The organism is Dermabacter hominis NBRC 106157, assembly GCF_001570785.1.
Taxonomy (GTDB): domain Bacteria; phylum Actinomycetota; class Actinomycetes; order Actinomycetales; family Dermabacteraceae; genus Dermabacter; species Dermabacter hominis.
Genome location: NZ_BCSI01000001.1, coordinates 173,015 through 285,086 on the forward strand (window position 1 = coordinate 173,015; position 112,072 = coordinate 285,086).

The window sequence follows — 112,072 nt, forward strand, 5'->3', positions numbered from 1 at the left end:
GCAACATTCCCGCCGAGAGAATCGCCTCGTTCGCGCTCATCAGGCACGAGGACAACCGCCTGACCGGCATGATCGAGAAGCCGTCCCAGTCCGAGCGTGCCGAGTTTGGCGAGAGCGCACCGGTGTCGATGAACCTTTTCGCGTTCGAGCCGTCCATCTTTGAGGCATGCCGAAGCATCGCGCCGTCGGCCCGCGGCGAGTACGAGATCGTCGATGCCGTCATGGCGCTCGAAAGCGTGCAGGTCGTGCCGGTGTCGGGCGGTGTTCTCGACCTCTCGCGCCGCGATGATATCGCTGATGTTCAGGCGCGCCTCTCCCACGTGGACGTGCGCCTGTGACCGGGTGGCGGGTTCCGGGCCGCATCGAAGTCCTCGGAAAACACACTGACTACGCGGGCGGCCAGGTGCTCGTATCGGCGGTGGGCCGGGCCGTGACGGTGCGCGGGCGGAACAAGCCCGACGCTTCCTCGACATTCACCATCCGCACGTCGCTCAGTAGCGAGCCGGCCGAACTCGCCCCGGCGCGCGACCCGAAGTTGCCGAACGGCCACTGGGCCCACTACGTGCAAACGGCGGTCAATCGCCTCACGTCGAACTTCGGTCCGCTTGCTCCGGCTGAACTCACCATTGACTCGGATCTGCCACCCGCCTCGGGGATGAGCAGTTCGTCCGCGGTCCTCACGGCGGTGGCGCTCACTCTCGCGGACCTCAACGACCTTCCCGCGCGTGAAGAGTGGGTGCGGAACATCGACAATCGCGTGGATCTCGCGGGCTACGCCGCCTCCATCGAAAACGGGAAGCGGTTCAAAGACCTTGCGGGTCTCACAGGTGTGGGCACGTCGGGCGGGTCGCTCGATCACACCGGGATGCTCGCGACGCAGCCGGGCTCGCTCAGCCACGTGGTATTTGATCCGCCGACGGTTCTCGGCACCTCGTCGCTTCCTGAAGATCTGGTGTTCGTCATCGCCGTGAGCGGAGTCCTCGCCGAGAAGACGGGTGCGGCGCGCGAGGCGTACAACCGTGGGCCCGCAGCGCTCGGGGCGGTGCTCGAAGCCTGGAACGAGCAGCAGGGACGCGATGATTCATCGCTTCACCGCGTCGTGCGGGAACTAACCGGGAATAGTGATCCCTCATTGCCCGTGGATCGCTCCTCGCGCGAGCTCGATCCGCTCAGGCGCGTCGCTCCCGAGGGGTATGCGAGCCAGAGGCTCGAGCAGTTCATCGAGGAGTCCGAGGTACTCGTGCCCGAGGCTGCCGCAGCCCTCAATCGAGGGGATATCGACGCGTTTTCGTCGATCGTGTTGCGCTCGCAGGACCTTGCGGAACGAAAGCTCGGCAACCAGATTCCCGAAACCGTCGAGCTTGCTCGCTCGGCCCGCGCGCTCGGGGCGCGTGCCGCCTCCGCGTTCGGTGCAGGCTTTGGCGGGAGCGTGTGGGCGCTCGTTTCTCGCGCGGATGCCGCGGCGTTTGCGCGCCAGTGGAAGCGCGACTACGAGGCGATGTACCCGCAGCACGCTGCGACAACCCTCGTGTCCGAGCCCGGAGCGCCGGCAAACCGCCTCTAGCCCAGACGGGCGAACTCGATGCCGTGCGCGGGCAGGGCACCTAGCGCCAGCGGCGGGAAGTGGCCTTAGCGGCGCGCGCCATCGTCGTCGGGGCCTTCAAGGTCACCCGTTGGCTTGTCTTCGGGGCGCTCATAGTCGCGCACCGTGTAATCGCGCGGCCCCTTGGCAGGGGTGATTCTCGAATCGTCCTTTGGCGCGGGTGTGCGCCCAGCCGCCGGACGCGGCTTGTTCGATGCTGCGGAACTCCCGGAGGCGCCCTCTTCGCGTTTCTTGCGGCGCATCTCCTCCTGAATGTGCTCGCGGCGGCGTGCGCGGTTTTCCTGGTCGAGCTTCGCGAGGAAAGCCGGGTCGTCATCCGGGGCCAGCGGGCGCTGAGGTGCACGCGAGCGGGGCGCGCGAGCAGCGTTCGACTGTGAACCTCGGTCTTTTCCTGCGAGAAGCCACAGGAACGCCCCAAGGAAAGGGACGAACACGATCACGAGGAGCCACCCGAGCTTCGGCAGCCCCTTAGAGCGCGACTCGGGAGTGTTCGCGACATCCGCGAGGGCATACACCGTGAGGGCAACGTAGGCGAGAACCAAGATCAAGCGAGGCATGCTCGCCATTCTTTCACGACGAGGGATAATGGAGGTAATGCGAAATTACGTTCTCTACTCGGTCATCCGCCTCGCCCTCTTTGCCGGGGTGTGGGCACTCTTGTACTTCCTCATGCCCGGCGTGCATTGGCTCTTCACGGGAACGCTCGCCGCGGTCATCGCGATGCTGATCTCGATCCTTGCGCTCGGGAAACTGCGCCAGGGGGTGGCCTCGAACCTCGAGCACTCCGTCGAAGAGCGACGAGAGAAAAAGCGGGGTCACAAATCTGACGCCGAGCTCGACGCGGAGGCAGAGGACCGCCTCATCGACCTCGGCGAGTAGCCCCTGCTCTTAGAGGAGCGCCGAACTCAGGGCGAACCCCGCGAGCATGAGGAGCGAGGCCACGAGTTCAAGCTTGCCCGTCGCCGCGAGCACGGGAATTAACTCTCGGCCCGAAGCGCGCTGCTCAATCACGCGCCGGATGGGCGCCATCGCAAGGGGCAGTGCGAGGAACGTGAGCGCCACGAGTGGGGTGTGCGGAACCACGGGAATCAGCAAAAGGAACGGCACGAGGATCATCGCCGCATACAGCAGGCGCGTGGCACCGTCGCCGAGCCGGACAGCAAGTGTGCGCTTGCCGGAGACGCGATCGGAGGGGATATCGCGCAGGTTGTTCGTGAGCATGACCGCGCAGGCCCACAGGCCAACGCCGCTCGCAACCAGCAGGTCGTCGAGCCCAGTGCGCCCCGACAGGAGATAGCTCGTTCCCATGACCGCAACGAGCCCGAAGAACACGAACACCATGACCTCGCCGAGGCCCATGTAGCCGTAGGGGTGCTTCCCGCCCGTGTAATACCACGCCGCGAGAATGCACACGATCCCAACCAGAATCATCCACCACGCGCCCGCGAGGATCACGAGCGTCAGGCCCGCGAGGGCCCCCACTCCAAATGACGCGAAAGCCGCGCGCTTCACGGCTATGGGCCGCGCCGCCCCCGAACCGGTCAGCCGGAACGGGCCGACGCGGTCATCGTCGGTGCCGCGGACACCGTCGGAATAATCATTCGCGTAATTGACGCCCACCTGCAGGGCTAGAGCGAGCACGAGCGCGAGCAGGGCCCGCCCGACGGTGACACTGCCCTGGTAGCCCCCGTGCATGAGGGCGAGGCCCGTGCCGGCCGCGACCGGGGCGATGGCGGCGGGAAGCGTGCGGGGTCGGGCCCCCTCGATCCATTGCGCTGCACTTGCCATTTACTCGTTGTCCTCTTCGTCGGGCCCGCCGAATTCGAGCTCGTGGTGCCCGTCGGTGCTGAATCGTGTGCCGAGGCTCTTTGCGTACTCGAAAGCCTCGATGTTGAGCAGCGCCTCGTGTGCGAGCTCAGCGGCGGCTTTGCGATCCACCTTTCCGCTGTCGAGGCGGGGGAGGGAGCCCGTCGTCAGGACACTGCGGGGAATTTCGTGCCGCGCGAAACCGGCATCGGTAAGGGCAGTCGCGACCGTCAGCTGCGCCTGGAGATCCGCCGTCCACGTTTGTGTGGGTATCGCTCCCTCAACCTTTGGAACGGTGAGGGCCACCGCCATCTGGCCCCACTCCTTCGACTCGACGGGAACGACGAGAACTTCGCGAAACTCGCCCGTGCCCTCGAGCACGCGCTCAAGGGCCTGGGGAACGATTTTGCGCCCGCCCGAGATGATGACGTCATCCGCACGCCCAAGGATGGTGAGGCGCGTGAGACCGGTGGCCTTGTCGCGGGTGAGACGTGCGAGGTCACTCGTGCGCAAGAGGCGCGTTGCGGCGAGCTCGGGTGTCGAAAAGAAGCGGCGGCGCGAATCGGCATCGTTGCCGTCGACATTCGTGAACGCACCTGTCTCGTAGATGTATCCGAGCGCGATCGACGGCCCCGTAATCATGAGCTGATCCTCATCGTTGACCTTGAGTTCGACACCCTGGAGGGGGAGACCGTTGTAGACGCAGCCACCGGCGGTCTCACTCGAGCCGTAGGTCGTGACGATCCGCGCGCCGAGCTCTCGCGCGCGATCGAGGAGCTCAGGGGCAGTCGCGGCGCCGCCCACGAGGACCATCTCGAAACGGGAGAAGGCGCGCGATACAGCGGCATCACCTGCTTCGGCCGCGCTCACGATTCGTTCGAGCTGCGTGGGAACGAAGGAGGTGTAAAGTGGCAGGTCAGCGAGGGCCTGATCGCTACGGACACGTGCGTCCCAGCGCTCCATTGCACCCGTCAGCACCGTCGCATCGAAATGGCCCGAAAGGTCCACGAGCGGCGCGAGTGCGCCAGGAAGCCCGTCGTGATCGTCGAGTCCCAGAAGTGTGCTTGCCACGCTCGCCCGAGCGATGACCTGCACGCCCGCGATGTGCGTGGGGGGAAGAAACAGCATCCAGGCACCGTGCGAGCCGAGCTCGTAGGCGGTCGCGTGAATCGAGGCCTTGAGGCTCTGGATCGAGTGCGCGACAGACTTCGGCGTCCCGGTGGAACCGGAGGTCGGCACCACGAGGGCGATCTCGCGCGGATCGGGCTCACGTACCCCCGCGTCTGAACGCGCACACGTACAGCCCGCGCACGCGTTTTCGCGCGGTTTCGCGCATTCGAGCGGGCCGATCAGCTCAGGTCGCTCATGGGCGCCGAGCCAGAGGCGAGCGGTACCAGCGAGGGCCTCGCCGATGCCGCGCGCGTACTGAGCTTGCGAGCACACGGTCCCATCGAACGGGCCGGGCGTTAGCCACGGAAGCGACTCGCGGTCGGGGGTATGTGAGGTGCTCACGCGTGCTCCTTTCGGTGAAGAATGTCGATCCGACGCTTGCCGGCAACCGTCGGAACCCTAGCCCTGTGGGTGGGGGAAGGCCGACCAATCCGGTTCGCGCTTTTCGAGAAACGCATCGCGCCCTTCGACCGCTTCGTCGGTCATGTAGGCGAGGCGTGTGGCCTCGCCCGCGAAAACCTGCTGGCCCATGAGGCCGTCGTCGGCGAGGTTGAAGGCGAACTTGAGCATGCGAATTGCCTGCGGGGACTTCGTGCCGATCACGTGGGCCATGCGCAGGGCCTCGTTTTCGAGTTCCTCGTGGGGCACGACGTGATTGACGGCCCCCCAGTTGTAGGCATCCTCCGCCGAGTACTCCTCGGCGAGGAAAAAGATTTCGCGCGCGCGCTTTTGCCCGACCTGCTTCGCGAGGTACGCGCTCCCGTAGCCGCCGTCGAAGCTGCCCACATTCGCGTCAGTCTGCTTGAAGCGCGCGTGCTCCCTACTTGCGATCGAGAGGTCGGCGACGACGTGCAGAGAGTGACCACCGCCGGCGGCCCAGCCGTTGACCGCGGCGATCACGACCTTGCCCATCGTGCGGATGAGACGCTGAACCTCGAGGATGTGGAGGCGGCCTGCGCTTTCCGGGCGGATCGATTCGGCCGTGTCGCCGTCGGCATACCGGTACCCGCTGCGCGAGCGGATCCGCTGGTCCCCGCCCGAGCAGAACGCCCACACGCCGTCCTTGGGGGCGGGGCCGTTACCCGTAAGAATGATGACGCCCACGCTCGGGTCGAGTCGTGCGTGATCGAACGCGCGGTACAGCTCGTCGACCGTGTGCGGGCGAAAGGCATTGCGCACCTCGGGCCGGTCAAACGCGATGCGTACGGCGTTGAGATCCCGGCACTGTTCCTCGCCGCGCTCATCGCGCGTGCGCTCGACTGCGCGATGGTAGGTGATGTCCGTGAACGGTGCGGAGCCAAGTTCGGCCGCGCCGATGTCACGCCAACGATTGGGGTCGAACGTCGCGGATACGGGGGTGGGAAGTGGCGCTGCAGTCATGATGTCAAGTTTAAAGCTTCGTGTGAAAAGCACGCCGTCTCAGGCCCGAAACCACCCAAGCGCTCATGAAAAATGAGGCGTAGACTACATTAAGCAATCGGCATTGGCGCATGAGTGGCGCTGCCGCCCTGCGTCGTGTCGCCCCACTAGTGCAAGTCCCGTAGAGGGCAGGGAGAGACATGAGCTCCGCACACGAATGGCCGAACGAGCCATCCCATCCACTCACCTCCGAAGAAGCCCATCAGCTCAATTCGTGGTGGCGCGCCGCGAACTATCTTTCGGTGGGCCAGATCTACCTCATGAACAACCCGCTTTTGCGGAAGCCACTTTCGCGCGATGACGTGAAGCCGCGCCTGCTTGGCCACTGGGGTACTACCCCAGGGCTCACGTTCCTGTACGCGCACGCGAACCGCGCGATCAAGCAGCGCGGCCTCAACGCGTTTTACGTGACGGGCCCAGGCCACGGCGGCCCGGGCCTCGTTGCCGCGAGCTACCTCGAAGGCACCTACACCGAGACCTACCCCGCGATCACGAAGGACGAACGCGGCCTCACGAAGCTGTTCACGCAGTTCTCGTTCCCCGGCGGCATCCCCTCGCACGTCGCCCCCGAAACCCCCGGCTCGATTCACGAGGGCGGCGAGCTCGGCTACGCGCTCTCGCACGCGTACGGTGCGGTGCTCGACAACCCCGATCAGATCGCTTTCACGGTCGTGGGCGACGGCGAAGCCGAGACGGGTCCGCTCGCGACGAGCTGGCACTCGAACAAGTTCCTCAACCCGAAGAACGATGGCGTTGTGCTGCCGATTCTCCACCTCAATGGGTACAAGATCGCGAATCCCACCGTTCTTGCGCGCATCAGCGAGGATGAGCTTCGCTCGCTCATGGTCGGTTACGGTCACACCCCTCTGTTCTTCGAAGGTGGCTTCGACGACGAGCCGATCGAAGAGACGCACAAGCGTTTCGCGGCGGTACTCGACGAGGCGCTCGACATGATTGCCGACATTAAAAAGCGCGCCGCCGAGGGTGACATCGAGCGTCCCATGTGGCCGATGATCGTGTTCCGCACGCCGAAGGGCTGGACCGGCCCGAAGGAAATCGACGGCAAGAAGACAGAGGGCTCGTGGCGCAGCCACCAGGTGCCGCTCGCGAGCGCACGCGACACCGATCAGCACCTGAACGACCTGCGCGAATGGCTCGAGTCCTACAAGATCGAGGAGCTCGTCGACGAGGACGGCGCGTTCATCGACGAGGTCGTCGATGCTGCGCCGGCGGGGCTTAAGCGCATGAGCGCCAACCCGATTACGAACGGCGGCGAGGTCCTCCACGACCTCGTGCTCCCCGACTTCCGTGAGTACGGCGTCGACGTTCCCCACCACGGCGGAACGAATTCCGAGGCCACTCGCGTTCTTGGCACGTGGCTGCGCGACGTCGTCAAGAACAACATGCATAACTTCCGCGTGTTCGGCCCCGATGAAACTGCCTCGAACCGCCTCCAGGCGATCTACGAAGTCTCGGGAAAGCAGTGGAATGGCGAGTTCGAAGACCACGACGCCGCCGAGAATCTCGCGCAAGAGGGCCGCGTCATGGAGATGCTCTCCGAGCACCAGATGCAGGGCTGGCTCGAGGGCTACCTGCTGACGGGCCGCCACGGCCTTTTCTCGAGCTACGAGGCGTTTATTCACATCGTCGATTCGATGGTGAACCAGCACGCCAAGTGGCTCAAGGTCACGAATGAGATCGAGTGGCGCCGCCCCATCGCCTCGCTCAACTACCTCCTGAGCTCGCACGTGTGGCGCCAGGACCACAACGGCTTCAGCCACCAGGATCCGGGCTTCATCGATCACGTGGTGAACAAGAAGAGCGAAGTTGTGCGCGTATACCTTCCGCCGGACGCCAACACGCTGCTGTCGACCTACGATCACTGCTTGCGTTCGCGCCAGTACATCAACGTGGTCGTCGCCGGCAAGCAGCCGAACCCGAACTGGCTCACGATGGACGAGGCGATCGTGCACTGCACGCGCGGCATCGGCATTTGGGAGTGGGCAGGAACCGAGGTCGACGGCGAAGGCGTGGACGTTGTGCTCGGCTGCGCCGGCGATATCCCGACGATCGAGACCCTCGCGGCGGCGAAGATTCTCCGCGAGGAGATCCCCGAGCTGCGCGTGCGCGTTGTGAACGTCGTGGACCTCATGCGCCTCCAGCATGAGCGTGAGCACCCGCACGGTCTTTCCGAGAAGGACTTCGACGGCCTCTTCGGCAAGGACATTCCGGTGGTGTTCGCCTACCACGGCTACCCGTGGCTTATTCACCGTCTCGCGTACCGCCACGACCCGAACGCGCGCATTCACGTGCGCGGGTACAAGGAAGAGGGCACGACGACGACGCCGTTCGACATGCTCATGCGTAACGACATCGATCGTTTCCACCTCGTCATGGACGTGATCGACCACGTCGATTCGCTCGGTACGCAGTACGCGGGACTGCGCCAGCGCATGTCTGACGAGCGCATTCGCGCCCGGCAGTACGCGTTCACGCACGGCGCCGACATTCCCGAGGTCGCGAACTGGGTGTGGGACGATGAGCAGCACGATGCGGCTATCGCGAGCGAGGCCGTGAACGTGACGGGCGGCGACAACGAGTAGCCCCCGCCACCTCCCCTTTCCTGAATTGCATAGAGGTTGTGGGGGTTTGCGAGGGGCGAGACCTCGCGGATAACCCCCACAACCCTTATGTAATCCGGGTGGCCCGCACTTGCGTCCACTCAGCCCCTCCTCCCAGCCCTTTGTCCACCCGTCCGCCCTTTATCCCCCGCTAGCCCTTGTCCTCCCGCTGGCCATGTCCACCGGCTAGCCCTTCTCCTCCCGCTGGCCCTAGCCCACCCGACCGCGCGAACGGAACCACCATTACCCCCACAACTCCTATGCAATTCGAAGGACAGATCGAGCGCATCGAGATCGTGCGCATCCCCATGCGCACGCGCTTTCGCGGCATCGACGTGCGGGAGGCGGCTCTCTTGCGCGGCCCCGCAGGCTGGGGCGAGTTCTCGCCGTTTCTCGAATACGGCCCCGAGGAGGCCTCGGCCTGGCTCGCCGCCGCTCTCGAGCAGGCCACCCTTCCCTTCCCGGAGCCCTTGCGCCCCCGCATTCCCATCAACGCGACGATCCCCGTCGTGAGCCCGGAGCGCGCGTACGCACTTGCCCGGTCGTTCGGCGCCGCCACCGCGAAAGTGAAGGTGTCCGACGCTAGCTGCGCCCACAGCGATGATCTGGCGCGAGTCGCGGCCGTGCGGGAAGCCCTGGGTGATGAGGCCAGAATTCGGGTGGATGCGAACGCCTCGTGGGAGGTGAGTGAGGCGATCGAGAAGATCCGCGAACTCGATCGCGCAGCCGGCGGTCTCGAATACGTCGAGCAACCGTGCGCGAGCGTCCGCGAGCTTGCCGAGGTGAGGCGCGACGTGCGCGTGAAGATCGCCGCGGACGAATCGGTGCGCAAAGCCGACGATCCCCTCGCGGTAGCGCGCGCGAAGGCCGCCGACATCCTTGTCATGAAGGCGCAGCCGCTCGGGGGAGTGCGGCGCGCCCTTGCGCTTGCGGAGCAAGCGGGACTGCCGGTTGTGGTGTCGAGCGCGCTCGAAACGTCGGTCGGCCTCAGCGCTGGTCTCGCGTTCGCGGCGGCTCTTCCTGAGCTCGAGCATGCGTGCGGGCTTGGCACGGCGAGGCTCCTCGAGGGGGACGTGTGCGAGCGCCCGCTCGTGAGTGATGACGGCACGCTTCCCGCGGGGCGCATCGACGTGAGCGAGGAATTCATTGAGAAGTACCGCGCGAGTGAGAGTCGCGCGCGCGAATGGCATGTGCGCATTTCCCAGGCAGCCGAGGTGCTCGAGGCGCGCACGCGGTAGCCCGGTAGGCTGGGGACATGCATATTTCCGCCCCGCCTCGTGCCGGTTCGGGCGCGCTTGAGGCCGCACACGCCTTTCTTTCCTCCCTCATCGCGTGCGGGCTTCGCCACCTCGTGCTTGCCCCCGGATCGCGCTCGGCTCCGCTCGCCTATGCAGCCAGTGCCCTCGCCGAGCGCACAAGCACGGCATTCGAGGTGCACGTGCGCCACGATGAGCGATCCGCGGCGTTTACGGCCCTCGGGCTTAGTCGAGCTGGTGAGCTGGCCGCCGTCGGAACGACGAGCGGAACCGCGACCGCACACCTGCTTGCCGCCGCCATGGAAGCCCACCACAGCGGTATACCCCTCGTGCTGCTCACGGCCGACCGACCGGCCGAGCTACGTGGGACCGGGGCGAACCAAACGACGTACCAGGCGGGGCTTTTTTCGCCGTTCACCGTGCTCAACATCGACCTTCCCGCGCCCGGTGCCCACGAGGCGAGCCACACCGATGTTCGGCTCGCGGTGGACACGGCGGCGCGCGCGGCCCACGCCGCCCTCGAATCTCCAGGGCCCGTGCACCTCAACCTCGGTTTTCGCGATCCGCTCGCGGCGACGTGGGCGACAGCCGAGCGTGCCGAGGACGTGCTCCGCATTCCCGAGCACGCTGCTTCGGCGGACCGCGCCGGTGTTCCCCTCCGCGATCTGCCCGCCCGCACCGTCGTCGTCGCCGGCGACGGGTATGACTCCGGGCGCCGAGCTGCCGCGCTCGCCACACACCTAGGCCTGCCGCTTTTCGCCGAACCGAGCAGCAATGCACGCACGCGCGCAGACGTCCTCGTACCCATGTACCCGGAGGCGATCGCGCACGTCATGGGCACGGAAGCCCACGAGCTTCGACCGAGAACTGTCATCGTCGTGGGCCACCCCACGCTTTCTCGGCCCGTGATGCGGCAACTTCTCGGCGCGAGCGACATCGAGGTCATCCTCGAAAGCAGCCGCCTTGAATGGCCCGATGCGCCCCGCAACGCCACGCGCATCATTCCCCTGATCGACGTCGAAACCTCGAGCCTCGCCGAGGAACAGCCGAGTTACCTCGACGCGTGGAAGGAACTCGGCAGAGAACTCGACGCACGCGGCCGTGAGCGCCTCGCGCCGCAAGCCGTGGCCGCGCTCGCGGTATGGGAGGCTTGCGCGCAGGACCGCGCCCCACTCGTGCTCGGCGCAAGTTCCCTCATCCGCGATCTCGAACAGCACGCGGGATCGAACAATGCGCGCGTGTATGCCAATCGCGGTCTCGCGGGAATCGACGGCACCGTGTCGATGGCGAGCGGCATTGCCCTCGCCGAACGAAATCGCACGCGCGTCCTCCTCGGCGATGTGAGCGCGATTCACGATCTCACGGGTTTTGTCATCGGCCCCACCGAGCGCGAGCCTGAACTCGACATTGTGATCGTGGACGACAATGGCGGGCGCATCTTCTCGGGCCTTGAGCATCAGGGGGCGCTTAGCTCGGTTCTCGAGCGGTTTTTCACGACGCCTCATGGGGTTGATTTGGCTTCGGCGATCGAGGGGCTCGGCGTTCAGGTTGAGCGGTGTGCTCCCGGTGAACTCTCAGGGCGCCTGTCGACCGCCTCACACAACGCTCGCCGCCGGGTGTTTTTTGTGGATATCGGAAGCGAACGTTCAGGAAACGGGGTTTAGATCACGCCTATGAAGAAATCACCGTCGTGGCTCGCGACCGCCACCCTCGTCATCGTTGGCATGCTCCTCTCATCGATCTTCACGATCGGTGCGACAACCGGCCTCGGTCTCATGTTCTGGGGAGCGCCCGGTGAGGCCTCGCGCAGCAAGGCGCAGTCGGGGACCCCGGCTGAAAGGGTCGGCCACGGTGGTGACGTTGTCGAGGACTCGTGGGTCGATACCGCCCGCGTTATCGCGCCGAGCACGGTTTCGATTCGCGTTGATACCGGCAACGGCGGTTCCGAAGGCACGGGCATTGTGTACAACGGCAAGGGCACGATCGTGACGAATGCGCACGTGGTCGCGGGCGCGATCCTCATTAACGTGACAACCTCCGATGGGCGGACGTTCGATGCGACCCTCATCGGTTCGGATGAAAGCACCGACATCGCACTCGTTCGCCTCTCCAACCCGCCGAAGGACCTCACCCCGGCGACGTTCGCGGATTCCTCCGCCCTTACGGTGGGGCAGGATGTCATGGCGATGGGCACGCCTCTCGGTCTCGCGAACACGGCGACGACCGGCATCGTTTCGGCGCTCAACCGCCCCGTTGTTACGCGCCCGGAGCGCAGCGAAAACCAAGACCCCTCGACCGCGTCGTACACGTCAGCGATCCAGACCGATGCCTCGGTGAACCCCGGTAACTCGGGCGGCCCGCTCGTCAACCGCGCCGGCGAGGTGATCGGCATTAACTCTTCGATCGCGTCGAACGCGTCGAAGAGCGAGGGAGCGGGCAGTATTGGTCTCGGGTTCGCGATCCCCTCAAACACCGTGAAGCTCATCGCGGAACAGCTTGCGAAAGGTGGCAAGGCTAAGCACGCATTCCTCGGTGTGCGCATCAAGGACGGCGAAGCCAACACGGGGTCAGCCGTGGTTCAGGGCGCCCACGTCGTCGAGGTGACTGCGGATAGCGCCGCGGCCAAGGCCGGAATCGCCAATGCGGATCTCGTGACCAAGGTCGACGACGTTCAGATCGGCTCCTCGTCGGCGCTGACCGCGTACGTGCGCAGTCTCGAGGTGGGCAGCACCCACACGTTTACCGTGCTGCGCGATGGGAAAGAGCGGACCGTCGATATCACGCTTCAGGGGAGCTAAGCGCCTCGAGGGCGCGCACGATCGGGCGGGTTTTGGCGAGCGCTTCTGCGTGCTCCGTGAGCGGATCGGAGTCGCTCACGAGCCCGCCGCCGGCTTGCACCGTGAGCGTAGTGGCGCCCACGTGGGCCATGCGCAGGGCGATGGCAAGCTCGCCGTCGCCGTCCGCGCCGATCCACCCGACGGGGGAGGCGTAGCCGGCGCGGTCAACGCGCTCGAGGCGCGCGATGACTTCGTTCGCGACCGAAAGTGGTGTGCCCGAGACGGCTGCGGACGGGTGTAGCGCCCCCGCGATCTCGAGAATCCCGAGGCCCTCGGGCGCGACGCCCCGAATGTCGGTCGCCAGGTGCTCGATTCCGGGCACATGCAGCACAAAGGGGCCTTCCGACGACGCCAGGCGCACGCCGAGCCTTTCGAGCGGTTCGCGCACCGAGCGTGCTGCGAAATCGTGTTCGGAGCGCTCTTTGGGGTCGTGGAGGAACGCCTCTCGCTCCTCGGCGCTCAGTTCCTCGTCCCCGCTCACGGGCCGCGATCCCGCGAGAACGCGCGAGAACACGGTCGAGCCCTCTGTGCGCACGAGCATCTCGGGGGAGGCGCCCACAATGTCGTCGAGTGCGAATGTCCACGCGGTGGGGTAGCGGCGGCTGAGATGGGCGGCGAGCGCTGGCACGAGGCTTGTCGCCTCGAGTGCGCCGAGGTCGATCTCGAATCGCTCCGAAAGCACGATCTTTTCGGCCACGCCGTCGTCAATCTCCTGGACGGCTTCTTTGACGAGCCCGCGGTAGGCCTCGCCCGAATGCGCGGGTCGCATTGCGCGCGGGGCAACCGTCGGGGACTTTCCGGCCTGAAAAAACGCGAGGACCTGCTCGGCTGAGGTGGGGGAGGTTCCGACGGCTGTTTCGTTTTCGGTGCTCACGGTCGTGAGGAAGACGCATCCGTCGACGGAGCCGAGCAGGTAGCGGGGAATCACGAGGCGTGAGGGGCGCGAGGATCCGGGGGAGTAGGAGAATGACGCGAAGGCCACGAGGCCGCTCCCGCGGAGATTGGCGAGGTCTTCTACCTCGGCATTGTCGCTCACGGCGCGAAACGCACGCGCGAGTGCATCGAAACGGTCGGCACCAGTGGCCTCGAGCCTTGCGGCCTCACCGATTCCGATGAGGCCCCCCGATCCGTGGAGCCATAGCGCGCTTGGGTCCTCGGGAATGCGCTCGGCGATGGTGACGGGGCTGTCAAGCTGGACCGATCGCACAGAAAAACGTGGGGGATCTACCGGGGGATGGGCGTCAGGGGCTAATAAGATGGGCATGATGTCCACATTATTGCGCACCGTTTGTTTTGCTCTCGCACCTACCGCGGTTTCTACGACCAGCCAGGGGCCGCGATGAGGCGAAACGACGCGACCCCAATCTTCCTCGGAGTCACGGCCGCCGCAATCGCTTTTACGATCAACCTTTCGATCGTTGCCGTCCCGGTGCTCGTTGCGCATGGCTTCAACACCCTTACTCAGGCGAGCACGCTCGATGCCGTGATTGTGTCGCTGTGCCTCGTGGTGCTCGGGCACGGCGGCGCGCTGTCGCTTAAGGATGTGGGGATCGATGGCACGGTGGTGCTCCCGCCGCTTGGGTTGACGCTCGTGTTCGCGCTCGTGTGTGGCGCGGCGATGTTGCGCACTGGTCGCTCATTGACACTCACGGAGACCTCGGGAGCTCTCAAACGCGGTGCGCTCACGGCGCTCGGGCTGATCCTTGCGGGCTTTGGAATTTCGTACGCGCTTATGGCGACAGTTGCCTCTCTGCTTGCCCGCACTCCGGGCGTTCAGCCCGTGACGGTGAGCGCTGCCGTGAGTGCACTCGCGCTTTCGGTGATCGCCGGTGCTGCCGGCCTCATGGCGTCGCTCGTGCGGCGCAAGAGCGGCACGGCGCCGCGCGTGGGACTGCTCGCGCTCGTGCCGGAGAAGTACGCAGCGGCGCTGCGCTCGATCGGCGTGCTTGTACTTGGGCTTTTCGGCGGCGCGACAGTTGCCCTAACGGTGTGGATGGTGATTCGCCGTGACGCGATTATTCATCTTCATCGGGGCCTCGAACCGGATTTTTTTGGCACGGTTGCGCTCGTGCTTGCGGCCCTTGCCTTCTTCCCCACCATGCTCGTGTGGATGGTGGCGTTCGTGAGCGCGGGGACGGTAACGCTCGGCCCTCACACGCACACGTCGTTTGAGGGATCGCTGACGGGGGTACTGCCCGCGTTTCCGATTCTCGGCGCGGTCCCTGAGCCGGGCCACTTTTCGCCGTGGGTGTGGGCCTTTCTTCTGATACCGATCTTCGCCTCGATCGCCGCCTCTGTAGTCCTTGCCCGTCAGACCCGTGATTTCGACGTTCGCGCAAAAGCCACATCCTGGCTCACGTACGCGATCGGCGCCCTGATCGTTCTCGCGGTGCTGTTTTTGCTCGGAAGCGGGACAATCGGCACGGCTCAACTCGCGCACGTGGGCCCGCGGCTCACGACTCTCGTGCTTCCCGTGGCACTTCTCGTGTCCGTGCCTGCCGTTCTCATTGCGGGATGGAGCCAAACGGGTCTCGACACCTGGGTTTTCTCGCAGTTCCGCGCGGGGCGTGCCCGCGTGAGGGAGGGAACGGCCGCTCTTCGCGCACGGGTTGAAGAAGCCGAATCGAAAGATGAGGGCGCGGAAAGCGGTGGGGGTGACGCCGCCGAGAGCGCGGCAGACTCATCGAGCGAAGGCTCCGAGAGGAGCGAGGACTCGGACGGTGAGAGCATCAAGGCCGACGCCGTTGAAGACACGCTCGAGAGCGAGGAGAAACCCGAGCGCGCAGTGAGTGCCGCAGACGAGGGCGGCGAGGCGCAGAGCGCACCCTCCCCTTCGCGCGAGTCAGACTAGAGGTGCAGCCACTCGAGGATCGCGCCCGGTAGGTCCTTGCCGCACGACGACACTGCCGCGTTGGTGAGCGCGGAATCGAGGCACTCCTGGTACTGGGTCATCGGGCCGTAAAACACGAGCGACACAAGCGCGAGACCGATGACCACGATTGAGGCGGGGATCCCGAAGGCTGCCGTGACACTCGCTGAACGCCGGGCTGGCGTCGGCCACGCCACGATCAAAAGGCGCACGAGGAACACGAGGGCGCCGATGCCCGCGGGGCCCGCGAGCAGGCTAAAGGGCAGGGGGAGGAGAGTCGCACCCCACGCGAGGATCATGCACGTCGCGGCAAGCAGGAGTGCACGAGAGAACGCTTGCTGACGCTCGGGGGTGAAAGCTGGCTGGCCCTGCTGGGGGTTCGGTTCGGAAGTCACGAATTCCATTGTGCCGCATGGGCGCCTACCGGAACCTACACGCGCCCCGGGCGCGAGCCCCGCTACTGTTAAGACATGAACGATTTCACGTGCGTCGTGTTCATTTCTGGAACGGGGAGCAATCTTCGAGCGGTCCTTGAAGCAATCGAGAAAGGGGCGCTAGCTGGCGTGAAGGTCGCCGCCGTCATCGCTGACGTCGACGCCCCCGGGTTGAGCTTCGCGCGCGATCGCGGGATTCCCGCGCATATTGTTCCGCTCGCCGATTACTCCACGCGCGAGGACTGGAACCGCGCACTCGTCGACTGCACCGCACATTACGCCCCCGACCTCGTCGTGCTCGCGGGGTTCATGCGTTTGCTCGGAGCCCCCATGCTCGAAGCCTTCCGGGGGCGCATCATCAACACTCACCCGGCGCTCCTTCCCGCTTTCCCGGGCGCCCACGGGGTGCGCGACGCCCTCAACTACGGCGTGAAGGTGACGGGTGCGACGGTTATCGACGTCGATGAGGGGGTCGATACCGGCGCAATCATCGATCAGCGCGCCCTCACCATTCGGCCGGGTGAAAGCGAAGAAGACCTTCACGAGCGGATTAAGGTCATCGAACGCGAGATGCTCGTGGACGTCATCGCGCGCCGAGCTCGCAACGAATAAACGCCGCGACAGCTCAACGTCACACCGCGTTCACGTGGACGCGATAGGTTTAAAAGGCAAACTGCCCGACCACACCACGACGAAGGAGCCCCGCATGTCCAAGCGTGCCGTCACGCGCGCCCTGGTCTCTGTATACGACAAGACTGGTCTCATCGAGCTCGCGACCGGTCTCCATGCGAACGGCGTCGAGATCGTTTCGACCGGCTCCACCGCGAAGGCGATCGCCGAGGCAGGAATCCCCGTGACGGCCGTGGAGAACGTGACGGGCTTTCCCGAAATTCTCGACGGCCGCGTGAAAACCCTCCACCCGAAGATCCACGGTGGTCTTCTCGCCGACCGCGACAAACCCTCGCACGTCGCCGCGCTCGAGGAGCATGCGATCGCCCCGATCGACCTGCTCGTGTGCAACCTCTATCCCTTCGAGGACACCGTCGCGAGCGGCGCATCGTTCGACGACATCGTCGAAAAGATCGACATTGGCGGCCCCGCAATGGTGCGCAGCGCCGCAAAAAACTTCTCCACATGCGCCGTGGTGACAAGCATCGAACAGTACGACCTGGTCGAAGGCGCTGTCGCCGACGGTGGCTTCACACGCGAAGAACGCCTCGTTCTGGCCGCAGACGCCTTCTCGCGCATCGCCGAATACGACGCCGCTATCGAGGAATGGATGGCGGCCCGCGCCGACGAAGCCCTCGGCGTCGATCCCGAAGACGAGGACCTCACGCCGCTTCGCTACGGCGAAAACTCGCACCAGCGGGCCTTCCTTGATTCGAGCCGATCGCTATTCGAAGATTCGACGACCCTTGCCGAAGCGGAACCGCTTGGCGGCAAGGCGATGAGCTACAACAACTACGTCGATGCCGATGCCGCGCTGCGCGCCGCCTTCGACCACCCCGAGCCGTGCGTCGCGATCATCAAGCACAACAACCCGTGCGGCATCGCCATCGCCTCCGAAGATGCCGACATCGCCGATGCATACACGAAGGCCCACGCAACCGACCCGGTATCCGCTTTCGGTGGCGTGATCGCCGCGAACCGCCCCGTGAGCCTCGACATGGCACAGCGCGTCAGCGAGGTCTTCACCGAGGTTATCGTCGCCCCCGGCTACGAGGACGGCGCACTCGACGCTCTCAAAGCGAAGAAAAACCTGCGCATTCTCGAGATCTCCGGTGCGCCCCGCACTGATTCCACCCTCGACGGCCGCGAGATATGGGGCGGCGTGCTCTACCAGGAGCCCGACCGCTACCAGGCGCCGGGCGACGACCCCGCGAACTGGGAGCTCGTGTGCGGTGAGCCGGCCTCGGCCGCAACCCTCGCCGACCTCGCCTTCGCATGGCGCGCCGTGCGGGCACCCCGTTCAAACGCGATTCTGCTCGCGAAAGACGGCGCGGCCGTCGGCGTAGGCATGGGTCAGGTGAACCGCGTTGACGCGTGCCGCCTTGCGGTGGAGCGCGCCAACACGCTCGGCGACGAGGGCGAGGAGCGCGCACGCGGCGCGGTGGCGGCGTCCGACGCCTTCTTCCCCTTCGCTGACGGCCCCGAACAACTCATCGACGCGGGCGTGAGCGCCATCGTGCAGCCCGGAGGGTCGATCCGCGATAAGGAGGTGATCGAGGCATGCAAGAGCGCGGGAATCACCATGTACATGACGGGAACTCGCCACTTCGCGCACTGATCGCCTTTATCGCGCGGATTTTTGGCAAGCGCACCGAAGCAGAGCAGCCGTCGGAACCTTCCACCGACCCCGCCCCAGCGCCAGTCGATCCCAGCCCCGAGACCCCAACCCCCGCCCCCACGAGCGAAAGACGAGCGATGAAAAAAGGCAAGAAAGCCCCCGTGCCCGAACTCGATCTCAACGGCGAACTGCCGCACAGCAGCAACCTTCGCGAATTTATCGAGCACCTTCGCGAACTCGGCTACACCGTTGCCGATGGCCACTCGCCCGATCCTGACCTGATCGACCCGCACGGCAACCCCGTGTACACGTGGCAGGAGGGCTACCCCTACGAGACACGCATGGAGCGCGACGAGTACGAGCGCGAGAAGTATTTCCTACAGGTCGAGCTGCTCAAGCTCCAGTACTGGCTCGAGGACGCGAAGAAGAAAGCGATCATCATTTTTGAGGGGCGCGATGCTGCCGGTAAGGGCGGCACGATCAAGCGCTTCACCGAGCACCTCAACCCGCGCATGGCGCGAGTCGTCGCCCTCAACAAGCCGACCGAGCGAGAAAAGGGTCAGTGGTACTTCCAGCGCTACGTCGAGCATCTGCCGACCGAAGGCGAAATGGTGCTGTTCGATCGCTCGTGGTATAACCGTGCCGGTGTCGAGCGCGTCATGGGCTTCGCGAGCGATGAGGAATACGAAACCTTCATGAACCAGGTGCCGCACTTCGAGCGCATGCTCGTCGACTCTGGCATCCACGTCACGAAGTTCTGGTTCTCAGTTTCGCAAAAGGAACAGCGCACCCGCTTCGCGATCCGCCAGCTCGATCCGGTCCGCCAATGGAAGCTTTCGCCCATGGACCTCGAATCGCTCGACCGCTGGGAGGCGTACGGTGCGGCAAAGGAAGAAATGTTCCGCCGCACCGACAAGAAGTATGCGCCGTGGACGATCATCCGCTCGAACGACAAGAAGCGCGCTCGCATCAACGCGATGAAGTACTTCCTCTCGCAGTTCGAATACGAGGGGAAGGACCACGAGGTCGTCGGCACGCCCGATCCGCTGCTCGTGATGCGCGGAAAGAACGAAGAAGCCGACGAATAGCTCGCTAAGCGGGGGCGGCCCGAGCTAAAGCTCGAGGTCGTCCTCGGCGATCGGGTCAGAGGCGATCGGGTCAGAACTGTCGAGCGCAGGGATCGCCCCCGTTGCGGTTGCCCTGTACGGCTGGGTCATGCGCGCCGGCGTAAGGATCTCATCGAGGTGCCCCTCGCTCACGAGGCCGCGCTCGAGTACGATCTCGCGCACAGACTTGCCCGTGTGGAGGGCCTGCGAGGCAATTTCAGATGATGCCGAGTAGCCGATCACGGGCACGAGCGCGGTGACAATCCCGATCGAGCGCTCGAGGTTGCCCGCGAGAACGTCCTCGTTCACGGTGATGCCTTCGATGCAGCGCGTCGTGAGTGTGCGCATTGCTCGGGTCATGATGCGGGTCGACGTGAGGATGTTGTAGGCGATCACCGGCTCGAAGGCATTGAGCTGAAGCTGTCCGCCTTCTGCGGCGAGCGTGACCGTGAGGTCGTTTCCGATCACCTGGAAGGCCACTTGATTGACGACCTCCGGGATCACGGGATTGACCTTGCCCGGCATGATGGAGCTGCCCGGCTGGACCGCGGGAAGGTCGATCTCATTGAAGCCTGCGCGGGGACCGGAGGAGAGCAGACGCAGGTCGTTGCAGATCTTCGAGATTTTTACCGCGATCCGCTTGAGCACGCCCGAAAAGGTGACGAACGCGCCCGTGTCGCTCGTGGCCTCCACGAGGTCGGCGGCGAGCGTGAACTCCGTTCCCGTGATCCGCGTGAGCTCCTCAACGACGAGCGAGGCATACTTCGGGTCGGTCGTAATGCCCGTGCCGATCGCGGTCGCACCCATGTTGATTTCCCGGAAGAATCGGGCGGTTCGCGTGAGACGCTCGACGTCCTCGCTCACTGTCGTCGCCCATGCGTGGAACTCCTGCCCCACGGTCATCGGGACAGCGTCTTGCATTTGCGTGCGCCCCATTTTGAGCACGTGCTCGAACTCGGCACCTTTGGCTCGCAGGGCCTCGATCAGGCCCTGCATCGCGTCGGCAAGATCGGGGAAGCTCAAGAGGATCGCGAGGCGCACCGCCGTTGGGTAGACGTCGTTGGTGGACTGCCCGAAGTTCACGTCGTTGTTCGGGTGGAGGTATTCGTACTCGCCCCGTTCGTGCCCGAGGATTTCGAGGCCGCGGTTCGCGATGACCTCGTTGGCGTTCATGTTGGTGCTCGTGCCCGCACCGCCCTGGATGAGGTCGACGACGAAGTGCTCGTGATGCTCTCCGTTTTCGATCTCGGTGCAAGCCTGGGCGATCGCATCGGCCTTGGTCTTTTCGAGGCCGCCGAGTCGCTGGTTGGTGCGGGCCGCCGCGTGCTTGACATACGCGAGTGCCGTGACGAGCGAGGGGAAGTGGTTCAGGCGGAAATCGGAAATGTGAAAGTTCTCGAGCGCCCTGAGGGTCTGGACACCGTAGAGGGCGTCGGCGGGTACTTCGCGGTCTCCGAGGAGGTCATGCTCGATGCGCACGGCGGTCATGGGGTGGTTCACGTCCTTGTGGTGGGTTGGTAGCGGTGGTGCTTCATTGCGGTGCATGGGGTGCGACACCACTAGCGTAACCACGTCGGGCTACGATGGTTGCGTGAATCGATCCCCCTATTCCCTCGGCGCCGCTGTGCACCGCCAGCGACTTTTGCTGGTGACGCTGGGCATTGTCTTTTTCGTGGTGCTACCGATCGGGGTCTTTTTTTCTGTCCCGACCGCCGGATACGCGCTCTCGGCGCTGCTGTTTGCTCTCGCCGTGGTGCGGCTCATCCTGCCCGTGGATGCTCTCGGAGCGCTCGTGGTGAGGCGCCGGTCGATCGATGTCGCGACGATTCTCGTCCTCGCCATTCTCGTTTGTGTGCTTTCGTCGAGCCCCGGTCTCTGAGCGGTGGATTAGTCGCCGAAATCGACGCGCCCCGTATCGAGGTTGTACATCGCGTGGGCAAGCGCGAGCTCGCCCGACTCGTGCGCCGCGCGTATGAGCGGGGAACGCACGCACACTTCCGTTTTCGCTGCGGCGGTATTCACGGCAGCGGCGTCCGTGGGCGTGTCTGCCCCGGGAAGGGGAGGTTCTCCGACGGTGGCGTGGCGAGCGTCGGACCCCAAACGCCGCGAAATCTGCTCGGCAAGCGCATTGAGGTGCCCGGGGAGAAGGACGAGTGACGTCCCGCTGGCGCGCTCTTCCATGAGGGATTCGGCCGCGGCGACAGCCCCGCAGTTGTCGTGGCCGAGGACGAGGATCAGCGGAACAGCGAGCTTATGCACCGCGAACTCCAGCGACGCAAGGACGGCGTTTTCCACCATCTGTCCAGCGGAACGCACAACAAAGAGATCGCCGAGCCCGCAGTCGAACACAATCTCGGGCGGGACCCGCGAATCGGCGCACGCGAGGATCGCCGCGAACGGTGCTTGACCCGAGGACAGGTCGAGGCGTCGATCCTCGTCGCTATTCGGGTGACGGGTCGTTCCGCTCGCAAATCGAGCGTTGCCTTCGCGCAGGCGTGCGAGTGCAGCGCGAGCGTCGATCGATGTGTGTGTCATTCGCTGATCCTTTCCGTGCACGGCCTGCGAGCGTGTGCCACGATATGAGTGTGAGCACTTCCCTGACCCGTCTGCACCAGGTATTCGAACTCGCCATGCGCATTGGCGAGGTCATGATTTCCAACGGTGCCGCGGCGGCCGACGTGACCGCGACAATGCTACGCGTGACGGCCTCCTCCGGCATTCGAAATGTGTCGGTGCAGACGACTCTTACGGAAGTGTCGGTTTCCTACTACCCGGACACGCATTCGGCACCGTTCACGCGCATCAGCACCGCGGGCGGCTACACGTACGACTTCACGAAACTCGACCGCGTCGACGAGATCACCACGAAATACGTGAAGGGCGAGATGGATCTTCACGAGGCGCTCCTCGCGGTTGATCGCGTGCGCTCAATGAAGCGGTATTACGGGCCGATCGTGACTACCCTCGCGTGGGTGCTCATGGGTGGCGCGTGCGCGATGTTCTTCGGCGCGGGGATTCTTGTGACGGCCTTTGCGGCTTTCGCGGCGGGCGTGTTGTGGCAGGTCTACATTCTGTTCGACAAGCTGCGGCTTCCCGTGTTTTATGCGCAAATCGCGGGGGGATTCATCGTGGTGCTCATTTCCCTCGTCGTGAACTGGCTGGACCCGACGGCGAATTCGTCGCTCGTCGTTGTCGCGTGTCTCGTCATGGTGCTTGCGGGCTCGACGTCGGTCGGAGCGATGCAGGACGCGATCACGGGATGGTACGTGACTGCCGCGGGGCGATTGCTCGAGACGTTCATGCTGACCGTGGGCGCTGTCATCGGTATTCGTGGCGGCATGCTCATTGCCGAGTGGGTCGGTGCTGACATCTCGATCACGTCGACGATTCCGGCCACCCTGATTTCGACGCTCCTCGTGGCGATTGCGGGAGCGTTCATCGGGCTCGGTTTCGCCGTAGGTTTCCAAGTCCCGCCGCGGCTTTTGCACTGGGTGACGCTCCTGCCGGGCTTCACGACAACGACATCGTTCCTCATCGAGGTAGCGGGTCTCGAGCGCGCGTGGGCTACCGGCATTACCGCGTTCTTCACTGGCGTGTTCGCGGTCGCCATTTCGCAACATGCAAAGGCATACGTGAACATCCTCATCGCCCCTGCGATCATCACGATGGTGCCTGGCTCGGTTATTTATCGAGGCCTCCTGGGACTGAGCGACGGGAGCAACACGGGTGCCGGCTATCTCTTGCTTGCGTGTGAGATCGCCATTGCGATCTCGGCGGGCGTGATCCTCGGCGAGCTCGTGGCGAGCCGCGCAGTGACGCTCCTTGCGAGCGGGCGCGTGCGCGTGCCCGCAATTTCACAGCCGTTTAGCACCAATCGGCGCCGCCGCATGGTGACCTTCAGGCGTCGCCGTAAGCCCGGCGCTCTCACCACGGCGATTCCAGTCGTTCACCTCGATCCCGGCGAACTCGACCCCACGATCGATCTCGAGGCCGGCCCGGAATGGCGCGAGGATGTCGACAACCTTCAGCCGGAAGCGCGCGAATCGGGATTCGAGATTGTTGAAATGGACCCCGAAGACGTCGGGATGCCGGCCATCCGCTCCGACGAGAGCGCAGATGAGGACGTGCGTAGCGTCGAGCACCTCTAGACTTGGGGCATGACTGAACTGCATGCTGCTCCCCGTGACATTGAGGCAATCGACAAGGTTGCTCGCGAGTTTCGCGAGGCCTTTGGCGGCGATCCGGAAGGCGTGTTTTCTGCACCCGGCCGAGTGAACATCATCGGTGAGCACGTCGATTATCAGCAGGGTCTGTGTGTCCCAATGGCGATCTCGCATCGCTGCTTCGTCGCGGCACGCCGCACTGACGCTGGCGTCGTGCGGATGCGGTCCGTGCAGTCAGGCGAGACGGTCGAGACGCCCGTTGCGACTCTCGCCCCGGGGTCCGTCGAAGGGTGGGCCTCCTACGTCGCGGGGGTCGTGTGGGCGCTCGCGGAACACTTCGAGGACGCAACGCCGTGCGGCTTCGACCTCTTGATCGATGGCTACGTTCCCCTCGGCGCCGGCCTCAGCTCGAGCGCAGCCCTCGAATGCGCGGTCGCGGCGGCGATCGATGAGCTGTGCGAGCTCGGGACCACTCCCCACGACCGTATTCGCGCGGCGATCAAGGCGGAAACGCAGTTCGCTGGTGCGGCAACCGGCGGGCTCGATCAGTCGGCTTCGATCCTGTGCGAGGAGGGGCACGCCATCGTTCTCGATTGCCGAGACTTTTCGACGACGTCTGTCCCGTGGGATCTCGCGGGACAGGGCCTCGAGCTGCTCATTATCGACACGCGGGCTCCTCACAGCCTCGTGGGTGGCGAGTACGCGGAGCGCAGAGCGCAAGCGGAAGCGGGGGCGCGTGCGCTCGGCGTGGACAGCCTTCGTGACGTGTCGTTCGAAGGGGCTTTGGATGCGTGCGAGGGCCTCACCGATCCCATTGTGCGCAAGCGTAGCCGCCACATCATTCACGAGATCGAGCGCGTGCGCGAGTTTGCCGCGGCACTCGAGGCGGGCTCGATCCGCGACAACCTCGAGAAGATTGCCGGCCTCCTCAACGCCTCGCACGATTCACTTCGGGATGACTACGAGGTCACCGTCCCCGAGCTCGACGTCGCCGTCGATGCGGCACGCGCAGCGGGGGCGCACGGTGCGCGCATGACCGGCGGCGGCTTTGGCGGGAGCGTGATCGCTCTTGTCGATGCGGACCGGGTCGAGGCCGTCGCGGACGCGGTGGCACACGCATTCGCCGAGCATTCGTTCGCCGCCCCGGCGTTCTTCCTCGCAACGCCGAGCCGCGGCGCCGGCCGAGACCGCTAAGACGCGCTCAGGCCGCGCCTTCGTACCACTCGCGCACGCGCGCGAGCTGCGATGCCTTGAGCGCGTCGCTCATGCGCGAGGCGCGGATTGATCCGGCGGCGAGAACGGCGATTTCCCGATCGCTCATGCCCATTGCGCGCACGGCTTCGTATTGGGCGAGAAGGCGCGAACCGAAGAGGAGCGGGTCGTCCGCGCCGAGGGCGATCGTGGCACCGGAGCGTGCGAGCTGCGGTACGGGCACATCGCTGATATCGCCATACACGCCGAGAGAAACGTTCGACGCCGGGCATACCTCGAGGGCAATGTCACGCTCCACGAGTGTGTCGAGGAGCCGAGGATCCTCGATCGCGCGCACGCCGTGGCCGAGGCGCGTGGGCCTCAACGCCTCGACGACCTCGTGGATGTGCGGCGGGCCGAGGAGCTCGCCACCGTGGGGCATCGCGGCGAGGCCCCCGTTGTGCGCAATTCTGAACGCACCCGCGAACGCACTCGTATTGCCGCGCCGCTCGTCGTTGGACAGCCCGAATCCGATCACGGTGCCCGCGTACTTGACGGCAAGGCGAGCGAGGATGCGGGCATCGAGCGGGTGGCGCATGCGGCTCGCCGCGACGATGATCCCCATTGAGATTCCGAGGTCGCGCTCGATCGCGCGGGCTTCATCCACGATGATCTCGATTGCGGGGGTGATGCCGCCCACGAACGGCGCGTAACTCGTGGGATCAATTTGCAGCTCGAGCCGTACGGAGCCCTCGGCGAGATCATCCTCGGCGGCCTCGCGAAGGAGGCGGCGCATAATCGTCTCGCTGTTGACGACGGTGCGTGCGGCGTCGTAGAAACGCTGGAAGCGGAACCAGCCACGCGCGCTCGGCTCGACCTTGAGCGCGGTCTGTTCCGTGAGCGTGCGCGGCAACCGCAAGTTCTGTGCGGCCGCGAGCTCCTGCAGCGTGTCGTGACGCATCGAGCCCGTGAAGTGCAGGTGCAGGTGCGCCTTGGGCAGCGCGCGCAGGTCTCGCTTGCCTTCGCGATTGGGGTGTGGATTTCCGACGGTTGCCATGGCCTAGCCGAGCACTTTCTGAAGTCGAGCAACGCCCTTCGCCAGGTCGGCGTCGGAAAGTGCATAGCTGAGGCGGAGGTGACCCGGCGCATCGAAAGCCTCCCCGGGCACGAGTGCGACCTTGGCGCGCTCGAGGATGAGTGCGGCGAGTTCGGCCGACGTGGTGACGCGCGTACCGTCGATCTCGCGCCCCAGCAGGCCCGTCACGTCGGGGAAGGCGTAGAACGCCCCGCGCGGAGTCGGCAGCGTGAGACCTTCGATCTCGCTGAGCATGTCGACCATTGTGCGGCGTCGCCGATCGAATGCTTCACGCATTGTGTCGAGCGGTTCGGTGGGGCCCGTCAGCGCGGCGATGGCGGCGCGCTGGGCAACGTTGTTGACGTTCGAGGTCAGGTGGCTTTGGAGCCGCGCAACGCCCTGGGCGATGTCCGGCGGAGCGATCAACCAGCCGACGCGCCAGCCGGTCATGGCGAACGTCTTGGCGACGCCGTTGACGAGAACCGTGCGGTCCTCGAGCTCGGGCACCACGTCAAGGATCGAATGGAACGTCGCGCCGTCATAAACAAGGTGCTGGTAAATCTCATCGGAGAGCACCCACAGATCGTTCTCGAGTGCCCACCGCCCGAACTCTTCCACCTGAGCGCGGCTCATGACCGCACCCGTAGGGTTCGACGGCGAGCACAGCAGCACGACCTTCGAACGCGGCGTGCGGGCGGCCTCGAGCTGCTCGATCGAGGGGATATAGCCCTGGTTGGCGCCCGCGCGCACGGCGACGGGAACTCCGCCCGCAAGCCGAACTGCCTCCGGATACGTTGTCCAGTAGGGCGCTGGCAGGATGGCTTCATCGCCCGGATCGAGGAGAGCTGCGAGTGCTTCGTATACGGCCTGCTTCCCGCCGTTGGTGACGATGATGCGTGAGGCATCGACGCGAACGCGGTCGCTCTCAAAGGTCTGGTGCGCGATCGCCTCCTTGAGCTCTGGAAGGCCGGTCGCGGGGGAGTAGCGGTGATTCTTTGGATCGCGAGCGGCGGCGATCGCAGCCTCGACGATGTGCTCGGGCGTGGGGAAATCCGGCTCGCCAGCGCCGAAGCCTATGACGTCTTCTCCTTGCGCGGCGAGAGCCTTCGCCTTCGCGTCAACGGCGAGAGTGGCCGACTCAGCGATCGATGTGAGGCGCGCAGAAAGGCGCCGTTCGTGCGGTGTGGAGGTGGAGTCATCGAAGCTCATAGATTCGATCTTGTCAGAAAAAGCAGAGCGTCGCGTGAAACCCGTGCGTCACGCGCCCGCAAAGGACGCTAGCGCCTGATTCAAGCCGAGTGCGTCACACAATCGCGATAAGGGCCCTCGTGACTAGACCGCGGCGTTCAATTGCCCTATGATCGTATCTGGCCCTTTTTGAGGGCTTCGCTCCTCGGGCAGTGCTCGTGAAGCACAGGGCAGTGGCGCAATTGGTAGCGCAACGGTCTCCAAAACCGTAGGTTGCAGGTTCGAGTCCTGTCTGCCCTGCTTTTTCTTTAAGCGGTAATCCCCAGCGCCCGATCGACACGTTGCCGACGTCGAGATGGAGAAGGAAAACGATGAGCGTTCACCCCGAGACCGACCCCACTCGTGACGACTTCGAGCAAGAGTCGACCATCGGCACGAAGAACCCCTTCAAGGCGTGCTGGATCTTCCTCCAGCAGGTTTTCACGGAACTGCGCAAGGTTGTCACGCCGACCGGTCGCGAAATGGTCACCTACACGATTGCGGTTGTCGCGTTCGTCGTGTTCATGATCCTTCTCGTGTTCGGCATGGACTTCGTGTTCGGCTCGCTCACGCGCGCACTGTTCACGGCGCACTGAGATTTTCGAGAGTAAGGAAACGATACTCGTGGCAGAAGATATGCACGACGACCTCGCAAACGAGGCCCTCGACACCACCCCGGAAATGGCCGACGCCCCCGAGAGCGGCGAAGCTCCCGAAAACGCAGCGCCCGCGGAGGAAGCCGAGGGCGCAGAGGCCCCCGCCGTTCTCGACGAAAACTCCGAGAGCGCGGTTGAGGATCCGGTCGTGGCCCTCAAGCGTCACCTGCGTTCCGCACCCGGCGAGTGGTACGTCATCCACTCCTACTCGGGTCACGAAAACCGTGTGAAGACCCAGCTGCTCACGCGCACCGAAACCCAGGACATGGAGGATTACATCTTCCAGGTCGAGGTGCCCATGGAGGATGCGACCGAGGTCAAGAACGGCCAAAAGAAGATCGTGCGCCGCGTGCGCATTCCCGGTTACGTGTACGTGCGCATGGATCTCACCGAAGCTTCGTGGCGCGTGGTGCGTGACACCCCGGGCGTGACCGGTTTTGTGGGAAACAGCACCGATCCTGTACCTCTCTCGTTCGATGAGATTTACTCTCTGTTGGCGCCGTCGGTCAACCTCCCCGAGAAGAAGAAGTCCTCTTCTTCCAAGGCCAAGGAAAAGGCCATCCCGGCGTTCGAGGTGGGCGAGTCCGTCACCGTCATGGACGGCCCCTTCGAAACGATGCCCGCCACGATCGCGGACATCGACAACACCAACCAGAAACTTCGGGTTCTCGTGTCGATCTTCGGCCGCGAGACCCCGCTCGAGTTGGGCTTCGAGCAGGTCGCCAAGATCTGAAAACGCCCGCCCGCACTCGCGGGACTGTAGTGGGAGGGTGCCGAACGGTATCCGCCCGAACCACGACAAGAAGGAAGAGCAATGGCTCCCAAGAAAAAGGTCGCGAGCATTATCAAGCTCCAGATCCAGGCTGGACAGGCGACGCCTGCCCCGCCGATCGGCCCGGCACTCGGTGCCGCCGGTGTGAACATCGTTGAGTTCACCAAGGCCTACAACGCCGCCACCGAAAGCCAGCGCGGCAACATCGTCCCGGTTGAGATCACCGTGTACGAGGATCGCTCGTTCACGTTCATCACCAAGACTCCGCCCGCTGCACGCCTCCTCCTCAAGGCCGCAGGCCTTGACAAGGGCTCACCCGTGCCCCACACCCAGAAGGTGGGCAAGGTGACCATGGAGCAGGTCAAGGAGATCGCGCAGACCAAGATGCCCGATCTCAACGCAAACGATATTGACGCCGCCGCGAAGATCGTGGCTGGAACCGCGCGTTCCATGGGCATCACGGTGGAGGGCTGATCCAAATGGCAAAGAAATCAAAGGCATTCCAGGACGCCGCCGCACTCATTGAGGAAGGCCGCCACTACGCGCCCCTCGATGCCGTGCGCATCGTCAAGAAGTCCGGCTCCAAGAAGACCGACTCGACCGTTGAGGTCGCCATGCGCCTGAGCGTTGACCCCCGCAAGGCGGACCAGATGGTGCGCGGCACCGTCAACCTCCCGCACGGCACCGGTAAGACCGCCCGCGTCATCGTGTTCGCGACCGGCCCCCAGGCCGAGGCAGCACGCGCCGCAGGCGCCGACGAGGTCGGCGACGACGACCTCATCGAGAAGGTTGCAGGCGGCTGGACCGACTTCGACACCGCCGTGGCAACCCCGAACCTCATGGGTAAGGTGGGCCGTCTCGGTCGCGTGCTTGGTCCCCGTGGCCTCATGCCGAACCCCAAGACCGGCACCGTCACGATGGACACCGCGAAGGCTGTCAGCGACATCAAGGGCGGCAAGATCGACTTCCGCGTTGACCGTGCTGCCAACCTTCACTTCATCATCGGCAAGGCCTCGTTCAGCGAGAAGCAGCTCGTGGAGAACTACGTTGCAGCTCTCGAGGAGATTCTGCGCCTCAAGCCGGCGAGCTCGAAGGGCCGCTACATCTCGAAGGTCACGATGTCCACGACCTTCGGTCCCGGTGTTCCGATCGACGTGAACCGTACGCGTAACCTCACCGAGGAGACCGACGAGGCCTGAGCCTCGAAGCTCCCGGAGAGCACAGCATAAAAGAGTGGGCCCCGCGCAATGCGCGGGGCCCACTCTCGTATAGGAGGGTGCGATTACTTCGCGACCTTCACGCCAACATCACGCGCTCCACTGAGCTCGCGCTGATCGACGTCGTCCATCTTCGACTGCACCCAGGGGGCAATCAAGAACATAATGATCGCCACGACGACGGTCACGGCACCGAGGCCGTAGTAGTACACGGCGTCACCGAGGTTTGCCCTCTTCACCTGGTCGATAATCACCGACGTGAGACCCATGCCGACGCTCGGCGCAAGGTACCAAAGGGTCATGGTCTGCGAGGCAAACTGCTTCGGTGCGAGCTTGGTCGTCACCGAGAGGCCCACGGGGTTCATGCACAGCTCGGCAACCGTCTGCACGACGAACACGAGGCCCAGGTACCAGAACGGGGCGAGCATGCCCGCACCCGGCCACGTTCCGAAGCCGTAGCCCATGAGCAATGCCGACAGCGCGATGATGACGAGAGAAAGCGCGAACTTTGCGGCCGTGTTCGGGAACTTGCCCTTGCGGCGAGTGAAGATCCACGCGATCACCGGCGAGAGCAAGAGCACCGCGGCAGGGTTGATGGACTGGTAAACCTCGGGGGAGAGGTTTAGGGCGCCGATCGTGCGGTCCGTATTGTTCTCGGCGAAGAATGCCATTTTGCCGGCGGCCTGCTCGAAGATCACGACGAACAGGATCTGACCGACCCACAAGGGCAAGAACGCGCCGAGGTGCGTGCGCTCCTCAGCGGTGACCTTCGGGCTCTTGAACATCGTGAGGAAGTAATACGCGCTCATCACGAGAGCGAAGGCAAACAGCGAGTAGGCAATCGCCGAGTGCAACTCGCCGAGAAGTGCGTTGAAGCCAAGGACGAGCAGGGTCGCGATGACCACAACTCCAAGGCCACCAAGGGCGAGACGCGCGCCTTCGCCCTTCTGGAGCGGGTTCGGGATGCGGTAGGCGAATTCGCCAAGCTTGTGGCGACCGTAGAAGAACGACACGAGAGCGAGCGCCATACCGACGGCAGCGGCAAGGAAGCCCACGTGGTAGCCGAAGTGGCCGCGCAGGAAGCCCACGATCAGCGGGGCAACGAGCGAGCCGACGTTCACCGACATGTAGAAGTACTGGAAGCCCGCATCGCGCCTCGGGTCGTCCTCATCGTAGAGGCCGCCCACGATCGTCGCGAGGTTCGGCTTGATGAGGCCGGTACCGATCGCAATGCAGATCAGGCCCGACCACGACGTGATCGCGGCAGGGAATGCCAGCAGCACGTGGCCGAGCATGATGACCGACCCGCCGATAAGCCCGGAGATCCACGGCCCGAGGATGCGATCGGCGATGATGCCGCCCGGGATCGTCATGAGGAGCACCGCGGCGCCGTAGGCGGACACGATGACCTGTCCCGCGGTATCCGAAAGACCGAGACCCTGGTTAGAAGCGACATCGGTGAGGAAGTACAGCAGGATCGCGCGCATGCCGAACCAGCTAAAGCGCTCCCACATTTCGACCTGGAGCATCCAGGGTAGGCCGCCGGGTTGACCGATGAAGGACTTATCGTTCTTGGAGGGACCCGTGCGTAGTTTCGTGGGCCGGTACTTGTATACCGCTGAATCTTGTGCGGTCGGATTGGTCGTCATCGATAAATCCTTGCTGTGTCGTTCCTATAGATCGCGTATCGCGGGGGACCAACCGGCGCACGGTGTGTGGCCGGGGGTGGCGCGGGGTACGCGCCGTGTTTCGTTCATGACATCAGACCGTGCTTGTCTGCCTCGGGTCAGAAATGGTGAAAAACGTGATCACGGCAACTACTGATCCGGTTGCCCGGATCGGTAAGAGATGTAGGGACCTAGGGCACGATAGCGGTCGAAGGGACATCCGTTTATCATGACCCGGCTGCTGAGTTCGCCCCATCTGACTGGGTACTGTTAATGGCCAAGGCCACGTGATCGGTGCGTCGTAGGGTCGCCAGTGAAGGCTGCGCCTGCACCGCTGTTGAAAGGGGATCTCGTTGATTCACAACGCCGACCTTCGAGTGGGAGTGGTGGGTTTTGGCGCTCGCGGCGCTCTGGCGCGTCACGCGCATAAACCGGGAGAGGGATCCCGCGTCACGGTCGTCGCGGATCCCAGCGAGCGAGGCAAAAAGAAAGCACGCGAGATCATCGGCGAAGACGTCCACACGGTGAACACCGTCGATGATCTGCTGGACAGTCACGACGTTGATGCGGTCATGATCCTCGCGCCCGACGACCTGCACGCCTCGATCGCGCTCACAACCCTCGGCGCGGGTATACCGACGTTTTCCGAAAAGCCCATGGCGATCTCTGTCGAGGACACCGATGCGATGTTGAACCTCGCCTACGAGAAGTGCACGCGGCTTTACGTGGGCCACAACATGCGCCATATGCCGGTGATCCGCCAGATGAAGGAGATGATCGATACCGGCACAATCGGTCGCGTGCGTGCCATTTGGTGCCGGCATTTCGTGGGGGCCGGTGGCGATTTCTACTTCAAGGATTGGCACGCCGAGCGTGCGCGGGCGTTCTCGCTCTTGTTGCAGAAGGGCGCTCATGACATCGACGTTATTCACTGGCTCGCGGGTGGTTACACCCGCCGGGTTTCCGGTATTGGGGGTCTCGAGGTTTACGGCGACATCGACGATCGGCGCGATAATTCCGATCGGATTATGTGGGACTGGTTCGATGCGGACGTCTATCCGCCATCGAAGCAGAGGGAACTCAACCCCGTCATCGACGTCGAGGACATTTCGATGCTCCACATGACGCTGGACAACGGCGTCTATGCCTCGTACCAGCAGTGCCATTTCACCCCGGATTATTGGCGCAACTATACGGTCATTGGCGACGAAGGGCGGATCGAAAACATGGGCGACAACGCCGGGGATCAGATCTACCTGTGGAACTCGCGCCACTCGGGTGCCGCTCGCCCGGATCAGGTGGAGGTGATTGCGAGGGCCGACGGTGGCCACGGCGGTGCTGATCCACGGCTCATCAATGAATTCCTCGAATTCGCGAGGAACGGTGGTCGTACGGATGTGTCGGTGATTGCCGCGCGCGAGGCGGTCGCGACGGGCGTGTACGGCGCCCTTTCGATCCGCGCGGGCGGGCAGATGTTCGAGGTTCCTCCCGCGCCCGCGAACATTCGCGAGTATTTCGACTCGGGGCAGGCCTAGCCGAACGACGCACAAACGGTGCCGAGGCAGTGAGAAGGGGTGGCCCCGCCAAGCGGAGCCACCCCTCATACCGTTGCGGCGGAAATGCCGTGCTTACTTCGCGTGCTTCTCGCTGTAGTCGAGTTCACCCTCAAAGGCGTCGCGGATGAGCGCCTTGAGTTCACTCACGAGAGGCTGCTTCGGGTTTGCCGGCGTGCACTGGTCCTCGTAGGCGCGATCGGCGAGAGTGTCGATCGTCTTTTCGAGGTGCTCGAGCTTCGCGCCGTTCGCCTTGAGCGACATCTCGATGCCAATGTCCTCGGCGAGCTCGGTGACGGCCTTGACGAGCGAGGCGACGCCTTCCTCCGTGGTCTTCGCCGGGAGATTGAGAGCGCGGGCGATCTCGGCGAAGTCTTCATCGGCACGGAACGACTCGTACTTCGGGAAGAGCGCGTGCTTCACGGGCTTCTTCGCGTTGTAGTTGATGACGTGCGGGAGGAAGATCGCGTTCGTGCGGCCATGCGCGAGGTTGAACTCGGCGCCGACCTTGTGCGAAAGCGAGTGCACGATACCGAGGAAGGCGTTCGCGAAAGCGATGCCTGCCATGGTGGAGGCATTGTGCATGTTCTCCTTGGCCTCGCGGTCGCCCTCGAGGACCGACTTGCGGAGGTTCGCGAAGATCATCTGGATCGCGCGGAGCGAGAGGCCCTTCGTGTAGTCCGAAGCCATCGTCGAGACGTACGACTCGATCGCGTGGGTGAGTGCGTCCATGCCCGAGTCAGCCGCCGTGCGGGCGGGGACAGTGTCCACGAACTGAGCGTCGGCGATGGCGACGTCGGGAAGAATCGCGTAATCGGCGATCGGGTACTTCACGTGGTTCTCGGAGTCGGTGATGACCGCGAACGGGGTGCACTCCGAGCCGGTGCCCGAGGTCGTCGGGATCGCCACGAAGCTTGCTTTTTCACCGAGCTTCGGGAAAGTGTAGGTGCGCTTGCGGATATCGAGGAACTTCTGCTTCATACCGAAGTAGGAGGCGTTGCCGTCCTCGTAGAACATCCACATGCCCTTCGCCGCGTCCATAGCGGAGCCGCCACCGAGGGCGATGATCGTGTCGGGCTTGAACTGGTTCATTTGCTCGACGCCGCGGAACACGGTGTCAGAGCTCGGGTTGGGTTCGACGTCCGAGAAGATCTGGTACTGGATTGGGTTGCGGCGCTCGCGAAGCTGCTCGAGAACGATGTCGACGTAACCGAACTGGACCATGCCCGGGTCGGTCACGATGAAGGCTCGGTTGATACCTTCCATGTCGCGCAGGTACTGGGTGGAGTAGCGCTCGAAGTAGGTCTTCGGAACCTTGAACCACTGCATGTTGTTACGACGCTCCGCAATTCGCTTGATGTTGATCAGATCGATGGCCGACACGTTGCGCGACACCGAGTTGTGGCCGTAGGAGCCGCAGCCGAGGGTGAGCGAAGGGATGAGGCCGTTGTAGATGTCACCGATGCCGCCCTGCGAGCTCGGGGAGTTGACGACGATGCGGCACGCGCGCATCGCCATGCCGTACTCGCGCTCCTGCTTCTCGTCGCTCGTGTGGATGACGGCGGTGTGGCCGAGACCGCCGTGTTCGAGAAGCTGATCGGCGAGATCGAAGCCCTCAGCAGCATCCTTGACAACCTTGTAGCCGAGTACCGGCATGAGCTTTTCCTGGCTGAACGGGTGGTCTTTGCCCACGCCGTCGATCGGCACGAGGAGAACCTTCGTGTAGTCGGGAACGTTGAGCCCTGCGCCTTCGGCGATCTTGAGGGCGCTCGAGCCGACGAGTGCGGGGTTGACTCCACCCTTGTCGGTGATCATGAACTTCTCGAGCTTCGTGCGTTCGGTCTTGTTCAGGAAGTAGCCGCCGTACTTTTCGAATTCGGCGACGAATTCTTTGTTGATGTCGGTGTGAACGAGGACGCTCTGCTCGGATGCGCAGATCATGCCCGAGTCGAAGGTCTTCGACAGCAAAAGATCGTTGACAGTGCGCGAAATCTTCGCGGTCTTGTCGATGTACACGGGAACGTTGCCCGGGCCCACGCCGAGGGCGGGCTTGCCGGTGGAGTAGGCGGCCTTGACCATGCCCGAGCCACCGGTGGCGAGCACGAGAGCAACCTTGTCGTGGTTCATGAGCAAGCCGGTCGCTTCGAGCGACGGCGTTTCGATCCACTGCACGCAGTTCTCGGGCGCGCCGGCCTCGACGGCAGCTTCGTACACGACGCGCGCAGCGTGGGCGGAGCTTTCCTGGGCGCTCGGGTGGAACGCGAAGATGATCGGGTTGCGGGTCTTCAGGGCGATGAGCGACTTGAAGATCGTGGTCGAGGTCGGGTTGGTCGTGGGCGTGACGCCTGCAATGACACCCACGGGTTCGGCAACTTCAATAACGCCGCGAGTCTTGTCCTCGTAGAGGATGCCGACGGTTTTGTCGTGCTTAATCGAGTTCCAAATGTATTCGGAAGCGAAGATGTTCTTGATGATCTTGTCTTCGTACACGCCGCGACCGGTCTCTTCGACGGCGTGCTTGGCGATCGCCATGTGTTGGTCGAGGGCAGCGAGGGCCGCCTGGTGCACGATGTGATCGACCTGCTCTTGTGTGAAGTCGCGGAACTCTTTGAGCGCGGTCGCGCCCTTGTCTGCGAGAGCGTCGATCATCGCCTGCGTGTCCGTATCGGGCGTAGCTTTGGCGTCTGCCATGAGCGTGTCCATCCTTTTCTGCGGGTGGAGTGAATAGAAAGTTACGTCGTTGTGACTCCAACCTACGTGGCTGCCGTGGTGCACTCAACAACGATTGATAGCTGTCTAGATTGAACAAAAGTGCAGGTCAGAGAGTTTGTTTGCGGAAGGTTGGGGGTGTGGCGTTCGGATCTGGAAATAGTGGGCCCGGACCGGCTTTGGTCTCGGTCGCAAGCGCCAGTCTAGCGCTCTAGGGGTATAAGGTCCCCGAATGACCTGCATGTTCATTGAGACCATAAATGCTGGGTGAAGTTGGGCCTCGAGAGAGGGTGGCGGGGCCGGAATGGAAGCGCGGTAACGTGCCGGTTGGGGTCCGACGGCAGCCGAAGGGATATTGGTCCCCATTTTTGAACTGTGGCCTGATTCACGTCTGTGTGAAGTGTGGCTTACCTGTGGGAGGGATCACCGCTCGTGGGGTTTCGCTGCCGCGGGCGTGGGGGGTAAAGTTAAATTCACCGAAGACCGCCGGTCGTCGCCCTGCCATCAGGGGGACCGAAAGCTTTCACCGTGGTGAAACGGCCTGCGCAGGTGCTCAAGAAACGATACGCGTTATGTGCGTGCTCAAGCCTTGACCCTGCGGTCAGGGCTTTTTTCATGACTGAAGCTTTCAGGCCGGCCTCGAGACCTCTGGAAGGAGGGCCATGGCGAGGCCTGACAAGGCAGCTGCCGTTGCCGAGCTCACGGAACTGTTCCGCGAGTCGAGCGCGGCAATTCTGACCGAGTACCGCGGGCTGAGCGTTGACCAGCTCAAGACGCTGCGTCGTTCGCTCGGTGCCGACACTACCTACGCCGTGGTAAAGAACACGCTTGCTGCTATCGCGGCGCGGGAAGCTGGGATCGACGCCTTTGAGGGCGATCTCAACGGCCCTACTGCGATCGCGTTCATTAAGGGCGAGCCGGTCGAACCGGCTAAGGCTCTGCGTGACTTTGCCAAGGACAACCCCATGCTGGTCGTCAAGTCCGGTTACTTTGAGGGCAAAGCCCTCACGGCTGACGACGTTGAGAAGCTTGCCGATCTCGAATCGCGCGAGGTTCTTCTTGCCAAGACTGCCGGTGCTCTCAAGGCATCGATGTCGAAGGCTGTTTTCGTTCTCGCTGCGCCGCTCACCAAGACCGCGCGCACCGTGGACGCCCTGCGTGCCAAGAACGAGGGCTGAGGCTTCGAGTCTCATCCCGAGGCGTGATGCACGCGCTCGGCACAACCTTTTACACAAACACCCGGCGCACATGCGCCTGGCACCCGTGGGTGCCACTTGACAGGAAGGACTAGCCCCATGGCTAAGCTCACCAACGACGAGCTCATCGAAGCTTTCAAGGAAATGACCCTCATCGAGCTCTCCGAGTTCGTGAAGCAGTTCGAAGAGGTCTTCGACGTGACCGCTGCTGCCCCCGTTGCCGTTGCCGCTGCTGGCGGCGCTGCCGGTGGCGAAGCTGCCGCTGCTGAGGAGAAGGACGAATTCGACGTCATCCTCGAGTCGGTCGGTTCGGCCAAGATTGCTGTCATCAAGGAGGTGCGCGCTCTCACGGGTCTCGGCCTCAAGGAGGCGAAGGACCTCGTCGATGGCGCTCCGAAGCCGGTTCTCGAGGCTGCCTCGAAGGAAGACGCCGAGAAGGCCAAGGAGCAGCTCGAGGGCGCTGGCGCAACCGTCACCCTCAAGTGATTCCTGCGCTTTAGGCGCATCTCATAGCGAAAGGGTCGCCCCTGCCGGGGCGGCCCTTTTTGCTGCCCGCCCGAGAGTGTGAGGAGGCTCTCAAGGGGCGCTGGTAAGGTATGCCCGGATCTTGCCCCCCCTGCCCTAAGGACCCCCCCATGTCACGTACACGTCCCACGTTGACCCGCGCCGCGCGAGGCGTCGCCGCGCTGCTCCTTGCAACTTCCCTCGCAGGCTGCGGGGCGCTCGGGAGCAACGTCGCTAAAAAGGACGAAACCTCTCCCGCGGCCTCCACTTCGACCTCGAGTGAAGGATCTGCCGAGCCGAGCGAGGAGGCAAGTGGCGATCCGAGCGATACGCAGAGCGCCACGCCGGGCGACACCTCCTCTACGACTCCCACCGACGACGAAAGCACCCCCGCAGCTCAAGGGGAGGAGCAGCCTGCCGGCAGCGTGGACAATCCCGCGACGTGGCTTGCGAACACCCCTTACGTCCCTCTCAAGGGCATCGAAGGTGTGACGGTCGACGCGCTGCAAGGCGGCCCATCCGGCGACGGAACGTTCACCCTGAGCTTTACGTTCGACCACCCCAATGCATCGCAGAGCTGCAAGGACGCTGTGGCCGCACTGAACCAGGTTGAAGTTCCCATCCAGGGCATGGCCGTCGCTAAGTATGAAGGTGACTTCGAGGCGATCAGTTCGGCAGCGGGGCCAGCGAACGTGCAGGCAGCTGCGATTGTGACCAAAGAGGACATGAATCTCGGCGATGCCTACAGCGACGTCCTCAGCGAGTGTGCGAATACCCCCGGGGAGCCGAGTTCGGTCGTGGAAAAACCTTCGGAGTACGATGGTATTCACGCCCGGTTGGGGTCCGCCGACCTGGTGGTTGCGTGTAAATCTCACGGCAATCGCCATATCTGGATGATCCTGGCGAATGTGGAGCCTGAGCAAGCGAAGACCTACATCGATGCCCAAATCGATCTTTTTGATCGGACCGTGACGAACGCCGCCTGACCGATGAGGATTGCCATGGCCATCCCACCTGCGCTCATGTCTGCTCGCCGCCCACGCACGTGGTTTTCGGGCTTCGCCGCACTCGCCCTAGCCACATCGCTGGTGGGCTGTGGAGCGCTTGCCGATTCTGGGCAGAACGACCGAGCGGACTCCTCGTCGACCTCGCATAATGCAGGCGACAACGGGCAAACGAAGGGGAGCGGCGGGCGCGGCGTTCCCGACCGGAAAAAGCAGCCCGCGGGCAATCCCGATGATGTGAAGTCATGGCTTCTTACCGAGGAGCATTTGCCGGTGGACGGCATGAAGCCCAGCGAGGTAGAAGTCGACAAGGAGGAGGGCGACTTCGAGCTGAGCTTCTCACTCGAGCACCCGAATATTTCAGCAGAATGCACAGACGCAGTCGCCACGCTCGACAATACATCGTTTACGTCCGAGGCTGTTGCGACCAGTGTGTTTCGAGGGCGGCCCGCTCCGGGCTCCGTCAATGCGGAGTCGATGATTAAGATTGTCGCGCTGACGACCCCCGACGACATGAACGTCATGGACTTCTACAACGATGTTGTGCAAAAGTGCGGAAATATCCAGGGCGCGCCCCCGGTCACCGTTGAAAAACCTTTTGGTGGTGAAGGGGTGCACGTCAAGCTTCCCCACGAAGAGTTCTTCCTCGCTGGAAAGTCCAGCGGCAAGCGCCATATCTTTGTCGTCATGTCCGATGTCGGTGATGACGATGCTCGAGCCGTGATTGATGCTCAGCTGGATCTCTTCGACCGTTCGATTGCGAGCGACCATTAGGTGACCGGCGGCCTCTCCACCACGGTTGGGGACGCAACTAGTGTCAAAACTCTGCACCGACTGCGGGGTGGAATCGAGAGTGAATGAACGATGCCCCGACGGTGACGAGGCGCGTACCGAACGTGCGCAGCCGAGCGGCGCTTTGCGCCGTTCTAGCAATCCTCCTTTGCGTCTCGGGCTGTGGAGCCGCGAGCACCGCACGTCCTGCGCCCTCGGCAACGGCGTCGAGCGAGCAGCCGTCGGACCATGGGGGCTCCGAAGGAACTCAAGCAGAGCTCGCACGCTGGCTCCTTTCGGCTGAAGAAGCGGACCAGCTGTCAAGCTTCAACGAGGTCACCGTTGAGGTCGAGAAGCCGAGAGGCCAGCGGCTCACTTTTCCGGTAGAGATACCCGACCCGAACTACCTTCAAGCCGACTACCGAAAAGGCTGCAAAGTCGCCGTCCAAGCGATGCAGGCCCCTCAACCGGGTGTGAACACAGTCGTCGTGGCTGGCTACTCCGAAGACGAGGGCGGATTCAGCCGCAATAAACACCGACGCCCCAAAGCCCGGGTCATGGCGTTCCGCACCGATGAAGAGGTGGATATTATGCAGCTCTTCCACCTCGACGATGGGCTGTGCGGTGATGAACGCAGTACAGAGCCGGGCTTTTATCAGAGCCTCCAGTCGGGGGCGGGGGAGAAGTCCTCGTTCGTCTACCTGGACTTTTCCGACGGAGACGGAAATACCGTGCGGGAGGTCTTCGGGGGAGTGTCGAAAGGGAAGAACCATATCTTTATCAAGATCGAGAATGTGAGTTTTCCAGACACTGCTCCCTTCATTGAGGCGCAGCTCAAAAAGTTCGAGCGTGAGGCCTCGCGGTGAGTTCACGCACCAGCCACGATTGAGAGCTGCTCGCGGCGATCTCTAGTGCACGGCCTGCGTCACGGAGGTGAGCGGGGTAGCCCTCCGACAGTTGACGTGACCACAGTCTCGCCAATTTTTTCGTGCGAAGTCTTGAGGGGAGAGCCGCTCTCGCATACTCTTGAAACTTAGCGCCCGTGTTTCGTGCGCCCTTTTTCAACTCATTCGACTCATATAGCGGGGTTGGTCGTGAATGAGGGGCCGAAACACATCGAGTCTATCGAAGCGTGTACGAGTCCTCATCCCGTGGAAGGATAACCCTTGGCTGCCTCGAGCACCGATTCTCACACCACTGCACTGCGCACCGCCTCGCCCCGCGTCACCTTCGCGAAGCTTGGCGATCCCATCGAAGTTCCCGATCTTCTTTCGCTCCAGACGAGCTCGTTTGACTGGCTGCTCGGTAACGAGCGCTGGCAGGAGCGCGCGGCCGAAGCAGAAGCGGCCGGACGCGAAGACGTCCCGCAGACCTCTGGCCTCGCCGACATTTTCGAAGAGATCTCGCCCATTGAGGATCTCGCCGGAAATATGTCGCTCTCCTTCAGGAACCACTCCTTCGAAGAGCCGAACTACTCGGTCGAGGAGTGCAAGGAAAAGGACCTCACCTACGCCGCCCCGCTGTACGTGACGGCGGAGTTCATGAACAACGAGACCGGTGAGATCAAGACCCAGACCGTGTTCATGGGCGATTTCCCGCTCATGACCGACAAGGGCACGTTCATCATCAACGGCACCGAGCGCGTCGTCGTCTCGCAGCTCGTGCGTTCACCCGGCGTGTACTTCGAAGAGAGCATCGACAAGACGAGCGACAAGCACGTCTTTAGCGCGAAGGTGATCCCCTCGCGCGGCGCGTGGCTCGAGTTCGAGGTCGACAAGCGCGACCAGGTCGGTGTGCGCATCGACCGTAAGCGCAAGCAGTCCGTGACGACCCTCCTCCAGGCGCTTGGCATGTCCAAGAGCGACATCCTCGAGGAGTTCGGCGAGTTCGAATCGATGCGCGCCACGCTCGAAAAGGACAAGGTCGAGTCTCAGGACGAGGCCCTCATGGACATCTACCGCAAGCAGCGCCCGGGCGAACCGCCCAGCCGCGATGCCGGCGAGACGATGCTCAACAACCTCTACTTCAACGACAAGCGCTACGACCTCGCGAAAGTCGGCCGCTACAAGATCAACAAGAAGCTTGGTCTCGAAGGCCCGCTCAGTGAGAGCGTGCTCAACCTCGAGGATGTCATCGCGACGATCAAGTACATCGTTGCTCTCCACGCTGGCATGGACAGCATGGAGAACAGCTTCGGCACCGAGATCCGCGTGGAAACGGACGACATCGACCACTTCGGCAACCGTCGTATTCGCGCCGTCGGCGAGCTCATCCAGAACCAGGTTCGCACGGGCCTGTCCCGCATGGAGCGCGTCGTTCGCGAGCGCATGACGACCCAGGACGTCGAAGCGATCACGCCGCTCACGCTCATCAACATCCGCCCCGTGACCGCGGCGATCAAGGAGTTCTTCGGAACTTCGCAGCTTTCGCAGTTCATGGACCAGAACAACCCGCTTTCGGGCCTCACCCACAAGCGCCGCCTCTCGGCGCTCGGCCCGGGCGGCCTGTCGCGCGACCGTGCCGGCATGGAAGTTCGAGACGTGCACCCCTCGCACTACGGCCGCATGTGTCCGATCGAGACGCCGGAAGGCCCGAACATCGGTCTTATCGGTTCGCTCGCAACGTTCGCGCGCATCAACCCGTTCGGTTTCGTCGAGACCCCGTACCGCAAGGTTGTTGACGGTGTCGTGACCGACGAAATCGTCTACCTGACGGCCGACGACGAGGATCGTCACATCATCGCTCAGGCTAACGCCAAGATCGATGAGAACGGAAAGTTCCTCGAAGACCAGGTGCTCTCGCGTATGCCCGGTGGCGAGCCCGAGCTGATCGACCCGAGCGACGTCACCTACATGGACGTTTCGGCTCGACAGATGGTGTCGGTCGCAACCGCGATGATTCCATTCCTCGAGCACGACGACGCGAACCGTGCTCTCATGGGCTCGAACATGCAGCGCCAGGCCGTCCCGCTCCTGCGCACCGAGATGCCTCTCGTGGGTACGGGTATGGAGCGTCGTGCAGCTGTCGACGCCGGCGATGTGATCGTCGCGGAAAAGGCCGGTGTGATCACCGAGCTTTCCGCCGACCTCATCACCGTCGCGGCGGATGACGGCACGAACCAGACCTACCGCATTGACAAGTTCCAGCGTTCGAACGCCGGTAACTGCTACAACCACCGCGTCCTCTTCGACGAAGGTGACCGCGTTGAGGCCGGATCGGTCCTCGCCGATGGCCCCTCGACCGAAGACGGCGAGCTTTCGCTCGGTAAGAACCTCCTCGTGGCGTTCATGTCGTGGCACGGCCACAACTACGAGGACGGCATCATCCTGTCCTCGCGCCTCGTCCAGGACGACGTTCTCACGTCGATCCACATCGAGGAGCACGAAGTCGATGCCCGGGACACCAAGCTCGGTAAGGAAGAGATCACGCGCGACATCCCGAACGTTGGCGAAGACGTTCTCGCCGACCTCGACGAGCGCGGCATCATCCGTATCGGCGCCGAGGTTGTCCCCGGTGACATCCTCGTCGGCAAGGTCACCCCGAAGGGTGAAACTGAGCTGACCCCCGAGGAGCGCCTCCTGCGCGCGATCTTCGGTGAGAAGGCCCGCGAGGTGCGCGACACGTCGCTGCGCGTTCCCCACGGCGAATCCGGCACCGTGATCGGCGTGCGCGTGTTCGATTCGGAAGAAGATTCGGACATCCTCCCGACCGGCGTCAACGAGATGGTGCGTGTGTACATCGCGCAGAAGCGCAAGATCACCGACGGTGACAAGCTCGCTGGCCGCCACGGCAACAAGGGCGTCATCGCGAAGATCCTGCCCGTCGAGGACATGCCGTTCCTCGAAGACGGCACCCCGGTGGACATCATCCTCAACCCGATGGGTGTGCCCGGTCGTATGAACATCGGCCAGGTGATGGAAACCCACCTCGGGTGGGTCGCGAAGTCCGGTTGGGACATCGACGAATCCAACCCCGCCGCTAAGGATCTCCCGAAGGACGCCCTGCACGGCGAGCCCGGCACCCCGGTTGCTGTGCCCGTGTTCGACGGCCTGAGCGACACCGAGCTCGGCGCTCTCGTCGAGAACTACAGGCCGAACCGCGACGGCGAGCGCATGATCCGCCCGAACGGCAAGGCACGCCTGCTCGACGGCCGCACCGGCGAGCCGTTCCCGCACGAGATTTCGGTCGGCTACATGTACATCCTCAAGCTGCACCACCTCGTCGACGACAAGCTGCACGCTCGCTCGACCGGCCCGTACTCGATGATCACCCAGCAGCCGCTCGGTGGTAAGGCCCAGTTCGGCGGTCAGCGCTTCGGCGAGATGGAGGTGTGGGCACTCGAGGCCTACGGCGCCGCCTACGCCCTTCAGGAACTCCTCACGATCAAGTCGGACGACATCACGGGCCGCGTGAAGGTCTACGAGGCGATCGTCAAGGGCGACAACATTCCCGAGCCGGGCATTCCCGAGTCGTTCCGCGTGCTCCTCAAGGAAATGCAGTCCCTGTGCCTGAACGTCGAAGTCCTCGGCGCCGACGGCCAGAACCTCGAGGTGCGCGACCGCGACGACGACATCTTCCGCAGCGCGGAGGAACTCGGAATCAACCTGTCGAGCCGCCCGAACGAGGGCGCGATCAATATCGAAGAGGTCTGATCGATCGTCGGGGGAGGGTCCGACGCTCGCCCAGCGACCGTCGGACCTTCATCCCCCGAAGATCTCAGCCCCAACCATTCAGACCTTGACGACTTTTTAGACGAGAGAAGGACACACGTGCTCGACGTCAACCACTTTGACGAGCTCAAGATCGGCCTCGCGACGGCCGACGACATCCGTTCCTGGTCATACGGCGAAGTTAAAAAGCCCGAAACCATCAACTACCGCACCCTCAAGCCCGAGATGGACGGCCTCTTCTGTGAGCGCATCTTCGGCCCGACCCGCGACTGGGAGTGCTACTGCGGCAAGTACAAGCGCGTGCGATTCAAGGGAATCGTGTGTGAGCGCTGTGGCGTAGAGGTCACCAAGTCCTCCGTGCGCCGTGAGCGCATGGCCCACATCGAGCTTGCGGCTCCCGTGACGCACATCTGGTACTTCAAGGGCGTTCCGAGCCGCCTCGGCTACCTGCTCGACCTCGCGCCGAAGGACCTCGAGAAGGTCATCTACTTCGCGGCCTACATGATCACAAAGGTCGATGACGAGGCCCGTCACACCGACATGCCCGAGCTTCAGAGCCGCCACGACCTCGAGATCCGCGAGCTCGAAAATGAGCGCGATGCCGCGATCAACGATCGCGCGGTCGCGGCCGAGAAGGACCTCGCTCAGCTCGAGGAAGAAGGCGCGAAGGCCGACGCGAAGCGTAAGGTTCGCGACTCCGCGGAGCGCGAGCAGGCGCAGATCCGCAAGAAGTATGACGCTGAGATCACGCGCGTGCAGAACGTGTGGGAGCGCTTCAAGAACCTCGAGGTTGCCGACCTCGAGGGCGACGAACAGCTCTACCGCGCTATGAAGCTCCGCTACGGCCACTACTTCGAAGGTGGCATGGGTGCCGAGGCCGTGCAGCAGCGCCTGCTCGACTTCGACCTCGATTCCGAGGCTGAGAAGCTCCGTGAGGTCATCGCGAACGGCAAGGGGCAGAAGAAGGCTCGCGCCCTCAAGCGCCTCAAGGTCGTTTCGGCGTTCCAGCAGACGACCAACTCGCCCGCCGGCATGGTGCTCGACTGCATCCCCGTGATCCCGCCGGATCTTCGCCCCATGGTGCAGCTCGACGGTGGCCGCTTCGCGACCTCCGACCTCAACGACCTGTACCGACGCGTCATCAACCGCAACAACCGCCTCAAGCGTCTCATCGATCTCGGTGCGCCCGAGATCATTGTGAACAACGAAAAGCGCATGCTTCAGGAGTCGGTTGATTCGCTGTTCGACAACGGCCGCCGCGGCCGTCCCGTCACGGGACCCGGCAACCGTCCGCTCAAGTCGCTCTCCGACATGCTCAAGGGCAAGCAGGGCCGTTTCCGTGCGAACCTGCTCGGTAAGCGCGTGGACTACTCGGGCCGCTCGGTTATCGTGAACGGCCCGGAGCTGCACCTTCACCAGTGTGGTCTCCCGAAGGGCATGGCTCTCGAGCTGTTTAAGCCGTTCGTCATGAAGCGCCTCGTGGATCTCTCCCTCGCGCAGAACGTCAAGGCCGCCAAGCGTATGGTCGAGCGTTCGCGCCCCGAGGTGTGGGACGTTCTCGAAGAGGTCATCACCGAGCACCCCGTGCTGCTCAACCGTGCACCCACGCTTCACCGCCTCGGCATTCAGGCGTTCGAGCCGAAGCTCGTCGAGGGCAAGGCCATCCACCTGCACCCGCTCGTGTGTGGCGCCTTCAACGCTGACTTCGACGGTGACCAGATGGCCGTGCACCTCCCGCTTTCGCCCGAGGCCCAGGCAGAGGCGCGCATCCTCATGCTCTCCTCGAACAACATCCTCAAGCCGTCGGACGGCCGCCCCGTGACGATGCCCGCACAGGACATGGTCATCGGCCTCTACCACCTGACGACCCCGAAGCCCGAGGCACTCGGCCACGGCCGCTCGTTCTCGTCGATCGCCGAGGCGATCATGGCCTTCGATAACAACGAGATCGACCTGAACGCACCGATCAACGTGCGCTTCACCGATATCGTGCCGCCGTCAGACTGGAAGGCCCCCGAGGGCTGGAGCGAGGGTGACCCGATCACCCTCGAGACCACGCTCGGCACCTACTACTTCAACGAGACCCTCCCCGAGGACTTCCCCTACGTTGAGGGCCAGGTTGGCAAGAAGCGCCTCGGCGGCGTCGTGAACGCGCTCGCCGAACGCTACGACAAGGGCCAGGTGTCGGCCTCGCTCGACGCGCTCAAGGCCTACGGCTTCTCGTGGTCGACCTACTCGGGCGTGACCTTCGCGTTCAGCGACGTTGTGGCGCCGCCGAACAAGCCGGAGATCATCGCGAAGTACGAAGCGAAGGCCGCGCAGGTCGAGGAGAACCGCGACCTTGGTCTCGTCTCCGAAGCCGAGCGCAGCAGCGAGCTCATCGACATCTGGACCGAGGCGACCAACGAGGTTGCCGAGGCGATGAAGGCGAACTTCCCGGTGGACAACACGATTTACCGCATGGTGCACTCCGGTGCCCGTGGTAACTGGATGCAGATCCGCCAGATCGCCGGTATGCGTGGCCTCGTGAACAACCCGAAGGGCGAGATTATTCCCCGCCCGATCCTCTCGAACTACCGCGAGGGTCTCTCGGTGCTCGAGTACTTCATCGCATCGCACGGTTCGCGTAAGGGCCTTGCCGATACCGCACTCAAGACCGCGCAGTCGGGTTACCTGACGCGTCGTCTCGTGGACGTCTCCCAGGACGTCATCGTGCGTGAGGGCGATTGTGGAACCTCGAAGGGCTTCACGATGGCCATCGGTGAGGACCTCGACGGCGTCATCGTGCCCGCCGACAACGTTGAGATCACGGCGTACGGCCGTACGCTCGCGCAGGACGTGGCAGGCGAAGACGGCACGGTTCTCGCATCTGCAGGTGACGACGTCGGCGATGTGCTCATTGAGAAGCTCCTCGCCGCGGGTGTCACCGAGGTGAAGGTCCGCTCCGTTCTCACATGTGACTCCGCCGTGGGCACGTGTGCACAGTGCTACGGACGCTCCCTCGCGACCGGCCAGCTTGTGGACATCGGCGAGGCCGTTGGTATCGTCGCCGCGCAGTCGATTGGTGAGCCCGGTACCCAGCTCACGATGCGTACCTTCCACTCCGGTGGTGTGGCGTCGGCTGAGGGCGACATCACGCACGGTCTCCCGCGTGTGCAGGAGCTCTTCGAGGCACGTACCCCGGCGGGCTTCGCCCCGATTACCGAGGTTGCGGGCCGCGTGAGCGTCGACGAATCCGAAAAGCAGCGCAAGCTCACCGTGACGCCGGATGACGGCAGCGAACCCGTGACCTACACGCTTTCGCGTCGCGTGACCCCGCTCGTCTTCGACGGCGACCACGTCGAGGTCGGCCAGCAGCTCTCCCCGGGCTCGGTTGACCCGAAGCAGGTGCTTCGCATCCTCGGCCCGCGCGCCGTGCAGAAGCACCTCGTGGACGAAGTCCAGAAGGTGTACGTCAGCCAGGGTGTGGACATTCACGCCAAGCACATCGAGGTCATCGTTCGCCAGATGCTGCGCCGCGTGACGATCGTGGCCTCGGGCGACACGAAGCTTCTGCCCGGTGACCTCGTCGAGAACGCCGCGTTCATCGAAGCCAACCGCGCTGCCCTCGCCGAAGGTGGTGAGCCCGCTCAGGGCCGCCCAGAGCTCATGGGTATTACGAAGGCGTCGCTTGCGACCGAGTCGTGGCTTTCGGCCGCCTCGTTCCAGGAGACGACCCGCGTGCTCACCGAGGCTGCACTTAGCTCCAAGAGTGACAAGCTCATGGGTCTCAAGGAGAACGTCATCATCGGTAAGCTCATCCCCGCGGGCACGGGCCTTCCCCGCTTCCGCAACTTTGAGGTGGAGCCGACCGACGAGGCGAAGGCGCAGATGTACACGGTTCCCGGGTACGACGACTTCGGTCTCACCGACTTCAGTGGTGCCGGCTCGAGCCTGAACCTCGACGACTTCAGCTACTCGGATCCGTTCAATACGGACTTCCGCTGATCTTCGCGCCTTCGGGCGTCACCGGAGGGCCGGTCCTTTCCCAAGCGGGGGAGGGCCGGCCCTCTTTTTCTCTGCTGTCGCGCAGGCCGCAGCGCCGCCTGCGCATGTGTGAGGCAAACCGCGGCGAGCGTCAAGCGTTGGCAAAATAGCGGTTTGTCTTGTTTTAAGGCTTGGTGTTGCGGGTACCGTCCCGCTTTCGTGCGCGACAAGATGGAGACATCCGAAATCCGCACTCGCGCCCACCGTGCGCGACGCTTCCCGTGCACTCGTCAATGCGAAGGACACTCGTGAAGAAGAAGACTCCGATTATCGCCGCAGCCGCACTCGCGACCGTATTCGCGGGCGGTGGCGGTGGCGCAGCCTACGCGATGTCGAACGAAGTCACCGTGAACGCCTACGGCCGCGTGTCAACGTTCCGCACGTTCGACACGCAGGTGGCCGACATCCTCGAAGCGCACGGCGTGGATGTCTCCCACACTGATCTCGTGAAGCCGGCTCTCGGCGAGACCGTCGACTCGGGTGACAAGATCGTCGTGAAAGAACGCGAAGAGGTCAAGCTCAGCGTCGATGGCAAAGAGCAGTCCGTTCTCGTCGAGGGCGGCACCGTTGCCGATGCTCTCTCGCAGGCCGGAATCGACGCCAAAGGGGCCGCGGTGTCCCCGAAGCCCGACACCAAACTTGAGGATGTCGACGGGCCCGTGACCGTGACGACCCCCAAGGACATCACTGTGACCGGCATGAACGGCTCGTGGGTTGCCAAGGGCACGACCGTTCGAACGGTTCAGGACCTCCTCGATAAGTACTTCGCCGATTCGGTCGACGCCGACGACGACGTCACACCCTCGCGTGACACCGTTCTCAAGGATGGCGACACGATCCACCTCGTGCGCCTCAACTCCGAGGAAAAGACCGAGAAAGTCGCGATCGACTACAAGACCGAGACCCGCAAGGACGACGCGATCTACGAAGGCGAAACTCGCGTGGTCACGAAGGGGGAAAAAGGCGAAAAGACCATCGTCAAGAAGGTTTCGACGACCGACGGAAAAGTGTCGGGCGAGGAAGTCGTGAAGGAAGAGGTCACGAAGGAGCCCGTCACCGAAGTCATCGCCAAGGGCACCAAGAAGCGCCCCGCTGAGGAACCGAAGACCGAGGACGTGAGCACGGACAGCGGCAACGACTCGGAGCCGAGCCGCAAAAAGAACGACTCGAAGCCGAGCCGAAAAAAGAGTAGCGAATCCGCGCCCCAGGGCGGCAAGGCCGTGAGCGGCGTTCGTTCGTGCGGTGCCTCGTTCTACGGCAACGGCGACGGCACGGACGGCGGCCCCACGGCAAGCGGCGAGCGTTTCAACACGCACGCGTACACCGCGGCCCACAAGAGCCTGCCTTTCGGCACGCGCGTGCGCGTGACCAACAAGGCCAACGGCCGCAGCGTGGTCGTGCGCATCAACGACCGTGGTCCGTACGTGGGCGGTCGCTGCCTCGACCTTTCCTACGCGGCGATGAAGAGCATCGGCGGCGTGAGCTCCGGCGTGGCGCGCGTCGACTGGCAGATCGTCGAGTAAGTCACCAAGGCAAAATGCGGGCCGACGGTTCTCAGCAACCGTCGGCCCGTTTCCTTTGCTGTTGCCTGCGCGACACTTCCAGGTTCCCGTGCATGTGATGTACGACGAACTAGCCCCAGTCCTTTGACCGGAATAAAACGCGCAACGTAGACTGATGAACTGTGCCTGGGTGCCCTATGCCCTCTCGCGGCCTCGCCTCGTGCGAGTGCAATGAGCGGGGGTACGGTACCGCAGTCACCGGGCCTCATTAGGGGTCCGTGCGGGTCGAGATTGACACCCCCTCGCGGCGTCATCTCGGGTCGCGGCCCACTCCACACCCGTGGACCCGGTGCTTCGGCGCCTGTGGGCAAAGAAGGTGATCTGGCCGTGTGAAGAGCGCGGCTAGCGACAGAAAGAGAAAAAGTGCCTACTATTCAGCAGTTGGTGCGCAAGGGTCGCCAGGATAAGCCTGTCGCCTCGAGCACGCCCGCGCTCAAGGGCTCGCCCCAGCGCCGCGGCGTGTGCACCCGTGTGTACACCACCACCCCCAAGAAGCCGAACTCGGCGCTCCGCAAGATTGCACGTGTTCGTCTCTCCTCCGGTGTCGAAGTTACGGCCTACATCCCCGGTGAAGGCCACAACCTCCAGGAGCACTCGATCGTCCTCGTTCGCGGCGGTCGTGTGAAGGACCTCCCGGGCGTCCGCTACAAGGTCGTTCGTGGTTCGCTCGATACCCAGGCCGTGAAGGGTCGCCAGCAGGCGCGCTCGCGGTACGGCGCGAAGAAGGAGAAGAAGTAATGCCACGTAAAGGTGCAGCTCCCAAGCGTCAGCTCGTGGTCGACCCGGTCTACGGCTCGCCCATCGTCACTCAGCTCATCAACAAGGTTCTCCTCGACGGCAAGAAGACCGTCGCCGAGCGCATCGTTTACGGCGCTCTCGAAGGCTGCCGTGAGAAGAACGGTCAGGACCCGGTTGCGACCCTCAAGAAGGCTCTGGACAACATCCGTCCGTCCCTCGAGGTTCGTTCCCGTCGCGTCGGCGGTGCCACCTACCAGGTGCCCGTCGAGGTGCGTGCCGGCCGCTCGACGACCCTCGCGCTGCGCTGGCTCGTTGGCTACTCGCGTGCTCGCCGTGAGCACACGATGACCGAGCGCCTGATGAACGAGATCCTCGACGCTTCGAACGGCCTCGGTGCCGCTGTGAAGCGCCGCGAAGACACCCACAAGATGGCGGAGTCCAACAAGGCCTTCGCTCACTACCGCTGGTAATCGCCGGCGGTACTCGAACCGAAGCGCAGAAAGGCATAGCCCGTGGCACTTGCAGTGCTTAAGGACCTCAGCAAGGTCCGCAACATCGGCATCATGGCACACATCGATGCTGGTAAGACCACCACCACCGAGCGCATCCTGTACTACACCGGCGTCAACTACAAGCTTGGCGAAACCCACGACGGTGCCGGCACCATGGACTGGATGGAGCAGGAAAAAGAACGCGGCATCACCATTACGTCCGCGGCGACGACCTGCTACTGGCACGAGAACCAGATCAACATCATCGACACGCCCGGCCACGTTGACTTCACCGTTGAGGTGGAGCGCTCGCTGCGCGTTCTCGATGGCGCTGTTGCCGTGTTCGACGGCAAGGAAGGTGTCGAGCCGCAGTCGGAGACCGTGTGGCGCCAGGCCGACAAGTACAACGTGCCGCGCATTTGCTTCGTCAACAAGATGGACAAGATGGGTGCGGATTTCTTCTTCACCGTCGGCACCATCGTTGACCGACTCAAGGCGAAGCCGCTCGTCATGCAGGTGCCGATCGGCGCTGAGTCTGAGTTCCGCGGCGTGATCGACCTCCTCGAGATGAAGGCCTACGAGTGGCCCGAAGAGTTCGAAGAGGACGCCCCTGAATTCAACAAGAAGAAGGGCGATGCCGCTCTCGGTCAGTACCAGAAGGAGATCCCGATCCCCGCGGATCTCCAGGCCAAGGCTGAGGAATACCGCGAGAAGCTCGTCGAGGACGTCGCCGAGGCAAGCGAAGAGCTCATGGAGAAGTACCTCGAAGAGGGCGAACTCTCGATTGAGGATCTCAAGAAGGGCATTCGCGAACTCACGATTTCCTCGCAGGCCTACCCGGTGTTCTGTGGCTCGGCGTTCAAGAACAAGGGCGTGCAGCCCATGCTCAACGCCGTCGTCGACTTCCTTCCCTCGCCGCTCGACGTCCCGCCGATGGTGGGCCACGACGTCAACGATGAGGAGAAGGAGCTCACCCGTAAGCCTTCGGCTGACGAGCCTTTCTCGGCGCTCGCGTTCAAGGTTGCCGCTCACCCGTTCTTCGGCTCGCTCACCTACGTGCGCGTGTACTCGGGCCACGTTGAGACCGGTACTCAGGTGCTCAACGTCACCACGGGCAAGAAGGAACGCGTCGGCAAGCTCTTCCAGATGCACTCGAACCAGGAGAACCCTGTCGACGAGGCATTCGCGGGTCACATCTACGCGTTCATCGGTCTGAAGGACACGACCACCGGCGACACGCTGTGCGACGCGCAGCACCCGATCGCCCTTGAGTCGATGACCTTCCCGGAGCCCGTGATCTCGATGGCCATCGAGCCGAAGACCAAGGGCGACCAGGAGAAGCTCGGTATCGCGATTCAGCGTCTCGCCAAGGAAGACCCGACCTTCCAGGTCGAGCTTGACGAGGAAACCGGCCAGACGGTCATCAAGGGCATGGGCGAGCTTCAGCTCGACGTGCTCGTGGATCGTATGCGCCGCGAGTTCAAGGTCGAAGCGAACGTGGGCTCGCCGCAGGTGGCCTACCGCGAGTCGATCAAGAGGACCGTTGAGAAGTTCGACTACACGCACAAGAAGCAGACCGGTGGTTCCGGTCAGTTCGGTAAGGTTCAGATCACCTTCGAGCCTCTTACCGACGCTGAAGAAGGCGTGTTCTACGAGTTCGAAAACCTCGTCACCGGTGGTCGCATCCCGCGTGAATACATCCCGAGCGTTGACGCGGGTATTCAGGATGCGCTCCAGTCCGGCATCCTCGCCGGCTACCCGGTGGTGAATGTCAAGGCATCGCTTATCGACGGTGCTTACCACGACGTGGACTCCTCGGAAATGGCGTTCAAGATTGCCGGTTCGATGGCGACGCGCGAGGCCCTCAAGAAGGCCCAGCCGATTCTCCTCGAGCCGATGATGAGCGTCGAGGTTCGTACTCCCGAGGAGTACATGGGAGATGTCATCGGCGACCTGAACAAGCGACGTGGTCAGGTTTCGTCGATGGAGGACGCGAGCGGGGTCAAGATTATCCGTGCTCTCGTCCCGCTGTCCGAAATGTTCGGCTACATTGGCGACCTGCGTTCCTTCACGCAGGGCCGCGCGATGTACACGATGCAGTTCGACAGCTACGCGGAGGTCCCGAGGAACATCTCGGAAGAGATCATCGCGAAGACGCGGGGCGAGTAAGCCTTACGAGGATTTGCGGGTAGAGTAGATCTGTTCGCTGATTCTCGGACCGCTTGGGTCGCCTCCATTCGGGGGCGCCCCACCCGTTCAACAGAAGTACACCCAACCAAAGTCCTAGGAGGACACACTATGGCTAAGGCCAAGTTCGAGCGTACTAAGCCGCACGTCAACATCGGCACCATCGGTCACGTTGACCACGGCAAGACCACGCTTACCGCTGCCATCTCGAAGGTTCTGTACGACCAGTACCCGGACCTCAACGAGCAGCGCAACTTCGATACGATCGACAACGCCCCTGAGGAAAAGCAGCGCGGCATCACGATCAACATCTCCCACATCGAGTACCAGACCGAAAAGCGTCACTACGCTCACGTCGACGCTCCGGGCCACGCCGACTACATCAAGAACATGATTACCGGCGCTGCTCAGATGGACGGCGCAATCCTCGTGGTTGCCGCCACCGACGGCCCGATGGCTCAGACCCGCGAGCACGTTCTTCTTGCTCGCCAGGTTGGCGTTCCCTACCTCCTCGTTGCCCTCAACAAGTGCGACATGGTCGACGATGAGGAAATCCTCGAGCTCGTCGAGATGGAGGTCCGTGAGCTCCTCGCTTCGCAGGAGTTCGACGAGGACGCTCCCGTCGTTCGCGTTTCGGCGTTCAAGGCGCTCGAAGGCGACGAGCAGTGGGTCAAGTCGGTTCAGGACCTCATGGCCGCAGTCGACGAGTCGATCCCGGATCCGGTTCGCGACATGGACAAGCCGTTCCTCATGCCGATCGAGGACGTCTTCACCATCACCGGCCGTGGCACCGTTGTGACCGGTAAGGTTGAGCGTGGCAAGCTTGCCATCAACTCGGAAATCGAGATCGTGGGTATCCGCGAGGCTCAGAAGACCACCGTTACCGGTATCGAGATGTTCCACAAGCAGATGGACGAGGCTTGGGCAGGCGAGAACTGTGGCCTCCTCCTCCGTGGCACCAAGCGTGAAGACGTTGAGCGTGGCCAGGTTGTTGTGAAGCCGGGTTCGATCACCCCGCACACCGACTTCGAGGCTCAGGTCTACATCCTCTCGAAGGACGAGGGTGGCCGCCACAACCCGTTCTACTCGAACTACCGCCCGCAGTTCTACTTCCGTACCACGGACGTGACCGGCGTTATCACCCTCCCCGAGGGCACCGAGATGGTCATGCCTGGCGACTCGACCGAGATGACCGTTGAGCTCATCCAGCCGATCGCTATGGAAGAGGGCCTCGGCTTCGCTATCCGTGAGGGTGGCCGCACCGTTGGCTCGGGCCGCGTTACCAAGATCATCAAGTGATCTAACGCTGCATAGCCTGCAGAGTTAAAAGAAGAGGCGCCCCGGATTCGTCCGGGGCGCCTCTCTATGCGTTGCGGGGACGGGCTCGAGAGGGGAGAGGGCGTCGGGGCCGCGGGTCTCCCTGGAGCCGATGTGGGGGGCACACGGGGTGCCCCTTTCGCGGATCTGTACCCAACGTTTGTGGCGGAACGAGGCGTGATACCGCCGCAAACGTTGGGGTTAGGTTCCTAGGTCAGAAGGAGGTGTGGCCTGGCTGGTTGGGGTGCCGGGTGGTCGGGGTGCTCGGGGCTCAGCCGAGGTCAGTTCCGTCTAACCGCGTGGGTGCGGCTCGTCATCACCGTGGGTGCCGCGCGCGGAATCAGGGTCCGACGGCAACCCGAATGTTGGTCGCTTCGGAGCTTCGGCATCGTCGCTCTTCAGCGAAGTGGAATCGCCGAAGCTGTGAGCATCGTCGCGGGTGGCCCCTGACGCCATCGAACCTTGTGCCGGTTCCATCGGATCCCGGCTCTCAGGTGCGCTTTGCCCGTACTGGGGTCGATTGGAGCGGGCAGACGACGGACCGTCCGCGCCGTAGCTGGGCGAACCAAGAGGTTGCGTGCCAGGCGATTGAGTGCCAGGCGACTGCGTGCCGGGCCCTGTCGGTCGATTCTTTGCGGAGTCACCATAGCCGGTGCCCCCAAAGGCGCCGTCGCCGAGACGGATGCCTGCGCCGGTGAGGATGCGGCGCGCGTCCATGACGTTGCGGTGCTCGACGAGCAGCTCGTAGTGCATGGGGACCGTCGCGGTCATGGACGTGAAGTCGCGTTGACCACCGCTCATGGCATGCCCGATCACGGCCCAGACCGTGAAGAACACGGCGCCGAGGAGAACGGAGCTGAGGATCGTCGAAAGCCAGTTCGAGGAAAGCATGCTGAACAGCAGGCCCACGAAAAGTCCCATCCACATGCCGCTGAGCGCGCCTCCAAGGATGACTCGGCCCCAGGTCTTGCGCCCGGTCACGCGCTCGATGAGGCGCAGGTCGGTTCCCACAATGAGGGTGTTCTGTACCGGAAAACCGGCGTCGGCGAGGACATCGACCATGCGCTGAACGTCGGCATACTCCCTATACGTCCCAAGCGACTGCGGAAATTCGAGTGAAAATGCCTGCGATTGGAGCGGGCTGTGCGGCTGTTGGCTCATGGGCCCACTCTAGGATGCTCACCTGCGCGTCTGTTCGAAACAGTGAGTCGCACGGCGCTAGAGCCTGCGGCATGGCGCTGGAGCTTGCGCGAAGGTGAGAGCCTGGCAGCGCGCGGGGGCGGGTTTGCGGCAGGGCGTGAGGGTGCGAGGGTGCCCGGCGGGAGAGTCCGACGGTGTGAGCTTGCGGCAGGGCGTGAGGACGCGAGGGCGTGCCCCTGTGGCAGGGGAGTCCGACGGTCGATGTCCGACGGTGAATGCTTGTGAGGCGTTCCACGCCACGACCCCTGGTGCGCGTTTGCGATACGTGGCAAACTGGATGAGTTGCTTGCGCGAGCGGCCATGCCCGGTTCCGTTCCCCGTCTCTGGGAATGACCACCGGATGACGCTCAGCCCAAGGATGCGAACAGTGTGGATACTCCGCTGAGGGCGCATCGTTCGAGGGAAAAGTCGCAAGGACAAGGGTTTCGCGCGGCCTTTTTGCGCCTCGCAAGAGCGACACACCCGACCGCGGGTGTCGGTCTGGCCCACTCCATGTAAGAGCGGTTTTAGAGAAAGAGATAGACCTAGGCTATGGCGGGACAGAAGATCCGCATCCGGCTCAAGTCGTATGACCACGAGGTGATTGACAGCTCGGCGCGCAAAATCGTCGACACTGTCACCCGCGCTGGTGCAACGGTCGTGGGCCCGGTGCCGCTGCCGACTGAGAAGAACGTTTTCGTTGTGATCAAGTCGCCGCACAAGTACAAGGATTCCCGTGAGCAGTTCGAGATGCGCACCCACAAGCGCCTCATCGACATCGTCGACCCCACGCCCAAGGCTGTGGATTCGCTGATGCGCCTCGACCTGCCTGCGGACGTCAACATCGAGATCAAGCTCTGAGGTATCGGAACACATGAGTAACGAACTGACAGGGCAGCGCGATCGCGTCATCAACGGCGTGCTCGGCACCAAGCTTGGCATGACCCAGGTGTGGGACGAGGACGGCAACATCGTCCCCGTGACCGTGGTTCAGGCCGGCCCGTGTGTCGTCACGCAGGTCCGCTCGCAGGACGTTGACGGCTACGACGCTGTCCAGATCGCGTACGGCGCGATCGATCCCCGTAAGGTGACGAAGCCCCTCAAGGGTCACTTCGAGAAGGCCGGCGTGACGCCGCGCCGTCACCTCGTTGAGCTCCGCACGAACGACGCCGCGGAGTACGAGCTCGGCCAGGAGATCGACGCTTCGATCTTCGAGGCCGGCCAGAAGGTCGACGTCGTTGGCACGACCAAGGGCAAGGGCAACGCTGGTGTCATGAAGCGTCACGGCTTCGCCGGTGTGAGCGCCTCGCACGGTCAGCACCGCAACCACCGCAAGCCCGGCTCGATCGGTGGCGCTTCGACCCCCGCTCGCGTGTTCAAGGGCATGCGCATGGCGGGCCGCATGGGCGGTAACCGCAATAGCGTCCAGAACCTCACCGTTCAGGCGGTGGACGCCGAGAAGAACCTCGTGCTCATCAAGGGTGCCGTTCCGGGCCCCAAGGGTGGCATCGTTCTGGTTCGCTCGGCCGTCAAGGGTCCGAAGAAGGGAGCCTGATTTTCATGGCTAACAACCTGACGGTCGACGTTCTCGACCCCGCAGGAAAGAAGACCGGCACTGCCGAGCTGCCCGCTCACATCTTCGATGTTCAGACCAACGTGGCGCTTATCCACCAGGTCGTGACCGCTCAGCTCAACGCTGCGCGTCAGGGCACGCACAAGGCCAAGACTCGCGGCGAGGTTAGCGGCGGCGGCCGTAAGCCGTGGAAGCAGAAGGGAACCGGTCGTGCTCGCCAGGGCTCGATCCGCGCACCTCAGTGGACCGGCGGTGGCGTCGTTCACGGCCCGGTTCCGCGCGACTACACGCAGCGTGTGCCCAAGAAGATGAAGGCTGCTGCGCTCCGCGGCGCCCTTTCGGATCGCGCCCGTTTCGGCCGCATCCACGTTTTCACCGCGCTCCTCGATGGCGACAAGCCCTCGACGAAGCTCGTGGCGAAGACCATCGCTACCGTCTCGGACAGCTCGAACTTCCTCCTGGTTGTTCGTCGCGACGACGAGGTCGGCGCGCTCAGCTCGCGCAACCTCGCTAACGCACACGTGCTGTTCGCCGATCAGCTCAACACCTACGACGTCATGGCATCCGACCATGTCGTCTTCACCGAAGGTGCGCTCGAGGACTTCGTGGCAGGCGCGACTCTCGCCGCTGTGAAGGCTCCCGCGCAGCCCGAGGCTGCGGCAGCCCCCAAGGCGGCCGCCACGGCTGAGGTGAAGAGCGAAGCTGCGGCTGTTGAGGCTCCCTACGGCGAAGGCAGCGCCCTTCCGCTCGACGGTGGCAAGGCCCCCGAAGGTTTCACCATCAAGGGCAACAGCAACTCCATGAAGTACCACACCGAGGATTCGCCGTGGTACGGCCGCACCAAGGCTGAGGTCTGGTTCGCGACGTCCGAAGCAGCGGAAGCTGCCGGCTTCGTGAACGCTGTTCGCCCGGCCGATGAGGAGGAAGCCAAGTGACCTCGATTAACAAGAACCCGCGCGACATTCTCTTCGCGCCGGTCCTCACCGAGAAGTCCTACGGCCAGATGGACGAAGGGAAGTACGTCTTCCTCGTCGATCGCCGCGCAAACAAGACCGAAATCAAGCTTGCCGTCGAGGAGATCTTCGACGTCAAGGTTGCTTCGGTGAACACCATCAACCGTCAGGGCAAGACGCGTCGCACGCGTTTCGGCATCGGCAAGCGCAACGACACCAAGCGCGCCATTGTCACCCTCAAGGACGGATCCATCGACATCTTCGGAGGCGCGACCGCCTGAGCGGTCGTGACCCGAAGACAAACGAGAGAGTCTGAGGAAACCCACGATGGGAATTCGTAAGAACAAGCCGACCTCGCCGAGCCGCCGCGGCTCGAGCGTCGCCGACTTCGTCGAGATCACTCGTAGTGAGCCGGAGAAGTCGCTGGTCCGCCCCCTGTCCAAGACGGGTGGCCGTAACAACAAGGGCCGCGTGACCTCGCGTCACCGCGGCGGTGGCCACAAGCGTGCCTACCGCGTGATCGACTTCCGTCGTCACGACAAGGACGGCATCAACGCCAAGGTCGCCCACATCGAGTACGACCCGAACCGTACCGCTCGCATCGCTCTGCTCCACTACCTGGACGGCGAGAAGCGCTACATCCTCGCCCCGGCGAAGCTTCGCCAGGGTGACGTGCTCGAAAGCGGCCCGAGCGCCGACATCAAGCCCGGCAACAACCTTCCGCTGCGCAACATCCCCGTGGGTACCGTTGTGCACGCAATCGAGCTCCGCCCCGGTGGCGGCGCGAAGATCGCCCGCTCGGCGGGTGCCTCCGTGCAGCTCGTCGCGAGGGAAGGCAAGTACGCCCAGCTTCGTATGCCGTCCGGCGAAATCCGCAACGTCGATGCGCGCTGCCGCGCGACCATCGGTGAGGTGGGCAACGCCGAACAAGCCAACATCAACTGGGGCAAGGCCGGCCGTATGCGCTGGAAGGGCAAGCGCCCGCACGTCCGTGGTGTTGTGATGAACCCCGTGGACCACCCGCATGGTGGTGGTGAGGGCCGCACGTCGGGCGGTCGTCATCCCGTTTCGCCTTGGGGCCAGCCGGAAGGCCGTACCCGCAAGCCGAACAAGGAAAGCGACAAGCTCATCGTGCGCCGCCGCCGTACCGGCAAAAAGCGCTGATAGGACGAGGGATAAACAGTTATGCCACGCAGTATTGCTAAGGGCCCCTTCGTTGACGATCACCTTCAGAAGAAGGTCGACGCTCAGAACGAAGCCGGTACCAAGAATGTCATCAAGACCTGGTCGCGCCGTTCGGTCATTACGCCGGACTTCCTCGGCCACACTTTCGCAGTGCACGATGGCCGCAAGCACGTCTCGGTGTTCGTCACCGAGTCGATGGTTGGCCACAAGCTCGGCGAGTTCGCTCCCACGCGCACTTTCCGCAGCCATGACAAGGACGACAAGAAGGGACGTCGTCGCTGATCGCCCACGTGGCGAAGTGATGATTTCCCTCGCTATTCACTAAAGAAAGCAGGACAGCAATGGAAGCCAAGGCGCAGGTGCGGTTCATCCGTATTTCGCCCATGAAGGCCCGGCGCGTCGTTGACCTTATTCGTGGTAAGAGCACGGGTGAAGCACTGGAGATTCTGCGGTTCGCGCCGCAGGCCGCCAGCGAGCCCGTCTCGAAGCTCGTAAAGTCCGCGATCGCCAACGCCCGCGTGAAGGCAGATCAAGCAGGGGAGCGTTTCGATGAGCAGGATCTCGTCGTGTCCGCTGCATTCGTCGACGAAGGCCCGACCATGAAGCGGTTCCAGCCGCGCGCTCAGGGTCGCGCATTCCAGATCAAGAAGCGCACCAGCCACATCACCGTGGTTGTTGCCCCGTCGAAGAAGAAGGAGACCCGCTAGTGGGCCAGAAGGTCAATCCCAACGGGTTCCGTCTCGGTATTACGACCGACCACACGAGCCGCTGGTTCGCCGACTCCACGAAGGAAGGTCAGCGCTACCGCGACTACGTGAAGGAAGACGTCGCCATCCGCAAGCTTCTTTCGGAGGGGCTCGAGCGCGCTGGCGTGTCGAAGGTCGAGATCGAGCGCACCCGCGATCGCGTTCGCGTTGATCTGCACACCGCACGCCCCGGCATCGTGATCGGTCGCCGTGGCGCGGAGGCCGAGCGTCTCCGCGGTCAGCTCGAGAAGCTGACGGGCAAGCAGATTCAGCTCAACATCCTCGAGGTCAAGAACCCCGAGGCAGACGCGCAGCTCGTTGCTCAGGGCATCGCCGAGCAGCTCGCGAGCCGCGTGTCCTTCCGCCGTGCTATGCGCAAGGGCATTCAGTCCGCGCAGCGTGCCGGCGCGAAGGGTATCCGTGTCGCCGTTTCGGGCCGCCTCGGTGGCGCCGAAATGAGCCGCAGCGAGTTCTACCGTGAAGGCCGCGTGCCCCTGCACACGCTTCGCGCGAACATCGACTACGGCTTCTACGAGGCCCGCACCGCATTCGGCCGTATTGGCGTGAAGGTGTGGATCTACAAGGGCGACATCACGTCCAAGGAACTCGCTGCACAGCAGGCCGCCCAGGCTCCGCGCCAGGGCCGTGGTCCGCGCGCTGAGCGCCCCCGTGGCCGCCGCAACGAGCGCAACGCCGCCCGCCGTGAGAAGGCGGAAGCTTCGGCTCAGGCTCAGGCCGCCACCGAGGCTCCCGCTGCCGCTCCGGCCGATAAGGGAACGGAGGCCTGAGTCCAATGCTGATTCCGCGTAGGACCAAGCACCGCAAGCAGCATCGCCCCACCCGTACCGGTATGGCCAAGGGTGGCTTCGATCTCGCGTTCGGCGACTACGGCATCCAGGCTCTCGAGCCCGCCTACGTCACCAACCGTCAGATTGAGGCTGCACGTATCGCCATGACGCGCTACATGAAGCGTGGCGGCAAGGTGTACATCAACATCTACCCCGATCGCCCCCTCACGAAGAAGCCTGCCGAGGTCCGCATGGGTTCCGGTAAGGGTTCGGTGGAGTTCTGGGTAGCGAACGTCAAGCCCGGCCGCGTCATGTTTGAGGTTGCCGGCGTCGATGAGCCGACTGCACGCGAGGCACTGCGCCTCGCCATGCACAAGCTCCCCATGAAGTGCCGAATCCTCAGCCGAGAGGGTGGTGACATCTGATGGCAGCCACGAAGCTTACCGCTGACGAGCTCAACAAGCTCGATGACGCGAAGCTCACCGAAGAACTCGCGAAGGCCAAGGACGAGCTGTTCAAGCTCCGTTTCCAGGGCGCGACCGGTCAGCTCGAGTCGAGCGCTCGCTTGCGTTCGGTCAAGAAGGACATCGCACGGATCTACACGATCCTGCGCGAGCGCGAGCTGGGGATCCGCCAGGCCCCCGGTTCGGCCGAGTGAACGAGCGAGGTTAGGTAATGAACGAAAATCAGGTCGCTGAAGAGCGTCCGTACCGCAAGACTCAGCGCGGCTACGTCGTCTCCGACAAGATGGATAAGACCATCGTTGTTGAGGTCGAGGAGCGCGTGAAGCACTCGCTGTACGGCAAGGTTATGAAGAAGCACAAGAAGTTCAAGGCCCACGATGAGGAGAACACCGCCGGTGTCGGCGATCTTGTTCGCATCATGGAAACCCGCCCGCTGAGCGCTTCCAAGCGCTGGCGTCTGGTGGAGATTCTCGAGAAGGCTAAGTAAGCCGTTCTCAGGTTCGCCTGAACATAGAGAGGCCGGGGTGGATTCGCAATGCGGATCCACCCCGGCCTCTCTTTTGTGCTTTCGTGGTGCGGGTTGCGGGTGCTTCCCACGTGCGAGGTTCGTGACGCGCCAGCTGCCGTCGGCCTGCTTTGCCAACGTGAGGGACCCGGTGAGTTCGGGCGTGAAGCCCATATGTGCCGCGTCGCCGTACTCGTACTGGACCCGGGCAATCCTGCCGCGAACATCGATACCCGCAACGCGTCCGTCTTCGGGCATTCGGGGGCGGGGTGGTGCAATGAGCGGCTTCTGGAGTTCGCTGCAGCTGTGCGGGAAGCGGGGCCGACGGTTGCCTTCAACCCGGGGCACGAATCTTGCCGGACGCTCATGGCTCATGCATGAGCGGATTCCTTGATTGTGTCTTCTTCGCTGTCCGGGGTGAGCAGCAGCCACAATGCGAGGGTTCCGGCACAAAGCCCAGCGATCACGAGGGCGGTGCACGCGGTGAGGACAATGGCGGCCTTGGGCTTCGCTGTCACGGCATCTTCCAGCTGCTGTTGCTGCTCTTGCTTCCAGTGATCTTCCATTCGCCATCCTGGAGCTCGAGGTCGAAGACGTGGTCTGTCTCGGGGACGCTCACGGCTGGGTCGTGCAGTGTGGTGGTGACCTCCACCTGGGCCTTGGTGTTTTCGGTGCTGATGTGTGTGATGTCGTAGTCGAATCCGCCGCGACGGTCGATTTCCGCTGCGGCTTCCTTGAAACGCTCGCAATCGACGCTGTCAGCCACTTGATCCTCGAGAGCGCCCGTGAATGCCGAACAATCCTGGGACTCAATGGCAGCGAACATGTCGTCCACAGTGTCCTTGGGCCCATGGATGAGGGCCGCTCCACCGCCGATGACGAGAACGAGGGCGGCGATACCGGCGAGGCTGAGCAAGCTTAGGCAACCGCAAATGCCACAAAAAACGCCCCTACTGGAACCTTGGGGGCGGACGTATGGGGGAGGGGGTGCAGGGGAGTAGTGGGGGTAGGTCATTGTGCACCTTTCGCATGACCTGCGTTACAGTTGCAAACATACCCGCTTGAGATTGCACGTGCAAACATGTGTTGCGGAGGCTTGGGGATTGGAAGGTAGGGCGCAGCTTGGGCTTGGGCTTGGGTTGGGGTCATGGGCGAGAAGCTCGCCCGTGTGACGCGCGAACAACAACGAGGATTGGCAAAGCAATGTGGGACCGGCCAAGGGCGGCCGGCCCCACATTCGGTGGAAAGGGGTTAATTCTCAAACATGTTTCCGCCGTCGGAGATGACCCACTTTCCATCTTCCTTGACGAGGGTGAACGTTGAGGTCTTTGTGTCCGTCTCTTCGCTCTTCTTGTTCTTGGCGGTGAGCTTCGTGGGAACCGTGGCCTTGTCGCCGAGGGAGTTCGACGGCAACGGCAACTGCACCTTCGGCCTCACGGAACAGGTCATGTTCCATGAGATCGATCAGGACAAGATCGACCGCGTTCGCATCATGGAGACCAGGCCGCTGAGTGCTTCGAAGCTCTGGCGTCTCGTCGAAATCATCGAGAAGGCTAAGTAAATCTGTCGGGCTCAGCCCGAAAGATCTCCGAGAAGGGGTCGTCCGCTTACCAGCGGGCGGCCCCTTCCCCTGTTCAGCGGGCGCCCGAGCCCCGTGGCGTTACGATGACCAATGGCCATGCGCGTGACGACAGTTGTCGCAAACTTGCGACACGTCATGGCAGAGTAGGTACCGCGTCGCAACGCCGCCGCGATATCCGGGCAATAGCGTGGAGGTAACGAGGAGGCGAGAAGCGGCTCCCGTGACTTTGAGGAGTGAATCCCATGACAACGACCACGATGACGAAGCGCCGCCTCGCGGCAGCCCTTGCAGCCGCGTCTCTTCTTGTTGCCGGCGCGAGCGGATGCTCTTTCGGTGTACTCGGTAGCAGCGATGAGAAGCCCACGGAGCAGGCGAGTGCGGCAGCCCCGGCAGACAATAGCAATGGCGGCGATCAGGGCAGCGGGTCCGACGACGCGAATCCCGCGCAGGGCGCGAGCGACGCCGGCGGCGCTGCGGCGGGTTCCGATCAGGGCGGCGCGAACGGCCAGCAGGCGGCGGGGGACCCTAACGGGGCGAACTATCCCGCGCCGATCTTCACGACGGAGGCTCCCGCAATCGTCAAAGGCGATCCGAACGCGACTGTCACGGCTTCGCTTCACGGTCTGAAGCGAGAGGGGGAGACCGTCACCGCCCTCTACTCGTTCAAGCTCAATACGGCTGTGAAGGAGGAGCAGGATTTCTACTACCTGAACGGTAGCACCAGGTGGACACCCTTCATCGTCGACACGAAGAATCTTCGCAAGCATACGCCACTTGCGACGGAGAATAACCAAGAGCGTGCAATGACTGAACTCATTGATGTGGACATCATGCCCGGTCAGACCGCGTATGCCTTTGCGACGTTCGCGGCGCCGCCGGCGGACGTCAAGACCATGGACGTGATGCTGTGGCCGACAGGCGAAGTCGCGAAGGGGGTCGAAATCAAGTGAAAAAGCGTCACCTTGTAAGCCTCACGGCCGCGGCTTTCGTCTTCGCTGCTGGGCCAGCGGCCCTTGCGGATAATGGGGACGAAACGCCCGCCCCCGAGCCGCCGAGCACGATCGGTACGTACGAGTCCAATATTTTTCCCCTCGAGCAGAATATCTACCAGCTCGATCAAAACATCGAAGATCTCAATACCGATACACAAGAGGGCAACACCAAGGTTGTCACCTTGAATTCGGACATTCTCTTCGACTACGGCTCGAACAAACTATCTGACCCGGCGAAGAAACGCATCGGGGAGCTTGTCAAAGACGTTCCGCAGGGTGCAACCGTGAAGGTCGATGGGCACACTGACAACATCCCGTACCATCGAGGCAACGACGTGCTCTCCAAGGAGCGCGCCCAGGCGGTCGCCGACGCGATCTCCGCGACGCGAGGCGACCTCAAGCTTGAAGTCGCGGGCCACGGCGATACGAAGCCCGTGGAGCCGAACGAGGAGGGCGGCGAGGACAACCCGGAGGGGCGTGCCAAGAACAGGCGCGTGGAGATCCGCTATGACGGGTAGCCACACTCCTTCATTCGCGTCGGGATCGGCCGGTTCAGCGGAGCCGGCCGATCCGGCGCGTCAGCGCATCTTGCTCGTGGACGACGATGAGACGATTCGCGAGCACCTCGGGGGAGTGCTCTCACGCAGCGGGCTTGACGTGCGCATGGTAGCGAACGGTGCCGAGGCACTCGAGAGGCTCGATGAGGAGGAACCCGATCTCGTCATCCTCGACGTCATGATGCCGGTCATGGACGGTCGAGAAGCGCTTCGCCGGATCCGCGAACGCCATGAGTGGCTACCCGTCATCCTTCTTACCCAGGTGGGGGAGAGCTTCGAGCGTGCGTCCGCGCTCGACGAAGGGGCCGACGATTACCTCAATAAGCCGTTCGACCCTCACGAGCTCCTCGCGCGGATCAGGGCCGTCCTGCGTCGAAGCTCGCGCGGCTCGGCCCCGCTCAGCACGTCCTCGACGCTCACCTCTGGTGAGCTGCGCATCGATCGCACGGCCCGGCGGATCTTCGTGGGTGGCAAGGAAGACCAACTCACGCCGCGGGCATTCGCGCTCCTCGAGTACCTCATGGCGCATCCCGGCGAAGTGTTCACGCGTGAGCGGCTCCTGCAGACCGTGTGGGGCTTCGATGCGATCGTGACCACGCGAGCCGTTGACCATCGCATCGCCGAGATTCGCCGCGTGATTGGTTCCGCCGACGGTTCCCCCACGTACATCGAGACAGTCCCGAGCCTCGGCTATCGCTTCGCCCAGAAGGTCGAACGTTCATGAAGAAACACCCACTTGCCTACGCCTCGGCTTTCGCCGCGCTTCCCCTCGCGATCGGCGTGGTGGTCTCCCTCGTATGGAGCGTCCTCGGCGAATCGAGGCACATCTACTTCTCGATGTCGCTCGCCTGGCTCCCGCTCACGATCGGCGCGGTTCTCACCCTCGCTGTGCTCCCCGCCCTCGGCGCGTGGTGGTACACGCGCCACGCCGTGAGCAAGGCGCGGCGCGAAACCGTGGTCGAGCAGACGGCAAGCCGGCGCCGGCTCATCGCCCGACTCGACCACGAAATAAAGAACCCGATCCAGGGCATTCGAGCGGCGCTTGCCGACGAGCCGTCCGAGCGGCAACGCTCGAGCATCGACGCGCAATCACGCCGCCTCACCTCCCTTCTGAGCGACCTGCGCAAGATTGGGGAGGTCGAGCACACGCAGCTCGAGATTACGCAGATCGATCCTTCGCGCCTCGTCCACGACGCAATCGAGACCGCGCGCGAGGTGCCCGGTGCGAGCGAACGCTCGATCCGCGTCTCGCTTCCCACGGCTCCGCGCCCTCTGCCGCCGATCAATGGCGACGAAGACCTCCTCTTCCTGTGCCTCGTGAACGTCTTGAGCAACGCCGTGAAGTACTCGCGGCCGGGCGACGCGATCGAAGTGCGGGGGCGACAGCTCGAAAGCGGCATCGTGCTCGAGGTCGCCGACACCGGACTCGGGATTTCCCCGGACGACCTTCCGCTCGTATGGGAAGAACTCGGTCGTGCGAGCGAGGTGCGCGGTATCGAGGGCTCGGGGCTTGGCCTGCCCATGGTGAAGGCCATCGTCGAACGCCATGGAGGCACTGCGACCCTCACGTCGTGGCATGGTGAAGGGACATCCGTAAGCCTTACCCTCCCGTTTGCAGGGCCCGCGCGGTAAAACACCCGGAAAAGAGCGGGTCGAGCTAAGAGCACGTATGAAAAGAAGGTCCGACGCTCGCCTGTCACCGTCGGACCCTGACAAACGGCGCCCCCGCACTCGCTGAACCGGCGGTGCCAAACGCAGCGAGACCAAGCACACACGTGCAGGGCCCCTCGCCCCCTTACGTTCGGTGCCCGCGTGCCGTAAACTAGACGGGTTGCTGTGTGAACGCACCCAAAAACCGGGAGGTTGGCGGGATGCGCCACTGAGCACAGGACCCGGTCCTCGGGCCCCAAGTGGGACCCATCCCAGCCGGAGACCTTGCATCGCCTTTCGGCAGTGCCTGAGTCCGGCTCGGGGTTTTTTGATGCCCGGGAACTGGAAGCCGCTGCGCCCCACGTGAGTGCGGTGGAAAACAAGTCCGATATCCGTTCCGCAAGGCTCGAGGCTCACGCCGAGAGAACCGGCGAGACGCAAGGAGAACGTTAGTGATTCAGCAGGAGTCGCGACTCAAGGTCGCCGACAACACCGGTGCAAAGGAAATCCTCTGCATCCGTGTTCTCGGTGGCTCCGGTCGCCGTTACGCCGGCATTGGTGACACCATCGTTGCGACCGTCAAGGACGCAATCCCTGGCGGAAACGTCAAAAAGGGCGATGTTGTGAAGGCCGTCGTGGTTCGCACCACGAAGGAACGCCGTCGTGCCGATGGTTCATACATCCGATTCGATGAGAACGCAGCCGTCATCCTCAAGAACGACGGCGAGCCGCGTGGCACGCGCATCTTCGGCCCCGTGGGCCGCGAGCTGCGTGACCGCCGGTTCATGAAGATCATCTCGCTGGCACCGGAGGTGCTGTGACATGAGCATGAAGATTAAGAAGGGTGACCTCGTTCAGGTCATCACCGGTCGCACGAGCGACGCAGACAAGATCGCCAAGCGCAACGAAACCCGCGCCGAAAAGGGCAAGGGCGAACTCGCCGCAGGCGACAAGGGTAAGCAGGGCCGCGTGCTCCAGGTGTTCCCCGACACCCAGCGCGTGCTCGTCGAGGGCGTCAACCGCATCACCCGCCACAACAAGCCCGGCTACAACGGCCAGGCTGGCGGCATCGAGCAGGTCGAAGCCCCGATCCATATCTCGAACGTCGCCCTCGTGGCTGACGACGGCAAGCCGACCCGCGTCGGCTTCCGTGAAGAGAAGGTCGAGCTCGAGGACGGCCGCACGAAGACCATTCGTGTGCGTTACTCGAAGCGCACCGGGAAGGACATCTGATGACCGAGACGACCACCCCGCGCCTTAAGACCAAGTACCGCGAAGAAATCAAGGATTCGCTCCAGAGCGAGTTCAACTACGCCAACCCGATGCTCATCCCCGGCCTCACGAAGATCGTGGTGAACATGGGTGTCGGCGACGCCGCACGTGACTCGAAGGTCATCGACGGTGCCATCGCGGATCTCACCGCGATCACCGGCCAGAGGCCTCAGGTGACGCGCGCCCGCAAGTCGATCGCGCAGTTCAAGCTTCGTGAGGGCCAGGCCATTGGCTGCCACACGACCCTGCGCGGCAACCGCATGTGGGAGTTCCTCGACCGCCTGCTCTCGACCGCCCTTCCGCGTATCCGCGACTTCCGCGGCCTCTCGCCGAAGCAGTTCGACGGCAACGGCAACTACACCTTCGGTCTCACCGAACAGGTCATGTTCCATGAGATCGATCCGGACAAGATCGACCGCGTTCGCGGCATGGACATCACCGTGGTGACCACCGCCAAGACCGATGACGAGGGACGTGCGCTGCTTCGTGCGCTCGGCTTCCCCTTCAAGGAGAACTGATATGGCCAAGACAGCGCTTAAGAACAAGCAGCAGCGCAAGCCCAAGTTCGCTGTGCGCGCCTACACCCGGTGCCAGAAGTGCGGTCGCCCGCACTCGGTGTACCGCAAGTTCGGCCTTTGCCGCGTGTGCCTTCGCGAGATGGCCCACCGCGGTGAACTGCCCGGTGTCACCAAGAGCAGCTGGTAAGGACTATCGCCACAGGTCCCCGCTTTACGCGAGGGAAACCACGGTGAGAAAGAAGCATTCGACATGACAATGACTGATCCGATCGCGGACATGCTCACGCGAATCCGGAACGCCAACACCGCGTTCCACGATTCCGTGACCATGCCGTACTCGAACCTTAAGTCCCGCATCGCGGAGATTCTGAAGGCCGAGGGGTACATCAAGGACTGGCGCGAGGAAGAAGCCGAGGTTGGAAAGAACCTCGTCATCGAACTCAAGTACACCGACGATCGCGAGCGCGCGATCTCGGGCGTCCGCCGTGTCTCGAAGCCCGGCCTTCGCGTGTACGCAAAGTCCACCAACCTGCCCAAGGTGCTCGGCGGCCTCGGCGTGGCCATCCTGTCCACGTCCTCCGGCCTCCTCACCGACAAGCAGGCCACGAAGAAAGGCGTGGGTGGGGAAGTCCTCGCCTACGTCTGGTAACCGGAAAGGAGAACCGTAATGTCCCGCATTGGACTTCGACCGGTTTCCGTACCGGCTTCCGTCACTGGTGTGACTATCGACGGCCAGCACGTCCAGATCGCTGGCCCCAAGGGCGAGCTTCAGTACGAGGTTCCGAAGCCTCTCAGCGTTGAGCGCGCTGAAGATGGCTCGATCGTCGTGCGCCGCCCCAACGAAGAGCGTGAGAACAAGGCCCTCCACGGCCTTGCACGCACTCTCATCGCGAACATGGTCGAGGGTGTCACGGAGGGCTTCGAAAAGAAGCTCGAAATCGTTGGCACCGGTTACCGTGTCGTCGCGAAGGGAACCGATCTCGAGTTCGCGCTCGGCTTCTCCCACCCCGTGCTCGTGAAGGCCCCCATGGGCATCACGTTCGCCGTGGAGAGCCCCACGAAGTTCTCGGTATCGGGCATTGATAAGCAGCTGGTCGGCGAGACCGCCGCGAAGATTCGCAAGATTCGTAAGCCCGAGCCGTACAAGGGCAAGGGTGTGCGCTACGCCGACGAGACCGTGAAGCGCAAGGCCGGAAAGGCTGGTAAGTGATAATGGGTTTCGCTGAAAAGCACACTCGTGGTGACCGCAAGAGCCGCGTCCGCGCACGTGGCCGCCGTCACCTGCGCCTCCGTCGCCGCGTTGCGGGTACCGCTGAGCGTCCCCGCCTCGCCGTGACCCGTTCGGCGCGCCACATGTACGTTCAGGTCATCGACGATACGAAGGGCATCACCCTCGCATCGGCATCGACCATGGAAGCAGACCTCCGCGCGTCGGAAGCCACGAAGACCGAGAAGGCCAAGCAGGTCGGCTCGCTCGTGGCCCAGCGCGCGAAGGAAGCCGGTATCGACGCCGTGGTCTTCGACCGTGGCGGCAACAAGTACCACGGCCGCGTGGCCGCCGTCGCTGACGGTGCACGCGAGGCCGGACTGACTCTGTGACCACCCCCCCGGAAATAGGACGAGAAGAGGATTCACATGGCTGCTGAGCAGCGTAACAATGGTCCCGCGGCCTCCGGTCGGAGGGGCGAGAACGAGGATCGTAACAACCGCGGTCGCGGCAATGACCGCAACCAGGGCGGGCGTCGCGGCGAGGGCCGTGGCGGTCGTCAGGAAGAGAAGTCGGCCTTCCTTGAGCGCGTGGTAGCAATCAACCGCGTGTCGAAGGTTGTCAAGGGCGGTCGCCGCTTCGCCTTCACCGCGCTCGTCGTGGTGGGCGACGGTGATGGCACCGTTGGCATCGGCTACGGCAAGGCGAAGGAAGTTCCCGCCGCCATCTCGAAGGGTGTCGAGGAAGCGAAGAAGAACTTCTTCCGCGTTCCCCGCATCCAGGGCACGATCGTGCACCCGGTTCAGGGAGAGGACGCCGCAGGCGTTGTCTTCCTCCGTCCGGCTGCTCCCGGTACCGGTGTAATCGCCGGTGGTCCGGTGCGTGCGGTTCTCGAGTGCGCGGGCGTCGCCGACGTTCTGTCGAAGTCGCTCGGTTCCTCGAACACGATCAACATCGTGCACGCGACCGTCAAGGCCCTCAAGCAGCTCGAGGAGCCGGAAGCAGTGGCAGCTCGCCGCGGCCTTCCCCTCGAGGACGTCGCCCCCGGCTACCTGCTTCGTGCGCAGGCCGAGGGTCGCGCAGCGGCTCGCGAGGCGCGTGAAGAGAAGGTAGGTGCCTGATGCAGCTCAAGGTTACTCAGGTCAAGTCTGTAATCGGCGGTAACGACGCACAGCGCTCGACGGTGCGAGGCCTCGGCCTCAAGCGCATCGGCGACGTCGTCGTCAAAGAAGACCGCCCCGAGATTCGCGGCATGATCAATGCCGTCCGTCACCTCGTGACGGTTGAAGAGGTGGACTGATCCATGGCGAACGAAAACCCGCTTAAGCTCCACGATCTTCGCCCGGCTCCCGGCGCGAAGACCGCTAAGATCCGCGTGGGTCGTGGTGAAGGCTCGAAGGGTAAGACCTCGGGTCGCGGTACCAAGGGTACGAAGGCGCGCTACCAGGTGAAGGCAGGCTTCGAGGGTGGTCAGACCCCGATGCACCGCCGCCTTCCCAAGCTGCGTGGCTTCAAGAACCCCTTCCGTGTGGAGTTCCAGGTCATCAACCTGGACACCATCGAAGCGCTGTTCCCCGAGGGTGGCACCGTCACCGTCGAGGATCTTGTCGCGAAGGGTGCCGTGCGCAAGAACCAGCCCGTCAAGGTGCTCGGCTCTGGCGACATCACCGTGAAGATCGACATCACTGCCCAGAAGTTCTCGGCTTCGGCCGAGGAGAAGATCACCGCCGCTGGCGGCTCGGTCATCGTGGCGTGAGTTGAAGCAATTTTCATAGTGCTTCTTTGACCAGGCACCGCGACTCAGGATATTTTGAGGCGCGGTGCCTGTTTTAATAGGCCAATAACCCCTAGCTCTAATGCGCTCCGTGTGCATGATAGGCCCACCCCTCGGGCCGCCCGACAGGAGGAACCTGGTGGACAACGCCTTCGTGCGCGCCTTCCGAACCCCTGAGCTCAGGAACAAGCTGCTGTTTGTCCTTGGAATGCTCGCCATCTACCGCTTCGGCGTGTTCGTGCCGACCCCCGGCTTCGACTACACGAACATCGCTGCGTGTACCGAACAGGCACTGAACGGTGCCGGTGGCGGCGTGCTCGGCATGGTGAACCTGTTCTCCGGCGGGGCGCTGCTGCAGATGTCCGTCTTCGCGCTCGGGGTGATGCCATACATTACGGCGTCGATTATCGTGCAGTTGCTCCGCGTCGTGATCCCCAAGTTCGAGGAGCTGCACAAGGACGGCCAGGCGGGGCAGGCGACGCTCACGCAGTACACGCGCTACATGACTATCGGCCTCGCAGTCCTGCAGTCCACCACCGTCATCACTCTCGTGCGCAGCGGCGCTTTCTTTGCCGGCTGTAACCTCCCGCTTGTGCCAAACCAGTCGTGGTGGATGCTCGTCCTCATGATCCTGACGATGACGACCGGCACCCTCGTCATCATGTGGCTCGGCGAACTCATCACCGAAAAGGGCGTGGGCAATGGCATGTCCCTGCTGATCTTCACGTCGATCGCCGCGGGCTTTCCCGCCTCGTTCGGTCAGATCCTGAAGCTCCAGGGGTGGATGACCTTCTCAATCGTCATGCTGATCGGCATGATCATTGTGATCGCCGTGATCTATGTCGAGCAGTCGCAGCGCCGCATCCCCGTCCAATACGCCAAACGCCAGGTGGGTCGTCGCCTCGTGGGCGGCTCCTCGACCTACATCCCGATCAAGGTGAACCAGGCCGGCGTTATCCCCATTATCTTCGCGTCCTCGCTTCTTGCCCTGCCGCAGCTCATCGCCTCGTTTGGCGACCAGAGGTCCGGGTGGGTGCAGTGGATCCACGCCAACTTCGTGCTCGGCCAGGGCTTCTCGTGGATGTATTCGCTTGTCTATTTCGCCCTCATTGTGTTTTTTGCGTTCTTCTACGTGTCCATCACCTTCAACGCTGAAGAGATTGCCGACAACATGAAGAAGTACGGCGGCTTTGTTCCCGGCATCCGTGCGGGCCGCCCAACGGCGCGCTACCTCGAGTACGTCATCAACCGCGTGCTCTCCGCGGGCTCCCTGTACCTCGGTATCTTGGCGCTTGTTCCCCTGATCGCTTTCGCGCTTCTTGGTGCAGACCAGAAGTTCCCGTTCGGCGGAACCTCGCTCCTCATCATCATCGGTGTTGGCCTCGATACCTTGAAGCAGATCAGCTCCAAGCTCCAACAGCACCACTACGAAGGGATTCTCCGATGACCGCCTCCACTCCGGCCCGCCGCCTCCTCATTGTTGGACCCCCGGGTGCCGGCAAGGGCACGCAGGCAGAGCGTATCGTTGAGAAGCTCGGCGTGCCCGCCATTTCCACGGGCGATATCTTCCGTGCGAACGTCTCCAACGAGACTGAGCTTGGCGTTCTCGCGAAGTCCTACATGGATAAAGGTGAGTACGTTCCCGACTCGGTCACCAACGAGATGGTGGAGAGCCGGCTCGGCGAGGACGATGCCGCGAACGGTTTCCTCCTTGATGGCTACCCCCGCACCGTGGCGCAGGTGGAGGCTCTCGATGGAATTCTCGACAAGCTCGGAGTGGCGCTCGACGCCGTCATTCTCCTCGACGTTGAGAGTGAAGCTATCGTGCAGCGGCTTCTTCAGCGCGGAAAAGAGCAGGGCCGCAGCGACGACAACGAAGAGACCATTCGCCGCCGCATCGACGTGTATGGCGAGCAGACCACGCCCCTGATCGATATCTACGACAAGCGAGGTCTCGTGAAGCGCGTCGACGGCATGAAAGATATCGACGCTGTGACCGCAGATATCCTCGCCGCGCTCGGAGCCTGAGCCCGGATGTCCTTTCGCCGCAAGCCCCGCGTGAGCCTAAAAACCCCCGAACAGCTCGGGGCAATGCGCCGCGCGGGGCTTCTGCTAGACCGTATCCACGATGAGATCGAAAAGAATCTCCGCAGCGGTATGACGACGGCAGACATCGATCAGATCTCTCGCGCCGTCATTGCTGAAGCCGGCGCGAAGTCCAACTTCCTTGGCTACCACGGCTTCCCGGCGACCGTGTGCGTGAGCGTGAACGAAGAAATCGTGCACGGAATCCCCGGCACTCGGGTGATTCGCGACGGTGATGTGGTGAGCGTGGATGCTGGCTGCATCGTGGACGGATGGCACTCCGACGCCGCCCGCACCCATATCGTGGGCACGGCGCGAAGCGAAGCCGATCGCGAACTCGTCGACGTAACCAGGGGCGCGATGTGGGAAGGCATCGCGGCGCTTGCCACCGCGAGCCGCGTGGGAGAGATCGGCGCCGCTATCGAAGACTACGTCGCCGACTGTGCAGGGGAGCGGATCCAGCACCTCGAGGAATTCGGAGGGCACGGCATCGGCCGAGCCATGCATGAGCCGCCCGACGTCATGAACTTCCGCACGCGCGATCGCGGCCCCAAAATCGTGCCCGGTATGGCCCTGTGTATCGAACCCATGCTCATCCAAGGCGACGGCGAATTCGACATCCTCGACGACGAGTGGACCGTGGTGGCGACGAAGGGTGGGCGCGCAGCCCATTTTGAGCACTCCGTCGCGGTGACCGACACGGGAGTCTTCGTGCTCAGCGCCGCTGACGGTGGGAAAGCCGAACTTGCAAAGCGTGGCGTGACGATCGCTGAGGAACCGTCGGACCACACCGCCACCGGAAGGTGAGCGATCGCACGCGCCAAGCCACTTATCGCGGCCCGCGTGCGCGTGTACGATTGACAGTCGAGTGCGCTCTTTCGGCAACCCCGAAAATTTAAGCGGTTCGCCGCTTGAAAAGCGCGCTCGAAGGTAGCACATGCGAAACCAGTCCCCGCAAGGGGCAGAGGGACAGTAGAGACTATGGCGAAAAAAGACGGCGTGATCGAAGTCGAGGGCACCGTGACCGAAGCGCTCGCAAACGCGCGCTTCCGCGTTGAGCTGGACAACGGCCACAAAGTACTCGCGCATATCTCGGGCAAGATGCGCCAGCACTACATCAGGATCCTCCCCGAGGATCGCGTTGTGGTCGAGCTCAGCCCGTACGACCTTGAAAAGGGTCGCATCGTTTACCGATACAAGTAAGCCGGGCCGCGCATGCGGTCAGCTACGCTCTCGGGCCCGCTAGGCTCGAGCGCAGATCAACTGTAGAAGGGCATCATGAAGGTTTACCCCAGCGTGAAGCGTATCTGTGACAACTGCAGGGTGATTCGTCGCCACTCGCGTGTCATGGTTATCTGCACGAACCCGCGCCACAAGCAGCGCCAGGGCTGAGTGCACCGCCTCCAACGGGAGGCACCCCGCGGCTCAAGCCGCACCTATAAGTAAAGAGACAGCATGAACCTCATTGCGAGGATCACCCGCGGGCCAGGGGCCGCGGCGCACCGCTAAAGCGGGAGCGACATGCTGGATCAGGCCCCTGAGTAAAACAGTAGGAGAACTGCTCATGGCACGTCTCGTTGGCGTCGACCTCCCGCGCGAAAAGCGCCTGGAAGTCGCCTTGACGTACATCTACGGCGTGGGTCGCACCCGCGCAATCGAAGCTCTCAACGCAACCGGCGTTGACGGCAACCAGCGCGTCCACCAGGTTTCCGATGAGGACCTCGTCAAGCTGCGCGATTACATCGAAGAGAACTACCAGGTCGAGGGCGACCTGCGACGCGAGGTCGCAGCTGACATCCGCCGCAAGATCGAGATCGGCTCGTACGCCGGCATGCGTCACCGCCGCGGCCTTCCGGTCCGTGGTCAGCGCACCAAGACCAACGCACGTACCCGCAAGGGCCCGAAGCGCACCGTGGCCGCCAAGAAGAAGGCTGCTCGCTGAGCGGCAGTTACTCCACGGGCAGTGTTCGGCACTGACCCGTATCGATCACCTTTCACGAACTCAAGGAGTTTTGGCACATGCCTCCCAAGTCACGTCAGGCCGCCGCGGCGCGTAAGCCTCGCCGCAAGGACAAGAAGAACGTCGTCAACGGCCAAGCACACATCAAGAGCACCTTCAACAACACCATCGTGTCGATCACTGACCCGAGCGGTGCTGTGATCTCGTGGGCTTCCTCGGGCCAGGTCGGCTTCAAGGGCTCGCGTAAGTCCACCCCGTATGCTGCGCAGATGGCCGCCGAGGCCGCCGCGCGCCGCGCCCAGGAGCACGGCCTCAAGAAGGTCGACGTCTTCGTTAAGGGACCGGGTTCGGGCCGCGAAACCGCGATCCGTTCGCTCACCGCAGCGGGCCTCGAGGTCGGTTCTATCCAGGACGTTACCCCCCAGCCGCACAACGGCGTTCGCCCGCCGAAGCGTCGCCGCAACTGAGCATTGCTCGGGTGCGCGAAACGATAACCGTCATCCATCAGTGTCGTACCGCCACCGCGAACGTCATATAGCGGACGTTCCAAGAAAGGACACAACGTGCTCATTGCACAGCGCCCCACGCTGACCGAAGAGGTCGTTTCTGACTACCGCTCACGGTTCGTCATCGAGCCGCTCGAGCCGGGCTTCGGCTACACGCTCGGCAACTCGCTGCGCCGCACACTGCTCTCGTCCATCCCGGGCGCGGCAGTGACGTCGATCCGCATCGACGGCGTCCTCCACGAATTCTCGACTGTTCCGGGTGTGAAGGAAGATGTCACCGAGCTCATCCTGAACATCAAGAACCTCGTGGTGTCGTCGGAAAACGACGAGCCGGTCGTAATGTACCTGCGTAAGGAGGGTGAGGGCGTCGTGACCGCCGCCGACATCACCCCGCCGGCAGGCGTCGAAATCCACAACCCCGACCTGCACATCGCGACCCTCAACTCGAAGGGTCGCCTCGAGGTCGAGCTGATCGTTGAGCGTGGCCGCGGCTACGTTTCGGCCCAGCAGAACAAGGGCGCCGAGAGCGAGATTGGCCGCATTCCGGTCGACTCGATCTACTCGCCTGTTCTCAAGGTGACGTACAAGGTTGAAGCCACTCGTGTCGAGCAGCGCACGGACTTCGATCGACTCATCATCGATGTCGAAACGAAGCCGGCGATCGCCCCGCGCGATGCCATTGCTTCGGCTGGCAAGACCCTCGTGGAGCTCTTCGGTCTCGCACAGGAGCTCAACAACGAGGCAGAAGGTATTGAGATTGGTCCTTCGCCGACCGACCAGGCCCTTGCCGCCGACCTTGCGCTTCCGATCAACGACCTCAACCTCACGGTTCGTTCGTACAACTGCCTTATGCGCGAGGGTGTGTACACCGTTGGTGAACTCACCAATCGCTCCGAGGCGGACCTGCTCGACATCCGCAACTTCGGCCAGAAGTCCATCGACGAAGTTAAGGCGAAGCTCGCTGAGCTCGGCCTCTCGCTCAAGGATTCCCCGGCCGGTTTCGATCCTTCCACTGTTCTTGACTCGTACGGCGACGACGAGTTCGGCGAGCAGTTCTGATTTCCATCTTTTTCTTCGAGGAGAAACAACATGCCTGCACCCACTAAGGGCGCTCGACTCGGCTCGTCCCCGGCTCACGAGAAGGCTATTCTCGCGAACCTCGCGACTGCCCTTTTCGAGCACGGTGCCATCACCACGACGCAGACCCGCGCAAAGCGCGTTCAGCCTCTCGCTGAGCGCCTCATCACCCAGGCGAAGAAGGGCGACCTTGCCAATCGCCGCCGTGTGATGCAGACGCTCAAGACGAAGACTGCCGCGCACGTTCTCATGACTGAGATCGCTCCGAAGTTCTCGGACCGCCCCGGCGGCTACACCCGCATCACGAAGCTCGAGAACCGCAAGGGCGACAACGCCCCCATGGCCCTTCTTGAGCTCGTGGAGGAAGAGTACTCGCCGAAGCAGGCCGTCGTGAAGGAAGCCGAAGGCGCTGCCAAGGCATCCGCAAAGGCCGACGAAGCTCCCGCTGAGGAGACGAAGGTCGAAGAGACCGCGGCTGAGGAAACGCCCGCAGAGGAGACTACGGAGAACACCGAGGCCTGATTCACGCGTAACCGGCTCTTAGAGCAATAAGGAAGGCCCGCCCCGATCCGTCGGGGCGGGCCTTCTCGCATCGCTGCAACGTTGCTGCGCACTAGCCGCGCAACTACCTCGCATCGGTGTGGCGTCTTAGCTCCCGTAGAGGGACTCTGCTTCGGCGCGCTTGCGCGCATACGCCTTATCGAACCCGCTTTGCCCGCGAGTATCCGCGACAGAAGGAACGTTGTGGCCTGGACGCGCGGAAAGCCACCCTGATCCCAGCTCGATGAGCGACTCGTGCTTGGTCGTGTAGTACTGGCCGGGATCCACGAGTGCAAAGCCGCGGGCCCCGCGCGAGGCGGCTACGAGATGGTGGTGGAATCTGGTGCTGATCCAGAACTGTCCGGGCGAAATTCTGAACGGTTCGGTCCAGAAGTCGCTGAACGGGACGAAGCGCGAGAATTCGATCCCGCGGGCAGTGAGGGCCTCGATGCCTCGGTAGTCAACGCCCGGAAGCGCTTCCACATAGGTGAGTCGGGCATGCGCGAGGGCCGCATCGTGAAGGGCTGATTCAACCGTGTCGAGGAATGCTTCGAAGCTACCGTCGCCGATCGCATCCGACTGTACGCACACCACCACCTCGTTGACGTCCCCAAGTGGCGCACCCAGCTGCGCGAGCCCGAGGAAAGCATCATCGAGCCCAGTGGTAGTGGCGGCGAGCTCAGCGCTTTCGTCGTCACGAACACTCACGTGCGCGAAGCCCTCGAAGCTCGCTCCGGCGTCGGGTATCAGGCCCTGTCCGGTCGCGATGAGGCGTGCCCCCGAGACCGCGGCTGAGGCGCGCATGCCTTCGAGGAGCCCAAGGTTCTTCGGCCAGCGGCTATTGAGGAAGCCCCCGCCGAGCAAGTGAAGTGTCGTCGCGCGGTTCATTTCGGCGATTTGGAGATCGAATAGGGGGCTGCCCCTGTGCGTGACGATCTCTGCGATGCTGCGCGGTTCCCACTCCTGGTCCGCGAGCTCTAGCACGCGGTAGAGCGTGTCAGTCGTGGTGAGGTTCGGGTGGTCGCCGCGGAACAGCACACTGGCAGCACCCGGGTGACGGCAATCGAGCCACACCTGAGCCTCGGGCTTGGTTTCGGCGAGGAAGCGAAGCCAAGTGCGGGCGATGAGTTCGTCCCCGTAGTTGGGGTAGCCGGCCATCGAGACGAGGTAGATGCGCTCGCCTGCCCCTCGGGAGCTTTCGCTCGACACATCGTGATTCGCGGTGGTGGTGCCGGCCTGCGGCTTTTTCCGCTCGAGAAATCTAGAGAAGGCCACGGTGCTCCATATAGCGGTAGAGGAAGGCCGCCAGTTCGGCACGTGTGGTCTGGTTGAAGGGGCGATAGGTGCCGTCGTCCCATCCGCGTGAGATGCCGGTCGATCCCATCCATTTGATTTCCTTCTCGAACACGAGCGAGGAATTCACATCTTTGAAGCCGCCGAATTTCACCCCCGAGAGGCTTTCCCCCGAGGCGCGGAAGAGGAACGCTGCCATCGCGTCGCGGAGAATCGGCTGGTAGGGGCGGAACTCCCATCCTCCGCGGACCTTCCAACCCGTTGTGAGGCCCGTGGAGTGTGCCCAGCAGATTTCCTTGTAGAAGGGCTGGCTCCGGTCGACGTCGAGGAAGGGGGAGGTTCGCGGAGCGGTGTATGAGGGTTCTTTGGCGATTCGGTACATGTAGGCGATAACCGCGTCTCGCCACACAGAAATTTGAGGGCGGAATGTGCGGTCAGGCCAGCCCCGAATCACGCCGAGATCGGCGAGGGTATTGATTTCGTGCGCAAAGATCAGGTTGTCGGGAACGTCGACGAAGTGCTTCGTGCGCGTTCCGCCCGGAGTAAACGACACCTTTCCGTTGACCTTGGTGGCAGTGCCGTTCTCGAAGCGCTGGGTGGTGCCCGTCGTGCTTTCGAGGGGGCGTCCCCAGGCGGGCGTCCAGTCGGCGCCGAAGGCACTCTTGTGAGCGCTCGTGCGTCCACCTGCCGTGAGAATAAGCCCATCCGTGAGGCGAGTGACGTCGTAGGTCCCTTCTGCCCGGCGAACGTGCGTGACGGTTCCGAACGCGCCACGCCCGCCGCCGTTGACGTAGGCAACGAGGTGCTCGGGGTAGCTCTCCTTGAATCCGTTGAGCTTTTGCTGCACGAGACTACGCAGGTTCGGAAGCTGGCCGTAGTAGGTGTCTCCCGGGCAATCCGTGTAGTTCACGTCGCGGTGCGCGAAAAGGTGGGGCATGGAGAAGGTGCCGCTGCGTTTCACGTTCGAGGTGGTGACGGTCCAGGTCTCGGTGCCGTACACGTCCTGAGTGAAGGTGCTGGCGAGCTTCCACGCGGCCACGGTTGCGATGGCGTTGAGCGCCGCGGTGGGCACGGGAATGTCCATGTAGTCACCCATGACGGAGATGCCGCATGAGCCCGTGTTGAAGCCGCGGGCGTGGGCGCCGGCAACGTTGCGGTGCAGGCCACCCGCGCGCCCTTCAAAGATTTGCCCGTATTTGTCGACGACGACGTTGTAGCCGAGGTCGGCCCAGCCGAGGGTTTTGGTGTGGTAGGTGAACATACCGCGCACGACCTGAGGGCTTTGCGCCGCCGTGTAGGTGTTGGAGCCGCCCGTGTGGTGGATGCAGATCGCCTTGAGTTCCTTCGCGTAGCTCAAGCGCGAGGTGTCAACCGTGTCTGCGTTCCACTCCTCACGGGTGATGAACGTTGGTGCGCCGGTGCCGGGCGTCACGGTAGCGGGCAAAATACGGGTGACGCCGGTACCGCCGCCGCTTGAGGCGAGGCGCACGTCGCTGCGTGATTCCGACGTGGTGATGAGGTGCGCGGTGAGCTGCTCGGAAATGTCGATGCCATCGCGGAAGGCGCGCACGTTGACCGCGCTCGAGGGCCCGACCCACACGGCTTCGCTCGCGTTCTCATCGATGTCGGTCATGAGTTCGGCGCTCAGCCAGTCGCCCCATTCTCCGGTATTGAGGTCTTTGCCCTGGAACTCCACCACGTCGGGGGAGTCAACGTCGGAGGGCCAGCTTGCGGCGGCCATGGTGATGTACCCGGTGACGTGCTTCGCGGGGGTGCCGTCGAGTTCGGGGTTTTTATCCGTGGCGCCGTGAGTGTGGACGGTGTCGGTGTGCTTGAGGTCGCGTTCGACGACGGCGGTGTCGCCGTCACTGGGGGCGGGGGAGCCGTCGGCAAGGGCAAGGCCCATTCCGAGAGCGCCCACTCCAGCTGCGGCGAAGGGGGTGACGGCACCGACTTTGAGTAGGGTGCGGCGATTGACGGGGGATTCTTTGAAGCTCATGGGGAAGTGCTTTCTTGTGAGGGGAAGTCGGCCTTACCATAGCGCACGCGGGCCTTCGCTGGGAAGGCCCGCGTGCGTCATCTGACCGGGTTAAGCGAGGTGCTCGGGGAGCGTTTGGGCACGGCGCTCGTGAAGCTCCGCGAGGGGGAACGTTCCGACGCCAGCCAGCTCCAGGCCGTCGCCACCACTTGTGCCGATGCGAGCCGCGGGGACCGACGCGCTGCGTGCGAGTTCCTCGAGGGCTGGGGCATCGTCAGGGCGCACCGCGACGATCGCTCGCGCGTGCGACTCTGAGACGAGGGCTGTGAACGAATCGATGCCGTCACGGTCGATCACGGTCGTGAGGTCGATCGATGCGCCCGTGTCGAATCGAGTGGTGGATTCGACGAGTGACTGGAAGAGGCCGCCTTCGCTGAGGTCGTGGCTTGCACGTGCGATTCCCTGGTCGGCCGCACCGATGAGTACGGTAGCGAGGGCTTTTTCGTGTGCGAGCGACACGCGCGGGGGTGTGCCGCCGAGGTGAGCGTGGGTGGCGTCGGCCCACGCGGAGCCCGAAAGCTCCTCGCGAGTTTCACCGAGAAGGTAGATGGCAAGCCCTTCTTCGTGCCATCCGGAGGGCACCCTCGTCGCGACGTTGTCAAACACGCCGAGGACGCCTACGACGGGGGTCGGGTGGATTGCAGAGTTGAGGCGGCCGGGCTCGCCCGTGGAGTTGTACAGGGAGACGTTGCCGCCGGTCACGGGAACTTCGAGCTCCTGGCAGGCGTCGGCGAGCCCCGTGATTGCTTCGACGAACTGCCACATGCGGTCGGGATCTTCGGGGGAGCCGAAGTTGAGGCAGTCGGTCACGGCGAGGGGACGCGCGCCTGTCGTGGCGACGTTGCGGTAGGCCTCCGCGAGCGCGGCGCGTGCGCCTTCTTTCGGGTTCAGCATCGCGAAGCGACCGTTGCCGTCGGTGGCGATGGCGATGCCGCGGCCCGTTTCTTCGTCGATGCGGAGCACACCTGCGTCGTCGGGCATCGCGAGCGCGGTGTTGCCGCCGACGTAGCGGTCGTATTGGTCGGTGACCCATGCGGTGCTCGCGAGGTTTGGGGAGGTCGTGAGTGCCCACAGCTGCGCAACGAGCTCGTCGGTGCTTGCGGGGCGGGGGAGGTCTTCGGCGCGGTCGGCCTCGAGGGCGTCCTGCCATGCCGGGCGCGCGTAGGGGCGGTCGTAGGTGGGGCCCTCGTGCGCGACGGTCGTGGGATCGACGTCAACGATGCGCTTGCCGTAGTGGTCGATCGTGAGCCGTCCCTCGCCCGTGACTTCGCCGATGACGGCGGCTTCAACACCCCACTTGTCGGTGATGGCGAGGAATTCCTCGAGGTTGTCGGGGGTGACGACGGCCATCATGCGCTCTTGCGATTCGCTCATGAGGATCTCGCCCGCGGTGAGCGTCGGGTCGCGGAGGAGCACGTTTTCGAGGTCGATGTGCATGCCGGAACCGCCGTTGGATGCGAGTTCGCTCGTTGCGCACGAGATGCCCGCGGCGCCGAGGTCCTGGATGCCTTCGACGGTGCCCTTCGCGAAGAGCTCAAGGCAGCACTCGATGAGCAGCTTCTCCATGAACGGGTCGCCGACCTGGACGCTCGGGCGTTTCGCCGGGCCCTCGTCCTCGAAGGTTTCGGAGGCGAGGATCGACGCGCCGCCGATTCCGTCGCCACCTGTGCGTGCACCGAACAGCACGACCTTGTTGCCGGCGCCTGTCGCGGAGGCCAGGTGGATGTCCTCGTGGCGAAGCACGCCCACGGCGAGGGCGTTGACGAGGGGATTGGTTTGGTAGGCGGGGTCGAACACGGTTTCACCGCCGATGTTGGGCAAACCGAGGCAGTTGCCGTATCCGCCGATACCGGCGACGACGCCGGTGGCGACTCGCGCGGTATCCGGGTGGTCGATCGCGCCGAATCGGAGCTGATCCATGACGGCGACTGGGCGGGCCCCCATCGAGATGATGTCGCGGACGATGCCGCCAACGCCGGTCGCAGCCCCCTGGTAAGGCTCGACGTAGCTCGGGTGGTTGTGCGATTCTACCTTGAACGTCACGGCCCAGCCGTCGCCGATGTCAACGACGCCAGCGTTCTCGCCGATACCCACGAGGAGGTTTTCCTTCATCGCGGGGGTCTGTTTCTGGCCGAACTGTTTGAGGTGGATCTTGGAGGACTTGTACGAGCAGTGCTCAGACCACATAACGGAGTACATGGCGAGCTCGGCGTTCGTGGGGCGGCGGCCGAGGAGCTCGCGGATCTTCGCGTATTCCTCTTCCTTGAGGCCCAGATCGGCCCACGGCTGCTGTTCGTTCGGGGTTTCACGCGCCCGCTCGATCGTGTCTGGCTCGTGCGTGTTCATGCTCGCGGCTGTCCTCCGTGTCGGTTGTTCTCAGCACCTCGTATTTTACGACGTCGCGCACGGTAACGCGGAATGGCAGAGTAGAGACATGTCGCCTTCCACGAAGACTCTTGCGCGCGTGCCGAACGCCGCCGCCGCGTGGGCAGCGATTCTCACCCGTGCGCCCGTCGCGCGCGCCGAGGACGTTCCCGACCGCCGCTATAGCGTGCGCGGTGTTGCCATTGAGGAGCGGCGCGCCCTGCGCTATTCGCGCGTCGTTGCGCCTCATGGAAGGGACGCGTGGGCTGATGCGCATCTCGCCCACCCCGGTTTCTTGCATGCCCTCGCGCATCCGCTCGGGCTCGCACTCATGGCGCGCCCGCGTTTTCCGCTTCCCGCGCTCGGGCTTGTGCACGTCAAGAATTCGCTCTTGTTGCACCGGCCAGTGTGCATAGGCGAGAGAGTCGACATTGAGACACGCATTGGGAGCCTCGTACGCGCTTCACGGGGGAGCACGTGCGAAGTGGTCTCGGTGTTGTCGAGCGGGGGTGACATCGTCGCGACCGACGTCTCGACGTACCTGCTGCGTGGCTCCGGTAATTCTGCGAAGCGTGCAAAGTCTCTCCAGACCGAGGCGGCTCCTTTCGCCTCGACGGCGTCTCCGTCGCGCTGGAAGCTCTCCGCGGGTGTGGGGCGCGAGTTCGCACGAGTGAGCGGCGATGTCCACCCGATTCACGTGAGCGCGCTGAGCGCACGTGCGCTTGGCGCCCCTTCTCCGCTTGCCCACGGCATGTTCCTGGGATCGCGTGCGCTCAGCGAAGTCGAAGTAGGGGCGCACTCTCCGCTTTTGTGGGAACTCGAGTTCCCGTCGCTTCCGTCTTTGCCTGCAACGGTGTGGGTGCGGTACGGGCGAGAGGAGCCGAAGGAAGGGACGGAGCGCGGTTCGGTCGCGTTCTCAGGGTTCAGCCTTCGGGGTCCGACGCCTGCCGATCGCACGGCGCACCTTGCCTTTTCTGGCCGCGTAACGGTCCTTGGAGGCGCATGAGAGCCCCGCGTGGCCTCAGTAAACTCAAGAAGATTTCAGGAACCTCGATGCGGTGGGCGTTAGCGTGATTTAAGCAAAGACGAAGGTGGCGCGGGAATTGCGTCGCCGAAGGTGCGGACGAAGGAGTGCCATGCCCCTGTACGAGTTTCGGTGCGGTGAAGGTCACCTCAGCGAAGCACTGCTGCCGATGAGCAGCACGACTCGAGAACGCCAGTGCCCCGAGTGCGACACCACCGCGAAGCGCCTCGTGAGCGCACCCGCTGTGCGGTCGCTCGATCCAGCACTGACAAACGCGATCGATTCAGCGAAGCGCAGCGCCTATGAGCCCCAGGTTCATTCGTCGCTTCCCTCTTCGCGAGGCGCCAAGCCCACCCCTGTATCGCACGATCCGCGCCATCGTGCACTTCCGCGTCCCTGACGCCCCGAGTAGGCAAGCAAAGGAGCACACAGAGCCATGCCTAAGAATCTTTTCCCGCTTGATTCCACGAAGTCGTTCAAAGACCAGGACATCGTTGGCCACAACCGTTGGCACCCGGACATTCCAGCGGCCGTCACGGTAAACCCCGGCGACACGTTCCGCATCGACTGCCGCGAGTGGTTCGACGGCGACATCAAGAACGATGACAGCGCCCAGGACATCCTCGAAGCCCCCGTGAGCAAGGTCCACGCACTTTCGGGCCCGTTCCACATTAAGGGTGCGAAGCCGGGCGACCTGTTGATCGTGGACATCCTCGACGTTGGCCCGATTCCGCAGGAAGATGAGGGCCCCCTCGCGGGTCAGGGCTGGGGCTACACCGGCATCTTCGCGAAGAACAATGGCGGCAGCTTCCTCGTGGATCAGTTCCCGGATGCCTACAAGGCTGTGTGGGACTTCAACGGCCAGACCGCGACCTCGCGCCACGTGCCCGGAGTGTCGTTTACGGGCCTCATCCACCCGGGTCTCATGGGCACGGCGCCCTCGCACGAGCTTCTCAAGAAGTGGAATGACCGCGAGGCCGCGCTGATCGCCACGGACCCGAACCGCCTGCCCCCGCTCGCGCTCCCGCCCGAGCCGAAGGATGCGGTTCTTGGCACGCTTACCGGCGACGACTTCGATCGCGTCGCAGCCGAGGGGGCACGCACCGCTCCGCCGCGCGAAAACGGCGGTAACCAGGACATCAAGAACCTCTCGAAGGGCACGCGCGTGTTCTACCCCGTCTACGTGGATGGCGCGCACTTCTCGGTAGGCGACCTGCACTTCTCGCAGGGCGATGGCGAGATCACCTTCTGTGGCGGCATCGAGATGTCGGGCTTCATCGACGTGCACGTCGATGTCATCCCAGGCGGTATGGACAAGTACAACGTCAAGGAAAACGCGATCTTCATGCCCGGCAATGTCGAGCCGCGCTACAGCGAGTGGATTTCCTTCTCGGGCACGTCCGTGACGCTCGACGGCGAGCAGCGCTACCTCGATTCGCAGCTTGCCTACCAGCGTGCCTGCCTCCACGCGATCGACTACCTCACGACCTTCGGCTGGACGCCGGAGCAGGTCTTCCTCCTGCTCGGCGCCGCGCCGATCGAGGGCCGCTTCTCGGGCGTCGTTGACATCCCGAACTCGTGCGCGACCGTGTACATCCCGACCGCCATCTTCGACATCGACGTGCGCCCCGGCGCAGGCGACGTGCCGAAGATCGATCCGGGCATCGGGGCGCCGCGCGCCGCGAACGCGTAAGGCAAAGAAGCGTTCATACCCGCGAACGCTCCTTGCACCTGAGGGGGCGCGCCAACCCAGTGGAGGTTGGCGCGCCCCCTCGTCACGTGCCGTAGGCTCGTGAGCATGACATTTCCCGACGCACGTGCCGACGCCCTCGACCGCCTCATCATGCACGATGCGAGCGCGCACGTCGCACAGCCCGGTAGCGACGACGGAGACATCCTCGTTCTCGATGACCGCTCCGGCGCACTGACTCAATGGGCACTCGCGCACGTGGGGCCGCATTCGCGGGTGTTCGTGCGCACGGTGTCGCGCGCTCATGCGTTGACCGTGCAAGCGGCGGCGCACGAGGCCGCCGCGACGTTGGGTCAGGCGGATCGAAATCGAGTGCTCATCGCGGGTCTCGACGGAAGCGAGCTCGATCTCGAGTCCTTCCTTGCCGCCCACGGATTCGCGGGGAGGCTCGCGCTCGGGCGCCTGCCAAAATCACTCGCCGCGCTAGAAGAGAACGCGCGGATGCTCGCGAGGCACGCGCGTCGAAGCGGCACGGACATGATCGTGGTGCTCGGTGGCGCCACGAAGCACATGACGCGCTCGATGAACGATGCGCTCGCGACCGGCTTCACCGAAGTCCGGGGTCTTCTGGGCAAGGGAAAATCTAGGTGCCTCGAGGCGTCCACGCCGCGCGAATCCGTGACGGTAATGCCCCCGCGCACGAAGCGGTGGGGCGGCGGGACGCTTACCGCCTTCGGCGGCGTGTTCTCGGGCGCTAAGCCTGACCGCGGGGGAGAGGCGCTCGCGAATGCAGCGGCCTCATGGCTCGCGGCCCGCCCACAGCATGCGGCGCCGACCGCGCGCGTCCTCGACCTTGGCTGCGGCAACGGCATGCTCTCGCTCGCGGTATGCGAGGCTTCGGCGCGAACAGGTTGTGCCCTCACGCTCGCCGCGACGGATATTGACCTCGATGCGATTCGCTCGACGCGCGCCACGCTAGAGCCCTACCGGACGCAACCCGGCGCCACCCCAACTCTCACGTGGGACGATGCCGCTGCGCAGCACCCCGACTCCTCGGCCGACCTCGTGCTCCTCAACCCGCCGTTCCACGACGGCACGCGTATCGATGCGACGCTCGTTGAGCCGCTCATCGAGGCGTCGTACCGCATTCTCGAGCCGGGCGGAGAACTGCTCCTCGTGCATAACTCGCACCTGCGCTACCGGCCCCTCCTTAAGCGGCGATTTGCCGCCACCCGAGAGGTGAGCCGGGACCGCACGTTCACCGTGCTCAGCGCGAAAAAATAAGGTTCGCCGGGGAGTTCCTTAGGCGAGGATCGACTTCATGACCGAGGTGAAAAAGCCGAGGCCATCCACGCCCGTGCGGGTACCTTCTCCCGGCATGTCCGGGCCGAAGCCTGCCTCGACAGCGTGCTCGGGGTGCGGCATAAGCCCCACGACGTTGCCGTACTTGTTCGTGATTCCGGCAATCCCGCGATAGGAGCCGTTCGGGTTGTCCTCGAAACCAGCGGGGCCGCCCACGGCGCCCTCGGCGTAACGGAACACCACGCGATTATCAGCCTCGAGCTCGTCGAGAGTCTTCTCATCAGCGACGTAGAGGCCGTCCTGATTCTTCAGAGGGATCCGGATGATCTGGCCCTCGGCGTATGCGGTTGTCCAAGCCGTTCGCGTGTTCTCAACGCGAAGCGGCTGATCGCGGCACACGAACGTCCGGTGCGCATTCTTGATCATCGAACCGGGAAGCAGGTGCGTCTCGGTGAGGATCTGGAAGCCGTTGCAGATCCCGAGCACGGGCATGCCGCCCTTGGCCGCATCGACCACGCGTTCCATGATCGGCGCGAAACGGGAAATAGCGCCCGCCCGCAGATAATCCCCGTAGCTGAAGCCGCCCGGAAGAATCACCGCATCGACGTCGCGCAGATCGTCGTCCGCGTGCCACAGCGCAATCGGCTCACCGCCGGCGATTGTGACGGCGCGGAGCGCGTCGCGATCGTCGAGGGTCCCCGGAAAGGTCACCACACCGATTGCGGGCATCAGGCCTGCTCCTCCTCGACGCGCACCGACACGACATCTTCGATAACGGGGTTCGAGAGCAGCTCGGTTGCCGCCTCGCGCACGCGCTCGAGCACGTCGTCGGTCACGTCGCCCTCAACCTCGAGCTCAAAACGCTTGCCTTGACGGACCGAGGTGATGTTCTCGAAATCGAGTCGTCCAAGAGCGCCGAGAACGGCCTTTCCCTGTGGGTCAAGAATCTCGGGTTTCGGCATTACGTCGACGATGAGGCGGGGCATGTCATCTCCAGAAAACAGTAGGCACGAAAGTGTCGTCGAAAACTGCGCGCGTCGCGCACACGATGATTCTACCGGCCAGTGCGGCCTGTCCTCATCTTTTGCCCCTACTGTGGCGGCATGGACATTACACACTTTGGCCATTCCGCTCTGCTCGTTTCGCACCGCGGCGGCACCGGAGCGCGCGCGGGGGAGGGAGGGGCGGGAGAGTCCGACACCACCCGGATCCTCATCGACCCCGGCAATTTGAGCGATCCTTCGCTCACGCACCTTACCGATCTTGACGCGATTGCGATCAGCCACCAGCACCCCGATCACGCGCACCCGCCATACCTTGCGGAGCTTTTCGCGCACAACCCCGAGGCAGCAATCCTTCTCGAGCCTCAAACCGCGCAAGCTCTAAGCGACAACCCCGAGACCTCACGCTTTCGGGAGCGCTTCACGCCTCTCGCGCCAGGTCAGCGAGCGAGCGTCGGGCCCTTCCCCGTCACAGTCACCGCAGCCGGGGGAGCCCACGCGACCATCCACCCGTCTATCCCGCCCGTGGGAAACGTGGCGCTTATCGTCGAAGCGGCTAGCGAGAAAACACTTGTGCACACCGGTGACTCGCTCGTCCCGCACCCCGAAATCGTCGGGGCTGACGTTCTGTCGTTTCCTCTCGTCGCGCCGTGGTCAAAAATGCACGAAACGATCGATTTCCTCAGAATTGTGAAACCTGCCGTGGCGATCCCCGTGCACGATCGCGTGGCCTCCGCCGAGGGGCGAGCGATCTATCTGAAGCAGTCGCGCGCCTTCTCTCCCGAGGAATGCGAAGTGCGAGATTGGCCCGCGGACACCGAACCCGGGCAGGGGCGTACCCTCAGTTTTTAGCGGCGAAGCGGCGCGGCGGAATTAATGAACCTCGAAACCCCCGCGCGCGCGGAACTGCTCACGCACGCGCTCGACGAGTTCCTTCTCCGGCGGCCGGGTATCACGCAGCTTGTAGTCGAGGCCGAGTGAATCCCATTTGTCGGTACCCATCTGGTGGAACGGCAAAACCTCGATTCGGCTGACGTTCGTGCGCCACCGCTCGACGATGTCGGCGACTTTCTCGACGTTGTCATAGTCGTCGGTGAGGCCAGGCACGAGCACGAAACGCGCCCACACCTCGATTCCCTTCGCGTTCAAGCGGTCGCCAAAATCGATCGTCGGCTGCAGGTCGCGGCCGGTCGTGCGCTTATACACGTCGGGATCGCCGCTCTTGACGTCGAGAAGCACGAGATCGACCGACTCAAGCAGGTCGTCTGAGGCATTGCGGCCGAGAAAACCCGACGTGTCGATCGCGGTGTGGACACCCATGTCCTTCGCGGCCTCGAGAATTCGCTTAGCAAAGGCAGGCTGCTGGAGCACCTCGCCGCCCGAGAGCGTAATGCCACCGCCCGAGGCCTTGAAAATGCGGCGATAGCGGCGGATCTTCCCAATGATCTCGTCAGCGGTCACGTCCTGACCGTTCTTCGCCTCGAACGTGTCGGGGTTGTGGCAGTACAGGCAACGAAGCGGGCAGCCGCTGAAGAAGATCGTGAGGCGCGTGCCGGGGCCGTCGACTGCCGTCACAAGCTCCCACGAGTGAATCGAGGCGAGTTCGCCTTCGCGTACCGCCTGGAGTCGATCAGGGCGCTCCAGGTGCGTTTCCTCGAGCCCCTCAATGCCGGCGCCCTGGCGCCTCTTATGAAGCGGAAGGTCAACCTGGCTGATGCTCTTGGCCTCGGACTCGGTCATGAAACGCCTCTCGTGAAAATCGCGGTGGGCACACGTGCCGCCGATCGGGGGGCATGCGCCCTAAAGAGTTGGGCCCGGAAACCGGAGCTTCCAGGCCCAACAGGTGAACGCTTCGATGCGTCAATTATTGCGCATCATGCGTGTAAAGGGGATGTCTCAGGCGCCCTGGTGGAAGGTGCGGTTGAGAACGTCGAGCTGCTGCTCGCGCGTGAGCTTCACGAAGTTCACGGCGTAGCCCGACACGCGAACCGTGAGGTTCGGGTACTTCTCCGGGTTCTCCATCGCGTCGACAAGGGTCTCCTTGTTGAGCACGTTGATGTTCGCGTGGTAGAGGCCCGACTCCATGTTGTTTGCTGCGCGGTTGGTCTTCATGGACTCAAGGCGCTCGTCGAAAGTCTTGACTGCCATTGTTCTCTCCTCAATCAGAGTGATGGAAATGTGGGGGTGAAAACCGGCCGAGCCCGAGGGGCTCGCGCCCGACCGATTCACATTTAGGGGTTCAGACGATCAGTCTTCGTCGTCCATGATGAAGCCGGAGTCGAGAATGCCGACCAGGTTCTTGACCTGCTCGTCCTTCGTGCGACCGAGGCCCTGCGGGGTGATCGTGTTGGTCAGCGAGATGCCGTCCAGCGCGTCGTTGTAGTCGAGCTTGCCAACGGAAAGCATCGAGGCCACCATGCCGTGGCTATCCATGCCGTTTTCCGGGTTAGCGCCCGGGGCGAAGGGCGTGCCCTTCTCGTGGCCCGAGGGGAACGAGCCGGTCGCCTTGCCGTACACGACGTTCGACGTAATCGTGAGTACCGACTGCGTCGGGATCGCGTCACGGTACATCGGGATTGCCTTGATCTTCGACATGATCGTGTGCACAACGGTCGCGGCGATGTCGTCGGCGCGATCGTCGTCGTTACCGTAGATCGGGAAGTCACCCTCGGTGCGGTAGTCGACAACGAGGCCGGACTCGTCGCGGATCGGGTACACCTTGGCGTACTTGATCGCGGAGAGCGAGTCCGCGACGATCGACAGGCCGGCAATGCCGCAGCCCATCGTGCGCGTGATATCCGAATCGTGCAGCGCCATCTCGACTGCCTCGTAGGCGTACTTGTCGTGGCAGTAGTGGATGATGTTGAGCGCTTCAACGTAGGTGCCCACAACCCAGTCCAGCATCTCTTCGTACTTCTGCCAGACCTCGTCGAAGTCGAGCGGGCCCTCGCCCTGGATGGGCTCGAACAGGCCGGCTTCGGTGACCTGCTTGCCGCTCATCTCATCGCGGCCGCCGTTGATCGCGTACAGAAGCGCCTTAGCGGAGTTCACGCGAGCGCCGAAGAACTGCATCTGCTTGCCGACCTTCATCGGGGACACGCAGCACGCGATGGCCGCGTCGTCGCCCCAGCGGTTGCGGATCTGCTCATCGGACTCGTACTGCACCGAGCTCGTCTCGATCGAGATTGCCGAGCAGAAGTCCTTGTAGCCCTGCGGGAGGCTCGGATCCCAGAAGATCGTGATGTTCGGCTCGGGAGCCGGGCCGAGGTTACGAAGCGTCTGGAGGAGACGGAACGAGGTCTTCGTGACGAGCGTGCGGCCGTCCTCGCCGATGCCGGCGTCGGACCAGGTTGCCCAGTAGGGGTCGCCCGAGAAGATCTGGTCGTAGTCGATCGTGCGGAGGAAGCGCACGATGCGGAGCTTGATCACGAGAGCGTCGATGAGCTCCTGCGCGTCGGTCTCCGTGATGCGGCCTTCGTCGAGGTCGCGCTGGATGTACGCGTCGAGGAACGGCGACAGGCGGCCGATCGACATGGCGGCGCCGTCCTGGCTCTTGACCGAGGCGAGGTAGGCCATGTAGACCCACTGCACGGCTTCCTGAGCGGTAGCGGCGGGACGACGAAGGTCGAGGCCGTAGGAGTCGCCGAGGGTGACGAGCTTGTTGAGAGCCTTGATCTGCTCGGCGTGCTCCTCGCGGAAGCGTGCCCAGTGCTCGCTGAACGGCTGATCCGATACCGCGTCTTTCGCGGCCTTCTTCTCGGCGATCAGGAAGTCCGCGCCGTAGAGCGCGAGGCGACGGTAGTCGCCAATAATGCGGCCGCGGCCGTAGGCATCGGGAAGACCGGTGATGATATGCGAGCTACGTGCTGCGCGGATGCGCGGGGTGTAGATGTCGAACACACCATCGTTGTGGGTCTTGCGGTACCTGGTGAAGATCTTCTTGATCTCCGGATCCGGTTCCTTGCCGGCTTCCTTGATCGCGGTCTCCACCATGCGCCAGCCACCGAAGGGCATCATCGCGCGCTTGAGGGGAACGTCGGTCTGAAGGCCGACGATGACGTCATCGTCTTCGCTGATGTAGCCAGCGGGGAAGGCGTCGATGTCGGCGGGGGTCTTCGTATCCACGTCGTAGACGCGGCGGCGGCGCTCCTCCGAGAGGTACTTCTTCTCGAGGGTGTCCCACACGCGAAGAGTCTTGTCGGTCGCACCCGCGAGGAACTCGGCATCGCCCTCGTACGGGGTGTAGTTGAGCTGGATGAACTCGCGAACGTTGATGTTCTCGTTCCAGTCGCCGGCCTTAAAACCGCGCCACGGGTCGAGCTGTTCGCCCTGGGATCCGGCGTTCTTTTCTTCCACAGCAGTCATGTGAGCCTTCCTTCCATGGCGGGGGCTATGCCGCTTGCTCGTGAGGTGTGCTGGTAGTTCCACCGTAGGAGTGAGGCCTATATGTGTAGGGGACTTTGAGCCTGCTCCGTGGCGGCGGTCACATGGTATCGCCGGGGTCTGGAAGGGTGGTGGGGAGGGCTAGAATTTCTCGCCCGAAAGGCGCTCGTAGGCCTCGATATATTTCTCGCGAGTCGCCTCGACGATGCTTGCGGGGAGTACAGGCGGTGCGACCTGGGTGTTCTTGTTCCAGCCACTCTCGTTCGTGAGCCAATCGCGCACAAACTGCTTGTCGAAACTGGCCTGTGCGCGCCCGGGTTCGTACTGGTCAGCGGCCCAAAATCGCGAGGAATCCGGAGTGAGAACTTCGTCACCCAGCACGATGTTATCGGTGTGTCGCGAGCGGCCGAACTCGAGCTTCGTATCGGCAAGAATGATGCCCCGCTCTCGCGCGAATTGCTCCGCTGCGCGGTAGACGGTGACAGTGCGCTCCTCGAGCTCGTCGACGAGGTCTTTCCCAAGCCTCGCGCGAGCCTCGCGAACGGTGATGTTCTCGTCATGCTCTCCCTGCTCGGCCTTGGTCGAGGGGGTGAACAGCGGGGACGGGAGACGGGAGCCGTCGACGAGTCCCTCGGGAAGGACGTGACCGCCCACCGCGCCGTCGCGACGGTAGTCCGCGAGCCCCGAGCCGGTCAGGTAGCCGCGCACGACGCATTCGAGCGGAACCATGTCGAGGGCCTCGCAGCGCAGGGCGCGCCCCCGAACCGCATCGGGAACGTCGACGGCGCTTTTCACGTGGTTGTCCGTGACGTCCCTGAGATGGTCGAACCACAAAAGCGACATCGCCGTCAAAATCCGCCCCTTATCGGGAATTCCCGGAGTTAGCGAGTAATCGAACGCGCTGATTCGATCGGTCGCGACGACGAGCACCTCGTTCGCGTCGGCAAGGGTGCTCCCGTGGGGAACGTACAGCTCGCGCACTTTTCCACTCAAGACGTGGTCCCAGCCTTCGAGAGTGGGGGCCTCGATCAGCGCGCCATTGACGTTCGTGTTCACAGCTGGGTCACCCTTTCGATAGCGCCGAGAGCTGCCCGCTCGGCGATGTCGGTTCGGTAGTGGGAGCCTTCGAGCAAGACGCGCGCGATGGCTGACTGTGCGCGAACGCGCGCATCCTCGAGGGTTTTTTCGCGAGCCACGACGCTGAGAACGCGGCCGCCGCTCGAGCGCACGGTGCCGTCGGAATCCCGCTTGGTGCCAGCGTGGATCACCGTGCAGCCTTCCTCTCCTACCTCGTCAAGGCCCGTGATTTCCCGCCCGGTCTGGGCGGCGAGTGGATAACCCTCGCTCGCGAGCACGACGGCGACCGCGCTCTCGTCGCGCCACGCGAGGTCAGGTGTGCCCGCGAGATCCCCGGTCGCGGCGGCGTGCAGGAACTCGCCGAGGTCGCTCCCGAGGCGCTCGAGGACCACGAGGGTTTCGGGATCGCCGAAGCGAACGTTGAACTCGATGACCTTGAGTCCCTCGCTGGTGGCCGCGAGGCCGCAGAAAAGGAGACCTGTGAACGGAGTGCCGCGCTCACGCATGGCGCGTACGACGGGTTCGGCGATCGTCTCGACGGTCGCGTTCATCGCGGCGTGTTCGTCGAGCCACGGCAGCGGTGAATAGGCACCCATGCCGCCCGTATTCGGGCCCTCGTCTCCCTTAAATGCGCGCTTGAAGTCCTGAGCTGGAACGAGCGGAACGGCCCTCTCACCGTCGCACACGCAGAACACCGAAAGCTCGGGCCCGTCGAGATACTCCTCGAGAACAACGCGCGAGCCGTGTGCTCCGCTTGCGAGGCAGTCGCGGGCGTGTGCGAGTGCCTCCTCGCGCGGGGACGTAACGACGACGCCCTTGCCGGCGGCGAGACCGTCGGCCTTGACGACGTAGGGGACGTTCCCTCCCGGGTTGATGTCGTCGAGCGCCGCTTCGAGCAGCGCGGGATCCGTCACCGTCGTCGAGCGCGCGGTCGCCACCCCCGCTTCGCTCATGATGCGCTTCGCGAAATCCTTCGAGCCCTCGAGCTCCGCCGCGGCCTTCGAGGGGCCGAACACGGTGAGGCCCGCCTCGCGCATGTCGTCGGCAAGACCCGCAACGAGTGGCGCCTCGGGGCCGATGACGACGAGCTCGATGCCGAGCTCGAGCGCAAGCGCGGTAAGGGCCGCGCTATCACCGAGAGAAACGTCGTGGGTGGCCGCGTGGGCCTCCATGCCCGGGTTGCCGGGGGCGGCGTGGAGATCGTGAGGGATGGAATCTTGGCTGAGACGTCGCACGAGGGCGTGCTCGCGCGCGCCGGTGCCCACTACGAGAATTTTCACGCCTTAACCCTAGCGGTTCCAGCTAGGCTTCTGGGGTGAACACCGAGCCCACAGCCCCCAACTCCTCGCTCGAGCCAGCGCCGCGGCTGCGAGTGCGCCTCGACCTCGCTTACGACGGTACCGACTTTAAGGGGTGGGGAATTCAGCCGGCGCTACGCACGGTCCAGGGGGAACTCGAGGCGGGGCTCGCAAAAATCGTTCGTGAGGATATTCGGGTCACGGTCGCCGGTCGCACCGACGCGGGTGTCCACGCGAGCGGCCAGGTCGTGCACGTCGACATTCCCCACGAGCGGTGGCAGCGAATGCCGGGCAGGAGTGATCGCTCCAGCGAGGACTCAATCGTCCAGCGCCTCGCCGCAGTTTTGCCCCGCGACATCGCCGTTCGGCGCGCGAGCGTCGTCAGCGGCGATTTTGATGCCCGCTTCAGCGCGCTTGCGCGCACCTACCGCTATCGCATTTGTGACGAGCGTGCGCGGCGCGACCCCCTGCGCCGCGACGTCGCCTTCCACAAGCGCTCGCTCGACGCAGAGGCGATGAACACTGCCGCGCGCGCCCTCGTCGGCGAACACGACTTCCTGTCCTTCTGCAAACCCCGCGAGGACGCGACGACAATCCGCACTCTTCACGAGATCACGTGGGAGCGCCCCAAAACAGGCAAAGACGAGGGGCTCGTCGTCGCAACCGTCACCGCCGACGCGTTCTGCCATCACATGGTCCGTTCGATCGTCGGCGCGAGCGTCGCGGTCGGCGAGCATCACCTCGACGCCGAGTGGATGGCTGCGCTCATCACAATCCCCAGGCGCGATGAAGCCGGCAGCGCCCCCATGTTCGCCCCCTCCGGCCTTACACTCGAGCGGATCGACTACCCGGAAGAAGCCGAATGGGCGGCACGGGCCCGGCAAACGCGCGGCAAGCGCGGTGCGCCGTTTGAACGTCGTTAAAGTCCGACGGTTGCCGAACACCGGCGAACCCTCGCCCTGCAAATGTGAGGGAAAACAAGAGGCGAGCAGCCGTCGGCCCGTTGCCCTCGCTGCGGATCCGCACTAGAGTAGAGGGCTGTTGTGCCATAGATGCGCGCTTTGCCGCTGCCGCTTTCTCACGCTCGGCGCGAAAGAGCTCCTCACACGCATCTGAACCCCACGCCCGCCCCTAAACCCGGGCAGCCGGTTCAGCACGACATTTCTTGGTCATGCTTTAAACCAAAGGAAGCGTGTCCACGGTCCATTCGAACCGTGTTCTTGCGCGCCCACAAGGGGCGTCGCGAGGCACTTAAACGAGAGAAGAAGGCACGAGTGCGTACGTTCACCCCGAAGCACGACGACGTCGAGCGTTCCTGGTACGTCATTGACGCAACTGATGTCGTCCTCGGCCGGCTCGCTTCCCACGCCGCTCAGCTCCTGCGCGGCAAGCACAAGCCGGTCTTCGCACCCCACGTGGATGCGGGCGACTTCGTCATCATCATCAACGCTGAGAAGGTTGCCCTCACGGGCAAGAAGCTCGAGCAGAAGCTCGCATACCGCCACTCGGGTTACCCGGGCGGCCTGCGCGCGACTCGGTACGCCGAGCTGCTCGAGAAGAACCCCGAGCGCGCGATCGAGAAGGCTGTCAAGGGCATGCTCCCGAAGAACAAGCTTGCCACCCAGCAGCTCAAGAAGCTCAAGGTGTACGCGGGTCCCGAGCACCCGCACCAGGCTCAGAAGCCGGTCCCGTTCACCATCGACCAGGTGGCGCAGTAACGGGCCCCGCCCGGCTACGCCTATACGAGATCTGAGGAAATCAAGTGGCAGAAACCACCCCCGAAGTTGAGGAGTTCGAAGGCGACGCCTCGAACTACACCACCGAATCTACGAACGACGCGCCCGTCGGCAAGGGCTCGTCGATCTCCGCTCCCGGCTACGGCACCGGCCGCCGCAAGCAGGCTGTCGCCCGCGTGCGCCTCGTGCCCGGCACCGGCGAGTGGAAGGTCAATGGCCGCACCCTCGAGGAGTACTTCCCGAACAAGGTGCACCAGCAGGAAGTGAACGATCCGTTCAAGCTTCTCGACCTCCAGGGCCGCTTCGACGTGATCGCCCGCATCTCCGGCGGTGGCCCCTCGGGCCAGGCCGGTGCGCTGCGCCTCGGCGTGTCGCGTGCGCTCAACGAGATCGACACCGAAGCGAACCGCCCCGCGCTCAAGAAGGCGGGCTTCCTCACGCGCGATGCCCGCGTCATCGAGCGTAAGAAGGCCGGCCTCAAGAAGGCCCGTAAGGCTCCGCAGTTCTCGAAGCGCTGATCGCCAGCACTTTGCACTGCATCGAAGGCGTCACCTCACCGGTGGCGCCTTCGGTCGTTAACGGTGTGAAGGCCTAAGGTTGTAAACGTGGTCGTCCTCGATATTCTCACCGAGCAGCCACTGCTAGCGCTGTTTCTCGTGATGGCGCTCGGCACGCTCCTCGGTCGCATGCGCTTTGGCCCCGTCCAGTTTGGTGCGGCGGGTGCCCTCTTCGTGGGTCTCATCGTCGGCGCGCTCGATCCGCGCCTTGGCGAAAACTTTGGCGTGTATCAAACGTTCGGGCTTGCCCTCTTCGTCTACATGATCGGGCTCAGTGCCGGTAATGGTTTCTTCCGCGACATGCGAAAGCAGTACCGGCTCATGCTGGCTGCCGTCGGACTCTTCGCCATCTATGCCGTGGGCGTCAGTATTCTCGGCTCCGTCGCTGGGCTCGGGAAGGAACTGACCGCGGGCACATTCACGGGCACGCTCACCTCGACTCCGGCCCTCGCAGCTGCGAGCAGGGCGACCGGCGGCTCGACGATCCCCGCCGTGGGCTACGCGATCGCATACCCGTTTGGCGTCATCATTCCCATGATCCTCGTGTCGATCATGATGTCGAGTACGTGGGTGCGCTCAAAGTTCGTGTCTCGAAGGGATCCCGGCCGACCCCGCGGCTCCCAGATCCGTGACATGAGTGTGCGCGTGACCTCGACAATCGCCCTCATGGATGTGCCAGGGGTGCGCGAGGGGACCGTATCGGCGTCGTACCTGCTCAGGCGCGGCATGATGACGATCGTGCGCACCGACACCGTATTGCACGAAGGCGATGAGGTCGTGCTCGTGGGCTTTCCAGAATCGCTCGATCAGGCACTCGAGGTCATCGGCGAGCGTGCCGAACACCGGCTCCTCGATGACCGCAGCGCCGTGGACTACCGTCGCATCCTCGTCTCCAACCCGAGACTCGAAGGGCGACTCCTTCGCGAAACCCGAATCGCCTCGCGCTATGGCGCAATCGTCACACGCCTGCGTCGTGGGGATGAAGACATGGTCGCGTCGCCGTGGACCCGCCTCGAACTCGGCGACCGCGTTCGGGTCGTTGCGCCCCGCGAACAAATCGCTCGCATCACCGAGTACCTCGGGGACAGCGAAAAGCGCATCAACAGCGTGGACTTTCTCGCGCTCGGCCTCGGGATCTCCTTCGGGCTGCTCCTCGGGCTCGTCAGCATACCCATCGGCGGGGGAGCGTCGTTCGCGCTCGGCAGTGCAGCGGGACCGCTCGTCGTTGGCCTCATCCTCGGCCGGTGGGAGCACACGGGGCCCATCCTATGGACCCTTCCAAGGCCCGTGAATCTCACCATTCGCCAACTCGGTCTATCGGTCTTTCTTGCGGCGGTGGGGGTGATCTCTGGACCCTCGTTCGCGGAGAATGCCTTCACCCTCGACGGGCTCAAGGTTGCTCTTGTCGCGGCTGCCTCCCTCATGCTCATGCTTCCCCTCGTTCCCGTGGCGGGAGCGCTGCTCGGCGTGAGCCTCGAGCGGTCGGCAGGTGCCGTCGCGGCCTTCGTCGGTCAATCGGTCGTTCTCGAGCACGCACTCAACCTCGGCCACGACGATGAACGCACCGCCTCCGGCTACGCCGCGGTCTACGCGCTCGGCATCGTGGTGCAGCTCCTACTCGTGCAATTCATGGTCACCTAAAGCACCCCCGTTACACTCGAAGAGTTTTCGTGCACGCCTCGTGCACCCTAATGAAGGAAGACACCACATGGCACGTTTGTTTGGAACCGACGGCGTTCGCGGGGTGGCGAACAAAGACATCACCGCGGAGCTCGCGGTGGAACTTGCCGTCGCAGCTGCCCACGTCCTCGGGCAGTTCGGCGCATTCGAACCGAGTGAAAGCGGCGAGGGCCGGGCGAAGCCCCGCGCGATCGTCGCCCACGATCCGCGCCCCTCAGGCGACTTCATCTCCGCGGCGATCTGCGCCGGCCTCGCTTCCGCTGGCGTCGACGTGCTCGATGCAGGCGTGCTGCCCACCCCGGGCCTCGCCTACCTCGTGAAAGAGTCCGAAGCCGATCTTGGCGTCATGATCTCCGCGAGCCACAACCCGCACCCCGATAACGGCATCAAATTCTTCGCGCGCGGCGGAGTGAAACTTCCCGACGAAGTCGAGGATGCGATCGAAGCGCGCCTTCACGAAGAGTGGTCGCGGCCGCTCGGCGCAGAGGTCGGCTCGATCACCCCCTACGACAACGCGATCGACAGCTACGTCGATCACCTCCTCTCGACCCTCGACGCCTCCCTTGACGGACTGAGCGTCGTCGTCGATTGCGCGAACGGCGCCTCCTTCGAGACCGGCCCCAAGGCCCTCGAGCGCGCAGGCGCACGAATCCACGTGCTCGGCGACCGAACCGACGGCCGCCAGATCAACGAGGACTGCGGCTCGACCCATCTCGAGCAGCTGCAAGCCGCCGTGGTCGAGCACGGCGCCGATATTGGCGTCGCCTTCGACGGCGACGCCGATCGCTGCCTTGCGGTCGATGCCGACGGCGCCGTCATCGACGGCGATCAGATCATGGCGATCCTCGCCCTCGCCCTCAAGGAAAAAGGCAAGCTCGCCGACGACACCCTCGTCGTGACCGTCATGAGCAACCTCGGCCTCAAACTCGCCATGCGTGAGCACGGTATTCAGCTCGGGCAGACCTCCGTTGGTGACCGCTACGTCCTCGAGGAAATGACTCTCGGCGGCTACTCTCTCGGCGGCGAACAGTCCGGCCACGTCATCCTCCTCGAGCACGCGTCGACGGGCGACGGCGAACTCACGGCTCTCCACCTTCTCCAGCGCATGAAGGAAACCGGCAAGAGCGCCCGCGAGCTCGCGAGCGTCATGACCCGCATGCCGCAGGCCCTCATCAACGTCAAGGGCGTCGACAAGAACCGCGCCCAGATCGACGCAATCGTGACAAAGGCAGTCGAGGACGCCGAAGCCGAACTCGGTGATACCGGCCGCGTGCTTCTTCGCCCGTCGGGCACCGAGCCCGTCGTGCGCGTCATGGTCGAAGCGGCCGATGACGACCAAGCCCACAGCATCGCCGAGCGGCTCGCGGGTATCGTGCGCGATCGCCTCGCGCTCGAGGGCTGAGGGTCCTTATTCTTCGCTGAGAGCGTTTCAGTTTGTGAAGATTTGGGGTCCGACGGTGGTTAGGGAGCCGTCGGGCCCTGATTTTTTCATAGAGAGAGACGGCCGTGGGGCAGCGGCCGGGGCTGCGGCCGTGGCAGTACCGGGGGCGAGCTGACGCGGGGTAGCGGGTGAACGCTCGAGGGCTGAGGGTTTGCAGCTGAGAGCGCTTCACTTTATGAAGATTTTGGGGTCCGACGGTGGCTGGGAGGCCGTCGGGCCCTGATTTTTTCATAGAGAGAGACGGCCGGGGGGCAGTTGCCAGGGGTGAGCTGGGGCAGTTGCCGGGGCGCTAGATGCGGCGTAGCAGCACCGAGTGGATCTGATGATTCGAGCCCTTGCGGAGGATGAGATCAGCACGACCGCGTGTGGGCCGTACGTTTTCTTTGAGGTTCGGTCCGTTGATCGTGTCCCACACGTGGCCTGCGCGTTCGATTGCCTCGCTGTCGCTCAGGTCGGCGTAGCTGCGGAAGTACGATTCCGGGTTCGAGAAGGCCGTTTGGCGCAGCGTGAGGAACCGGTCGATGTACCAGCGGCGGATGTCGTCCTCTTTCGCATCGACGTAAATGGAGAAGTCGAAGAAGTCGGAGACGGCGACACCGAGACGGCCATCGGCACGGGGGCGCGCCGGCTGGAGAACATTGAGACCTTCGACGATCAGCACGTCGGGGCGCTCGACGATGATGCGCTCGCCCGGAACTCGGTCGTAAGAGATGTGGGAGTACACCGGCGCTTCGACGCGATCCTTGCCGCTCTTGACGTCGGCGATGAAACGCAAAAGGGCGCGGCGGTCATAGCTTTCAGGGAAACCCTTGCGTTCGAGAATGCCGCGGCGCTTGAGCTCGGCGGTCGGGTAGAGAAAACCATCGGTCGTGATGAGCTGAGCACGGGGAGTTTCGGGCCAACGGGCAGTCAGCAGGCGCAAAAGGCGCGCGGTTGTGGACTTACCAACCGCGACTGACCCCGCAACGCCGATCACGAAGGGCGTGCGGCGGAAGTGCTCTTGGAGGAAGCTCTGGCGGAGATTGCGCAGGTGCTGGGCGGTCATGACCTGGAGGTTCAGGAGCCTCGAAATGGGGCGGTAAATGTCGTTGACCTCGGCGTAATCGAGGGGGTCGCCCTGGCCTCGAATCTCCGTGACTTCCTCGGGAGTCATGGGCAGAGGGGTTTGGTCGCTTAGGCGGGCCCAGTCCGCTCGGCTGATCTCCGTGAACGGCGTGAGATGCGAGTCATCAATCGGTGTGCGACCTCGGTGCGGGTCGCGCTCGAAGGGAACGGAGAGGTCTTGATGCTCGTGCATTCCTCAAGTTTATGGTGACGCGCGCATGTGAAGCAGCGTTTTTTCATGCGGCGAGGATTACTCTCTGTTGCATGTGTGGAATCGTAGGATACGTAGGGCCCGCCGGAGCGGGCACGTCATCGCGACCGAGTGAGGTCGTTCTTGGGGGGCTGAGTCGCCTCGAATACCGCGGCTATGACTCGGCAGGGATCGCCCGCTGCGGCGAAACAGAAATTGAGCTCTTCAAGGCGTCCGGAAAAATTCAAAACCTTCGCGACAAGCTCGAGGGCCACGAGTCCTCGAAAGCGCGCGCGGCCATCGGGCACACCCGCTGGGCGACTCACGGCGGTCCAAGCGACACGAACGCCCACCCCCACCTCGGTGGTAAAAATGGCGAAGTCGCGCTTGTCCACAACGGCATCATCGAAAACTTCGCCGCCCTCAAAAAGGAGCTTGCCGACGACGGCTACGAGTTCCTCTCGGACACCGACTCGGAGGTCGTCGCCCACCTCCTCGCGCGCGAATGTGAGACCGCCGAGAGCCTTACGGAGGCCATGCGTGCGTGCGTCGCGCACCTCGAAGGGGCCTTTACGCTGCTCGCGATCCACGAAGACAATCCGGACGTGATCGTCGCGGCTCGCCGTAACAGCCCGCTCGTTGTCGGCCTCGGCGAGGGGGAGAACTTCCTCGGCTCCGATGTCGCCGCGTTCGTCGACCACACGAAGCGCGCTGTCGAGATCGGCCAAGACCAGATCGTCACCGTGAGTGCCGAACGCGTCGATGTGATCGAGTTCGACGGCACCCCCGTCCCCGAGCCGAAGCAGTACACGATTGAGTGGGACGCGGCTTCCGCTCAGAAATCCGGGTATCCCTCCTTCATGGCGAAGGAGATCCACGAGCAGGCGAAGGCTATCGCCGACACCCTCCTCGGGCGTCTCGACAATAACGAGATCGTTCTCGACGAAATGCGCATCGATCCCTCGCACCTGCGCTCGATAGACAAGATCATCGTGGTCGCGTGTGGAACCGCCGCCAACGCCGGTGAGGTCGTCAAATACGCCATCGAGCACTGGTGTCGAATCCCCGTCGAGGTCGAACTCGCCCATGAGTTCCGCTACCGCGATCCGATCGTCCACGAGCGCACGCTCGTGGTTGCCATCTCGCAATCGGGCGAGACAATGGACACCCTCATGGCGGTTCGTTACGCGAAAGAACAGGGCGCGAAGGTTGTCGCGATCTGTAACACGCGAGGCGCCACCATCCCGCGCGAATCCGACGCCGCCATTTACCTTCACGTTGGTCCTGAAATCGCGGTTGCCTCGACCAAGGCATACCTCGGGCAGATCGCGGCGTGCTACCTCCTCGGGCTGTTCCTCGCCCAGGTGCGCGGCAACCTCTACGGGGACGAGATCGAGGCGATCATGCGCGATCTCGAGGAAATCCCCGGCAAAATCCAAGAGGTGCTCGATCGCTCCGGCCAGGTCGAGAAGCTCGCGCGCGACATGGTGGACGCGACGAGCGTGCTGTTCCTCGGCCGTCACGTGGGCTTCCCAACCGCGCTCGAAGGCGCCCTTAAACTCAAGGAAATCGCCTATATTCACGCGGAGGGATTCGCCGCGGGCGAGCTCAAGCACGGGCCTATCGCACTCGTCGAAGAGGGCCAGCCGGTGTTTATCGTCGTGCCGAGCCCCCGCGGGCGCGACTCCCTGCACGCGAAGGTCGTCTCGAATATTCAGGAGGTACGCGCTCGCGGCGCCTTCACGCTCGTGATCGCAGAAGAGGGCGATACCGATGTTGAGCCGTACGCCGACGTCGTGATCCGATACCCCGAAACGCGCACCCTGTTTGCGCCGCTGCTCACGATCATCCCGCTGCAGATTTTCGCGTGCGAACTCGCGACAGCCAAGGGGCTCGACGTCGATCAGCCCCGAAACCTCGCGAAGTCCGTCACGGTCGAGTAACGGGCCCGGGCGGGGCTTCACGCCCCGACCTACAATGGAAGTCATGTCGAACTCTCCGAGTGCGTGTGAGCGAAGCTTCCTGCCTTTCGGCAATGAAGCATTCGCGGGTATCGGAGTAGACATCGTTGATATCGAGCGCCTAGGGGATCGCCTCGAGCGGTCTCCGCGCCTTCGTGAACGGCTTTTTGCCCCCGAGGAGCGCGAGTTGAGCCTTGCCTCTCTCGCTGCTCGTGTGGCCGCGAAGGAAGCGCTCGGCAAGGCGCTCGGGAATCCGGGCGACCTTTCGTGGCACGACGTGATCGTGCGCCGCACCGAGCATGGACGCCCCTACCTCGTGCTGCGCGGTGCTGCGCTTGCGACCGCGAGTGCGCAGTCCTTACGTTTTGCGCACCTGTCGCTCTCGCACGATGGCAACCTTGCGACCGCCATGGTCGTCCTGGAGGCCGGTGACTTGCGAGGTCGGGCGCGCGGGGATGAGGAGCCCCAAGCATGAACCTGACACCCGAAATCGATCCGCTCATGAGCCCGAACCGCGCTGAGGTTTCGCTCAAGGCAATCGCCCACAACACCGCGCAGCTTCGTGCGGCAATCCCGGACTACATCGCTCTCATGGCGGTGGTAAAGGCCGACGGCTACGGGCATGGCATGGTGGATGCGGCCCGCGCGGCGATCGCTGGCGGTGCAACGTGGCTCGGTGTCGCCCACCCCGTGACCGCTCTTGACCTTGCGCATGCCGATCTCGACGTGCCGATTCTCGCGTGGCTTCACGAGCCGGTGTCCGCGAAGAACATGCTTCCCCACGCGATCGGTGCGGGCGTTGACCTCGCCGTGAGCTCGCTCGCGCAGCTCGAGGCCGTGATCGAGGCCGCGCGCTCCATTGAGCGGCGCGTGCGTGTGCACGTCGCCCTCGAGACCGGAATGGGTCGCGAAGGTGCTTTTGCAAGCGAGGTTGAGAAGATCGGAGCGGCGATCCTCGAAAGCCCGCACGTGTCGCTCGCAGGCGCCATGAGTCATCTGTTCAATGCGGATGTCCCGGGTGATGCGAGCGTGCGAGAGCAGGCTGAGCGGTTTGAGGCAATGTGTGAGCGGCTCGAGGCTTCCGCGGGTCCCATTCCGCTTCGGCATTTGTCGGCGAGCGCGGGGGCGCTCGCGGGGGAGGAGTTCCGCTACGACATGGTGCGCCCGGGCATTACGCTGTACGGCTACTCGCCGGTCGAGACCGATCTGGACCTTCGCCCAGCGATGTCACTGACCTCCCGCATCTCGCTCGTTAAAAGCGTCGAGGCGGGGCAAGCTGTGGGCTACGGCGCGCGGTTTGTCACCGAGCGCTCGACGACTCTCGCGCTCGTGCCGATCGGTTATGCGGATGGTCTCGATCGTCGGCTGACGAATCGGCTCCAGGTACTTGTGCAGACGACCTCTGCATCGAGGCTTGTCCCGCAGGTGGGCACAATTTCGATGGACCAGATCGTGCTGGACCTCGGCCCCGACAGTGATGCGAAGCCCGGCGACCGCGTCGTGATTTTCGGCGATCCGCAGCGATACCCGGGCGTGTGGACCGCGCAGGATCTCGCGCGAGAGGCCGGAACGATCTCGTACGAGATTCTGACGTCGGTGTCCTCGCGCGTTCCGCGCATCGTGCTCCCGCTGGCGTCGGACCCAACCGAACGCACGTGGAGCGTTGAGGGGGAGCGGCCAGCGCCGCGCACCTTTACGGTGCGCACGTCGGGGGCGGAGGACACGCGAAGGGCCGCTCGCGCCATTGCGCATCATGCGAAGGCAGGCGACCTGTTCGTGCTTGATGGCCCGCTCGGCGCTGGGAAGACAACATTCACGCAGGGGTTTGCGCGGGAGCTCGATGTTCGCGGCAACGTGGCATCGCCGACTTTCGTCATCGCGCGCGTGCATCCCGCGAACGCCGAGGGCCCCAATCTCGTGCACGTCGATGCCTATCGACTCGACGAGGATTGGGACATCGAGGATCTCGACCTGGATTCGGATCTCGACACGTCGATCACCCTCGTGGAGTGGGGCCGCGATCGCGTTGAGCATCTCGCGAGCTCGTATGCGATTGTGGAGCTTCGCCGCGCGGAGAGCCTCCAGAGTGGCCCGCTTGATGACCCGGACGACACCGATGAGGAGCGCAGCCTCACCGTGACGTTCGTAGGTGAGCGATACACGCGCGAGGAGCTCGTGCGCATCGGTATTGATCTGCGCGAGGCAGGGTTTAACCCGGAGCAGGGCGGTGAGTGACATGGCAGAGCTGACGTTGGGGATTGACACGTCTGGTGCGGTGAGTGTGGCGATTTCCGACGGTTGCCGCATTCTGTCGCGCCGCATGGATGAGCGCGCGCGCCACCACGATGAGGTGCTTCTCGAGATGATCGATGCGGCCCTTTCTGAGGCGGGCGCCTCGCGGTCCGATCTCACGTGCGTTGTTGGCGGGCGTGGCCCCGGTCCGTTCACGGGCCTTCGCGTGGGGCTCGTGACGGCTCGTTCTATCGCGACGGTCCTCGGGGCGCGACTGATTGGCGTACCGAGCCTCGATGCGATCGCACTCGAGGCGGCGGAGGGATGCCCGGAGGCAAAAACGATTGCGGTCGCGCTCGATGCGCGTCGCCGCGAGGTGTACTGGGCGCTGTATGAGGTGAGCGGTGACGGTTCCGACGCCTCCTCGCGCCGCATTGTGCGCACGTTTGAACCGGGTGTTGCGGCGCCGGCAGATGTCGCGTCGAGTTTGACCGCTGCCGATGTGCTCGTGGGAAGCGGTGCGCATCTGTATCCGGAGATTCTGCCGCCGACGGGCGAGGTACGTCACGCGGATGCGGGCTTCTTGATTCGCGCGGCACTCAGCGCCGAAGCCCGGGGGGAGGATCTCACGTCGACCGAGCCTCTCTATTTGCGCGAGGCTGATGCGGCAAAGCCGAAGCGCCGTAAGTCAGCGCTCGGCCTTGGCGATCGCCCGCTCTAGCCGTGCCCGCGATCGGTAGGCCTTTGGAGCCTTCGCGCGCGCGGCCCGGTTCGGGACCCTGGAGTCTTCGTCCCGTCACGCGCGGGGATGCGCCCGCGCTCGCACGTCTCGAGCGAGAGCTCTTTCCCGATGAGGCGTGGAGCCTCGAAATGGTCCTCGAGGAGATCACGCACCCCAGTCGCGCCTATGTCGCGGCTGTGGACGAGCACGGTGGCGTACTCGGTTATGCGGGGATTTTCGTTGGTGGCGAGGCCGCTGATGTGCAGACGATCGGCACCGTGCGCGAAGGCGTGGGAATCGGTCGCGCCTTGCTCGCGTGGTGCGAGGAGCGCGCGCGCGAGGAGGGCGCGGAGAGTCTGTTTCTTGAGGTGCGGCGCGACAACACTCGCGCGCGTGAGCTCTACGAGCGCGCGGGTTTTGCCGAGATTGGCGTGCGACGTGGGTATTACCGAACGCCCGCGGGGCCGGTCGACGCTTTCGTCATGCACAAGCCCCTCCCCACCTGAATTCCATAGGGGTTGTGGGGGTTTGAAGCCGTACCCGCTCGTCCTTTCCTCGCCCCTCCCCGGATTGCATAGGGGTTGTGGGGGGGGAAACGCCTGATTTTCCGTGTCGCAATAGACCGTGCCCTGATCGATCAAGCTCTAATCGACCGTGCTGTCGACCGTTCTCGATGCGCCACGTGGCCGCAATGTGAGGCGAGTAAGCGTCGGAATCCTTCTCCGCTTCCCAAACGGAAGCTTGACCCGCCACCGCACCCCAGCCAACCCGTTTACCCAATCGCACGAGGGGACGTGACGCTGCACTGTGCCAGGGCAAGGGAGAAGGTGCGCCAATTCCAGGTACTAAACCCCCACAAACCCTATGCAATCCAGGTAGGGGCTAGTTGGTGAAACGCCTGATCTTCTGGAACTCATCCGCGTAGTGAGCGTCGAGGTGCTTCACCGCGAACTTTTGGCCGAGATAAAGCGTGACAACGCCGATGACGAGCGCAAGCGCAGCTCCCGCGTACTCAAGCCCCGGGATCAGCTTGAGACCCACGACCATGAGGATGCTGCTCGGAGCGAGGGGGAGCCACGTGCCAAAAAACGTCGCGAGGAAAGTCATCCACATGTTGCCGTTGCCGCCACCGCTACTGGAATTCTTCATCGTCCCCGGCTTTGGTGCGGGAGAAGGAAGGAACGCCGTCGTGAGAAGTGAAACACCCCACGAACTTGCCACGAACCCGAGCGAGGCCGGAATCGTGAGCGCGATGAACTGAGGCTGAGACTGGAGGAGTGGGGCCGCGATCGCGACGATCACCACGAGCGGAAGCATGAGAATGCCAAGAGCGACATACCTGCCGAGCAAATTGGCGCGGTTATCCATCCCCGCGACGATGTTGACCCACGAGGAGGGGCCGTCGAAGCCGATCTCGTTGCTGATCGTGATGCCGGCTAGCCACGCTACGAGTGCCACAGCGAAATACGCCATGAAAGCGTTACCGTCCCCAATGACGCTCATTGCGAGCATGAAAATCGCGAGGATCGGCGCGATGATGAGCGCCGTCGAATAACGAGTATCGCGGCGCCAATACTTGAGCGAACGCCCCGCCGAAGCTCCGAGCGGGCCCGGCTTGAGGAACCTCGGTACGAGAGGTTTGATCTTGGCATCTTGCTCCTGGCTTGCGCCCTTGAGCGCCTGGAGCTGGCCTTCGGCAAAGCTCAGGCCCCACCACTGCCACAACAGCCAAATGGTGGCGATTGTGAGAACAAAACGGATGAGCGCGGCGAGCCACAGTCCTTCGGCGAGGTCCATGGGTACTGCGAAGGGCGCGCCGAAAGGCGTCCATAGGAGGAATTCGTACACGGGCCCTGCGAGGCGAGCAAGACCGTCCATGATCCTACCGCCCGAGTTGAGAAGGAGGTTTGCGCCGTAGGCGATGACGAGGACGGCGATGAGCAGGAATGCCTGAAGTCGTTCCTTCTTACGCTTCGCGATGCGGATCGTCGAGGTCCACGCGAAAATCGCGCGAGGAATGAGCACGCAAAGGAGAAGCCCGAGCGAGGTCATGGGAACAAGCGAGACAAGGGCAACGATGGCCCCCGGCGTCGAGATTGCGGCGCCGTTGTTCGAGACCAGTGCACCAATGAGCCAAATCGCCTCGAACACGACCGCCACGAGCGCCGCGAGCGACGTGAAAAGAAAACCGACCGAAATGAACGAGCCCACGAGAATCGGCTTCAAGAGATCCTTCGGTCCTCGCCCAAACTGCGCGAAGCGAGCGGGGGAAAGCGTGTCGTCCACGCCGAACAGGAAGAGTGACTGGAGGGTCCACACAACCACGGCGCCGAGGCCCACCGCGCGAATCACGAGGGCAAAAAGGCCCGAGTCGGCGGGAACAAACAACATGCCCGACATGACGGTCGAAAAGAGCACGAGTGCGCCGACGCCGTACAAAAGCGCAAATCCGAGTCCGATGATCTTAGGCCAGTTCTTGTGGAAGCTGCGCTTGAGCAGTGTCCATTGAAGCCGTGGGAGCAATCGCATGAGGCTCGGGGTCGTCTTAGGCGCTGCCGTCGGTCCATTGTCGGCGGCCCTCGAACTTTCTCGGTCGAGGTTTTCGAAAAACTCTTTGGTTCCGACGGTTGCCGGGGCCTGATCGTCTACTGGTTCAACCACGAAAGATCCCCCTGTGCTTCGTCGACACCGGCGATTTCAATGAAGCGATCCGTGAGGCTGCCGCCGCGGCGAACTTCGTCGATCGTGCCCTCGGCGCGCACTTCGCCATCGGCGATGATCGCAACGTGCGTGCACAGGCCCTCGACGAGCTCCATAACGTGGCTCGAGATCACGACGGTGCCGCCGCCTTCAACGTACGAGGTCAGGAAGGTGCGGATGCCGTGGGCTGAGACCGGGTCGACGGCTTCGAGTGGCTCGTCGAGCACGAGCAGTCGCGGCGCGTGAATGAGTGCGCACGCGAGCAGGATCTTCTTCGTCATGCCGGCTGAGTAGTCGGTGACGAGTTTGCCTTCGCTATCGGCGAGACCGAGCGCATCGAGGAGTGACTGCGCGCGAGTGTTCACTGTGTCGATATCCATGCCCCGGATGAGGCCGACGTACGTCAGGAGTTCGCGTCCCGTGAGGCGGTCAAACGTCGGAAGGCCGTCGGCGAGAACGCCCATGTGGGCTTTGGCTTCGTTGGGGTGTGTCCAGACGTCGGTCCCGAGCACCTCGGCGCTGCCGTCGTCGGGGCGGAGCAAGCCTGTCGCGATCGACAGGGCCGTTGTTTTGCCCGCGCCGTTGGGGCCGACGATTGCGTAGAATGAACCGCGCGGAACTTCGAGTGAGACGCCGTGGAGGACCTCGGTGCCGTCGAAGGATTTGCGCAGGCCACGCATGGACAATGCTGATGTTACGGCCGAGTTATCGACCGATGGGTCAATCACAGTCATGACTCAAACCTAACAGGTGTCTTCGCAGAGTATTTTCAGTATCGGCGTAGAGATTGCGGGCGACCGTGCCAGGGTTCCCGGCGCCCACGACCGTGCGAGCAATGTGCGGTGAAGAGGCGGGAAGCGTCTTCAACCGTCACGTTCGGCACCTCACTTTTGCGAGGGAACCGGGTGGGCCGTTCGGTACGATACGCTGTGGACCTTCCGTCTCGGCTGCCGTGAGCGCCGGACCCCACCTCTTGGAGTGCATATGCAAATGCCTAGGCGCGTAAATCTTCCCCTCGACAAGCCCACCGGACGAAAGGGGCAGAGCCTCACGCTCCCTCGTGAAGTCGAAGAGCTGCCCATGGGCCTTCGCCGGGCAGCGTCGTGGAGCTGGCGCTTCATGGTCGTGATCGGGGCGCTTTGGCTCATCTTCAAGGGCCTCGGGACGGTGTCAACCCTGTTTATCAGCGTGCTTGTGGCAATCCTTCTCGCCTCGATGCTGCAGCCGTTCGTCAAACTGCTCACGAAGCATACGTTCCTTCCGCGCATGGCCTCGGCGGCGATTGCACTCGTGGGGCTCATCGTGGTTGTCGTCGGCATGTTTGTGCTGGCGGGGAGGCAACTCGTGGACTCGTGGGACGCGATTTCGAAAGCTGCCGTTTCGGGTTTCACGCAGCTGTGGAACGACATCACGGCCTACTTCAAGATTGACGTCGGCAGCCTCGGAAATCTGGGGCAGATCCAGAAAGAAGCCATCGAGCAGCTTCAAAAGAACTCCTCGAGCATTATCTCGGGGGCCTCGAGTGCTGCGAGCACCGTCGGCGACCTCGGCACGGGCTTGCTCGTGTGCCTCTTTGCCCTGTTCTTCTTCCTTGCCGATGGCGGGAATATTTGGCGTTGGTTCCTCGGCTTTGTTCCGGCACACTCCCGCCCCGTGACGCACGAGGCATTCCGCCGCGGCTGGAAGGCACTGTCGTCGTACTGCCGCACGCAGATCCTCGTCGCGGCCGTTGACGCGACGGGCATTGCGCTCGGCATGGTTGGTATCGATGTCGTGAGCGGCATGATGGGGCGCAGCGCGATTGCACTTTCCCCCTACTCAGTCCCGATCTGGCTTATCGTGTTCCTCTTTAGCTTCATTCCGCTTGTGGGCGCGATCGTGTCGGGTGCGATCGCGATGCTTCTTGTCTTCGTGCTCCAGGGGTGGATCCCCGCGCTCATCATGCTCGGCATCGTGATCCTCGTGCAGCAGCTTGAATCGAACATCCTGCAGCCGATCCTCATGGGGAAGGCGGTGGAGCTTCACCCGCTCGCGATTTTCCTCGGTGTCTCTGCGGGCGCAGTCGTTGCGGGGATCCCGGGTGCGCTTTTCTCGATTCCGCTCCTGGCCTTCCTCAACGCCCTGTACTGCTACCTCGATGGGCGCGATCCCGATCCCTCGCTTGGCGTAGACACCAAGACAATGGCGTACTTCGAGGCACGCGAACGCGAGCAGAAGAAGACCTTCGCCCAGCGCGAGCGCCTTTTGTCGAAAAAGTAGCTAGTTGCCCCGCGGCCAGGACAGCTGCCGCGCAAACTGGGGTATAGAGAAAGGGCGTGGAGTGCGCTCCCGAGAGGGAGGCTCCACGCCCTTTTCTTGCTTATCGAGCTTGAGGCTCACACCGTGTACGGCTTTGCAGCCTTGATCACGATCGGGATTGCCTTCCCGTTAGGGGCGGTGTAATCGACCGTGTCGCCGGCCTTCGCGTTCACGATGGCGGCGCCGAGCGGGGACTCGGGCGAGTACACCTCGATGTCCTTGCCTTCGGCGATTTCACGGTTGCCGAGCACGAACGTGCGTTCCTTGCCGGCCATGGTGATGGTGACGAGCATGCCTGGCTCGACGATGCCGTCGTCTGCCGGGGTCTCGCCTACAACGGCGGTCTTGAGAAGGGCCTTGAGCTCGGTAATGCGAGCTTCGAGTTTGCCCTGCTCTTCGCGTGCGGCGTGATAGCCGCCGTTCTCTTTGAGGTCGCCCTCGTCGCGGGCGGCCGCGATGCGCTCAACGACCTCGCTGCGCCCGGGGCCCTCGAGGTGCTCGAGTTCCTTGACGAGGCGGTCGTAGGCGTCTTGAGTGAGCCAGGTGCCCTGGTTGGGTTCGCTCATGGTTCTCCTTGGAATCAAAAAAAATGCGGACCCCATGGCTCCATGGGCTCCGAATCCACGTCTGAGTGGTCATAAGAGTATAACGCGAGCGCGAGTAAAAAGGGGTGAGGCACGCGCCACAAGTCGACGGTATCCCCGCCTACTGCGCGGCCTCGCACCTCCTTACGATCGCGCTCACAGCCTTCCCTTGCGTCGTGAT

Annotated in this window: 112 protein-coding genes, 1 tRNA gene and 1 pseudogene (2 of these 114 cut by a window edge); 83 read left to right on the forward strand and 31 right to left on the reverse strand. The window is 63.6% G+C overall.

What is annotated here, in order from left to right:
- Positions 1–338, forward strand: the end of a protein-coding gene (locus DEHOM01_RS00740; RefSeq protein ID WP_061211070.1) for a nucleotidyltransferase family protein. The gene continues 457 nt to the left of window position 1, outside the view; only the last 338 of its 795 coding nucleotides appear in the window; its start codon lies off the left edge, out of view; the stop codon is at positions 336–338.
- A complete protein-coding gene (locus DEHOM01_RS00745) occupies positions 335–1,564 on the forward strand; it encodes a GHMP family kinase ATP-binding protein (protein ID WP_061211071.1) in 1,230 nt (409 codons plus the stop codon). Before DEHOM01_RS00740 ends, DEHOM01_RS00745 begins: the two co-directional genes overlap by 4 nt.
- 65 nt (positions 1,565–1,629) lie before the next feature.
- Here the strand turns inward: DEHOM01_RS00745 and DEHOM01_RS00750 are convergent, their stop codons facing one another.
- Positions 1,630–2,160: a PLD nuclease N-terminal domain-containing protein gene (locus DEHOM01_RS00750; protein WP_061211072.1), complete on the reverse strand. Its 531-nt coding sequence runs from the start codon at positions 2,158–2,160 to the stop codon at positions 1,630–1,632.
- Between the two features lie 37 nt (positions 2,161–2,197).
- Here DEHOM01_RS00750 and DEHOM01_RS00755 point away from each other — a divergent pair, with 37 nt between their 5' ends.
- Positions 2,198–2,482, forward strand: a complete 285-nt coding sequence (locus DEHOM01_RS00755; protein WP_061211073.1) for a DUF4229 domain-containing protein — start codon at positions 2,198–2,200, stop codon at positions 2,480–2,482.
- Between the two features lie 9 nt (positions 2,483–2,491).
- Here the strand turns inward: DEHOM01_RS00755 and DEHOM01_RS00760 are convergent, their stop codons facing one another.
- The 3 genes from DEHOM01_RS00760 to DEHOM01_RS00770 are packed head-to-tail and all read right to left on the reverse strand — an operon-like array spanning position 2,492 to position 5,959.
- The gene (locus tag DEHOM01_RS00760; RefSeq protein ID WP_061211074.1) at positions 2,492–3,391 is read right to left on the reverse strand and encodes a 1,4-dihydroxy-2-naphthoate polyprenyltransferase; all 900 of its coding nucleotides are present in this window, start codon (positions 3,389–3,391) and stop codon (positions 2,492–2,494) included.
- Positions 3,392–4,921, reverse strand: coding sequence for an AMP-binding protein (locus DEHOM01_RS00765; RefSeq protein ID WP_061211075.1), 1,530 nt, complete (start codon positions 4,919–4,921; stop codon positions 3,392–3,394). It lies immediately after the preceding gene.
- 57 nt (positions 4,922–4,978) lie between these two features.
- Positions 4,979–5,959 (reverse strand): 1,4-dihydroxy-2-naphthoyl-CoA synthase, encoded by a 981-nt coding sequence (locus DEHOM01_RS00770; protein ID WP_061211368.1) that lies wholly within the window; start codon positions 5,957–5,959, stop codon positions 4,979–4,981.
- 179 nt (positions 5,960–6,138) lie between these two features.
- Between DEHOM01_RS00770 and DEHOM01_RS00775 the strand changes: the two genes are divergently transcribed.
- From DEHOM01_RS00775 to DEHOM01_RS00790, 4 genes are all read left to right on the forward strand, one after another.
- The gene (locus tag DEHOM01_RS00775) at positions 6,139–8,601 is read left to right on the forward strand and encodes a phosphoketolase family protein (protein WP_061211076.1); all 2,463 of its coding nucleotides are present in this window, start codon (positions 6,139–6,141) and stop codon (positions 8,599–8,601) included.
- 278 nt (positions 8,602–8,879) lie between these two features.
- A complete protein-coding gene (locus DEHOM01_RS00780) occupies positions 8,880–9,857 on the forward strand; it encodes an o-succinylbenzoate synthase (protein ID WP_061211077.1) in 978 nt (325 codons plus the stop codon).
- A 17-nt stretch (positions 9,858–9,874) separates the two neighbouring features.
- The gene (menD, locus tag DEHOM01_RS00785) at positions 9,875–11,539 is read left to right on the forward strand and encodes a 2-succinyl-5-enolpyruvyl-6-hydroxy-3-cyclohexene-1-carboxylic-acid synthase (RefSeq protein ID WP_061211078.1); all 1,665 of its coding nucleotides are present in this window, start codon (positions 9,875–9,877) and stop codon (positions 11,537–11,539) included.
- Between the two features lie 9 nt (positions 11,540–11,548).
- Complete coding sequence (locus DEHOM01_RS00790; RefSeq protein WP_061211079.1) at positions 11,549–12,673, forward strand: S1C family serine protease; 1,125 nt, start codon at positions 11,549–11,551, stop codon at positions 12,671–12,673.
- Here the strand turns inward: DEHOM01_RS00790 and DEHOM01_RS00795 are convergent.
- Positions 12,654–13,919, reverse strand: a complete 1,266-nt coding sequence (locus tag DEHOM01_RS00795) for an isochorismate synthase (protein WP_061211080.1) — start codon at positions 13,917–13,919, stop codon at positions 12,654–12,656. The genes DEHOM01_RS00790 and DEHOM01_RS00795 overlap by 20 nt on opposite strands.
- Before the next feature lie 132 nt (positions 13,920–14,051).
- Between DEHOM01_RS00795 and DEHOM01_RS00800 the strand changes: the two genes are divergently transcribed.
- Positions 14,052–15,563 carry a cell division protein PerM gene (locus DEHOM01_RS00800; RefSeq protein ID WP_061211081.1) on the forward strand — a complete coding sequence of 504 codons (1,512 nt, stop codon included), beginning with the start codon at positions 14,052–14,054 and terminating at the stop codon, positions 15,561–15,563.
- Here DEHOM01_RS00800 and DEHOM01_RS00805 read toward each other — a convergent pair.
- On the reverse strand, positions 15,560–15,976 hold the full coding sequence (locus DEHOM01_RS00805; protein ID WP_101686725.1) for a hypothetical protein: 417 nt from the start codon (positions 15,974–15,976) through the stop codon (positions 15,560–15,562). The two genes, DEHOM01_RS00800 and DEHOM01_RS00805, sit on opposite strands and share 4 nt — an antisense overlap.
- Before the next feature lie 75 nt (positions 15,977–16,051).
- Here DEHOM01_RS00805 and purN point away from each other — a divergent pair, with 75 nt between their 5' ends.
- The 3 genes from purN to ppk2 all read left to right on the forward strand — a co-directional run bounded on the left by purN (position 16,052) and on the right by ppk2 (position 19,390).
- On the forward strand, positions 16,052–16,627 hold the full coding sequence (gene purN, locus DEHOM01_RS00810; RefSeq protein ID WP_061211083.1) for a phosphoribosylglycinamide formyltransferase: 576 nt from the start codon (positions 16,052–16,054) through the stop codon (positions 16,625–16,627).
- 94 nt (positions 16,628–16,721) lie between these two features.
- Positions 16,722–18,302, forward strand: coding sequence for a bifunctional phosphoribosylaminoimidazolecarboxamide formyltransferase/IMP cyclohydrolase (purH, locus tag DEHOM01_RS00815; protein WP_061211084.1), 1,581 nt, complete (start codon positions 16,722–16,724; stop codon positions 18,300–18,302).
- A gap of 137 nt (positions 18,303–18,439) precedes the next feature.
- Positions 18,440–19,390, forward strand: coding sequence for a polyphosphate kinase 2 (gene ppk2 / locus DEHOM01_RS00820; RefSeq protein WP_051120632.1), 951 nt, complete (start codon positions 18,440–18,442; stop codon positions 19,388–19,390).
- A 24-nt stretch (positions 19,391–19,414) separates the two neighbouring features.
- Here ppk2 and DEHOM01_RS00825 read toward each other — a convergent pair whose 3' ends face one another.
- Entirely contained in the window at positions 19,415–20,896 is a 1,482-nt protein-coding gene (locus DEHOM01_RS00825) for an aspartate ammonia-lyase (protein ID WP_167346637.1), read from the reverse strand.
- Between the two features lie 103 nt (positions 20,897–20,999).
- Here DEHOM01_RS00825 and DEHOM01_RS00830 point away from each other — a divergent pair, with 103 nt between their 5' ends.
- Positions 21,000–21,287, forward strand: a complete 288-nt coding sequence (locus DEHOM01_RS00830; protein ID WP_061211085.1) for a DUF3017 domain-containing protein — start codon at positions 21,000–21,002, stop codon at positions 21,285–21,287.
- An 8-nt stretch (positions 21,288–21,295) separates the two neighbouring features.
- Here DEHOM01_RS00830 and DEHOM01_RS00835 read toward each other — a convergent pair whose 3' ends face one another.
- Positions 21,296–21,943, reverse strand: coding sequence for a carbonic anhydrase (locus DEHOM01_RS00835; RefSeq protein ID WP_061211086.1), 648 nt, complete (start codon positions 21,941–21,943; stop codon positions 21,296–21,298).
- Between the two features lie 50 nt (positions 21,944–21,993).
- Between DEHOM01_RS00835 and DEHOM01_RS00840 the strand changes: the two genes are divergently transcribed.
- Together DEHOM01_RS00840 and galK are read left to right on the forward strand one after the other, a co-directional pair.
- Complete coding sequence (locus tag DEHOM01_RS00840; RefSeq protein WP_061211087.1) at positions 21,994–23,556, forward strand: threonine/serine exporter family protein; 1,563 nt, start codon at positions 21,994–21,996, stop codon at positions 23,554–23,556.
- 9 nt (positions 23,557–23,565) lie between these two features.
- Positions 23,566–24,765 carry a galactokinase gene (galK, locus tag DEHOM01_RS00845; protein ID WP_061211088.1) on the forward strand — a complete coding sequence of 400 codons (1,200 nt, stop codon included), beginning with the start codon at positions 23,566–23,568 and terminating at the stop codon, positions 24,763–24,765.
- 7 nt (positions 24,766–24,772) lie between these two features.
- On the opposite strand, the gene DEHOM01_RS00850 is transcribed toward galK, so the two are convergent.
- Positions 24,773–25,819 carry an adenosine deaminase gene (locus DEHOM01_RS00850; RefSeq protein ID WP_061211089.1) on the reverse strand — a complete coding sequence of 349 codons (1,047 nt, stop codon included), beginning with the start codon at positions 25,817–25,819 and terminating at the stop codon, positions 24,773–24,775.
- A 3-nt stretch (positions 25,820–25,822) separates the two neighbouring features.
- Positions 25,823–27,046 (reverse strand): pyridoxal phosphate-dependent aminotransferase, encoded by a 1,224-nt coding sequence (locus tag DEHOM01_RS00855; protein ID WP_061211090.1) that lies wholly within the window; start codon positions 27,044–27,046, stop codon positions 25,823–25,825.
- Between the two features lie 206 nt (positions 27,047–27,252).
- Here DEHOM01_RS00855 and DEHOM01_RS00860 point away from each other — a divergent pair.
- The 5 genes from DEHOM01_RS00860 (at position 27,253) to rplA (ending at position 29,691) form a co-directional block, all read left to right on the forward strand.
- Positions 27,253–27,325: transfer RNA gene (locus DEHOM01_RS00860), tRNA-Trp, on the forward strand.
- 71 nt (positions 27,326–27,396) lie between these two features.
- The gene (gene secE, locus DEHOM01_RS00865; RefSeq protein WP_061211091.1) at positions 27,397–27,660 is read left to right on the forward strand and encodes a preprotein translocase subunit SecE; all 264 of its coding nucleotides are present in this window, start codon (positions 27,397–27,399) and stop codon (positions 27,658–27,660) included.
- Between the two features lie 28 nt (positions 27,661–27,688).
- Positions 27,689–28,453, forward strand: coding sequence for a transcription termination/antitermination protein NusG (gene nusG, locus DEHOM01_RS00870; RefSeq protein ID WP_174519423.1), 765 nt, complete (start codon positions 27,689–27,691; stop codon positions 28,451–28,453).
- Positions 28,454–28,534: 81 nt separating this feature from the next.
- Positions 28,535–28,966 (forward strand): 50S ribosomal protein L11, encoded by a 432-nt coding sequence (rplK, locus tag DEHOM01_RS00875; RefSeq protein ID WP_016664000.1) that lies wholly within the window; start codon positions 28,535–28,537, stop codon positions 28,964–28,966.
- A gap of 5 nt (positions 28,967–28,971) precedes the next feature.
- A complete protein-coding gene (rplA, locus tag DEHOM01_RS00880; RefSeq protein WP_061211092.1) occupies positions 28,972–29,691 on the forward strand; it encodes a 50S ribosomal protein L1 in 720 nt (239 codons plus the stop codon).
- Between the two features lie 83 nt (positions 29,692–29,774).
- On the opposite strand, the gene DEHOM01_RS00885 is transcribed toward rplA, so the two are convergent.
- The gene (locus DEHOM01_RS00885; RefSeq protein ID WP_061211093.1) at positions 29,775–31,358 is read right to left on the reverse strand and encodes a peptide MFS transporter; all 1,584 of its coding nucleotides are present in this window, start codon (positions 31,356–31,358) and stop codon (positions 29,775–29,777) included.
- Positions 31,359–31,729: 371 nt separating this feature from the next.
- Here DEHOM01_RS00885 and DEHOM01_RS00890 point away from each other — a divergent pair, with 371 nt between their 5' ends.
- A complete protein-coding gene (locus DEHOM01_RS00890) occupies positions 31,730–32,911 on the forward strand; it encodes a Gfo/Idh/MocA family protein (RefSeq protein WP_082738622.1) in 1,182 nt (393 codons plus the stop codon).
- 93 nt (positions 32,912–33,004) lie between these two features.
- Here the strand turns inward: DEHOM01_RS00890 and adhE are convergent, their stop codons facing one another.
- The gene (gene adhE, locus DEHOM01_RS00895) at positions 33,005–35,620 is read right to left on the reverse strand and encodes a bifunctional acetaldehyde-CoA/alcohol dehydrogenase (RefSeq protein ID WP_061211094.1); all 2,616 of its coding nucleotides are present in this window, start codon (positions 35,618–35,620) and stop codon (positions 33,005–33,007) included.
- Between the two features lie 680 nt (positions 35,621–36,300).
- Here adhE and rplJ point away from each other — a divergent pair.
- From rplJ to tuf, 12 genes are all read left to right on the forward strand, one after another.
- Complete coding sequence (gene rplJ / locus DEHOM01_RS00900) at positions 36,301–36,816, forward strand: 50S ribosomal protein L10 (protein ID WP_016664005.1); 516 nt, start codon at positions 36,301–36,303, stop codon at positions 36,814–36,816.
- Between the two features lie 117 nt (positions 36,817–36,933).
- Complete coding sequence (rplL, locus tag DEHOM01_RS00905) at positions 36,934–37,320, forward strand: 50S ribosomal protein L7/L12 (protein ID WP_061211095.1); 387 nt, start codon at positions 36,934–36,936, stop codon at positions 37,318–37,320.
- A 149-nt stretch (positions 37,321–37,469) separates the two neighbouring features.
- A complete protein-coding gene (locus DEHOM01_RS00910) occupies positions 37,470–38,324 on the forward strand; it encodes a hypothetical protein (RefSeq protein ID WP_061211096.1) in 855 nt (284 codons plus the stop codon).
- A 15-nt stretch (positions 38,325–38,339) separates the two neighbouring features.
- Positions 38,340–39,116, forward strand: coding sequence for a hypothetical protein (locus DEHOM01_RS00915; protein ID WP_061211097.1), 777 nt, complete (start codon positions 38,340–38,342; stop codon positions 39,114–39,116).
- Between the two features lie 83 nt (positions 39,117–39,199).
- Entirely contained in the window at positions 39,200–39,979 is a 780-nt protein-coding gene (locus tag DEHOM01_RS00920) for a hypothetical protein (protein ID WP_061211098.1), read from the forward strand.
- A gap of 300 nt (positions 39,980–40,279) precedes the next feature.
- Complete coding sequence (rpoB, locus tag DEHOM01_RS00925; RefSeq protein WP_034372215.1) at positions 40,280–43,765, forward strand: DNA-directed RNA polymerase subunit beta; 3,486 nt, start codon at positions 40,280–40,282, stop codon at positions 43,763–43,765.
- Positions 43,766–43,882: 117 nt separating this feature from the next.
- Positions 43,883–47,770: a DNA-directed RNA polymerase subunit beta' gene (locus DEHOM01_RS00930; RefSeq protein ID WP_061211099.1), complete on the forward strand. Its 3,888-nt coding sequence runs from the start codon at positions 43,883–43,885 to the stop codon at positions 47,768–47,770.
- Positions 47,771–48,057: 287 nt separating this feature from the next.
- Positions 48,058–49,332 carry a septal ring lytic transglycosylase RlpA family protein gene (locus DEHOM01_RS00935; protein WP_061211100.1) on the forward strand — a complete coding sequence of 425 codons (1,275 nt, stop codon included), beginning with the start codon at positions 48,058–48,060 and terminating at the stop codon, positions 49,330–49,332.
- Between the two features lie 402 nt (positions 49,333–49,734).
- On the forward strand, positions 49,735–50,109 hold the full coding sequence (rpsL, locus tag DEHOM01_RS00940) for a 30S ribosomal protein S12 (RefSeq protein WP_016664014.1): 375 nt from the start codon (positions 49,735–49,737) through the stop codon (positions 50,107–50,109).
- Positions 50,109–50,579, forward strand: coding sequence for a 30S ribosomal protein S7 (rpsG, locus tag DEHOM01_RS00945; protein WP_016664015.1), 471 nt, complete (start codon positions 50,109–50,111; stop codon positions 50,577–50,579). Before rpsL ends, rpsG begins: the two co-directional genes overlap by 1 nt.
- 42 nt (positions 50,580–50,621) lie before the next feature.
- Positions 50,622–52,769, forward strand: a complete 2,148-nt coding sequence (gene fusA, locus DEHOM01_RS00950; protein WP_061211101.1) for an elongation factor G — start codon at positions 50,622–50,624, stop codon at positions 52,767–52,769.
- Positions 52,770–52,898: 129 nt separating this feature from the next.
- Positions 52,899–54,086, forward strand: coding sequence for an elongation factor Tu (tuf, locus tag DEHOM01_RS00955; RefSeq protein WP_061211102.1), 1,188 nt, complete (start codon positions 52,899–52,901; stop codon positions 54,084–54,086).
- A 309-nt stretch (positions 54,087–54,395) separates the two neighbouring features.
- Here the strand turns inward: tuf and DEHOM01_RS00960 are convergent, their stop codons facing one another.
- On the reverse strand, positions 54,396–55,265 hold the full coding sequence (locus DEHOM01_RS00960) for a YflT domain-containing protein (RefSeq protein ID WP_061211103.1): 870 nt from the start codon (positions 55,263–55,265) through the stop codon (positions 54,396–54,398).
- Positions 55,266–55,835: 570 nt separating this feature from the next.
- On the opposite strand from DEHOM01_RS00960, the gene rpsJ reads away from it, so the two are divergent.
- From rpsJ to rpsQ (DEHOM01_RS01015), 11 genes are read left to right on the forward strand one after another with little or no spacing between them, the layout of a single operon-like run.
- The gene (gene rpsJ / locus DEHOM01_RS00965; RefSeq protein WP_055089348.1) at positions 55,836–56,144 is read left to right on the forward strand and encodes a 30S ribosomal protein S10; all 309 of its coding nucleotides are present in this window, start codon (positions 55,836–55,838) and stop codon (positions 56,142–56,144) included.
- Between the two features lie 13 nt (positions 56,145–56,157).
- Positions 56,158–56,838 (forward strand): 50S ribosomal protein L3, encoded by a 681-nt coding sequence (gene rplC / locus DEHOM01_RS00970; protein WP_016664020.1) that lies wholly within the window; start codon positions 56,158–56,160, stop codon positions 56,836–56,838.
- A gap of 5 nt (positions 56,839–56,843) precedes the next feature.
- Positions 56,844–57,791, forward strand: coding sequence for a 50S ribosomal protein L4, sunset domain variant (gene rplD, locus DEHOM01_RS00975; RefSeq protein WP_061211104.1), 948 nt, complete (start codon positions 56,844–56,846; stop codon positions 57,789–57,791).
- On the forward strand, positions 57,788–58,090 hold the full coding sequence (gene rplW / locus DEHOM01_RS00980; RefSeq protein WP_016664022.1) for a 50S ribosomal protein L23: 303 nt from the start codon (positions 57,788–57,790) through the stop codon (positions 58,088–58,090). The genes rplD and rplW overlap by 4 nt, the downstream gene beginning before the upstream one ends.
- Positions 58,091–58,136: 46 nt before the next feature.
- Positions 58,137–58,973: a 50S ribosomal protein L2 gene (gene rplB / locus DEHOM01_RS00985; RefSeq protein ID WP_016664023.1), complete on the forward strand. Its 837-nt coding sequence runs from the start codon at positions 58,137–58,139 to the stop codon at positions 58,971–58,973.
- A 21-nt stretch (positions 58,974–58,994) separates the two neighbouring features.
- Positions 58,995–59,276: a 30S ribosomal protein S19 gene (rpsS, locus tag DEHOM01_RS00990; protein ID WP_016664024.1), complete on the forward strand. Its 282-nt coding sequence runs from the start codon at positions 58,995–58,997 to the stop codon at positions 59,274–59,276.
- Between the two features lie 59 nt (positions 59,277–59,335).
- Positions 59,336–59,701, forward strand: coding sequence for a 50S ribosomal protein L22 (gene rplV / locus DEHOM01_RS00995; RefSeq protein WP_016664025.1), 366 nt, complete (start codon positions 59,336–59,338; stop codon positions 59,699–59,701).
- Positions 59,701–60,528 carry a 30S ribosomal protein S3 gene (rpsC, locus tag DEHOM01_RS01000; protein WP_016664026.1) on the forward strand — a complete coding sequence of 276 codons (828 nt, stop codon included), beginning with the start codon at positions 59,701–59,703 and terminating at the stop codon, positions 60,526–60,528. The genes rplV and rpsC overlap by 1 nt, the downstream gene beginning before the upstream one ends.
- 5 nt (positions 60,529–60,533) lie before the next feature.
- The gene (gene rplP / locus DEHOM01_RS01005) at positions 60,534–60,953 is read left to right on the forward strand and encodes a 50S ribosomal protein L16 (protein WP_016664027.1); all 420 of its coding nucleotides are present in this window, start codon (positions 60,534–60,536) and stop codon (positions 60,951–60,953) included.
- Positions 60,953–61,186, forward strand: coding sequence for a 50S ribosomal protein L29 (gene rpmC / locus DEHOM01_RS01010; protein WP_016664028.1), 234 nt, complete (start codon positions 60,953–60,955; stop codon positions 61,184–61,186). Before rplP ends, rpmC begins: the two co-directional genes overlap by 1 nt.
- Before the next feature lie 17 nt (positions 61,187–61,203).
- Entirely contained in the window at positions 61,204–61,479 is a 276-nt protein-coding gene (rpsQ, locus tag DEHOM01_RS01015) for a 30S ribosomal protein S17 (RefSeq protein WP_016664029.1), read from the forward strand.
- Between the two features lie 389 nt (positions 61,480–61,868).
- On the opposite strand, the gene DEHOM01_RS09900 is transcribed toward rpsQ (DEHOM01_RS01015), so the two are convergent.
- From DEHOM01_RS09900 to DEHOM01_RS10120, 3 genes are all read right to left on the reverse strand, one after another.
- Positions 61,869–62,015 (reverse strand): hypothetical protein, encoded by a 147-nt coding sequence (locus DEHOM01_RS09900; RefSeq protein ID WP_167346627.1) that lies wholly within the window; start codon positions 62,013–62,015, stop codon positions 61,869–61,871.
- Complete coding sequence (locus tag DEHOM01_RS01020) at positions 62,012–62,413, reverse strand: hypothetical protein (protein WP_061211105.1); 402 nt, start codon at positions 62,411–62,413, stop codon at positions 62,012–62,014. Before DEHOM01_RS01020 ends, DEHOM01_RS09900 begins: the two co-directional genes overlap by 4 nt.
- Positions 62,414–62,748: 335 nt before the next feature.
- Positions 62,749–62,946: a hypothetical protein gene (locus DEHOM01_RS10120; protein ID WP_061211106.1), complete on the reverse strand. Its 198-nt coding sequence runs from the start codon at positions 62,944–62,946 to the stop codon at positions 62,749–62,751.
- Here DEHOM01_RS10120 and rpsQ (DEHOM01_RS10125) point away from each other — a divergent pair.
- The 24 genes and pseudogenes from rpsQ (DEHOM01_RS10125) to rplQ form a co-directional block, all read left to right on the forward strand.
- Positions 62,885–63,058, forward strand: a pseudogene (rpsQ, locus tag DEHOM01_RS10125) (30S ribosomal protein S17); the annotation flags it as partial. The gene DEHOM01_RS10120 and the pseudogene rpsQ (DEHOM01_RS10125) sit on opposite strands and share 62 nt — an antisense overlap.
- A 263-nt stretch (positions 63,059–63,321) precedes the next feature.
- Positions 63,322–64,029: a hypothetical protein gene (locus DEHOM01_RS01030; RefSeq protein ID WP_061211107.1), complete on the forward strand. Its 708-nt coding sequence runs from the start codon at positions 63,322–63,324 to the stop codon at positions 64,027–64,029.
- Positions 64,026–64,589, forward strand: a complete 564-nt coding sequence (locus tag DEHOM01_RS01035; RefSeq protein ID WP_061211108.1) for an OmpA/MotB family protein — start codon at positions 64,026–64,028, stop codon at positions 64,587–64,589. The genes DEHOM01_RS01030 and DEHOM01_RS01035 overlap by 4 nt, the downstream gene beginning before the upstream one ends.
- The gene (locus DEHOM01_RS01040) at positions 64,579–65,352 is read left to right on the forward strand and encodes a response regulator transcription factor (protein ID WP_061211109.1); all 774 of its coding nucleotides are present in this window, start codon (positions 64,579–64,581) and stop codon (positions 65,350–65,352) included. The genes DEHOM01_RS01035 and DEHOM01_RS01040 overlap by 11 nt, the downstream gene beginning before the upstream one ends.
- Positions 65,349–66,260: a sensor histidine kinase gene (locus DEHOM01_RS01045; RefSeq protein WP_061211110.1), complete on the forward strand. Its 912-nt coding sequence runs from the start codon at positions 65,349–65,351 to the stop codon at positions 66,258–66,260. The genes DEHOM01_RS01040 and DEHOM01_RS01045 overlap by 4 nt, the downstream gene beginning before the upstream one ends.
- A 470-nt stretch (positions 66,261–66,730) precedes the next feature.
- A complete protein-coding gene (gene rplN / locus DEHOM01_RS01050; RefSeq protein ID WP_016664037.1) occupies positions 66,731–67,099 on the forward strand; it encodes a 50S ribosomal protein L14 in 369 nt (122 codons plus the stop codon).
- Position 67,100: 1 nt separating this feature from the next.
- On the forward strand, positions 67,101–67,511 hold the full coding sequence (rplX, locus tag DEHOM01_RS01055; RefSeq protein WP_034372273.1) for a 50S ribosomal protein L24: 411 nt from the start codon (positions 67,101–67,103) through the stop codon (positions 67,509–67,511).
- A complete protein-coding gene (gene rplE, locus DEHOM01_RS01060; protein WP_061211111.1) occupies positions 67,511–68,068 on the forward strand; it encodes a 50S ribosomal protein L5 in 558 nt (185 codons plus the stop codon). Before rplX ends, rplE begins: the two co-directional genes overlap by 1 nt.
- Position 68,069: 1 nt before the next feature.
- Positions 68,070–68,255, forward strand: a complete 186-nt coding sequence (locus DEHOM01_RS01065; RefSeq protein ID WP_016664040.1) for a type Z 30S ribosomal protein S14 — start codon at positions 68,070–68,072, stop codon at positions 68,253–68,255.
- 63 nt (positions 68,256–68,318) lie between these two features.
- A complete protein-coding gene (gene rpsH, locus DEHOM01_RS01070; RefSeq protein WP_016664041.1) occupies positions 68,319–68,717 on the forward strand; it encodes a 30S ribosomal protein S8 in 399 nt (132 codons plus the stop codon).
- A gap of 18 nt (positions 68,718–68,735) precedes the next feature.
- Positions 68,736–69,278 carry a 50S ribosomal protein L6 gene (gene rplF, locus DEHOM01_RS01075; RefSeq protein ID WP_061211112.1) on the forward strand — a complete coding sequence of 181 codons (543 nt, stop codon included), beginning with the start codon at positions 68,736–68,738 and terminating at the stop codon, positions 69,276–69,278.
- A gap of 2 nt (positions 69,279–69,280) precedes the next feature.
- Positions 69,281–69,667 (forward strand): 50S ribosomal protein L18, encoded by a 387-nt coding sequence (gene rplR, locus DEHOM01_RS01080; protein ID WP_034372282.1) that lies wholly within the window; start codon positions 69,281–69,283, stop codon positions 69,665–69,667.
- Positions 69,668–69,703: 36 nt separating this feature from the next.
- A complete protein-coding gene (gene rpsE, locus DEHOM01_RS01085; RefSeq protein ID WP_016664044.1) occupies positions 69,704–70,396 on the forward strand; it encodes a 30S ribosomal protein S5 in 693 nt (230 codons plus the stop codon).
- Positions 70,393–70,575 (forward strand): 50S ribosomal protein L30, encoded by a 183-nt coding sequence (rpmD, locus tag DEHOM01_RS01090; RefSeq protein WP_034372287.1) that lies wholly within the window; start codon positions 70,393–70,395, stop codon positions 70,573–70,575. Before rpsE ends, rpmD begins: the two co-directional genes overlap by 4 nt.
- Before the next feature lie 3 nt (positions 70,576–70,578).
- Positions 70,579–71,031 carry a 50S ribosomal protein L15 gene (gene rplO, locus DEHOM01_RS01095; RefSeq protein ID WP_061211113.1) on the forward strand — a complete coding sequence of 151 codons (453 nt, stop codon included), beginning with the start codon at positions 70,579–70,581 and terminating at the stop codon, positions 71,029–71,031.
- A gap of 157 nt (positions 71,032–71,188) precedes the next feature.
- The gene (secY, locus tag DEHOM01_RS01100; RefSeq protein WP_034372293.1) at positions 71,189–72,496 is read left to right on the forward strand and encodes a preprotein translocase subunit SecY; all 1,308 of its coding nucleotides are present in this window, start codon (positions 71,189–71,191) and stop codon (positions 72,494–72,496) included.
- Complete coding sequence (locus tag DEHOM01_RS01105; RefSeq protein WP_061211115.1) at positions 72,493–73,077, forward strand: adenylate kinase; 585 nt, start codon at positions 72,493–72,495, stop codon at positions 73,075–73,077. Before secY ends, DEHOM01_RS01105 begins: the two co-directional genes overlap by 4 nt.
- Positions 73,078–73,083: 6 nt before the next feature.
- On the forward strand, positions 73,084–73,941 hold the full coding sequence (gene map, locus DEHOM01_RS01110; RefSeq protein ID WP_061211116.1) for a type I methionyl aminopeptidase: 858 nt from the start codon (positions 73,084–73,086) through the stop codon (positions 73,939–73,941).
- Positions 73,942–74,115: 174 nt separating this feature from the next.
- Positions 74,116–74,337 carry a translation initiation factor IF-1 gene (infA, locus tag DEHOM01_RS01115; RefSeq protein ID WP_016664050.1) on the forward strand — a complete coding sequence of 74 codons (222 nt, stop codon included), beginning with the start codon at positions 74,116–74,118 and terminating at the stop codon, positions 74,335–74,337.
- Positions 74,338–74,412: 75 nt separating this feature from the next.
- Complete coding sequence (rpmJ, locus tag DEHOM01_RS09645; RefSeq protein WP_016664051.1) at positions 74,413–74,526, forward strand: 50S ribosomal protein L36; 114 nt, start codon at positions 74,413–74,415, stop codon at positions 74,524–74,526.
- Between the two features lie 172 nt (positions 74,527–74,698).
- Complete coding sequence (rpsM, locus tag DEHOM01_RS01120; protein ID WP_016664052.1) at positions 74,699–75,076, forward strand: 30S ribosomal protein S13; 378 nt, start codon at positions 74,699–74,701, stop codon at positions 75,074–75,076.
- Positions 75,077–75,153: 77 nt separating this feature from the next.
- On the forward strand, positions 75,154–75,561 hold the full coding sequence (rpsK, locus tag DEHOM01_RS01125; RefSeq protein WP_016664053.1) for a 30S ribosomal protein S11: 408 nt from the start codon (positions 75,154–75,156) through the stop codon (positions 75,559–75,561).
- Between the two features lie 96 nt (positions 75,562–75,657).
- Positions 75,658–76,659: a DNA-directed RNA polymerase subunit alpha gene (locus DEHOM01_RS01130; RefSeq protein WP_061211117.1), complete on the forward strand. Its 1,002-nt coding sequence runs from the start codon at positions 75,658–75,660 to the stop codon at positions 76,657–76,659.
- A 30-nt stretch (positions 76,660–76,689) separates the two neighbouring features.
- Positions 76,690–77,199, forward strand: a complete 510-nt coding sequence (rplQ, locus tag DEHOM01_RS01135) for a 50S ribosomal protein L17 (protein ID WP_034372312.1) — start codon at positions 76,690–76,692, stop codon at positions 77,197–77,199.
- Between the two features lie 126 nt (positions 77,200–77,325).
- Here the strand turns inward: rplQ and DEHOM01_RS01140 are convergent, their stop codons facing one another.
- The 3 genes from DEHOM01_RS01140 to purL form a co-directional block, all read right to left on the reverse strand.
- Complete coding sequence (locus DEHOM01_RS01140) at positions 77,326–78,492, reverse strand: polysaccharide pyruvyl transferase family protein (RefSeq protein WP_061211118.1); 1,167 nt, start codon at positions 78,490–78,492, stop codon at positions 77,326–77,328.
- The gene (locus tag DEHOM01_RS01145) at positions 78,479–80,509 is read right to left on the reverse strand and encodes an S-layer homology domain-containing protein (RefSeq protein WP_061211119.1); all 2,031 of its coding nucleotides are present in this window, start codon (positions 80,507–80,509) and stop codon (positions 78,479–78,481) included. The genes DEHOM01_RS01140 and DEHOM01_RS01145 overlap by 14 nt, the downstream gene beginning before the upstream one ends.
- A 90-nt stretch (positions 80,510–80,599) precedes the next feature.
- Positions 80,600–82,894, reverse strand: a complete 2,295-nt coding sequence (gene purL / locus DEHOM01_RS01150; RefSeq protein WP_061211120.1) for a phosphoribosylformylglycinamidine synthase subunit PurL — start codon at positions 82,892–82,894, stop codon at positions 80,600–80,602.
- An 88-nt stretch (positions 82,895–82,982) separates the two neighbouring features.
- On the opposite strand from purL, the gene DEHOM01_RS01155 reads away from it, so the two are divergent.
- From DEHOM01_RS01155 to DEHOM01_RS01170, 4 genes are all read left to right on the forward strand, one after another.
- Positions 82,983–83,918, forward strand: a complete 936-nt coding sequence (locus DEHOM01_RS01155; RefSeq protein ID WP_061211121.1) for a MaoC/PaaZ C-terminal domain-containing protein — start codon at positions 82,983–82,985, stop codon at positions 83,916–83,918.
- A gap of 130 nt (positions 83,919–84,048) precedes the next feature.
- Entirely contained in the window at positions 84,049–84,336 is a 288-nt protein-coding gene (locus DEHOM01_RS01160) for an FmdB family zinc ribbon protein (RefSeq protein WP_061211122.1), read from the forward strand.
- 36 nt (positions 84,337–84,372) lie between these two features.
- Entirely contained in the window at positions 84,373–85,629 is a 1,257-nt protein-coding gene (gene fmdA, locus DEHOM01_RS01165; RefSeq protein ID WP_034372321.1) for a formamidase, read from the forward strand.
- A gap of 105 nt (positions 85,630–85,734) precedes the next feature.
- Positions 85,735–86,910, forward strand: a complete 1,176-nt coding sequence (locus tag DEHOM01_RS01170; protein WP_061211123.1) for a class I SAM-dependent methyltransferase — start codon at positions 85,735–85,737, stop codon at positions 86,908–86,910.
- Between the two features lie 18 nt (positions 86,911–86,928).
- Here the strand turns inward: DEHOM01_RS01170 and purQ are convergent, their stop codons facing one another.
- On the reverse strand, positions 86,929–87,657 hold the full coding sequence (gene purQ, locus DEHOM01_RS01175) for a phosphoribosylformylglycinamidine synthase subunit PurQ (protein ID WP_061211124.1): 729 nt from the start codon (positions 87,655–87,657) through the stop codon (positions 86,929–86,931).
- A complete protein-coding gene (purS, locus tag DEHOM01_RS01180; protein WP_016664063.1) occupies positions 87,657–87,914 on the reverse strand; it encodes a phosphoribosylformylglycinamidine synthase subunit PurS in 258 nt (85 codons plus the stop codon). Before purS ends, purQ begins: the two co-directional genes overlap by 1 nt.
- A gap of 117 nt (positions 87,915–88,031) precedes the next feature.
- On the opposite strand from purS, the gene DEHOM01_RS01185 reads away from it, so the two are divergent.
- Positions 88,032–88,781, forward strand: a complete 750-nt coding sequence (locus tag DEHOM01_RS01185) for an MBL fold metallo-hydrolase (RefSeq protein WP_061211125.1) — start codon at positions 88,032–88,034, stop codon at positions 88,779–88,781.
- A 21-nt stretch (positions 88,782–88,802) separates the two neighbouring features.
- On the opposite strand, the gene pflA is transcribed toward DEHOM01_RS01185, so the two are convergent.
- From pflA to purD, 5 genes are all read right to left on the reverse strand, one after another.
- The gene (gene pflA, locus DEHOM01_RS01190; RefSeq protein WP_061211126.1) at positions 88,803–89,669 is read right to left on the reverse strand and encodes a pyruvate formate-lyase-activating protein; all 867 of its coding nucleotides are present in this window, start codon (positions 89,667–89,669) and stop codon (positions 88,803–88,805) included.
- Positions 89,670–89,825: 156 nt separating this feature from the next.
- Entirely contained in the window at positions 89,826–90,077 is a 252-nt protein-coding gene (grcA2, locus tag DEHOM01_RS01195; protein WP_016664066.1) for an autonomous glycyl radical cofactor GrcA2, read from the reverse strand.
- Positions 90,078–90,176: 99 nt separating this feature from the next.
- On the reverse strand, positions 90,177–92,294 hold the full coding sequence (locus DEHOM01_RS01200) for a pyruvate formate lyase family protein (protein ID WP_061211127.1): 2,118 nt from the start codon (positions 92,292–92,294) through the stop codon (positions 90,177–90,179).
- Positions 92,295–92,453: 159 nt separating this feature from the next.
- On the reverse strand, positions 92,454–93,368 hold the full coding sequence (locus DEHOM01_RS01205) for a phosphoribosylaminoimidazolesuccinocarboxamide synthase (protein WP_061211128.1): 915 nt from the start codon (positions 93,366–93,368) through the stop codon (positions 92,454–92,456).
- The gene (purD, locus tag DEHOM01_RS01210; protein ID WP_061211129.1) at positions 93,365–94,669 is read right to left on the reverse strand and encodes a phosphoribosylamine--glycine ligase; all 1,305 of its coding nucleotides are present in this window, start codon (positions 94,667–94,669) and stop codon (positions 93,365–93,367) included. Before purD ends, DEHOM01_RS01205 begins: the two co-directional genes overlap by 4 nt.
- A gap of 35 nt (positions 94,670–94,704) precedes the next feature.
- On the opposite strand from purD, the gene truA reads away from it, so the two are divergent.
- The 5 genes from truA (at position 94,705) to glmM (ending at position 100,062) form a co-directional block, all read left to right on the forward strand.
- Positions 94,705–95,610, forward strand: coding sequence for a tRNA pseudouridine(38-40) synthase TruA (gene truA / locus DEHOM01_RS01215; RefSeq protein ID WP_061211130.1), 906 nt, complete (start codon positions 94,705–94,707; stop codon positions 95,608–95,610).
- A 351-nt stretch (positions 95,611–95,961) separates the two neighbouring features.
- A complete protein-coding gene (gene rplM / locus DEHOM01_RS01220; protein WP_016664071.1) occupies positions 95,962–96,405 on the forward strand; it encodes a 50S ribosomal protein L13 in 444 nt (147 codons plus the stop codon).
- A 44-nt stretch (positions 96,406–96,449) separates the two neighbouring features.
- Entirely contained in the window at positions 96,450–96,941 is a 492-nt protein-coding gene (gene rpsI / locus DEHOM01_RS01225; RefSeq protein WP_016664072.1) for a 30S ribosomal protein S9, read from the forward strand.
- An 87-nt stretch (positions 96,942–97,028) separates the two neighbouring features.
- A complete protein-coding gene (locus tag DEHOM01_RS01230) occupies positions 97,029–98,621 on the forward strand; it encodes an aspartate:alanine exchanger family transporter (protein ID WP_061211131.1) in 1,593 nt (530 codons plus the stop codon).
- Between the two features lie 67 nt (positions 98,622–98,688).
- Positions 98,689–100,062 (forward strand): phosphoglucosamine mutase, encoded by a 1,374-nt coding sequence (glmM, locus tag DEHOM01_RS01235; protein WP_061211132.1) that lies wholly within the window; start codon positions 98,689–98,691, stop codon positions 100,060–100,062.
- A 328-nt stretch (positions 100,063–100,390) separates the two neighbouring features.
- Here glmM and coaA read toward each other — a convergent pair whose 3' ends face one another.
- Positions 100,391–101,398 (reverse strand): type I pantothenate kinase, encoded by a 1,008-nt coding sequence (gene coaA / locus DEHOM01_RS01240; RefSeq protein WP_016664075.1) that lies wholly within the window; start codon positions 101,396–101,398, stop codon positions 100,391–100,393.
- A 71-nt stretch (positions 101,399–101,469) separates the two neighbouring features.
- Between coaA and glmS the strand changes: the two genes are divergently transcribed.
- The 5 genes from glmS to rimI are packed head-to-tail and all read left to right on the forward strand — an operon-like array spanning position 101,470 to position 106,815.
- Positions 101,470–103,338, forward strand: coding sequence for a glutamine--fructose-6-phosphate transaminase (isomerizing) (gene glmS, locus DEHOM01_RS01245; protein ID WP_061211133.1), 1,869 nt, complete (start codon positions 101,470–101,472; stop codon positions 103,336–103,338).
- Positions 103,339–103,381: 43 nt separating this feature from the next.
- On the forward strand, positions 103,382–103,831 hold the full coding sequence (locus DEHOM01_RS01250; RefSeq protein WP_369405709.1) for a holo-ACP synthase: 450 nt from the start codon (positions 103,382–103,384) through the stop codon (positions 103,829–103,831).
- Entirely contained in the window at positions 103,828–105,591 is a 1,764-nt protein-coding gene (alr, locus tag DEHOM01_RS01255) for an alanine racemase (RefSeq protein ID WP_217997989.1), read from the forward strand. Before DEHOM01_RS01250 ends, alr begins: the two co-directional genes overlap by 4 nt.
- Before the next feature lies 1 nt (position 105,592).
- Positions 105,593–106,309: a tRNA (adenosine(37)-N6)-threonylcarbamoyltransferase complex dimerization subunit type 1 TsaB gene (gene tsaB, locus DEHOM01_RS01260; RefSeq protein ID WP_245630629.1), complete on the forward strand. Its 717-nt coding sequence runs from the start codon at positions 105,593–105,595 to the stop codon at positions 106,307–106,309.
- Between the two features lie 23 nt (positions 106,310–106,332).
- Positions 106,333–106,815 (forward strand): ribosomal protein S18-alanine N-acetyltransferase, encoded by a 483-nt coding sequence (gene rimI, locus DEHOM01_RS01265; protein ID WP_061211135.1) that lies wholly within the window; start codon positions 106,333–106,335, stop codon positions 106,813–106,815.
- Between the two features lie 376 nt (positions 106,816–107,191).
- Here the strand turns inward: rimI and DEHOM01_RS01270 are convergent, their stop codons facing one another.
- Both DEHOM01_RS01270 and DEHOM01_RS01275 read right to left on the reverse strand, forming a co-directional pair.
- The gene (locus DEHOM01_RS01270) at positions 107,192–108,970 is read right to left on the reverse strand and encodes a hypothetical protein (RefSeq protein WP_061211136.1); all 1,779 of its coding nucleotides are present in this window, start codon (positions 108,968–108,970) and stop codon (positions 107,192–107,194) included.
- Entirely contained in the window at positions 108,955–109,743 is a 789-nt protein-coding gene (locus tag DEHOM01_RS01275) for an ABC transporter ATP-binding protein (RefSeq protein WP_061211137.1), read from the reverse strand. The genes DEHOM01_RS01270 and DEHOM01_RS01275 overlap by 16 nt, the downstream gene beginning before the upstream one ends.
- A gap of 256 nt (positions 109,744–109,999) precedes the next feature.
- Between DEHOM01_RS01275 and DEHOM01_RS01280 the strand changes: the two genes are divergently transcribed.
- Positions 110,000–111,268: an AI-2E family transporter gene (locus tag DEHOM01_RS01280; RefSeq protein WP_245630630.1), complete on the forward strand. Its 1,269-nt coding sequence runs from the start codon at positions 110,000–110,002 to the stop codon at positions 111,266–111,268.
- A gap of 116 nt (positions 111,269–111,384) precedes the next feature.
- On the opposite strand, the gene greA is transcribed toward DEHOM01_RS01280, so the two are convergent.
- Positions 111,385–111,873 (reverse strand): transcription elongation factor GreA, encoded by a 489-nt coding sequence (greA, locus tag DEHOM01_RS01285; RefSeq protein WP_061211139.1) that lies wholly within the window; start codon positions 111,871–111,873, stop codon positions 111,385–111,387.
- A 139-nt stretch (positions 111,874–112,012) separates the two neighbouring features.
- Positions 112,013–112,072, reverse strand: the 3' portion of a protein-coding gene (locus DEHOM01_RS01290; protein ID WP_061211140.1) for a DUF4307 domain-containing protein. Its footprint extends 345 nt past the window's final position; only the last 60 of its 405 coding nucleotides appear in the window; its start codon lies off the right edge, out of view; it ends in the stop codon at positions 112,013–112,015.

Bases quoted from the DNA above. Each gene is read 5' to 3' on its own strand.
- DEHOM01_RS00750 (WP_061211072.1), bottom strand. From the start codon at position 2,160: ATGCCTCGCTTGATCTTGGTTCTCGCCTACGTTGCCCTCACGGTGTAT.
- DEHOM01_RS00755 (WP_061211073.1), top strand. From the start codon at position 2,198: ATGCGAAATTACGTTCTCTACTCGGTCATCCGCCTCGCCCTCTTTGCC.
- DEHOM01_RS00760 (WP_061211074.1), bottom strand. From the start codon at position 3,391: ATGGCAAGTGCAGCGCAATGGATCGAGGGGGCCCGACCCCGCACGCTT.
- DEHOM01_RS00770 (WP_061211368.1), bottom strand. From the start codon at position 5,959: ATGACTGCAGCGCCACTTCCCACCCCCGTATCCGCGACGTTCGACCCC.
- DEHOM01_RS00775 (WP_061211076.1), top strand. From the start codon at position 6,139: ATGAGCTCCGCACACGAATGGCCGAACGAGCCATCCCATCCACTCACC.
- DEHOM01_RS00780 (WP_061211077.1), top strand. From the start codon at position 8,880: ATGCAATTCGAAGGACAGATCGAGCGCATCGAGATCGTGCGCATCCCC.
- menD (WP_061211078.1), top strand. From the start codon at position 9,875: ATGCATATTTCCGCCCCGCCTCGTGCCGGTTCGGGCGCGCTTGAGGCC.
- DEHOM01_RS00790 (WP_061211079.1), top strand. From the start codon at position 11,549: ATGAAGAAATCACCGTCGTGGCTCGCGACCGCCACCCTCGTCATCGTT.
- DEHOM01_RS00800 (WP_061211081.1), top strand. From the start codon at position 14,052: ATGAGGCGAAACGACGCGACCCCAATCTTCCTCGGAGTCACGGCCGCC.
- purN (WP_061211083.1), top strand. From the start codon at position 16,052: ATGAACGATTTCACGTGCGTCGTGTTCATTTCTGGAACGGGGAGCAAT.
- purH (WP_061211084.1), top strand. From the start codon at position 16,722: ATGTCCAAGCGTGCCGTCACGCGCGCCCTGGTCTCTGTATACGACAAG.
- ppk2 (WP_051120632.1), top strand. From the start codon at position 18,440: ATGAAAAAAGGCAAGAAAGCCCCCGTGCCCGAACTCGATCTCAACGGC.
- DEHOM01_RS00825 (WP_167346637.1), bottom strand. From the start codon at position 20,896: ATGACCGCCGTGCGCATCGAGCATGACCTCCTCGGAGACCGCGAAGTA.
- DEHOM01_RS00835 (WP_061211086.1), bottom strand. From the start codon at position 21,943: ATGACACACACATCGATCGACGCTCGCGCTGCACTCGCACGCCTGCGC.
- galK (WP_061211088.1), top strand. From the start codon at position 23,566: ATGACTGAACTGCATGCTGCTCCCCGTGACATTGAGGCAATCGACAAG.
- DEHOM01_RS00850 (WP_061211089.1), bottom strand. From the start codon at position 25,819: ATGGCAACCGTCGGAAATCCACACCCCAATCGCGAAGGCAAGCGAGAC.
- DEHOM01_RS00855 (WP_061211090.1), bottom strand. From the start codon at position 27,046: ATGAGCTTCGATGACTCCACCTCCACACCGCACGAACGGCGCCTTTCT.
- secE (WP_061211091.1), top strand. From the start codon at position 27,397: ATGAGCGTTCACCCCGAGACCGACCCCACTCGTGACGACTTCGAGCAA.
- rplK (WP_016664000.1), top strand. From the start codon at position 28,535: ATGGCTCCCAAGAAAAAGGTCGCGAGCATTATCAAGCTCCAGATCCAG.
- rplA (WP_061211092.1), top strand. From the start codon at position 28,972: ATGGCAAAGAAATCAAAGGCATTCCAGGACGCCGCCGCACTCATTGAG.
- DEHOM01_RS00885 (WP_061211093.1), bottom strand. From the start codon at position 31,358: ATGACGACCAATCCGACCGCACAAGATTCAGCGGTATACAAGTACCGG.
- adhE (WP_061211094.1), bottom strand. From the start codon at position 35,620: ATGGCAGACGCCAAAGCTACGCCCGATACGGACACGCAGGCGATGATC.
- rplJ (WP_016664005.1), top strand. From the start codon at position 36,301: ATGGCGAGGCCTGACAAGGCAGCTGCCGTTGCCGAGCTCACGGAACTG.
- rplL (WP_061211095.1), top strand. From the start codon at position 36,934: ATGGCTAAGCTCACCAACGACGAGCTCATCGAAGCTTTCAAGGAAATG.
- DEHOM01_RS00910 (WP_061211096.1), top strand. From the start codon at position 37,470: ATGTCACGTACACGTCCCACGTTGACCCGCGCCGCGCGAGGCGTCGCC.
- DEHOM01_RS00915 (WP_061211097.1), top strand. From the start codon at position 38,340: ATGGCCATCCCACCTGCGCTCATGTCTGCTCGCCGCCCACGCACGTGG.
- DEHOM01_RS00920 (WP_061211098.1), top strand. From the start codon at position 39,200: ATGAACGATGCCCCGACGGTGACGAGGCGCGTACCGAACGTGCGCAGC.
- rpsG (WP_016664015.1), top strand. From the start codon at position 50,109: ATGCCACGTAAAGGTGCAGCTCCCAAGCGTCAGCTCGTGGTCGACCCG.
- tuf (WP_061211102.1), top strand. From the start codon at position 52,899: ATGGCTAAGGCCAAGTTCGAGCGTACTAAGCCGCACGTCAACATCGGC.
- DEHOM01_RS00960 (WP_061211103.1), bottom strand. From the start codon at position 55,265: ATGAGCCAACAGCCGCACAGCCCGCTCCAATCGCAGGCATTTTCACTC.
- rpsJ (WP_055089348.1), top strand. From the start codon at position 55,836: ATGGCGGGACAGAAGATCCGCATCCGGCTCAAGTCGTATGACCACGAG.
- rplC (WP_016664020.1), top strand. From the start codon at position 56,158: ATGAGTAACGAACTGACAGGGCAGCGCGATCGCGTCATCAACGGCGTG.
- rplD (WP_061211104.1), top strand. From the start codon at position 56,844: ATGGCTAACAACCTGACGGTCGACGTTCTCGACCCCGCAGGAAAGAAG.
- rplB (WP_016664023.1), top strand. From the start codon at position 58,137: ATGGGAATTCGTAAGAACAAGCCGACCTCGCCGAGCCGCCGCGGCTCG.
- rpsS (WP_016664024.1), top strand. From the start codon at position 58,995: ATGCCACGCAGTATTGCTAAGGGCCCCTTCGTTGACGATCACCTTCAG.
- rplV (WP_016664025.1), top strand. From the start codon at position 59,336: ATGGAAGCCAAGGCGCAGGTGCGGTTCATCCGTATTTCGCCCATGAAG.
- rplP (WP_016664027.1), top strand. From the start codon at position 60,534: ATGCTGATTCCGCGTAGGACCAAGCACCGCAAGCAGCATCGCCCCACC.
- rpmC (WP_016664028.1), top strand. From the start codon at position 60,953: ATGGCAGCCACGAAGCTTACCGCTGACGAGCTCAACAAGCTCGATGAC.
- rpsQ (WP_016664029.1), top strand. From the start codon at position 61,204: ATGAACGAAAATCAGGTCGCTGAAGAGCGTCCGTACCGCAAGACTCAG.
- DEHOM01_RS10120 (WP_061211106.1), bottom strand. From the start codon at position 62,946: ATGACCTGTTCCGTGAGGCCGAAGGTGCAGTTGCCGTTGCCGTCGAAC.
- DEHOM01_RS01030 (WP_061211107.1), top strand. From the start codon at position 63,322: ATGACAACGACCACGATGACGAAGCGCCGCCTCGCGGCAGCCCTTGCA.
- DEHOM01_RS01040 (WP_061211109.1), top strand. From the start codon at position 64,579: ATGACGGGTAGCCACACTCCTTCATTCGCGTCGGGATCGGCCGGTTCA.
- DEHOM01_RS01045 (WP_061211110.1), top strand. From the start codon at position 65,349: ATGAAGAAACACCCACTTGCCTACGCCTCGGCTTTCGCCGCGCTTCCC.
- rplX (WP_034372273.1), top strand. From the start codon at position 67,101: ATGAGCATGAAGATTAAGAAGGGTGACCTCGTTCAGGTCATCACCGGT.
- rplE (WP_061211111.1), top strand. From the start codon at position 67,511: ATGACCGAGACGACCACCCCGCGCCTTAAGACCAAGTACCGCGAAGAA.
- DEHOM01_RS01065 (WP_016664040.1), top strand. From the start codon at position 68,070: ATGGCCAAGACAGCGCTTAAGAACAAGCAGCAGCGCAAGCCCAAGTTC.
- rpsH (WP_016664041.1), top strand. From the start codon at position 68,319: ATGACAATGACTGATCCGATCGCGGACATGCTCACGCGAATCCGGAAC.
- rplF (WP_061211112.1), top strand. From the start codon at position 68,736: ATGTCCCGCATTGGACTTCGACCGGTTTCCGTACCGGCTTCCGTCACT.
- rplR (WP_034372282.1), top strand. From the start codon at position 69,281: ATGGGTTTCGCTGAAAAGCACACTCGTGGTGACCGCAAGAGCCGCGTC.
- rpsE (WP_016664044.1), top strand. From the start codon at position 69,704: ATGGCTGCTGAGCAGCGTAACAATGGTCCCGCGGCCTCCGGTCGGAGG.
- rplO (WP_061211113.1), top strand. From the start codon at position 70,579: ATGGCGAACGAAAACCCGCTTAAGCTCCACGATCTTCGCCCGGCTCCC.
- DEHOM01_RS01105 (WP_061211115.1), top strand. From the start codon at position 72,493: ATGACCGCCTCCACTCCGGCCCGCCGCCTCCTCATTGTTGGACCCCCG.
- map (WP_061211116.1), top strand. From the start codon at position 73,084: ATGTCCTTTCGCCGCAAGCCCCGCGTGAGCCTAAAAACCCCCGAACAG.
- infA (WP_016664050.1), top strand. From the start codon at position 74,116: ATGGCGAAAAAAGACGGCGTGATCGAAGTCGAGGGCACCGTGACCGAA.
- rpmJ (WP_016664051.1), top strand. From the start codon at position 74,413: ATGAAGGTTTACCCCAGCGTGAAGCGTATCTGTGACAACTGCAGGGTG.
- rpsM (WP_016664052.1), top strand. From the start codon at position 74,699: ATGGCACGTCTCGTTGGCGTCGACCTCCCGCGCGAAAAGCGCCTGGAA.
- rpsK (WP_016664053.1), top strand. From the start codon at position 75,154: ATGCCTCCCAAGTCACGTCAGGCCGCCGCGGCGCGTAAGCCTCGCCGC.
- rplQ (WP_034372312.1), top strand. From the start codon at position 76,690: ATGCCTGCACCCACTAAGGGCGCTCGACTCGGCTCGTCCCCGGCTCAC.
- DEHOM01_RS01145 (WP_061211119.1), bottom strand. From the start codon at position 80,509: ATGAGCTTCAAAGAATCCCCCGTCAATCGCCGCACCCTACTCAAAGTC.
- purL (WP_061211120.1), bottom strand. From the start codon at position 82,894: ATGAACACGCACGAGCCAGACACGATCGAGCGGGCGCGTGAAACCCCG.
- DEHOM01_RS01155 (WP_061211121.1), top strand. From the start codon at position 82,983: ATGTCGCCTTCCACGAAGACTCTTGCGCGCGTGCCGAACGCCGCCGCC.
- DEHOM01_RS01160 (WP_061211122.1), top strand. From the start codon at position 84,049: ATGCCCCTGTACGAGTTTCGGTGCGGTGAAGGTCACCTCAGCGAAGCA.
- fmdA (WP_034372321.1), top strand. From the start codon at position 84,373: ATGCCTAAGAATCTTTTCCCGCTTGATTCCACGAAGTCGTTCAAAGAC.
- DEHOM01_RS01170 (WP_061211123.1), top strand. From the start codon at position 85,735: ATGACATTTCCCGACGCACGTGCCGACGCCCTCGACCGCCTCATCATG.
- purQ (WP_061211124.1), bottom strand. From the start codon at position 87,657: ATGCCCGCAATCGGTGTGGTGACCTTTCCGGGGACCCTCGACGATCGC.
- purS (WP_016664063.1), bottom strand. From the start codon at position 87,914: ATGCCCCGCCTCATCGTCGACGTAATGCCGAAACCCGAGATTCTTGAC.
- DEHOM01_RS01185 (WP_061211125.1), top strand. From the start codon at position 88,032: ATGGACATTACACACTTTGGCCATTCCGCTCTGCTCGTTTCGCACCGC.
- pflA (WP_061211126.1), bottom strand. From the start codon at position 89,669: ATGACCGAGTCCGAGGCCAAGAGCATCAGCCAGGTTGACCTTCCGCTT.
- grcA2 (WP_016664066.1), bottom strand. From the start codon at position 90,077: ATGGCAGTCAAGACTTTCGACGAGCGCCTTGAGTCCATGAAGACCAAC.
- DEHOM01_RS01200 (WP_061211127.1), bottom strand. From the start codon at position 92,294: ATGACTGCTGTGGAAGAAAAGAACGCCGGATCCCAGGGCGAACAGCTC.
- glmM (WP_061211132.1), top strand. From the start codon at position 98,689: ATGGCACGTTTGTTTGGAACCGACGGCGTTCGCGGGGTGGCGAACAAA.
- coaA (WP_016664075.1), bottom strand. From the start codon at position 101,398: ATGCACGAGCATCAAGACCTCTCCGTTCCCTTCGAGCGCGACCCGCAC.
- glmS (WP_061211133.1), top strand. From the start codon at position 101,470: ATGTGTGGAATCGTAGGATACGTAGGGCCCGCCGGAGCGGGCACGTCA.
- DEHOM01_RS01250 (WP_369405709.1), top strand. From the start codon at position 103,382: ATGTCGAACTCTCCGAGTGCGTGTGAGCGAAGCTTCCTGCCTTTCGGC.
- alr (WP_217997989.1), top strand. From the start codon at position 103,828: ATGAACCTGACACCCGAAATCGATCCGCTCATGAGCCCGAACCGCGCT.
- tsaB (WP_245630629.1), top strand. From the start codon at position 105,593: ATGGCAGAGCTGACGTTGGGGATTGACACGTCTGGTGCGGTGAGTGTG.
- DEHOM01_RS01275 (WP_061211137.1), bottom strand. From the start codon at position 109,743: ATGACTGTGATTGACCCATCGGTCGATAACTCGGCCGTAACATCAGCA.
- DEHOM01_RS01280 (WP_245630630.1), top strand. From the start codon at position 110,000: ATGCCTAGGCGCGTAAATCTTCCCCTCGACAAGCCCACCGGACGAAAG.
- greA (WP_061211139.1), bottom strand. From the start codon at position 111,873: ATGAGCGAACCCAACCAGGGCACCTGGCTCACTCAAGACGCCTACGAC.